This window comes from Bradyrhizobium sp. AUGA SZCCT0169 (assembly GCF_018130085.1).
Classification (GTDB): Bacteria; Pseudomonadota; Alphaproteobacteria; order Rhizobiales; family Xanthobacteraceae; genus Bradyrhizobium.
This window is the reverse complement of record NZ_JAFCMC010000011.1, coordinates 56,152-170,449: the sequence shown is the minus strand read 5'-3', so window position 1 is coordinate 170,449 and position 114,298 is coordinate 56,152. Positions and strand designations below refer to the sequence as shown.

The window sequence follows — 114,298 nt, the reverse complement described above, 5'->3', positions numbered from 1 at the left end:
ATTGGTTTCCTGCGAACGCACCTCACCACGTCGCCCCTCAAGGTAGACGTCGGTACGACCGAAGGTGACGGCATCCTTCTGGGTGATAATGCCGTCGATTGCGGTGGTGAGATCACGCACGGTGTCGCCGCGTGAACCCTCGGCGAACGGATCGATGCCGGTGCCGTCGTAAACACGGGCCAAACCCGCATCGTCAGTGGCATAGGCGCCGTTTACGCTCGGATCGAGGCTAGCGGGGACGATATCTCCATTGGCATCGAACTCAAGCACCAGTCGGCCGACATATTTGTAGTTACCGTCGGTGTTGACGAGAACCGTGTTCTTGCCGTCTGCGTTGGTGAGGATCTGCGCGTACTCGCCTTCGCTGACGTCGCCTGGACGGAGAACATCGTTGCTGTCAGAGAGCAGCGCGTTCGAGCCGCCGCCGATCACGACGTCGACGCCGTGCAGGAAGCTGATGAGCTTCTGCTCGTTCTTCAGCTCCTGCAGCTGCGAAACGATGATGACCTTGTTCACACCCTGGGCGATGACGGCATCGATCGCCGGCTGAATGATCGCGGCAAGCGCGATGAAGTCGGCATCGGTTTCCAGCGTGCGCGGGCCGATGATCCGGACGCCGCCGGGCGTCGTGATGTCCTCGAACACCGGAGTCGTGACACCGACCACGCCGATCTTCTCGCCGTTTTCCTCGAGAATGGTCGAGGGCGCGATGCGGCGTCCACCGCTTGCACCGACACCGAACGTCGCTTCGGTGAGCGGCGTGGTCTGGGCATTGGGCGCCAGGTCCGGCTCGCCGGCGAAGTTCAGGTTGGCGGCGAGATAGGCAAACCGGGTTCCTTCGTAGCCGCCTAGCGGGCCGGTACCGTCGGGATCTGCAAGCGGACGGATGAGGTTCTGCACATCGCGCGGGCCCGGATCGAACTCGTGGTTGCCGATAACCGAGGCCTCGATCCCGATCGTGTTCAGGATGCGGATATCGGCGCGGCCGATGCTCGGCTGGAAGAACGATGCCAGGCTCGGGTCGCTGGCCGCGTTGAAGAACGGGCTCGGAATGTAGTTGTCGCCCGACGCCAGGGTGATCGAGTTGGCAAACGTATCTTCGAGCCGGTCCACGATGGCTGCGAAGCGCGGTGCGTCGTCGATCGCCTTCAGGCCTGCCTCGAAATCCGACGCGTGCAGGATCTGAAGCTTGTAGGTTAGCGGCGCGGCGACGGTGAAGTCGAGGTCGTTCTGCGCGATGCCGCCGAACGCGTTGCCGGCGACGTCGGTGATCACGCCCGAGGCCAGTGTGACGTCGTAGGCGGCTCCGGCGGCCAGATCGGCGGTCGGATTGATGGTGACAATGTTGCCGGAGATCGTGACCTGCGACGCATCGCCGATCGCGATGGTGCGGATGTCTCCCGCGCCGTTGCTGATGACGATGTTTCCGGACCCTGCCGCGACGGCTTCGTCGAATGTCAGCACGATGTTGCTGCCGGCGGCGACCGCAGTCGCGTTGTCGGCAGGCGTGGCCGCGGTGAGGATCGGCCCCGTTGCGTCAAGCAATTGCGCCGCGGTAAGCGTGCGGTCCGTAAACTCGAACCGTTCGACGTTCGTGACGGTGTCAACGCCGTCGGCGGAGCCCGCGCGGGTATCGGTGATGACGAACGAGCCACCCTGCTGGGTGATCGTGTAGTTGCTGCGCGCGCCGGTGTAGACGGCGACGTCGCCGGCCGCACCGTTGGCGCCGCCATCGACGGCGTCATTGCCGCCACCAGCGGCAATGCGATCATCGCCGCCAAGGCCGTCGATCGTGTCGTTGCCGGCGAGGCTGCCGCGCACGCCAAACTTCGCCGTGTAGGCGGCCTGATCGAACACGTCGTTGCCGGCGGTGGCGATCGCAGCCGAACGGGACATCACCAGCGACGACACCGACGGATCGTGGTCTGAAAGCTGGTCGATGAACTCCGAATTCATGTGCACGATATCGAACTGGGCGCTGTCATACAGGTTGTTCGAAACCAGGATGTGATCCAGCGCCTGAGCATTGCCGTCGAAAATGTAGGAATAGCGCTCGTTTTCCGGGAGCTTGCTGATCAGCTCGGAGAGCACCGCGGTACCGGGCGCGAAGACGCTGGGGGTCCCGTCAGGGTTGGCGGTGGTGCGGGTGAGCGCGCCGGTGACGAGGTCGACGACCGGGAAGAACTGGAAGTCGTTCAGATCGCCCAGCACCACGATGCGGTCATCGGTCGCCGACGCGTTGGCCAGCAGGCCATCAACAAACGCGTTGATCGTCTCCGCCTGTCCCTCGCGCTCGTTCGACGAACCGGTCTGCTGCGCGGACCCGTTGATCGGGTCGGCATAGAGCGGCAGATCCAGCAGCGTGGTGTAAAGCGGCGCCGAACCGCCCTTCGAGGAGAGATGGTTGTTGACGGTCCAGAACGTGCCGCCCTGCTCGTCGGTGTAACCTACCGGCGACCATTCCATCGGGAGCGATTTACGCGTGGCGGTGAAGTCGGTATTGCCCTGCCCGATTTGGTTGGCGCTGGCAAAATGCTGCACCTTCACGCCGTCAGCGTCGCTGACGATGTCGGTCAGGCCGTTGCGGGCGCTCGGAGATACCGCCAACGGGTCGTAGAGATAGGCGACACGCTGATTGCCGCCCGGGATGCCGCCGATGTTGTCGATCGGTGCGGAGTCGATCGCCACATAGCGCGGTCCGCCGGCAGCAACAATGGCGTCGATCAGCTGCGACAGGGTTTCCGAAGCGCTCGTGGTGCTTGAGCTGGTGGCGCCGTCATTGTCCAGCACCTCCTGCAGTGCAATGATCTCGGGTGCCTTGAGGTTGTTGACGATAGCAGCCGCGAGACCGGCGAACTTGCTCGCCGGCGTCGGCACGCCATCCACCAGTTGACCAACCGGCGCCAGGTTCTCGACGTTGAAGGTGGCCACGCGAATCCGGTCGAGATTCTCGACGATCGTGGTGGTTTCCTTCTGCAGGTTCGCCGCGGTCACCGGGCCATAGGCCTCGGTCGTGTTCACCTCATACTGGCCGTTGGCGTAGTTGACGACGCCGGTCACATCACCCAGGCGGTCGCCGGTCTGAAGGTTGGTGGGTAGCGCCACGCCGGCTTCGTCGTCCAGCTGAATGCGCTCCGGATTGAAGTCGAACACCTTGTCGGCGGGCTGCGTCGTTCCCGGCGTCGTGTCGCTGATGGTCAGGCCGCCGCGCGGATTGTTCGAGGGGTTGGCGCCGACGTTCGGGGTGACGAACTGTTCGTCAAAATTCGAGTGGAACGGCGTGGTGACGCGCACATCTTCCAGCGTGACGCGCATGCCTTCCAGGGATTCCCAGAAATCCGACCCCTGGGTCACCGGGTCATAGATGCCGCCCGGAGCTGATGTATCGACGTCATCGTCACCGAGCGACACCAAAGCCGGTTTGCGTTCGAGGCCGGTCGCGAGGTTGTCGACATCGCCGACGCGCACGGCGGTCGGCAGGGCATTGCCCGTCGACAAAATGCTGGTCGTGCCTGCCACCGGGTTGAGCTGCGTCGTCGACAGCTGGTTGGTGCTGGCGAACTCGCTGACGGTTGCGGTCAATTGCACTTCCGCACCCACGACGATCCCGGCCGGGATCGTGGCGCCGGCACCAATCCCCAGGAACACAAAGACGCCGTCCGAAGTCCGGTAGTCGCCGTCGCCGACCGCGTCCTGAATGTAGTAGCCGACCGGGTTGTTGCTGCCATTCTCCGTGCCGGAGGCGTCAATCGCCGTGACGATGCCGCGCACCGTCACCTGCTGGCCGACGAATTCCGAGCGATGTCCGGCGCCCTGGACGTCGTAGATGTGCATGACGTCGTCGTTCTGGATCGTGCCGGTGGCCACGGCCTGGGTGGCGCTCACCGCAGCGGTGACGCCGGGCTGCGTCGTCGACGCGCCGGTCACCGTCAACGTGAAAGTCTCGTTGGCTTCGAAGGCGGCATCGCCAGCGACGTCCACGGTCACCGTCACCGACGACTCGCCGGCCGGAATGGTGGCGTTGATGGTCTTCGGCAGCGCCGCAACACCGGAGAAGTCACCGGTGTTGGCCACGGCGGATCCGAGCTGCAGCGACACGTCGACCGCACCGATGGTGCCGTTGGTGCGCTCGATCACGAACGAATAGGCGGTTGTGCCGCTGTTGCCTTCTGCGTGCGAGACGCTGGTCGACGACGAGGCGACGCGGACCTCCTGGGTATAATCGTCCGGCAGCGCGGCATAGACCGTCAGGCCCGAGCCGGTATAGGCGCCCCCTGTCGAATTCCCCTCATTGGCGGTAAGCACGAGCGCCGTCCCGGTCGGCGAATCCGCGGCGCTGATGAACTTGGTCACTTCGGGCGCATTGCCTTCGCCCACGCCCGGCGGCTTGTACCCGACGAACGATGCGTTGGCGGGATCGGTGATGTCGTAGATCATCACACCGCCCGCGCGCTCGAGGCTGACGAACGCATATGTCCGTCCGTCGATGACGCCGATATCGACGCCCTCGGGCTCCGGCCCCTTGTTGTCGGACCGGGTGTCGAAGCCGCCGCCTTCGGCGGTGTCGATGTTGTGTCGCGTCGCCAGGTCCCGCGCGATGATCGCTTCGAATTCGCCGCCGGTGTCGCGCACCTTGGTGATGGTGCCGTCGGCATTCTGCTTGAAGATCGACAGGCTGCGGCCGCCATAGGCGTAGATCTGGTCGATGTCGCCGTCGCCATCGGTGTCGCCGAGATCTTTTCGGATTCGCAGGCGGCCGAGGTCGGCATTGGCCCTCATCGCGGCCTCATCGGGATAGGCCGTGTTGTCGAGATCGATGGTGAATACGCCGCCGCCCTGTTCCGCGAGCGTCGCCTCGTCGTCGAGCAGCACGCGGGCATCGCCTTCATTGGCAGTGACGAAGTAGGTGTCGTTGCCGACCTTGAAGGTGGCGATGGCATCCGGTTGCAGCAGGCTGATGACGTCGGCGTTGCGAAGATTGATGGCCTGGCCGTTCGATGGGCCGTCCCGGTCGCTGGCATCGAACTTGTTGCCGGCCAGGGTGTGGTCGACGCCGCCCAGCGGCAGGATCGCAAGCGGCTTGGTTGCCGCCGGATTGGTCAGATCGATCACGGCGACCGCGTTGACCTCCTGCAGCGTAACGTAAGCGCGGGTGCCGTCCGGCGACACCGAAATGTATTCCGGCTCGATGTCTGCCGATGCCGTCTGGCCGGTCAACAGCGCGACGCCGGCCTGCTTCAGCACGGTCTCGTAGCCGTCGAGCTGATCGAACCCAACCGTCGTGGCAACCGTGGCCGCTGCGGCGCCGCCGGACAGATCGAGAATCGAAACGCTGCCTTCGCGATTGATCAATTGCGTGCCGCCGCCGGGCAATGTGATCTCTCCGGGCTCGCCTTCATTGGCGACCAGCAGCTTCGAACCGTCGGCGGTGAACACCACCTGATCGGGACCCGCCCCGACTTCCACGGTGTTGACGAGCGTACCGTTGGCGTCGAACAACGCGACAAAACCGTTGGCGCCGGTCAGATCGCTGGCGTAGGCGACGGCAAGCACACCGTTCTTGATCGCGACCGAGTTTGCCCCGTTGAAACCTTCGAGTGCGGTCAGGTCGATCGAGGACACGAGGTTCACGGCGCCGCTGGCGCTGATCGAAACGATATCGATGGTGTTGCCGATGGTGTTGAGCAAGTAGGCCCGGCCGGTCGACGGATCGAACGAAACCACTTCGGCGTTGGTGCCGGCGGCGGGTGCGTAATTGCCGAGGCGAACCAGCTGAACCGTATTGGTGGCGGTCGGCGTTACGGCGTCGCCCTGCAGCGACGGCGCCTGATCCAGGATCGTGATGCCCTCGATCACGTTTCCGGGGCCGGCGGCATCGTCGTTTTCGATCGTTCCGGTCGCCGTCGTTTGCGCGCCGAGCGAGGTCGAAACGGTCGCGTCGCTGTTGACGACCGTCTGAAGTGCCAGGTTGAAGTTCTCAGTCGGCTCGAACGTCGTGTCGCCATTGACCTGGACGGTTACGACCGTCGAGTTCTGGCCGGCGGCAATGCTGCCGTTGAAGGCGAACGGCGGAGGCGTTGCGCCATTGAAATCGGCGGCATCAGCCGCCGCCGAAGTCAATTGGCCGCTGAAGCTGACGTCACCAATGGTGCCGCCGGTGCGCTCCACCGTGAAGCTGAAGGCGGTCGTTCCGGCATTGCCTTCGACCTGCGAGACCGAAACAGAACCTGAGGCGAAGCCGACAATCTGCGGCGGTATGCCTGACTGGATGGTGAAGGTCACACCCGCGAGCGGAGACTGCGCATCGGTGAGGAACGGCGCATCGGGAGTGGTGCCGTCGCCATCCTGGTCGCCGCTACCGCTTTGCGCGACAAAATTGGTCGTCGTATTGAACGCGACAAGGGCGTCCGCGCGCGATGCGAACGAGCTGCCACCGAAAGCCGGGTTGTAGGCGGCAACATCGGCGCCGTCGGTCCGGGGCAGCACCAAAGCCGTGGAGCCCGCGACGAGCCCGGTGCCTGCGAGCAAGCCGCTGACATTGGCGTCGGTGAAGCCGCCATTGTTGTTGGTGACCGCAGCCAGGAAGGTGGTCGGGGCGGTGTCAGAGGTTCCGACGAAGGCGTAGATCGACTCTTCCGAGTTACCGAGCGCAAAACCTGCGCCAGTGACTGTACCGATATTGGCGGTGCGGCCGGCCACGGAGGTGTTGAGGAGTTCGACAATCGTGCCGGCAGCCAGATCGCCTCCGCCATTGGTCCAGGTCAGACCGCCCTCGCCGGTGTTGAAAGCGCCACCAGATCCGATTTCCAGGCCGTTCCATTCCTTGTCGCTGAAGCGGACAACCGTTCCCGCAGCAATCGGGTCGATGACAATGAACGCTAATCCGTCAGTTCCGTCCGCGTTGAAACCGACGAAAGCGATCGAACCGGGACCAAGAGCCATCGATAATCTCCATGATAAAAAAAGGCAAAAGCAGGCCGCAGCGGCACGAGGGGCTCGCGCAGCGTTGAAGGTGGGGAATCGCGTGTTGTCGCGCGGGGCGCGTCAGCGGCCGGAATATAAACCGGCGTTAATTACAACGCGGTGACGGTTTATTAACCATTGTCCATCGTCCACCGGAAGCGCCCCGCGACGCGGCAGGCATCGTGTCGCGAGCTAACCGCTTGCAAAATCCCCGTTTTAGTTCTCAGGCGACACACCCCGTTGAGTCTGTGACGGCGCGTGCACTGCGTAGGCTTTGGGCGCGCGCTGGACGCGTGACGGTCACAGGTCCTTTTCAGCGAGTTTTCGAAACGCGTCGGGAACGGAAGAAGAGACACCTGGCGCCACCGATCCGTAGCCGATCGCATCCCATCCGAAGCGATCGCGGATTTTATCGACGGCTTGGTCGGCCGCCGAACGCGCCATGCCTTTTTTGCTGCCGGGGCGGCGTGCTTCATCGCCAAGTCCGAGCGGGAGTTCGAGCTCCACATCCCGCTGCTCTCCAAGATGCGACACGGACATCGCCAGGAGAGAAATGGTTTTCTCGTGAGGATGATCGGCGAGGACAGCGCGCACCAGCTCCCCGGCGACCTCGGCCAGAATCAGGGTCGCGGAGACGGGAGCGTCGAGCGTGACCGAGCGCGTGACTGACTTCAGATTGGCGAAGCGAACGCGGACCGTCACGGTTCGCCCGGGCCTCGACTTGGCGCGGAGCCGGCTGCCGATTCGGTCAGCAAGGTGAAGCAGCGTGGGTCGAACAACCCGCTCTTCGGCGGGCTTCCTGCCGAGCGCCGATTGCGCTCCTGCCGATCGAGCGCGGCGGTGCGTCTTGATTTCCCGAGGGTCACGATTCCACGCCAGCGCCGAAAGCTTCGTCCCTGCCGCGGAACCAAGCACCCGCTTGAGCGAGCCTCCCGGTGTCGTTGCCAGTTGCCCGATCGTGAGCACGCCGATTTCGGCCAGCCGTGCCCGCGTCGCCGGACCGACGCCCCACATCAGCTCAACCGGCAGGTGGTGAAGAAATCCGAGCTCCGTGTCGGGATCGACAACGACGAGCCCGTCGGGTTTGGCCACTTGCGAAGCAATTTTCGCCAGATGCTTGGTGCGCGCGACACCGACCGAGATCGGAAGGCCAAGCTCGGCGCGCACGCGTTGGCGGATGGCCATCGCGATTTCGGCAGGCGGACCGAACAGATGGGTGCAGCCCGCGACATCGGCAAAGGCCTCGTCAATGGAGATCCGTTCGACGAGGGGCGTGAAATCGCCAATCACCTTGATGGCGGCATCGCCCAGCCGCTGGTATTCCCCGAAATGTCCGCCGACAAAAATGAGCTGCGGACAGAGTTCGCACGCTTGCCGTCCCGGCATGCCGCCGCGGACCCCGAAGGCCTTGGCTTCGTAAGACGCGGCAAGCACAACCCCGCCACCGACGGCAATGGGTTTGCCGCGCAGCGAAGGATCAAGCAGCTGCTCTACCGAGGCATAGAACGCATCCAGGTCCGCATGGAGGATGGTGGCTGTCGTTGCCATCCGACCGTTCGCCCATGACGTTTCGACGATGTTCCCGATAAAAGAACATAATGAGAACATCGATGCCTTGTGTCAAGCGACTGGAGACGATCGCACGGACATGGATCGGCATTCAGCCGTGATACGCGTACAGCTCGATTGGGTCGTTGAAGCCGCGCACCGGATGTTCGCCGACGCGTTCGAGATCGAAATCGCTCTCGACGAAGTCTGCGAACGCGCGGGACAGCAGCACCGTTTTCCCCAATTGCTTGGTGAGGGCTTCGAGGCGCGACGCCATGTTGACCGCCGGACCGATAACCGTGAAGTCGAGCCGGCTGCGCGACCCGATATTGCCGTACATGACGTCGCCGACGTGAACGCCGATGCCGTAGTTCAGCGGCGCACGGCCGGTTTCGCTGTTCTTTTCGTTCAGCGCCGTCATGGCCTGACGGGCCTCAGTCACGGCATGCAGCAGATTTGCGCAGGCCGAAGGCTGGCTGAGCGGAAAAATGGCGAGCAGACCGTCGCCGATGAATTTCAGTATTTCGCCGCCATGCCGCGCGATCGGCTCCGACATCGCGTCGAAATAGCCGTTCAGGAGATCAATGACGTCATCGCGCGGCCAGTTGTCGGAGATCCGGGTGAAATCACGTAAGTCGCAGATCATGATGGCGGCGCGAACCGTCGTCCCGGTTCCGCGCCTGGTGGCGCCCGCCAGAATCAGTTCGCCGGCGTGCGATCCGACATAGGTTTCCAGCAGCGTACGCGCCAGCCGGTTCTTGACCCGGATTTCACTAACCAGGGCCAGCACCGGCAACAGTTTCAACAGGCCTGCGATATGCGCAGCGTCGAAACCGCCTGGTCGGTCGGTTGCGAAGGTCACGATGTGCCGCTTGCCGAGCGTATGATACAGCGGCCACGCCACATAGTCGCTCAAGCCTTTCGCCCGCATCTCGTCATAGACGGCGTGCTTGCGGCCGAGCGCAGGATCACGCTCGAGATTCTCGCGCACCTCGGTGACACCGTCATGGATTTCGTTGGCGGGACTGCCGATATATTCGGAACGCTCCTGGACATCGTAATCAACCCGCGCAATCTCGGCCTCGCGCATCCCGTCTTCCCACATGATCCGGGCGCCAAGCCATTGCGGATGGTGGATCAGGATATGAAGCGACGCCCGCTTGACGGGAATGTCCGCTTGCTGAAGCCGGATGCACATTTCGGCGAAAATATTGTCGATGAAGCGCTGATCGCGCGTGCCGTTGGTCAGCCAGTGCACGACGTCACCGCCGGATTGCGCTGTGACGGGATCGATATTCGACGGCGCGTCCATACTTACTCCTGAGCGGTAACGTGGATCGATGGTGCGGGATATGTGTTCCCGCTCGACAACGTCAATGGAGGCCGCCGCAATTTGCCTGCGCGATCGGGAACGCCGGTTTAATCACCCATACTTAGTCACACACGATCGCGGAGATCCGCGTCCGGCGCCAGATCGGCCGCCTGCCGCAGCGCCTCGATCAGGCTGCGCTCATCCGCGATACCCTTGCCCGCAATGTCGAAAGCCGTGCCGTGATCGACCGAGGTCCGGATCACGGGCAAGCCGACCGTGATGTTAACGCCCGCTTCCAGTCCAAGTACCTTGATGGGGCCGTGACCCTGATCGTGGTACATGGCAACAACCATGTCGTAGTCGCCGCGGCCGGCCAGGAAGAACAGTGTGTCCGCCGGCAGCGGGCCGCGCACATCCCAGCCACGGCGCTGGCAGGCATCAATCGCGGGCGCGATCTTCGCCGCTTCCTCGCCACGACCGAACAACCCGTTTTCGCCGGCATGCGGATTGATCGCACAAACACCAATTCTTGGATTAGCGATACCGGCGCGTACCAGTACGCCGTGTCCGCGCGAGATCACGCGTTCGACGAGGCCGGGCTCGATCTTCTCGATCGCGTCGAGAAGACCGATATGCGTGGTGACGTGGATGACGCGGAGCTTCGATGACACCAGCATCATCGAGACTTCGGGCGTTCCGGTGAGATGCGCCAGCAATTCGGTGTGGCCCGGAAACTTGTGGCCGGCTGCGTGAAGAGCTTCTTTCGATAGCGGCGCGGTGCAGATCGCCTGCGCGTCGCCTGCCTGCACCACCTCGACGGCCTTTTCGATGCAGCGATAGGCGACCTCGCCTGCTGCTGCCGACACCTGGCCGAACGGCAAATCGTCCGGCACCAATTTCAGGTCCAGGCATTGCACGGCGCTTGCGGCAAAGTCCGCCTGCTTGGCATCGCCGAGTGCATCGACCGCAACCGACGCGCCGACAAGCCGGCCTGCCTTGCGCAGCCGGTTGGCGTCGCCGATCACGAGCGGATTGCAGATCGCCCGCGTCGCCTCCTGGGCCAGCGCCTTCATGATCACTTCGGGGCCGATGCCGGCGGGATCGCCCATCGTGATCGCAATCGTCGGGCGGCTCATGCAAAACTTCCTCTGGTTCGAACGGCGTGAAGGCGCTCGTTGATGCGTACAAGACTATCCGCGTCGCCGAATGCGCCCGCCTTGGTGACGACAGGAACGGACAGCGAGCCCAGCGTGAGGCCGAGCGACACGCCGGGCTCAATCTCGTCGGCAAGACGGATAGCGTTGACACCAAGGCCCGACAAGAGCGCTGCCGCGGTTTCGCCGCCCGTTACCGCAATCGCACCGATCACGGGCGCGGCGACTTGCAGCGCTGTCGCGAGATTGTGGGCCAGAAGCGGCCCTGCCGACATGTTTGGAGAATCGTTCAGCGATATCTCGACGAGAGCATCGCCACCATTAGCAAGACGCGCCATCACTCCGGAAGCAAGTTCCGCGCGATCGACATCATTTCCAGCCAGGGCTTTCGGCTCGACCGGAAAATATGCGGCCGTTCCCGTCTCTCTCAAGCGGCGCGCCGCGATACGGGAGGCACCGGCGAGCGAACCGACGACAGTGAGCGTTCCGAACTTGCCGGCGGGAATACGCAGCGCTTCGCTGTCGCCACGACCCTCCAGATTCGCCAGCGCATGCGCAAGACCCGCGCTGCCGATGAAGACGCTCGCGGGCGATGCATGCAGCCCCGCCTCCGCGATCAGGGCCAGATCGTTCTCGGTCTCGGCGTCACAGATGGCAACCACGGTGGCCGACCGATCCGCCATCGTTGCGAACCTGGCTCGCAGATCGCCCCCACGCACAGCGGCAAGCGTGACCTTCTCGCCGCAAATCCCGGCGGTAGCGAGAACGTCGTCGAGATCGGCATTCGGATAGGTGTGATCGCGCCGCCAGAGCTCGGTTTCTTCCAAGGCCGCGCCGTGAACGAGGACTCGGCCATCGACGGTGGTACGGCCGGTCGCCGGAAAGGCTGGTGCCAGCACGGCAAATATCCGCTCGGCCCCTGACTTCAGATGGGCAAGCGTCGCGGCCAGTTCCGCCGCGGGCTGTCCCCGCAACGTTGAATCGATTTTCTTGAACAGCGCGCGTTCGGACATCGGCAAGCGTGCCAGCACGCCGAGATGGCGCGCCGCAGCGGCCTCGGACGAAAGACCGCGGCTTGCGACGTCATGGGCCCAAACAGCTGCTTGGCGATGCGACGGCTTTGTGGCGTCGCCCCACGTCACGACCGCCTCACGCCCCATCCTGCCGAAGGCAATGGCGCAGTCGGCGGCTCCGGTCAGATCGTCTGCAAGGATCAGCCAGTGACGGGCCATCCTTGCGCGGTCGGTGATATGCTTCGTCACTCCCAGACCCTACCCTATTTGCCGTCTGCTGCCGTGCGCAGAGGCTGGATCCTTTCATCAAACAAGGTAATTTAATACCGCAAGCTTGACCCACTATTGACTTCTGAGCCAGTCAACTTTAGTAAGTGATTACTCACTTGATTGGCTTGGATGTGTCTTATGGCGTCAAAGTGGCCCTGTCTCCGGCGATGCGGCCGGATGCGTACAAGGGAGTCCGGTCCAGGCGGGAGCCGCGGCGGTCCAGCAATCGCGGGCGCCTGACGGAGCGAATCGTCGCCGCATCCTGATGGCCCCAATGGCGAAGCGGCCCGCGATGCCCGCGGGTTGCCCCTGAGCGCTCCCTTCCAATCCGGAAATGTCATGAACTGCATCGGTCTTCGGACATCCGTAGCCTTGGCCATGGTTTCAGCGCTCAGCCTTATCACCGCCGGATGTTCGTCGCTGCCGAGGACGCCGCACAGCGTTGCGGAGGCATCCTCCGCGCGCGTGCTCGATCTGACGGATCTGCGCCGCTACGCCGACGAGCCCGCCGCCACATTCCGGCAATATCCCGCACCAGCCGTGCTGCGCGGACCGCGCACCTATCTTGCGTTATCCGGTGGCGGGGCCGACGGCGCCTATGGCGCCGGTGTGCTGATCGGCTGGACCGACACCGGCAGGCGTCCCGCGTTCTCGATCGTGTCTGGTGTCAGCACCGGCGCGCTCATCGCCCCATTCGCGTTCCTCGGTCCCGGCTATGACGCGACCTTGCGTGAGCTCTACACCAGCGGCATCGCCGAGAGCCTTCTCGACGCACCGAACCCGTTCAATGCCATCTTCGGGGCGGGCCTGTTCGGCAACGCCCGGCTGCGCGAACTGGTGGCCAAATATATCGATGCCGATTTCGTCGCGGCGGTCGCAGCCGAACATGCCAAGGGCCGGCGGCTGCTCGTCGTCACGACCAATCTCGATTCGCAGCGCACCGCGATCTGGGACATGGGGCGCATCGCCTCGCTCCCCACGCCCGCGGCGCTGAACCTGTTCCGGGACGTCGTCGCCGCATCGGCCAGCCTGCCCGTGGTGTTTCCGCCGATGCTGGTCACCGCGGAAGCCAACGGCAAGCGTTTCGAGGAGATGCATGTCGACGGCGGCGTGACCGCGCCTGTCCTGACGCTGCCGGAGGCCTACCTGCTGCACGATGCCAAGCCGGGCAAGCTGGACAATCTGCAGCTCTACATCCTGATCAACAACAAGGTAGAGCGTGAATTCAAGCTGGTTCGCAATGCGACCGTCGAAATCGCCGCGCGGTCGTCGTCGACGATGACAAAAATCCAGACCCGCTCGATTCTGTACAGCACCTATATCTTCGCCCGCCGCAACAAGTTCGGATTCAACCTGACTTACATCGAGGGCGATCAGCCGGCTTCGCCGACCTCCGGCTTCGACACCGCCTATATGCGCGCGCTGTTCCAGTACGGTTACGACAGGGCGCGCGGCAACCGTCTCTGGTCGGTCTCCCCGCCGCCCGACGAATTGGAACCTGCGCCGATGTCCGGCGTATCAATCAGGCGGCAACTCGCCAGCGGCAATTGATGTCAGCCCCGACTTTTACCCCCTGCACGTGCGAACAACGAAAGCAGCCGATGTCAAACAAGCAACGATTTGCGGTCATCCTTCTCTCCCTCCTCGCGCTTGTTCCGCCATATGCGATACCCCCGTTATCGGCCACGCAGGCCGCTCAGGAGGAAGGCGCGGAGGGCGAGCGCATTCACCAGGAGGCGGTGAACCGCGAGCTCGAGGCATTCCGTGCGGCACAGCTATCGCTGCGCCAGGCGATGGGAATCGCTGAAAAGCGGCACGCCGGTTCGAGAACCGCGGATATCAGCTTCGATGGCGCCTCGGGCTCCCCGGTTTATCGTGTCAAGACGGTCCAGGATAACCGTCTCTGGGAACATGCGATCGATGCAAAAACCGGCGACACGATCGGCGCGGAAACAGTGTCGCATTTGAAGGACCTCAATCCGGACGACCGGAACAACGTCATGGCATTGCGGACCATCCGGCAAGAGCTGTCGGACGCCGTCATCATCGCGGAACAGGTAGCGTCGGGACGAGCCATTGGCGGAAGCCTGATGGACGACAATGGCAAACTCAATTTCGTCATCGTCGTGGTGAGCGGCGGCAGCGATCTGAAGCAGGTCGTTCTCGAACCTCCGCAAGCAAAAGGCCGGGGATCGAACGCCCGCCATGGATCGCGATGATTCAATCACACCACGGCGAACACCATTCGATCCCGTCGCTGCGTGAAGGTCGTGCAGAAAAAATCTGCTGACATCTTCGTTGCTTGCAGCCCCACCTCCAGGATCGAAAGACATGCCTGCACGCCTCACACGTGAGCATCGCCATGCGCGAGTTCGCCCTGGCGGCCACCAGTCCTCAATGCAGCGATGACGATCCAGCCGTAAAAAGCCACCATGACCGCCGATATGATCCAGCCGGAAACCGGACCCACGCCGGCATTCCTGACCCAATCGTGGAAGGTGAGAGCCGGTGGGACCTCGCCGCTGAAGGAGGGAAAGGTCACTTTGAGCGCCCATGCGCCGAGCAGGATCAGGAATATCCAGATGTAGTTGCGTCGCAACCTTCGCGACACGGCCTCTGCCATCGACATCGCGAATGTCGGCGCGAGGAGATCGGCAGCCATGATGCGCTGCCAGTCCTCCTCCGCTTTCACGCCGGGATCAAACAGTTTGGCGTAGTAATTGCGCTCCAGCCGGCGCACGCGAGACCGATAGACGTCGAAGAAGCGATAGCGCCGCGACTCAATCATCAGCAGGAAGAATGCCAACACCATCGCAAACATCAGCACGCGGTGGTGCGCATTCGACGTCGAAAGCGAGACCGAGAGCATCGCGGCGACCAGCGTAATGGCCCAATTGGTGGTCCGGTCGATGCGATCTCGCCATCCGGCCATGCGGGCAATCTCGGCCCGATGGAAATGAGCGAATGCAGTTATGAACTCGCTGGGAGATGAAGGAAAATAGATGCGGCCGATTTCGCGTCTTTCCGGTTCCTGCATTTTCATCTCCCTGTTTCGAATTCATCACGGCGATCGGCCGGCAACAACGGCCCATCAGCGTGTCAGGCACCGATGCATCATCGATAAGCTCGCGATCGAGATCGGCCGCATCGTACGCTTCGCTTAAGGGACGTGCAGGCCAAAATCCCGGACTTCGGTTTCGAGCCGCTGGGTGACACGACCGAACCCTTCGCGGCGTTTGTGAAAGCCCAAGCGCAGCGCTGGACAGCGGCCGTCAAGGAAGTAACACCGGGTGGAGGATTCGATGACGGCTTCATCATTGATGATGACCGCATCTTGGTGAAGGGCGCCGGTCCCGAGGACCGCATCAATGCAACGTTGATTCGCCATACGCTCGGAGAACGTCGCGCGAGTGCCCGGGCTCAATGGGCTCCTGACGACCTTCTCCTGCACCATCGCGCGCGTGATGAAGACCGTCTCGTGCGCCCCGAAAATGCTGCGTGCATTTTGCGTGCAAAACCGGGATTTTTGGTCAATAAGAGGCCGCGAGAGGGTCGCGCAAGCCGTTGATTAAATGGTCGGAGTGGCAGGATTCGAACCTGCGACCCCTGCGTCCCGAACGCAGTGCTCTACCGGGCTGAGCCACACTCCGACTAAGAACGCGGCTTATAGCTGCCGGTTTCGGTCACCGCAAGGCACCGATTTGAGGAATTAATCCCTGTGAATACAAGCCTGAAAACGTCGGTTTTGCCCGCCAATGAGGCCGCGGTGGCCTCTGCCGCGCATTGTTTGCGTGAAGGCGGGCTGGTCGCCTTCCCGACCGAGACGGTTTATGGGCTGGGAGCGGATGCCACCAATGCGGCTGCAATCGCCCGGCTATACCAGGCCAAGGGCCGGCCGGCCTTCAATCCGCTGATCGCCCATGTCGACGATCTCGCCGCGGCGCGCGAAATCGGCCGTTTTGACACGGCGGCCTTGCGGCTGGCCGGCGCGTTCTGGCCGGGGCCGCTGACGCTGGTCCTGCCGAAAACCGAACATTGCGCGGTCGCCGAGCTCGCCACGGCGGGACTCGAGACCGTCGCGATCCGGATCCCGGCGCACCCGGTGGCGCGCGACATCCTGCGCGTGTTCGGCCGGCCGGTGGTGGCGCCGTCGGCCAATCTGTCCGGGCACGTCTCGCCGACGACGGCGGCCCATGTGCAAAGCGACCTGGAGGGGCGGATTGACCTGATCGTCGATGGCGGCGCGGTCGCGGTCGGCGTCGAATCGACCATTGTCGGGATTTTCGACGAACCGATGCTGCTGCGGCCGGGCGGCCTGCCGCGCGCCGACATCGAGCGCGTGCTGGGCCGCGCGCTGAAGCAACCGCCTGCGGACGCCGAGAGCGACAGCGCCCAGCCGCTGGCGCCGGGCATGCTGGCGTCCCATTATGCTCCGAGAACACGTGTGCGGCTCGGTGCAATTCAGATCGAGCCCGGCGAAGCGCTGCTGGCGTTCGGCAGCGATGCAGTTTCGGGAATTGACGCCGCCGCCGCGGTGATGAATCTGTCCCTGCGCGGCGACCTCAGCGAGGCCGCCGCCAATCTGTTCGGCTTTCTTCGCGCGCTCGACAGCAAGGCTGCGCAAACCATCGCCGTGATGCCCATTCCCAACGACGGACTGGGCGAGGCCATCAACGACCGGCTGCGCCGCGCCGCAGTCGGGCGGGAGTGAATCGGACGGGAGTGAAAGACCAGACCATGAATATCGTGCAGCCTGCCGCGCCACAGTTTCCGCCCGAACTGATCGCGAAATTCCGCGCGATCGTCGGCGACAAATATGCGGTGACGGATGCTGCCGATATCGCGCCCTACGTCACCGAGGAGCGCGATCTGTTTCATGGGCGCTCGCCGCTGGTGTTGCGGCCGGGATCAACAGCGGAAGTCTCCGAAATCTGTAAACTCGCCACCGCGCATAAAATCGCGCTGGTTCCGCAGGGCGGCAATACCGGGCTGGTCGGCGGCCAGACGCCGCATAATGGCGAGGTCGTCGTCTCGCTGCGGCGGCTCGATAAAATCCGCGAGGTCGATGCCGCCTCCAACACCATGACCTGCGAGGCCGGGGTGGTGCTGCAGGTCGCCCAGCAGCGCGCCCGCGACGTCGACCGGCTGTTTCCGCTGTCGCTCGGCGCCGAAGGAAGCTGCACCATCGGCGGCAATCTCTCGACCAACGCGGGCGGCACGGCCGCGCTCGCCTACGGCGTGGCGCGCGAGATGGCGCTCGGCCTGGAAGTGGTCTTGGCCGACGGGCGGATCCTGAACTCGCTGTCGAAGCTGAAAAAGGACAATACCGGCTACGATCTGCGCAATCTCTTCATCGGCGCCGAAGGCACGCTCGGCATCATCACGGCGGCGACGCTAAAACTGTTCCCAAACCCGCGTGCGATCGAGACCGCCTATGTCGGCCTGCAATCGCCGGCGCAGGCGCTGAAGCTGCTCTCGATCTCGCAGAACGAGGCAGCCGGCAGCCTGACCAGCTTCGAATTGCTAGCCGATATCGCGGTGGATTTCAGCATCCGTCACGGCATCGACATTCGGGATCCCCTCGAGAGCAAGCATCCCTGGTACGTGCTGATGGAGTTGTCGTCCTCACGCGATGATGCCCGCGACGCGCTGGAAGCGATCCTGGCCAAGGGCATGGAAGAAGGTATCGTCGATGACGCGGTAATCGCGGCGAACCTCAGCCAGCGCTCGGCGTTCTGGAAGCTGCGCGACGAGATGTCGGCGGCGCAGAAGCCGGAAGGCGGCTCGATCAAGCACGACATCTCCGTGCCGGTCGCCGCCGTGCCCGATTTCATTGCAGAGGCCAACGCGGCGGTGGTGAAGTTGATCCCGGGCTCACGGCCGGTGCCGTTCGGCCATCTCGGCGACGGCAACATCCATTACAATGTCAGCCAGCCGGTCGGCGGCAACACTGCGGACTTCCTGGCGCGCTGGCACGAGGTCAACGAGGTCGTGTTCGCGATCGTGCTGCGGATGGGCGGATCGATTTCCGCCGAGCACGGCATCGGCGTGCTCAAGCGCGACGAACTGCCTGACGTCAAAGACAAGGTCGCGATCGAACTGATGCGGAGCATCAAGGCGATGCTCGATCCACTCGGCATCATGAACCCCGGCAAGGTTCTGTGAACGCATCAGCGCCAAAGCCGCTTCCGCCACTCGCCATCGCGCCGATCGCGGACGCCGACATTCCCGCCGTCGTCGCGCTGTGGCAGGCGTGCGGACTGACGCGGCCGTGGAACGATCCGGCATCCGACATCGCGCTGGCGCGGCGCGGGCCGAATTCGACCGTGCTGATCGGCCGCGACGGCGGCGCCATTGTGGCGACCGCCATGGCCGGCCATGACGGCCATCGCGGCTGGGTCTATTACGTCGCGACCGATCCGGAACGCCGCGGCCGCGGCTATGGCCGCGTCATCATGAACGCGGCTGAAGATTGGCTGCGCGCGGCCGGCATGGCCAAGGTGCAATTGATGGTCCGGCGCGAAAACGCCCAGGCCGGCGAATTCTACCAGTCGATCGGTTATGCCGAGGCACAGACGATCGTTTTCGCCAAGTGGCTCGACGGCCGCGCGCCTACGCCTTGATCAAGGAATGCCATGACCATCTCCGACCGCATCCGCATCAAAGACGAGCGTGTCCTCTCCCATGCCCGGTACCTGTTGAAGAGCATCACGCTCGACTACCGCCGCGGCAACGGCGAATGGCAGACGCAAACCCGCGAAGTCTATGATCGCGGCAACGCCGCGGCCTTGCTGCCGTATAATGTTGCCTTGCGCACCGTGGTGCTGGTGCGGCAGTTCCGTTTGGCGGCCTATGTCAACGGCCATGACGACCTCCTGATCGAAGCCGCCGCCGGCATGCTCGACGATGCTTCGCCTGAGGAACGAATCCGCGCCGAGGCCGAAGAGGAAACCGGCTATCGCCTCCACGACGTCAAGAAAGTGTTCGAGGCCTTCATGAGCCCGGGCGCGGTGACCGAGAAACTGCACTTCTTTGTCGCCGAGTATGAAGCCTCGATGCGGATCGGCAGCGGCGGCGGCCTCGCCGACGAGGGCGAGGACATCGAGGTGCTGGAATTGTCGATTGATCAGGCACTCGCGATGATCGCCGATGGCCGCATCGCGGATGCCAAGACGATTATGTTGTTGCAATATGCGGCACTGAATATTTTCAGGTGAGTTGTCGCTCCGGAGTAGCTGTCGTCCCGGCCTTGCGCCGGGACGATGCGGAGTTAGAACAAACTCCCCTGCCCTTCATCCTCCTCCGCCACCGCCGCCGCCTTGCGCACAGCCTTCGGCTTCGGCGCCTCCGCCGCACGCTCTTCTTCCGTGATCGGCAGCAGCAATTGTGCGTCGTCATTGGCGACGCGATTGACCCGCGTCGAAATCTCGTGCCAGGCGAATTCTCCTTCCGCGGGGCCGGTCAACAACGCCATGACGTCGTCGGCGTCGAAGGCCCGACCGTCGAGCCAGCGTTCGAATTCATCGGGCGCGATCGTCACGGGGACGCGGTGATGCAGCGCCGCCAGATCGCGGCTGGCCGGCGCGGTGACGATCGCAACGCTGTCGACCTCCTCGCCATTCGGCCCCATCCAGGTCTCGGCCAATGCGGCAAAGCCGACAGGCCTGCCATCGCGGCGGTGAATGAAGAACGGCCGTTTGCGGCCGCTCGAATCCTGCCATTCGTAATAGCCGTCGGCCGGGATCAGGCAGCGCCGCCGCTTGATGGCGTTCTTGAAGGCGGGCTTTTCCCGCACCGTCTCGGAGCGGGCGTTGATCAGCAGCGAGAACTTGCGCGGGTCCTTGACCCAGGCCGGCACCAGGCCCCAGCGCATCAACCGGAAATGCCGGCCGCCATTCTCCAGCATCACCACCGGAATCGGCTGGGTCGGAGCAATATTGTACCGCGGCGGGAAATTGGGCTGCTCAACGTAGCCGAAGAGCTGCCTAAGTGCCGCCGGCGGCGAGGTAATTACGAAACGTCCGCACATAATCTAACCCGAATGGGGGTACGTTTAATCCCTTTTAACCCCAGTTGTTAACACTGGAACAGATGAGCTTACCGGCCGCCACAGAAGCGCGACCCGATCGCCCGACACCGCCGCCACGCACGGGCCCCATCGATGAGGCCCGCGCCGCGCTTCTGCGCGCCGCCAACATCAATCCCCGCACCGGGCTGGCCACCGACTATCTGAATCATTTCAACGAAGCCATCATGCTGCTCGAGATGGTTCCGGACATGCCGGAATGCGCCGAGGATTTTCTGACCTGGAGTCCGCTGTCCTACGCCGAGCACTTCTGGGCTTCCAATTTCAAGGCCCGCGATCTCGCGATCGAGGCCTACGAATTGGCCGACCCCAAGATTCGCACCGAGTTCGACAAGGTCGCCAACACCATGACCTCGATCCTGACCGCGGTAGGCTCGGCGATGCGCGAAGCCCGCCAGGACAAGACCCGTGCCACGCTCGCCGAGCAGGCCACCGGCTGGGTCAAGCCGCTGGTGGCGCAGGCGGGCGGCATCATCAACGGCGCCACCGAGGCCGACGTCGAAACCATCATGTCGAACTAAGGCCTGACCTGACGGCAGTGCATTAGACCTCCGCGCATCGATCGGGCATGATCCGGCCCCAAAACCGTCCACCACTTTCCCGGATCAAGCCTTGGACTCCTCCCCGCCACCCATCCGCCCGCAACTCGCCGTCAGCGGCGCGATCTTTCGCGACGGCAAGGTTCTGCTGGTCCGGCGCTCGCGCTCGCCGAGCAAGGGCTTCTATTCGTTCCCCGGCGGCCGGGTCGAATTCGGCGAATCGCTGCATACGGCGCTGCATCGCGAGGTCGACGAGGAAACGGGCTTGCGAATCGAGATTTTGGAGTTGGCCGGCTGGCGCGAAGTGCTGCCGGGAACCGGCGGCGGCGGGCATTATTTGATCATGTCATTCGCGGCACGCTGGACCGCCCGGGAGCCGGTCCTGAACGACGAGCACGATGACTTTGGATGGTTCGACCCCGATGCGCTCGGCGATCTCAAGGTCACCGGCGGCCTCCTGGAGGTCATCGCAGCGGCACGGAAGCTCATTTAGGCCCGAATTGTCTCGGCTCCTTGTTTCGACGCGTTTTTTTTGACGCGAACCGGCACCCACTTCGCTCGAAAACGCTATGTTCCCCGCCTTGCCACCGGCGCATTGAGGGGGCATATCGGGCGGGTTCTGGACCCCCAAATGCGCAAGCACTTTTTCGCCGTCCTCATCCTCATCTCGGCCTGCCAGCTGGCGCCCGCGCGGGCCCAGGATGGCGCCGCGCCGTTCGACCGCGATTTGCAGCGGCTGGCCGAAATCCTCGGCACGCTGCACTATTTGCGTGGCATCTGCGGCAACAATGAAGGCGCGAAATGGCGCAACGAAATGCAGGCGCTGGTCGACGCCGAAACGCCTTCGGGCGAACGCCGCGCGCGCATGATCGCCGGCTTCAACCGCGGCTATAACGGCTTTCAGCAGACCTATCGTACCTGCACGCCCGCCGCCTCGATCGCGATCCGCCGCTACATCGAGGAAGGCTCGAAAATCTCGCGCGACCTGACTGCCCGCTATGCGAACTGACCTGCCCCTCGACGCAATCTATTTCGATCTCGACGGCACGCTGACCGATCCAAAACCCGGATCACCCGTTCGATCCAGTATGCGCTGCAAAAGCTCGACCATCACAGCGTCCCGACCGAGGACGAACTGACCTGGTGCATCGGCCCGCCGCTGCGCGCCAGTTTTGTCAGACTGCTGGGCGCGGAAGATTCCGCCGACCGCGCCGTGTCGCTGTACCGCGAGCGGTTTTCCGACGTCGGGCTGTTCGAGAACGGCGCGTATGACGGGATCAGCGAAGTGCTGACGAAGCTCCGCCAGTCCGGCCACCGGTTGTTTGTCGCCACCAGCAAGCCGCATGTGTTCGCGACGCGCATCGTCGAGCATTTCGGGCTGCGGCATCATTTCGAGCATGTGTTCGGCTCCGAACTCGACGGCACCCGTGTCGACAAGTCCGATCTCCTGGAATACGCGCTGAAGACTGCTTCGGTCGATCCGGCCAAGACGCTGATGATCGGCGACCGCAGCCACGACATGATCGGCGCCAGGAACAACGGCATACAGGCAATCGGCGTGCTCTACGGCTATGGCAGCAGGGACGAACTGATCGGAGCCGGCGCGCGGCATGTCTGCGCCACGCCGCAGGCCATACTCGACTGCATTTCCCGGGATTTTTCTGCGGAACCCGCGAGCCCGTCAAATGCCGGGAGCGGCGTTAACCTTTCTTAAAGATGTGGCCTAGCAGGCCCTGCGGCGCATGCTACAGCTTGGCGATCAGATGCGCTCCGCTGGGGAACGCGCGCAACGTCTGTCGAGTTTCATGAGCCATCCTGCGTCCTATTCGCTTCACCGCGATCCGCTGCCCGACCACGAACAGAAGCAGGCTGCGCTCAGCTACCTCCATGAGGCCTGGGCCGAGGCGCGCCACGATGGCGTCGACGGCGACTGCCTGGCGCAGGCCAGCCTGTTCACGGCGCTGGCCGAACTGGTCTCGACCTATGGCGAGGACGCGGTGGCGAAATTCGTCGAAGGGCTTCCCGCGCGCGTACGCAATGGCGAGTTTTCGTTGGCGCTGGCGCGGCAGTAAGCCATCACACACTCCGCTGTCGTCGCCCGCGAAGGCGGGCGACCCAGTATTCCAGAGACGTCAGCGATTGAATCGATAAGCCGCGGCGTACTGGGTCACCCGCCTTCGCGGGTGATGACAAGTGTGGCTACACCCTCAACGTCTCCAGGAACCGCACCGGCTCGCCGGTCGATGGCGTCATCAGTTCGCCCTGCCACATCACGCGCTTGCCGCGCACGAAGGTGCCGACGGGCCAGCCGGTCACGCGCATGCCGTCATAGGGCGTCCAGCCCGCCTTCGAGGCCACCCATTTGTTGGTGATGGTCTCAGAGCGCTTGAGATCGACGACGGTGAAGTCGGCATCATAGCCGGCGGCGATGCGGCCCTTGGTCGTGATGTTGTAGAGCCGCGCCGGACCGGCGCTGGACAGATCGACGAAGCGCGCCAGCGACAGCCGCCCGGCGTTGACGTGGTCGAGCATGACAGGCACCAGCGTCTGCACCCCCGTCATGCCCGAGGGCGAGGCCGGATAGGTTTTTGCCTTCTCCTCCAGCGTATGCGGCGCGTGGTCGGAGCCGAGCACGTCGATGATGCCCTGCTCGATGCCGTACCAGATGCGGTCGCGGTGATCGGCCGAGCGCACCGGCGGGTTCATCTGGGCGTGGGTGCCGAGCCGCTCGTAGCATTCGGGCGCCACCAATGTGAGATGGTGCGGCGTCGCCTCGCAGGACGCGACGTCCTTGTGGTCGCGCAGATAGTCGATCTCCTGCTTGGTCGAGATATGCAGCACGTGAATGCGCTTGCCGCTCTCGCGGGCAATATTCACCAGGCGCTGCGTCGCCATCAGCGCCGCGGTCTCGTCGCGCCACACCGGATGCGAACGCGGATCGCCTTCGACGCGCAGCGACTTGCGCTCGTTGAGGCGGTATTCGTCCTCGGCATGGAAGGCGGCGCGGCGCTTGATGACCGCAAAGATCCGCCGCAGGCTTTCGTCGTCCTCGACCAGCAGCGCGCCGGTCGACGAGCCGATGAACACCTTGACGCCGGCGCAGCCCGGCGCGCGTTCCAGTTCCGGCAGATCGGCGACATTGTCGCGGGTGCCGCCGATGAAAAACGCAAAGTCGCAATGCATGCGATGATGGGCGCGCTTGATCTTGTCGCTGAAGGTCGCCTCGGTGACGGTCAGGGGATCTGTGTTCGGCATTTCGAACACCGCGGTAACCCCGCCCATCACGGCGCTGCGCGATCCTGTTTCCAGATCTTCCTTCTGGGTCAGGCCCGGCTCGCGGAAATGCACCTGGGTGTCGATCACACCGGGCAGGATGTGCAGGCCCTTGCAGTCGATCGTCTCGGCGGCGGACGCCTGCCCGAGCCCGCCGATCGCGGCGATCCGGCCATTGGAAATGCCGATGTCGCGGATGGCCTCGCCGTCCTGATTGACCACGGTGCCGGATTTTAGAATGGTATCAAATCGCTGATTCATCGGTCCTCGACGCCCGTTTTAGGCTGCCTCTCGGGCTTGTTGACGGCACCTTAGCGCCTTAACTTCCCATGTGATATCCGCCACCTGTGTTTCCCCAGGAACTTGAACGAGTACTTGAACTAGAAGTTCGAGAAGAACCTCCAAAATAGGCCTTTTCAGCGCATGAAAGCAGCGTTTCTTACCGACCGGGGCGTAATCAAGGTCTCAGGCGAGGACGCCCGCAATTTCCTCAATGGCCTTGTCACGACCGACGTCACGCTGCTGCGGCCGGGCCTTGGCCGGTTCGGCGCGCTGCTGACGCCGCAGGGCAAGATCACCGCCGATTTCCTGATCACGGAGGCTCCCAGCGGCCATGGCGGCGGGTTCCTGATCGACGTGCCGCGCCCCTTGGCAAAAGGCCTCGCCGACAAGCTCGGTTTCTACAAGCTGCGTGCCAAGGTCGCGGTGGAAAACCTCTCCGACAGCCTCGGCGTGCTCGCTGTGTGGGACGGCGAGCCTGACATGAAGCCCGATCTTTCGTTTACCGACCCGCGCAACGAAACGCTCGGCTGGCGCATCCTGGTTCCCGAAGAGCTCAAGCAGAAGGTCGCCGATTTGATCGGTGCAGAGCTTGTCGATGAAGCCGCCTATGAGGTCCGCCGCGTCGCCGCGGGCGTGCCGCGCGGCGGGCTCGATTTCATGTACAGCGACGCGTTTCCGCACGAAACCAATATGGACCGCCTGCACGGCATCGATTTCGACAAGGGCTGTTACGTCGGGCAGGAAGTGGTATCGCGGATGCAGCATCGCGGCACCGCGCGCACCCGCGCGGTTCGGGTCACGCTGGAAGATTTCTCGCCCGAGGCCGGCATCCCCGTTGTCGCCGGCGACAAGCCGGTCGGCACCATGGGGTCGACCGCCGGCGGCCACGGCATCGCGCTGCTGCGGACCGACCGCGTCGCCGACGCGCTCGACGCCGGCCTAGCGTTGTCGGCCGGCGGGCTTGCGATCCGCCTCACCGATCCGAACGACGTGCGCACACCGCCGAAGCAGACCGTCGCATGAGCAAAATCCTATGAGCCGCTCCGCACGCCTGCACGCCGACGGCAAGACCCGCTGCCCGTGGCCGGGCGAAGATCCGTTCTACATGGCCTATCACGACACCGAATGGGGCGTACCTGAGTATGACGACCGCGCGCTGTATGAAAAGCTGATCCTCGACGGCTTTCAGGCCGGCCTTTCCTGGATCACGATCCTGCGCAAGCGCGAGAACTTTCGCAAAGCGTTCGACGATTTCCAGCCGGAGAAGATCGCGCGCTACAACGAGAAGAAAGTCCACACGCTGATGAACGATGCCGGCATCGTTCGCAACCGCGCCAAGATCGAAGGCGCCGTCAACAGCGCCAAGGGCTATCTCAAGATCATGGAAGAAGGCGCGGGCTTCTCGAAGTTTTTGTGGGACTTCGTCGACGGCAAGCCGAAGGTGAACCAGTTCAAGACCACCGCCAGCGTGCCGGCATCGACGCCGCTGTCGATCAAGATTTCCAAGGAGCTCGGCGCGCGCGGATTCAAGTTCGTTGGCCCGACCATCGTCTACGCCTTCATGCAGGCCACCGGCATGGTCAACGACCATCTGGTCACGTGCTTCTGCCACGAGACCTGCAGCGGCCAACATCGCAAGCCCCGCCTCAAGGTCAAATGACGTCAAGAAGAACATCCGGCAAATCGTCCGATGTCTCGACCCGGGCCTGGCAGCGCATGCTGTCGGGACGGCGGCTCGATCTGCTCGACCCCTCGCCGCTCGATATCGAGGTCGCCGATATCGCCCATGGCCTCGCGCGTGTCGCACGCTGGAACGGCCAGACCAGCGGCGCGCATATCTTTTCGGTGGCGCAGCACACGCTCCTGGTCGAGGCCGTATTGCGCCAGCAGATGCCGCGCGTCGATATCAAATTCCGGCTCGCCGCATTGCTGCACGACGCACCTGAATATGTCATCGGCGACATGATCTCGCCGTTCAAGGCCGTGATCGGCGGCGACTACAAGGTGGTGGAGAAGCGCCTGCTGGCGGCGATCCATATCCGCTTCGGCCTGCCGCCGGTACTGGCGGATGCCATCACCCAGGCGATCAAGGCCGCCGACCGCGGCGCGGCCTATCTCGAAGCCACCCATCTGGCAGGCTTTGCGGAGGCCGAAGCCAAGCGTCTGTTCGGCAAGGATCCCGGCCTGCCCGAACCAACTGTGCGCGAATATCTGACACCATGGACCGCAGCCAAGGCCGAGAAGCAGTTTCTGGCGCGGTTTGGCGCGGTGGCATCGTAGGCGTTGCGTTCCGAACTCCATCAACGCGTCGTCCCGGCCTTGAGCTCAGATGCGCAATTGCGCATCGGGGGACCCATACCGCGTGATCTTTCAATAGAAGCTCTGTAGCAAAGACCTTCCGCAAAACTTCTTGCTGTGATTATGGGTCCCGGCTCAAGGCCGGGACGACAGCGGTGCTGTTGCACCGTGGAGGCCCTCCCACGGCATAGTTCGCATCAAGCGGAACCGAGTATCGATAGCGCCGTTTCTTCCGTGGAGGATGGCTATGAGCGGTCTTACGAAAAAAGAACGACCCGACCGGTCCAAGATCAACATGCGCGATCCGCGTGAGGTCAAATACTGGGCCAAGGCGCTTCGCGTATCCGAAGAGGAGCTTCAGAAGGCGGTGGAGAAGGTCGGCAATTCCGCGGCCACGGTTCGAAAGGAGCTCGGGCTCATCGGCAGTTGGCACTAGCAGCCGATGGGCTGTCGAGCTGGTTCGCTCCGGTGAGGGAAGCGCTTTTTGTCCTGATGAAAAGCGCACTCGCCGGGAACGGGTTAGATGTCAGCGCGTACCGATGCGTTGGTGTCGCAGGCAGAAACCGGAAAAATGCCCACGTCCATCATTCTCCGTTGCGTCCGGTTGACACCCAGCAAGTGCCTTTCTCAACGCTGCTTGATCGATTTGGTTCTCCGGTAGAGCGATCGGTTGATGGGTGAGTGAAATTGCCTCTCCTTGCGCCTTGCCGCATCGCAGCGTTGCAGAACAAAGAGTTCAACGGGCAACTTCGGATGATTTCGCGGCTCTGAAGTCAAAACGCCCGGCGGAACCCGCTTTGACCGGTCCCCACCCGGGCCTATAATGGCGACTCCCCAGGGACGGTCCGCAATGGACACCTCCCCAAGAGGATCGCCATGCTTCACGTCTGCTCGCTCGCCGCCCTTCCCGAAACCGTCAAGGCCACCGGCGCCAGCCATATCCTCACCGTGATGGCCAATGTCGATCAGGTGCAGCGGCCGGAATCGGTGCTCGAGGCCAACCATTTGCGCGTGTCGATGGACGACATCACCGAGGTGATGGACGGCTTTCTGGCGCCGTCGGACGCCCATATCGAGAAGGTGCTGAACTTCGTGCGCGGCTGGGATCGCAGCGCGCCGATGGTGGTGCATTGCTATGCCGGCATCAGCCGATCGACCGCCAGCGCCTTTGCCGCCGCCTGCATGCTCAATCCGCACCGCGACGAGATTTCGATCGCCCGGCAGATCCGCGCCGCCTCGCCGATCGCCCAGCCCAACCGGCTGATCGTCAGCCTCGCCGACAAGGCGCTGGGGCGCGAGGGGCGGATGCTGAGGGCGCTCGATGAGATGGGCCCGGGCAGCATGACCGTCGAGGGCCGCCCCTTCCGCGTGGATCTCGAATAATCTTCTTCGGATAACGTGCTAAAATGCCGCCACCTAGGGGGCGGTTTGAACTTTTTCCGGGCAAAACTGCACTCACAGCATTGCGACGGGCCGCATAGAGGCGGTTAACGTTTCTGCGTGCCCGCCTGGAGGCCTGATGCTCGACGAGTTTGTAATTCTTCCGTTCCTGTTCGCCATTGTCGCCGTTATCATTGCCGTCAAAGCGATGAACGAGATCGGGGAGTTGCGAAGGCGGCTGGACAGGATGGAAGCGGCGGCAGCGCTCGCCAGGGCCGTTCCGCCACCGCTTCCCCAGATGTTCGAGCAAGGCACCGCGCCCGCCTCTCCCGGCGTCGTGGCCGAACCGCCGCCGATCGCGCCCGAGGCTGAATGGACCCCTCCTGCCGCGGGGCCGCAAACCGAAGCGCCGACCGAAACGACAGCGGAAACGGCTGAAGGCCCGCCCGCCGCGCCGCCGCCCTTGCCGCAACCCGATCGCGGTTTCGAGGAAACACTCGGCACCCGCTGGGTGGTGTGGATCGGCGGCCTGACGCTGGCGCTCGGCGGCTTCTTCATGGTGCGCTATTCGATCGAGGCCGGCCTGCTCGGCCCCGGAGTGCGTGTGCTGCTCGGCGGCCTGTTCGCGCTGGCGCTGCTCGCTGCCGGCGAATGGACCCGCCGCAAGGAGAGCATCTCCACGATCGAAGCGACGCCGATCGCCAACATCCCCGCGATCCTGACCGCCGCCGGCACGGCCGTGGCCTTTGCGACCGTCTACGCAGCCTATGCGCTGTACGGCTTCCTGGTGCCCGCCACCGCGTTCATCCTGCTTGGGCTGGTGGCGATGGGCACGCTGGCTGCGGCACTGCTGCACGGGCCGGCACTGGCCGGGCTCGGCATCGCCGCCGCCTTCGTCACCCCGGTCCTGGTCTCCTCCGGCAAGCCGGACTTCTGGGCGCTCTATGTCTATCTCGCGATCGTCACCGCGGCCGCCCTCGGTCTGGCGCGGGTGCGGATGTGGCGCTGGCTTGCGGTCACCACCATCGTGTTCGCGGTGCTCTGGACGCTCCCCTGCCTGCAATGCGGACCGTCGATGGTCGCGCCGCATGTGTTCCATGTGATCGCCGGTTTCATCCTCGCCGCATTGCTTGTCGTGTGCGGCTTCATGTTCGGGCCTTCAGCGCAAGAAGGCGAGATCGAGCCGATTTCGTCCGGCTCGCTCGCGGCGTATCTGCTCGGCGCGACCCTGATCGTGCTGAACAGTTCTCATGCCGACGTCGCGATGGTCGCGTTCGGCCTGCTGGTCGCCGGCAGCCTGTTTGTGGCCTGGCGCACCGAGGCCGCGGTCGGCGCGGTCGGAGCCGCCGCCGGTCTCGTCTTCATCGTGTTCGCCGAATGGGCGATCCGCGCCAACCCTGACATGCTGGTGCTGCCCGGCGGGCCGATCGCGGGCATCGGGCCGAGCGCCACGGATGGTTCTGTTTCGCTGCACCTGATCTCGGCTGCGATCTTCGCCGCCGGATTTGGTGTCGCGGGATTCCTGGCGCAGGGCCGCTCGGCCAGCGCCGTCATCCCGGTGGTCTGGTCGGCTACGGCCGTGTTCACGCCGCTCGCACTGCTGGTCGCGCTCTATGCCCGGATCGCGAATCTCGACCGCTCGATCCCGTTCGCGATCCTCGCGGTAATCCTTGCCGCCGCCTATGCTGCGGCGACCGAGGTCCTGACCAAGCGCGAGGACCGTCCGGGCCTGCAGGCCTCGATCGCGCTGTTTGCCACCGGCGCGCTCGCAGCACTGGCGCTGGCGCTGACATTCGCGCTGGAAAAAGGCTGGCTCACGATCGCGCTGGCGCTGATGTCGGCAGGCACCGCCTGGATCTCGATGCAGCGCCCGATCCCGTTCCTGCGTTCGCTGGCCGCGATCCTCGCCGCCATCGTGGTGCTGCGGATCGGCTACGAGCCGCGCATCGTCGGCCACGCCGTCGGCACCACGCCGATCTTCAACTGGCTGCTGTGGGGTTACGGCATTCCGGCGCTGTCGTTCTGGGCCGGCAGCATCTTCCTGCGCCGCGGCGGCGACGATGCACCGCTGCGCATCGTGGAATCCGCCGCCATCCTGTTCACGGTGCTGCTGGCGTTCATGGAAATCCGCCATGCCGTCAATAATGGCGACGTCTATCGCCCGAGCGCGGGCCTCGCCGAAGTAGCGCTGCAGGTCTGTGTCGCGCTGGCGATGGCGATCGGGCTGGAGCGGCTGCGCCTCCGCACCGGAAGTGTCGTTCACAATGCCGGCGCAATCCTGCTCACCGCCTTTGCAGGCCTGGCTTCCGTGTTCGGGCTGCTGGTGCTGGAGAACCCGATGCTATGGTCGATGATCGATGTCGGCGGCGTCGTCATCAACCTGCTGCTGCTCGGCTATGCCCTGCCCGCGGTGCTGGCGCTGCTGTTGTCCTATGCGGTGGCGGGGCGGCGTCCGGTCGAATACGCCAACACGATCGCGGCAGGCGCGCTAATTCTGGCGCTGGCCTATGTGACGTTTGAAATCCGCAGGATCTATCACGGTCCGGTCATGGCCATCGGTCCGACCACTGGCGCCGAGCAATACACCTACTCGATCGCCTATCTGGCGTTCGGCGTCGTCATGCTCGGGGTTGGCATCCTCTTCAACTCGCAACGCGCGCGGCTGGCGTCAGCGGTCGTGATCGCGCTGACGATCCTGAAAGCGTTCCTGATCGACATGTCGACGTTGACCGGGGTCTACCGTGCGCTGTCCTTTATGTGCCTGGGCCTGGTGCTGGTGGCGATCGGCTGGCTGTATCAGCGGATCCTGTTCCGCAGGCGGGCGGCTACGGCGCCCGCGGTGCCGACAGGGAGTTGATCGGTCGGACCGCGCACCGAACGGAGGAACTTGCCGATCGAAAACTAGAGCTTTGGTTCTGATTGAATCAGAACCAAAGCTCTAGACTCTTGTTTCGACGCGTTTTCTATCGCAGATAAGTCTACGCAATCTGCGCAAACTTGATTGCTATGCGAACCGGTATCCACTTCGCTCGAAAACGCTCCTAGGTGACGGATTCCGCCACGAGGCGGATCCTGAACACCGGCTTCTTGGATTCGTCCAGCATTTCCATCTGCCATTCGGCATTCTGCTTCATGCTGCGCGAAATGCTGCCGAGCAGGTTGCCGGACACCTTGGTCATCTCGGCCCAGGCGGCTTCGCGGCTTTCGAATTCGGAGCCCTGGTCGGATGCGCCAGCGTAGTGCCCGTTGCTGATCCGGAAAAAATACAGCGGCATAGTTGATCTCACGTATGAGCCGCCCCCAGGCCGTCATTGGCCGTCACGGTGGGCTAGACTCGCTACCAAGACGTGAAAACGCCAGCCCGTATGACTACGGGCACACTTTCCCAACTTTGGGCTTCATTTCGCCTGATATCACTCGGTGGAACGGCGCAGCTCCGGCGCGCTTTCGGCCTTCGCCGGCTCCGCCTTCACCGGCTCGAGCTTCGCGGCTTCAACCGCCGGCGTCTCGACTCGAGCCGAGACCTCCGTGCGCGAGGCGTCGGCCGAGCGGGTCTGCGCCGGCGCATGCAGCGAACGCGGCCGCGCCACCGAGCGGGCCATCAGCATCTGCTGCGCGCCCTGGTGGCGGAAATCGCAATAGGCGAAGCCCATGCCCGACACCGATCCCCGGAAGGAGCGGTCATCGCGCTTGTCGAGATTGAAGCACGGCTCGAACGGAAGACCCTTGATGGAAGCGCAAACCGCCTGGCCGCGGATCTGCAGCGTGTTGCCGGGCAGACGCACATGGCGGGTCGGCCCCGCGCCGCTGAATTGAATGGATCCGGCCGCCCCGAGATCGTCGAGCACTCGGCCCGCGCCGCGGGTGCCGTCGAAACAGGTGAAGGCGAAAACCTTGCCGCTCACAAACTTACGGGCTTCATCGGCATTCATCATCCCGGCCAGCGCCGGCACCACCATCGACGTGGCCGTGACGGCCCCCAACACCAAACGCGCAAGCATGCAGCAACTCCACCCTACTGAGCGCGGGCACCCGCCTTGCTAGACATGACCTCCGCGGAAAACCGGTATCCCGTTTTCCGGATCATGCAGGCCTCTTTACCCGCTGCTTACCATACGAACCGTGGCAACATTGGAGCAGCATGGTTGGTAAAGTCTGAACGCCGTTAGAGAATTTTTACCACGATTCGACCGCGGACCTGGCCGGCGAGGATTTTGGCGCCGGCGCCGATGACTTGGTCGAGGCCGATTTCATGAGTAATATCAGCTAGTTTGCCGTGATCCAAATCGTTGGCAAGGCGGCTCCAGGCAAGCTTGCGCTGCTCGATCGGGCACATCACCGAATCGATGCCGAGAAGGCACACTCCGCGCAAAATGAACGGCGCCACCGAAGACGGCAGGTCCATGCCCGCCGCAAGGCCGCAGGCGGCGATGGCGCCGCCATATTTGGTCATCGAGAGCAGGTTGGCGAGCGTGGTCGACCCGACGCTGTCGATGCCGCCGGCCCAGCGCTCCTTGGCCAGCGGCTTTGCCGGGCCTGACAATTCGTTGCGGTCGATCACCTCGGCGGCGCCGAGACCTTTCAAATAATCGGTTTCCGACACCCGTCCCGTGGAAGCGATGACGTGATAGCCGAGTTTCGACAGCACGGCGGTCGCGACCGAACCGACCCCGCCCGCAGCACCTGTCACGACGACGGGGCCGCTTTTGGGCGTCAGGCCGTGCTTCTCCAGCGCCAGCACCGACAGCATCGCGGTGTAGCCGGCGGTGCCGATCGCCATCGCGTCGCGGGTCGAGATGTTGTCGGGCAGCCGCACCAGCCAGTCGCCCTTGACGCGGGCCTTCTCGGCATAGCTGCCGAGATGGGTCTCGCCCATGCCCCAGCCGTTGCAGACCACCCTGTCGCCGGCCTTCCACTGCGGATGGGTGGATTGTTCGACGACGCCTGCGAAGTCGATGCCGGCGATCATCGGGAAGCGCCGCACCACCGGGGCCTTGCCGGTGAGAGCCAGGCCGTCCTTGTAGTTCAGAGTCGACCATTCGACGCGGACGGTGACGTCGCCTTCCATCAATTCGGCTTCGTCGAACTGCGTCAGCGCTGATGTGGTACCCTTTTCCGCCTTGTCGATCCTGATGGCCTTGAATGTTCCCACGGCAACTCTCCCGAACTTTGTCAGTTGGGAGAGTGTTTAGAGCATGATCCGGAAAAGTGGAAACCGGTTTTCCCTCGGGACAAACGCGGAACGCGTTTGCCCGGAGATCCATGCCACTTCGATGAGTATCAGGCGGGCTGCGCAACCGCCCGCGCGACCGGCTGTTCCACGATCGGCAAATTGATCAACGCCGACAGCACGCCGAAGAAGATCGAGAGCCACCAAAGCGGCGTATACGACCCGAACTGCTCGAACACGATGCCGCCAAGCCATACCCCAAGGAAACCGCCTACCTGGTGGCTGACGAAGGCAAAACCATACAGCGTCGCAAACCAGCGGGTGCCGAACATGATCGCCACCAGCGCCGAGGTCGGCGGTACCGTCGAGAGCCAGGTCAGACCGGTGGCAGCGCCGAACATGATCGCCGAGAAAGTGGTGATCGGGAATGAAATGAACGCCAGGATGGTCAGTGCCCGGGCAAAATAGAGCATCGAGAGGATGTAGCGCTTCGGATATTTGTTCTGCAGCCAGCCGACGCTGAGCGAGCCGATGATGTTGAACAGGCCGATGGCGGCGACCACCCAGCCGCCGGTCTGCGCCGAGACGCCGCGATCGGACAGATAGGCCGGCAGATGCACCGTGATGAAGGCGAGCTGGAAACCGCAGGTGAAGAAGCCGAGCACCAGCAATACGTAGGAGCGGTGGCCGAACGCTTCCGCCAGCGCGGTCTTGAACGATTGCTGGTCGGCGGCGGGAACGTTCGACGACGTTGCGGGCGGTGTCGCGATCGCCAGCGACAGCGGCACGATCAACAGCATCAGCAGGGCAAACACGGTCAGCGCCGGCTGCCAGCCGAAATTATCGATCAACGCAACGCCAAAGGGCGCGAACAGGAATTGCCCGAACGAACCGGCGGCCGTGCCGGCGCCGAGCGCCAGGCCACGCTTCTCCGGCGGCAGCAATTTGCTGAACGCCGACAGCACCAGGTTGAACGAACAGCCGGAGAGCCCAAAGCCGATCAGAACGCCGGCACCGAGATCGAGTGAGGCCGGCGTCGAAGCGTAGCGCATCAAGAGCAGTCCGCCGGCGTAGAGCAGCGCGCCGATGACCATCACGCGCAGGATGCCGAAGCGGTCGGCGATCGCGCCTGCGATCGGCTGGCCCAATCCCCACAACAGGTTCTGCAACGCCAGCGCGAGGCCGAAGACGTCGCGGCCCCAGGTAAACTCCTTGCTCATGGGCTGGATGAAGAAACCAAGGCTCGATCGCGGCCCGAAACTGAGCAGCGCGATCGCGCAACCGCAGATGATGATCACCAATGGCGTCCGCCAGCTGGCTTTGGCCGGGCGAAGATTGTCTGCGGTGACAGCCATGGGTTTCCTCGATGCTTGACGCCCGGGCCGGAGGGGACCGGCCGGGTGCGCCGGGAGGAGTTAATGCATTCGCATGGAAATCCCAAGAGCGGCGGAGAAAATTTTTCCGCTGCAGGGCAGCCCTGCAAAATCGTCGAGTGCAATTTTTTGGGGTGGGTTGGTGCACGGAGCCAACCGCGCAATAACTCGTCGTCCCGGCCTTGAGCCGGGACCCATAACCACAGGACATTGTGCGCTAAGGAAGTCGTCGACCACCGTCTCAATCAGCACGGCCGCAGCGTATGGGTCCCCCGATGCGCAATTGCGCATCTGAGGTCAAGCCCGGGACGACGGATGAGAGACCTACCTTCTGAAGCTCGCCTGCTCGGCCGAGCTCTTTGCGGCTTCGGCGAGTTTGGCGGAAATTTGCGCCGTCTCCGCCGCCGTGCCCCAGCTTGGCGCGTCGCTGCCGTCGCCCCAGTTGCGGGGCCGGTAGAAGGTGTGCACGCCGGTCTTGTACATCTTCTTCATCTCGCTGACCCAGGACGGACGCACCCAATAGGCATGGTAGTGCGTCGACTTGTCGACCTCGGGCAGCCAGAGCTGGCCGTCCAGCATCGCCTTTGCGATCCGTTGCGCGCGATCCCACATGTCGGGCTCTTTGACGACGTCCTTGTTGTTGTCGCAGGCGAAGGTGAACTGGCAGGCCAGATGGCGGTGCTTGTTCTGGTAGACCACGCCACACACCGTATCCGGATATTTGCCGGAGAAGGCGCGGTTCAACACCACTTGCGCCACCGCGATCTGGCCCCGCACCGCTTCGCCGCGGGCTTCGAAATAGACAACTTCGGTCAGACATTTTTCCGACTTGGCGCGCGACTTCTCGTCGAACAGGCCGAGCCGCTCAGCCGGGGTCTTGGCGCGCTGGTTGTCGGAATTGACCTCGCCCTTCGGCGCGACGCTGACGCCCATCTCGCCGGCCTTGACCGGGCCGTCGGCGTCGACCGGCAGCGAGGCCATGATCTTCATGTCGGAATCGGCCACCACCGCGCTCGGCAGCATGATGATGGGCTCCTCGCCCGGCCGCCAGCGCTCGATGGTTTCGGGCGAGCCGAGGGAAGAGCCAAAAAACAGGCTCGAGGTCTTGAAGGAGAAATTGTCGCGCGGCGGCGCGGGCGCGAGCGCCACTTCTGGTGCTGCCGAGACGTCCTTTGGCTTACCGAGCGGCTTGTCGTCGAGCGGCAAATCTTCGCGCGGCCTGGCTTCGAGTGACATCGACACATCGAATTGCGGCAGCGGCGGCGCGCGCAGCGCGGCCTGCAATTCCGGATCGAGCGGCGCGGGCCCACCTGAAGGCGGCGTGACGGCGGTCTTCTGGCCTTTGACGGAAGCGTTTGAAGACGAAGGATCTTCGATGGCCGGCGCGCTGCCGGCGGGGATTGAACTCTCCGCAGGCGCGGACGGCGCGATGACAAGGCGATCGCCCTTCATGGTGCGATCGACCTTGGGGAAATCGGCGGCAAGATAACGCGGCGGCGGGGCGATGATCGGGTTGCGCGTCACTGCGCCGGTGATGTCGATGCCCTGATTGTCGAGGCTGGCGAGCCGAAACGTTGCGGTCTGCGGCGAAGAGGTTCCGATCGGACGGCCGAAGCTGAAGGTCGCGACATGGATATTGCCGGCGGTGGAGAACACCCGCTTCTGCCAGCGTTCGGCCACGCCCGGCTGCCGGGCCAGCAGTGACGCGATATCCTGATATCCGATCTCGGTCGGCATCAATGCGAAGATGCAAAGACCGAGACCGAAGGACGCGAACCGCGCGCCCTTCGGCTGGTTACGCAACACATTCATCGATACGCTCTACGCAACGCTTACAAAAAACGACCGAACTCAGTACATCCGTGCAATTCGATCTTTATTGTTGGTATCGAATTTAGGTTGCCGAGGAGTTAATCGGCGTGGCCTGCGTGCACCACGCAAGATTTCGCGCGCATTTGCTGTGGCGCTTGAGAAAGCTTGGTAAACGGGAGCGCGATGAAAGTGGTAAACATCCCGTCAACGAAGATGATGAAGAAACTGTTGCGGGTTCACCGTGTTGCTACGGGTCTGGTGATCGCAGCCTAAGCCCCGTCATTGCGAGCGAAGCGAAGCAATCCATCGCACAGCATAACGGATGGATGGATTGCTTCGTCGCTGCGCTCCTCGCAATGACGAAGGGCCTGCGCGCCCAAAAACGTTCATGCCCGGGACAAGCCCGGGCATGACGACGTCTCTGTTAATTCTCAGCGTTGAGTAAAAACTACGCCTGGCTGGCGACCGTCTTGCCGAGCGCCGCTTGCGCCGCGGCGAGCCGCGCGATCGGCACGCGATAGGGCGAGCACGAGACGTAGTCGAGGCCGATCTCGTGGCAGAACGCCACCGAGGCGGGATCGCCACCATGCTCGCCGCAAATCCCGACCTTGAGATCGGGCCGCGTCTTGCGGCCGCGCGCGACGCCGATCTTGACGAGTTCACCGACGCCATCGCGGTCGACCGAGATGAACGGATCGATCTCGAGGATGCCCTTCGCCACATAGGTGCCAAGGAAGCTCGCCGCGTCGTCGCGGCTGATGCCGTAGGTGGTCTGCGTCAAATCGTTGGTGCCGAAGGAGAAGAACTCGGCGGTCTGCGCCACGTCGCCGGCCATCAGGCACGCGCGCGGCAACTCGATCATGGTGCCGACCTGATAGACCAGTTTCTTGCCGGTCTCCTTCATCACCGACTGCGCGGTGGCGTCGATCCGCGCCTTGACCAGGTCGAACTCGGCCTTGGTCGCGATCAGCGGCACCATCACTTCGAGGCCGACGGCCTTGCTGGTGCGCTTCTCGGCCTCGACCGCGGCTTCGAAGATCGCGCGCGCCTGCATCTCGGCGATTTCAGGATAGGCGATCGCAAGACGGCAACCGCGGAAGCCCAGCATCGGGTTGAACTCGGCAAGATCCCTGGCACGGTCCGCGAGCTTGCGCGGATCGGTGTTCATCGCACGCGCGACTTCCTCGATCTCGGCCTGGGTGTGCGGCAGGAACTCGTGCAGCGGCGGATCGAGCAGACGGATCGTGACGGGAAGCCCCTTCATGATCTCGAACAGCTCGACGAAGTCCGCGCGCTGCATCGGCAGCAGCTTCGACAGCGCCGCGCGGCGTGACTGTTCGTCCTCGGAAAGGATCATCTCCCGCACGGTACGGATGCGGGTTTCCTCGAAGAACATGTGCTCGGTACGGCAAAGGCCGATGCCCTCGCCGCCGAACTTGATCGCGGTGCGCGCGTCTTCCGGCGTATCGGCGTTGACGCGAACGCCGAGCTTGCGAACGGCGTCGGCCCAGCCCATCAGCGTGCCGAATTCGCCCGACAGTTTCGGCTCGATCATCGGCATCCGTCCGGCCAGCACCTGGCCGACCGACCCGTCGATGGTGATGACGTCGCCGGTCTTGAAGGTGCGGGTGCCGATGCTCATGGTACCGCGGCCGTAATCGACGCGGATGGTGCCGCAGCCGGAGACGCAGGGCTTGCCCATGCCGCGCGCGACCACGGCGGCGTGCGAGGTCATGCCGCCACGGGTGGTGAGAATGCCCTCGGCGGCATGCATGCCGTGAATGTCCTCCGGGCTGGTCTCGACCCGCACCAGAATGACCTTGCGGCCATCGGCCTGCAGTTTCGCAGCTTCATCGGACGAGAACACGATTTCGCCGGAGGCGGCGCCCGGCGAAGCCGGCAGGCCGGTCGCGATGACGTCGCGCTTGGCGGCGGGATCGATGGTCGGATGCAGCAACTGGTCGAGCGAGGCGGGATCGATCCGCATCACCGCGTCCTTTTTCGAGATCAGTCCTTCATTGGCAAGCTCGACCGCAATCCGCAGCGCCGCCTTGGCGGTGCGCTTGCCGCCGCGGGTCTGCAGCATCCACAATTTGCCCTGCTCGACCGTGAACTCCATGTCCTGCATGTCGCGGTAGTGCTTTTCCAGCAGCGTGTAGATCCGCGTCAGTTCCTTGAACGCGTCGGGCATCGCGGTTTCCATCGACGCCTTGTCGGAGCCGGATTCCTGGCGCGCAAACTCGGTGATGTCCTGCGGCGTGCGGATACCCGCCACCACGTCTTCGCCCTGCGCGTTGATCAGGAATTCGCCGTACAGCTTGCTCTCGCCGGTCGAGGGATTGCGCGTGAACGCGACGCCGGTCGCCGAGGTCTCGCCCATATTGCCGAACACCATGGCCTGAATGTTGACGGCGGTGCCCCAGGATTCCGGGATGTCGTGCAGGCGGCGGTAGGTCACCGCGCGCGCGTTCATCCAGGACGAGAACACCGCACCGATCGCGCCCCACAATTGCGCGTGCGGATCCTGCGGGAAGTCCGCGCCGGTCTCGCGCGCCACCGCATCCTTGTAACGGCCGACCAGCTCGACCCAGTCGTCGCCGGTCAGATCGGTGTCGAGCGTGTAGCCCTGGCCGTCCTTGAAGGTGTCGAGGATGTCCTCGAAATGATGATGCTCGAAGCCGAGCACGACATCCGAATACATCGTGATGAAACGCCGATAGCTGTCATAGGCAAAGCGGCGGTCGCCGGACAATTCGGCGAGCGCTTCGACGGTCTCATCGTTGAGGCCGAGATTGAGCACGGTATCCATCATGCCCGGCATCGACGCGCGGCCGCCGGAGCGCACGGACACCAACAGCGGATTTTTGGGATCGCCGAACGACTTGCCGGCGAGCTTGCCGACATGCTCCAGCGCCTTCTCGACCTGAGTCTTCAGCGCAGCCGGATAGGATTTGTCGTGGGCGTAAAAATAAGTGCAGACCGAAGTTGGAATCGTGAAGCCCGGAGGCACCGGCAGGCCGAGATTGGCCATTTCGGCGAGATTGGCGCCCTTGCCGCCGAGCAGATCGCGCAAGCCGGCTTTGCCCTCGGCCTTGCCGTCGCCAAACGTGTAGACCCACTTGCCGGATTTTACCGCTTCGACGGCCGGCTTGCTCACCTTCTTCGCCGTCTTGCTGGCAGGCTTGTTCGGAGCCTTCGCAACTACTTTGGCAGCTGCCTTGGCAACTGGCTTCGTAACCGCCTTGGGTGCCGGCTTCGCAACTGCCTTCGGTGCCGGAGCCTTCGTTAGCGTCTTGCGCGCCGAGGCCGCCGGCGCGGCTTTGCGCGGCGCCGATGACTTTGATTTCGCTACGATTTTCACAAGGTTTTTCTTGGACTTCGCAACCGCTTTGGCCATGGCAGATGACAATCCGAAAAGAGAGGAGAAGATGCGCGCCTTACACCACTTTGAGGGGTTCCGCGCAAGCCGCGAAACCCTGCTTGCCTGACTAGAAGCGCAGCATCTTGAACACGCCGAGCCCGGCCAGACCGACGATGATCAGGTAAATCGCGACGATGAAATTCAGGAACCGCGGCATGATCAGGATCAGGATTCCCGCAATCAGGGCGACGATCGGGGAAATATGCGCGGCGGTGATGGTCATTTGAAATTTCTCCGGATGATGAGGGGAAGCTCGAATCGAGGGCGGCAACTTAACCGCTGGCGCGGTTCCGGAATAGGAGACGCCTGTCGCATCAATGGGTTCCGGCGTTCGCAAAAATTGCCCGAAATTGCCGCGTTTGAGGCAGTCGTTTTTCCGGAACTATGCCGCGCGGGATGAATTGGCCCCGGATTGTACGCTGGCTAGCCGGCGTTCTTCTGCACGAGGGAGTACACTATGCAGAATAGACTACTTGCCATCGCAGCTATCGCCGGCGTGATGGCTGCACCGATCGCAGCACAGGCGCAGAGCGGCACCGTGGGTGTCGGTGGCGGCGGCACCGTGGTGATCGGCGAGCATGAGGGCATCTCCGTCAACCAACGCCCGGCGTTCCGGGAATATGTCGTGCGTGAGCGCGTGCCGACTTTCACCATTCCGGATCGCGTGACCGTGGGCGGTGTGCTGCCGGAAGCCGGCATCACCTATTACGACGTGCCGCAGACCTATGCGGCAACGCCCTATCGCTACACCGTGGTGAACGGCCAGACGGTCCTGGTCGAACCGCGTTCGCGTCGCGTCGTTCAGGTGGTCGACTAATCCCACTAGCCTGAACGACAGTCCGGGCGCCGCGCAAGCGGATGTGCGCGAGATACGACCGGACAAGAAAGCCCCGCCCGGTTTCCCCCCTGGGCGGGGCTTTTCGTTGTCCGCACGCCGTCATCCTGAGGTGCGAGCCTTGCGGTGCACCTGCACCGCTGGGCGAGCCTCGAAGGATGGGCCACGGGCCCTGCTCATCCTTCGAGGCGCGCAAGAGCGCGCACCTCAGGATGACGGGAACTAGCGCGCCCTACTCCCTGATCTCCAGGCCCGGCTTCTTGGCGACGAGACGGTGAAGCTTCTTGCCCGAAGAGGCGCTGACGACCTCTTCATCGAGCAACAGCGACGCCGACTTCAATTCCGCCAGCACCAGCGCCGCATCGAACGCCGCGTAGAGACGCCCCTGGGAATCGCGCAGGTCGGAATTGTCGGTGATCCGCCAGCTCAAATAAAGAATGCCGCTGGGCTTGACCGCATTGAGCAGCCGGCGAACGGCGACCGCTATCTGCGCGCGATCGAGATGCATGATCACCGTCTCGCACAGCACGTTGTCGTAAGTGCCGATGCCCTTCAGGTCGGGCAGTTCGGCATGTGCGAACTTCAAACCGGGATAACGCTGCCGCGCCTCCGCCAGCAGGCCCTCCGAGGCGTCGAAACCGGTGGCGGAAAAGCCGTTGGCGTTGAGCCAGGCCACCTCGCGGCCGCAGCCGCAGCCGATATCGGCTGAACTGCCGCCGCGCACGAAGAAGCGCTCGACGATTTCGTGCAAATCAACCGGCGCCGGTTGCTCGTGCCAGTCCCTGGCGAACGCCGCCGCATCTGAATCGTAAGCGGCCAGCGTCTTCTGATCCACGTGTCAGCCCTCGATCTTCGAAAAGTCCGCCACCGCGCGCGTCGCCGCGCGGATTTCGTTCAAGAGCTTCAGTCTGTTCTCGCGCACTTTTGGTTCATCGTCGTTGACCTTGACCTTGTCAAAGAACGCATCGACCGCCGGCCGCAGCTTCGCCATCGCGCCCATCGCGACGGCAAAATCTTCCTTGGCCACCGCAGCACCCGCCTCGCTCTTCACCTGATCGATCGCCTTGGCCAGCGCCTTTTCTTCGTCGAGCTTGTAGAGCGAGACGTCCGGCGCGCCGTCGAATCTACGCTTGTCCTTTTTCTCTTCGATCGAAAGGATGTTGCTGGCGCGCTTTGTGCCCGCGAGCAGGTTCTTGCCGTCGTCGGTGTCGAGGAATTTGCCGAGCGCCTCGACGCGGCGGACCACGGTAAGCAGATCATCTTCTTGCTGAAGCGATCGCGCAGCCTTTATGAGGTCGTGCCGCGCACCAATCGCTCGGAATTGAACTTCCAATCGATCAACGTGAAAGTCGAGGAGGCCGAATATCCGATCCCGCGCCGCTCTGCTCTCTTCCACCGTCGCTTCACCAGAAAACCCTTTGCCCTTCATATCCAGAAAGACTTCGATGTCCGCCAATTGAAATACATCGGTCAAAGAAATCTTGACCTGGTTATCGAGAATCAATCGTATCACGCCCAGCGCGGCTCTCCGCAACGCATACGGATCCTTGCTTCCGGTCGGTTTCTCATCGATCGCCCAGAAACCAACCAACGTATCGATCTTGTCGGCAAGCGCCACGGCAACACTTACCGGATCGTTCGGCACCCGATCCGCCGGACCCTGCGGCTTGTAGTGATCTTCGCTTGCGGCAGCGACTGACGAATATTCGCCCTGCGCCAGCGCGTAATACTTGCCCATCAAGCCCTGCAACTCCGGAAACTCGCCGACCACCTCAGTCAGCAAGTCCGCCTTTGCAAGCCGTGCGGCACGACCGACTTTTAGGATATAATCCTGCTCGTCGGCAAAATCTTCAGGCTTGAACTGCTTGCCGTCGAAGAACGTCTCGCGCTGAGCCCACAGGAGCGGCGCGACCTTTGACGCCAGATGCTCGATCCGTCTGATACGCGCTGCCTGCGTGCCAAGCTTCTCGTGAAACACGATATTCTCGAATTTCGGCAGCCGCTCTTCGAGCCTGGTCTTCAGGTCGGTCTCATAGAAAAACTTCGCATCGCTCAGCCGCGCGCGGATCACGCGCTCGTTGCCGGCGATGATGGCCTTGCCGCCGTCCGTCGCCTCGATGTTGGCGGTGAGGATGAACTTGTTGGTGAGCTTTCCGGTTTTGTCAGGATTCTTATCAGAATCCTTGGGATCGCTGACGACAAAGCATTTCTGGTTGTTGCGGATGGTGGCGCGGATCACCTCGCCGGGGATCGACAAAAATTCCTGGTCGAACGATCCCATCAGAACGACAGGCCATTCGACGAGGCCTGACACCTCGTCGAGCAGCACCTGGTCCTCCACCAGCTCAAAGCCTTGCGCGAACGCCAGTTGCTTGGCATCGGCTAGGATGATGTCTTTGCGCGCCTGCGGGTCGAGCACGACCTTGGCGGCCTTCAGCTTGGCCTCGTAATCCTCGAAGCGGCGCACGGAGATCGCCGATGGCGCCAGGAAGCGGTGACCATAAGTGGTTTGGCCGGCCTCGATGCCGTCGATCGAGAATTTTACGATTTCCGGTTCTTCGGTCTCCGGGCCGAAGGTCGCGATGATCGAATGCAGCGGCCGCACCCAGGTCAGCGCGCCTGATTTGGCCGAGCGCTCGCCCCAGCGCATCGATTTCGGCCACGGGAAGGTGCGCACGATGACAGGTAGAATTTCCGCAATCACGTCGATCGCGGCGCGGCCGGGCTTTTCGAGCAGCGCGATATAAAAGTCGCCCTTCGGGTCGCGCTGGATCTTGGCCTCGTCGAGCGAAGTGAGGCCGGTCGCTTTCAGAAAACCCTGCACGGCCGCATCGGGCGCGCCGATTTTCGGACCCTTGCGTTCGGTCTTGAGGTCGGGCTGCCGCGCCGGAATCCCGTGCACCGTCAGCGCCAGCCGCCGCGGAGTCACGAAGGCCTTTGCGCCCTCGTAGACCAGCCCCTCGGCAACCAGCTTGTCGGTAACCATGCGGCGCAGATCGTCGGCCGCCTTCGCCTGCATGCGCGCGGGGATTTCTTCCGAAAACAGTTCGAGCAAAAGATCAGGCATCAGGACGCCCTGCCCGCTTCGGTGTGGACCCAGGCGTCGCCGCAGGCTTTTGCGAGGTCGCGCACGCGCCCGATGTAGCTTTGCCGTTCGGTCACCGAGATCACGCCGCGGGCATCGAGCAGGTTGAAGACATGGCTCGCCTTGATGCACTGGTCATAGGCCGGCAGCGCCATCAGGTGTTCTTTCTGGTTGCTGCCGGATTTCCAGCCGGCCGCGAGATACTTCTTGCAGGCTTCTTCGGCCATCACGAACTGCTTGAACAGCATTTCGGAATCGGAGTGCTCGAAATTGTGCAGGGAATATTCCTGCTCGGCCTGCAGGAACACGTCGCCATAGGTCACCTTGTCGGCGCCCTCGCGGCCGTTGAAGTTGAGATCCATGACGTGGTCGACGCCCTGTAGGTAGCAGGCGAGCCGCTCCATGCCGTAGGTGAGCTCACCGGCGACAGGCGCGCATTCGACGCCCGCGACCTGCTGGAAGTAAGTGAACTGTGACACTTCCATGCCGTCGCACCAGCACTCCCAGCCGAGACCCCAGGCACCGAGCGTCGGGCTTTCCCAGTCGTCCTCGACAAAGCGGATGTCGTGCAGGCTGGAATCGAGGCCGATCGCGGCGAGCGACTTCAGGTACAATTCCTGAAGGTTCGGCGGCGATGGCTTCATGATCACCTGATACTGGTAATAGTGCTGCATCCGGTTCGGGTTTTTGCCGTAGCGGCCATCCTTGGGCCGACGCGAGGGCTGCACATAGGCGGCCCGCCACGGCTTTGGCCCGAGCGCACGCAAGGTCGTCGCGGGATGAAAGGTGCCCGCGCCCATTTCCATGTCGTAGGGCTGCAGGATCACGCAGCCCTGTTCGGCCCAGAACCGCTGCAGAGCGAGAATGAAGCCCTGGAACGAACGTTCCGGGCGCATGTGGGCAGGCAATTCGTCCATCGGCAGAATCGGTCTCGCGAGGGGGTTTTGGGCGCGCGGGACCGTATCGGCGGGGAAGCGGGGAATCAAGGCGATGTGCTGTTTCCGTCATGCCCGGCCTTGTGCCGGGCATCCACGTCTAAAAGCACTATGGAGAGAAGAAAGACGTGGATGGCCGGGACAAGCCCGGCCATGACGCATTTTCAAGCTACCCCGGCCGATAGGCCCCGGTGACGGGATCCCGCCGCAGGGTCGGAATTTCGCTGGTTTGCGCAGACTCCGAGACGCGGGCCAGCCTCGCTTCTTCCAGCTCCCGGTTGATCCGGACGGCAGTCTTGTAAGCCCAGCGGACCACGGCGAGCCCACCCAGGGCCCCTGCGAATGCGATCAACGGTGGCATCGGTCGATCCTTGTCGTTCACGTCGGTCACGCCCCCAATGGCTGCATTCTCGCGCAAGCCGGGCTGCGCCGCAATTCCCGCCTTTAGGACTAAATGGCGCGCCTCTCCCGGGTTCTAAAACCCGAATTTGGCCCAAATTGCCCTGGTTTCGAGCGCGGAAATCAGTTCATCCGGCAGGCTCCCGATGCCGTCGAGGGCGCCCATGGAGCCCGCCCCCGGCGACCGCCGCCCGAGCAGGCCGGACAGCATTCCGCTGGCGGGCGCGACCACGGGGGTCAGCACCTTGTCGCCGTAGCGGGTCCGCAGCGTCGAACGCAGATCGCCGACCGCATCCGCAAGACCCAGCGACACCGAGGTTTCACCGGCCCAATATTCGCCGGTGAACAGCGTGTCGTCCGCGCCCTTGAGGCGGCTGCCGCGGCTCTGTTTGACCAACGCAATGAAGATGGCGTGGATCTCGCGCTGGAGCGCCTTGATGCGCGCCACGTCATCGGGGTTTTCGGGGAGGAACGGATCGAGCGTCGCCTTGTGGACGCCCGCCGTATAGAGCCGTCGCTCGACGCCGATTTTCTTGATCAGCTCCTGGAAGCCGAACGTGCCGCCGACCACGCCGATCGAACCGAGGATCGAGGACGGATCGCAGAAAATCTCGTCGCCGGCACAGGCGATCATGTAGCCGCCCGATGCGGCGACGTCCTCGACGAACACCAGCACCGGCAAATTCTTTTCGGCGGCGAGTTGCCTGATCCGCAAATAAATCTGGCGCGATTGCACCGGCGAGCCGCCGGGTGAATTGATCACGAGCGCAACCGCCTTGGCATTCTTGGTACCGAAAGCGCGCTCCAGCGTCTTGGCGACACCGGCGAGCGACATGCCCGGCCGCAGCGGCGTCACCGCGCCGATCACGCCGGACAACCGCACCACCGGCACCACCGCGACCCCGCGGCGGAATTTGGCCGGGACCCATCCCTTCAGCCGCTCGATAAGGCCCGGCAATCCCACGCGATCACTTATTTGTTCACTCATGCGGATACCTCGAATTAACCATTTTTTATCACGCCACTGTCATTAGAAGGGCTGGAACGAATTAGGGCTGGAAGGCCTTTTGCAACGTGGCCGGTACGGCTGCAATGGCGCAGCGGAGAGTGACATGAAAATCTACCTGCTGATATTGTTGATCGGCACCATCCTGACCGCGGTTCACTTCACCAACACTCCGAAACGGCAGTCGGAAACCCTTCCGCAATAGGCTTTTCCGCTTCGCCTCGCGTTCGGGACATCAGTTCTCGGCCACCTCTAGGGGGTTGCCAGCGGCAATATCCCCCTCCCCGCTAAAATCTCCTGCACCTCTTTATTGGGCACCCCTCGCTCATCATTGAGCATCAGTCCGGCATGAATTCGAGTCGGCGCGCGACCGCCCTTGGTGGCGCGAACCAGGATTCGATTCGCAGGCGCCTTCACATCGCCGTGAATGGGCAAAATTTCCAAACTGCCAAAACCGTGATCGAGCGCCGCCAGCACCTCGGCAATCCCGTCGGCGCGCCAGATCAGCGTCAGCATGCCCCTGGATTTGAGGATGCGGCGGGCTGCATGAATCCAGTTTGAAAGCGTGGTGGATGTCGCGACATGCGCGATCCCGCGCGCGCGGTCCGGCGAGACCCGATGCCGTACGGAATCGTTGAACGGCGGATTCATCAACACGACATCGACGCTATCAGGATGCAAATTGACCGCGGCGTAGGCGTCGGCGGGCGCCTCGACATCGAGCACGATGACCTCGGCGGCAAGCGCGTTCGCCTCGGCATTGGCGCGCGCCAGGCTTGCGAGACCGGCATCGATCTCGACCAGCGCGAGATCGATTTGCCCGACGCGCCTGGCCACCGCCAGCCCTGCCGCGCCAACACCGGCGCCAAGATCGGCCACACGATTGCCTGAACGTGCCGCCGTCGCCGCAGCCAACAGCATGGCATCGTGCCCGGCGCGGTGCCCCGATCTCAGTTGCCGCAAGCGCAAGGCGCCGCCGAGAAACGCGTCCTCGGTGACATCCAGATTATTGTTTTGACGCGTTTTCTTCACGCGAACCGGTTCCCACTTCGCTCGAAAACGCTATGCCTTACTCATCCGCCCGCAATTCGTGGGCAAGCCCGGCATCGGTCAGAAGCTGGCGCGCCTCGCGGTTGTCGTCCTCATGGACCAGGATGCGACGTGGCAGCACGCCGAGCGATCCCTCGATGATACTCATGTTCTGGTCCAGCACCAGATGATGGATATTGGCGCCGTCGAGCAGCGCGCCGACCGCGGAAACCAGCACAATATCGTTGGTCCGAACCAATTCCCGCAATTTGCGCCCTCCTTAGGCTGGCCCGGTCCGAGCCCGGCCGGTACCTGTCAACCACTACGTGCCCTTGCCGCTTCAGCCTGCACTTTCTATTGTAGATAAGGATAGTGCGAATTGGCCAGATTTGGAGACCCGCGTGGCGGTTATTGTACCCTTCGAAAGCCCAAACGCTTCGATCGATGAGCTGGTCGGGCTTGTCGCCGCCGACATGGAGCGGGTCAACGCCACGATCCTGTCGCGGACCGGTTCCGAAGTGACCATGATTCCCGAGGTCGCCAACCACCTGATCTCCTCCGGGGGAAAACGGCTGCGCCCGATGCTGACGCTGGCGATGGCCGGCCTCACCGGCTATTCCGGCGACGGCCATATCAAGCTCGCCGCCTCGGTCGAGTTCATGCACACCGCAACCCTGCTCCATGACGACGTGGTCGACGAGAGCGAATTACGGCGCGGCAAATTGTCCGCGCGGATGCTGTGGGGCAATGAGGCGAGCGTGCTGGTCGGCGACTTCCTGCTCGGCCAGGCCTTCCGCATGATGGTCGAGGTCGGCTCGTTGCGGGCGCTCGACATCCTGTCTTCGGCGGCCGCCACCATCGCCGAGGGCGAGGTGATGCAGCTCGCCGCAGCAAAGAACACCGCGACCACCGAGGACGAATATCTCGCTGTGATCCGCGGCAAGACCGCGGAATTGTTCGCAGCCGCCTGCGAGGTCGGCCCCGTGATCGCCAACCGGCCGAAGGCCGAGCAGACCGCGTGCCGCTCGGTCGGCATGAATCTCGGCATCGCGTTCCAGCTGGTGGACGACGTGCTGGACTACGGCGGCAAATCGGCAAAACTCGGCAAGAACGTCGGCGACGATTTCCGCGAGGGCAAGATCACGCTGCCGGTGGTGCTGGCGTTCCGCCGCGGCAACGCCTCTGAGCGCGCGTTCTGGGTCAAGGCGCTGGAGCGCGGCGAGATCGGTAGCAACGATCTCGATCACGCCATCGGGTTGATGACCAAGCATCGCGCGCTGGAGGATACGATCAGCCGCGCCCATCATTACGGCGCGATGGCCGTCGATGCGTTGGCGCTGTTTCCGGCTTCCCCGATGAAAACCGCGCTCGAGCAGGTGGTGGCGTTCTGCCTGGCCAGGTCGCATTGATGGCTTCGCAGGCTTCGTAGGATGGGTAGAGCGCAGCGAAACCCATCACTTGCGATTTTGCGGAGAGGCGATGGGTTTCGCTTCGCTCTACCCATCCTACAGGTAGGATCGCACTAAATGAGCGGCACGAATTTTTCGCTCTTCCTGGTCGCCGCGCTGATCATCGCCTTCGTGCCTGGTCCCGGGATCTTCTACGTCGCCGCGAGGACGCTGTCGGGCGGCCGCAAGACAGGTATTGCCTCGACATTCGGGACCGCGCTTGGCGGGCTCGTGCATGTGATCGCAGGCGCGCTGGGGGTGTCCGCGATCATCCTGGCCAGCGCCGAACTTTTCACGGTGCTCAAACTTGCCGGCGCGCTCTATCTGGTCTGGCTTGGCGTCCGGACGTTTCGCGAGGGCCGACAGGCGATGGTGGAGGCGATCAGCCCGGCCGGCGCGCGACAGGCGTTTCGCGAGGGCGTGCTGGTCGAAGCCCTGAACCCAAAAACCGCGGCGTTCTTTCTGGCGTTCATTCCGCAGTTCATCGACCCCGCCGGCGGTCATCCCGCGCTGCAATTCGTGGCGCTCGGCCTGATCTCGGTCTTGCTCAATACACTCGCCGATGTCGTCGTGGTGATGATGGCCGCGACAGCGCGAGCGGGCCTGGTGAGCAGACCATTTCTCGCTCAACGCCTGCGGCAGGGCTCGGGGCTGTTCATCGCCGGGCTAGGTGTTTCACTGGCGCTGGTGCGGCGGCCGGCGAACTAGAATCGTAGGGTGGGTAGCGAAACCCACCGACTTGGTCGGTTGCCATTGATGGGTTTCGCTTTGCTCTACCCATCCTACAAGCAGCGTCTCAACTCAACGTTCCCGCATGCACCCACCAGCCGGGATGCTCGCGCCGGATTTTTTCAGCGGCGCGGCCGGCGTCGGCAGTGTTTTCATAGATCGCAAAGCAGGTCGCGCCCGAGCCCGACATCCGCGCCAGCCACGCGCCGTTAGTGGCGTTGAGCGCGGCGATCACCTCACCGATGACCGGCTGAATGCGCATCGCCGGCGCTTCCAGGTCGTTGGTACTGGCCGCCAGGACTTCGACCCAGTCTTCGACCGAGGCGCCGGCTTCCGGCCAGTCGATGCCCCGGAAAACGTCGGTGACGCCGACCAGCAATTCGCCGCTACGCAGGCCGAGTGCCTTGAATACGTCCTTGGTCGGAACGGGAACGCAGGGGTTGATCATCACGCACGGCATGATCGGCAGGCTGAGCGGCGTCAGGGTATCGCCGACCCCGGTCATGTCGCAGGCGCGCGACGCCAAGCAGACCGGCACGTCGGCGCCGGTCGCAAGCGCTACCTCGCGCAGCCGCTCGTCATCGAGCGACAGCCCGTTCAATTTTGCCAGCAGCCGAAGGGCGGCAGCCGCATCCGCCGAACCACCGCCGATGCCTGCCGCGACCGGCAGCACCTTGTCGAGCGTGAAACTGCCGGACTTCAGGCCCGGCACCCGCTCTGCCAGCAGGTGCGTCGCCTTCAGCACAAGATTGTCCGATGCCTCACCGCAGGCCTGCGCCAGCGGTCCGGACATTTGCAATGTCAGATCGGAACCCGGCGTCAGCGTCAGCCGATCGGCGCAGTCGGCAAACGCCACCACGCTTTCCAGGTCATGAAAACCGTCGGTGCGGCGGCCAACCACCCTCAAGGTCAGGTTGACCTTGGCGCGCCCCTCATCAATCAACGCCGGCATAGCCGAACAAGCCCCCCAAGCCTTCGATCTAGCCGCCCTCTAACCACCCCTGCCGTCTTCTTTTTTCTTGTCGGCCGAAGCTGCAGACGACGTGTCCTCGGGCAGGCCGTTGGCGATCTTGGCCTCGATCTTCGGCAGTTCTTCCGCCTCGGGCTTCAGGTCGCGGGCGTGGGCCCACTGGAACTTGGCTTCCAGCGTGCGGCCGACGCGCCAATAGGCGTCACCGAGGTGGTCGTTGATGGTCGGATCCTCGGGCTTCAGATCGATCGCGCGCTCGAGGTTCTTCACCGCGTCCTCGTAATTGCCGATGCGGTAGAACGCCCAGCCCAGCGAGTCCACGATATAGCCGTCGTCGGGACGCTGATCGACGGCGCGCCTGATCATCTTCATGCCTTCGTCGAGATTGATGCCCTGATCGATCCAGGAATAGCCGAGATAGTTCAGCACATGCGGCTGTTCGGGCTGCAACTCGAGCGCCTTGCGCATGTCGGCCTCGGCCTTGCTCCACTGCTTGGAACGCTCCTGGCAAATGCCGCGATAGTAATAGGTGACCCAGGTGTTCTTGTCGGTCACGCCGGGCATCACGTCGATCGCCCTGGAATAGGTCGTCGCGCAATCGGCGAACTTCTTGCGGCCGCGCTCGATATTGCCGAGCGCCATGATGGCTTCGATGTCCTTTGGATCTTCGGCGGTGACGTCCTTGAGGATCTTGATCGCCTGCTCGCTGCGATCGGCGGCGTCGAGATTGGTGGCGAGCTGAATCTGCGCGTTGCGCTTCAGCGGCGAACTCGCCGGCATGCGCTCATAGACCTTGATCGCCATCGGCGGCTTCTTCACCGACTCATAGAGATCGGCCAGCGAGAGCAGCGCCAGCGGATGGTTGGGCTGCAGATATAGCGAGAGCTGCAGATAGACCAGCGCCAGATCCTCGCCGCCGCGGCGGGTCAGCGTGGCCCCGATGCCGTACAGCGCCTCGGCCGCACCTGCCTGCGCCGATTCGATCAGCGGCGGCATCTTCTTGCCGGCCCGCGTCTCGCGCAGCGCCTCCTGTACCAGGGGATGCCGTGGCAGCTTCTTGTCGAACGCCTCGTAGATGCCGATTGCCGCCGCCGAGTCCTTGTTGCGCGACAGCCAGCGCCCATAGGCGTCGGACACGCGCAGCATGGAATCGTCGAGCTTGTAGGCGCGCTCGAAGCGGGCGCCGGCGTCCTTTTCCTTGTTGGCGAGTTCCAGGATCATGCCGGTGTGCAGATCCTTGAAGATCGGATACCACTCCGGTCCCGTCAGCTTGTCGATATTGGCGACCGCCGCCTTGGAATCACCCGCGCCGAAGCTGGCCCAGCCCGACAACAGCGTCGCGACCAGATCGGTGATCGGTCCGCGGATCGACTGATTGATGTTGATCTGTGCGGTCGCGTATTTCTTCTGCTTCAGGTCGCGGACGCCGACGACCAGCCGGGCCACGCGATTGGATTTGTCCTGCGTCAGAATGCGGTCGGCGAGCTTGACGGCCTCGTCGATGTCGCCATCCGCGAGCGAGGAGATGAAGGCGCGGTCGAGCAGTTCGTTGTTCTTGGGATCGGTACGCAGCGCCGAACGGTAGAACGCCGCGGCCGAGCTGGCGTCGCGTTCGACGCTGGCATGACGCGCGGCCAGATAGCTGCCTGACGTGGTCAGCGATTTCAGATCGTTCTTGCTCGGAAACTGCGCCGAATTGTCGCCGGTATGCTCGGGCGTCTGCGCCAGCAGCGAGCCGGGCGCGGCAAGCGCGGCGACGGTGACAGCGGCGATGGTCCAGCGATTGAAACGAGTGGAAAGCATCACGGTTCGCCTAGCTCCAGGATTTATGGCGGAATCTTTTCGATCGCTCTCGAATGCGGACATACGCGGCGGCATCAAGGCCCAGCAACAATGCCGCTTTTGGCGTTCAACCGCAAGGATACGAGGTGACGAATCGATCGGCAGCAGGGTCCCCAAGATCTCCCCGTCCGCCGTCGTTCCACCCCTTTTGGCCAGTAGCCCCGGAAGACGCTTGTACTGTGGCGGTATCGTGGCCGGCGCCGGGGTTACCCGGACACCTGCGCGCCCTCCGCCAATATCTCACGTAATCGTGGTCACATCGCCTGGTAATTGGGCCCGCCGCCGCCTTCCGGCGGAACCCAGGTGATATTGCCGTTCGGGTCTTTGACGTCGCAGGTTTTGCAGTGGACGCAGTTCTGGGCGTTGATCTGGAAGCGCGGACCGGAGGCCTCCTCGACCCATTCGTAGACGCCTGCCGGGCAATAGCGGTTGGACGGACCGGCAAAGACGTCGTGCTCGGAGGTCTTCTGCAGGTTCATGTCGGCGACCTTGAGGTGGACCGGCTGGTCCTCCTCATGGTTGGTGTTGGACAGGAATACCGACGACAGCTTGTCGAAGGTCAGCTTGCCGTCCGGCTTCACCGGCGCGATCGGCGTGTGAGCCTTGGCTGGATCCAGCGTCTTGCGGTCCGGTTTGGCATGCGACAGGGTTCCGAACAGCGAGAAGCCGAACAGCGTGTTGGTCCACATATCGAGGCCGCCGAGCGGTACGCCGATCAGGGTGCCGAACTTCGACCACAGCGGTTTGACGTTGCGGATCGGGTAGAGGTCCTTGCCGACCTGCGAACCGCGCCACGCATTCTCGTATTCGGCCAATTCATCATTGGCGCGGCCGGCGGCGAGCGCGGCCACGAGGTGTTCGGCGGCGAGCATGCCGCTGCCCATCGCGTTGTGCACGCCCTTGATGCGCGGCACGTTGACAAAGCCCCCGGCGCAACCGATCAGCGCGCCGCCCGGAAAGCTCAGCCGCGGCACCGACTGGTATCCGCCCTCGGTGATCGCGCGCGCACCATAAGCCAGCCGCTTGCCGCCTTCGAACACGGTGCGGATCGAAGGATGAGTCTTGAAACGCTGGAACTCGTCGAACGGCGACAGATAGGGGTCGTCGTAATTGAGATGCACAACGAATCCGACCGCGACCTTGTTGTCGTCGTAGTGATAGAGGAACGACCCGCCGCCGGTCGAATTGTTGAGCGGCCAGCCGAACGAATGCTGGATCAGGCCCTTCTGATGCTTGGCCGGATCGATCTCCCAGACTTCCTTCAGCCCGATGCCGAATTTCGGCGGCTCGCTGCTCGCGTCGAGCGAGAACTTCGCGATCAATTGCTTGGAGAGGCTGCCGCGCGCGCCTTCGGCGAACAGCGTGTATTTGCCGAGCAGTTCCATGCCGCGGGTGAACGAATCCTTGTGGCTGCCGTCCCTGGCGATACCCATGTCGCCGGTCGCAATGCCCCGCACCGCGCCTTGTTCGTCGTAGAGCACTTCAGCTGCCGCAAAGCCCGGATAGATCTCGACGCCGAGCGCTTCGGCTTTCGGCGCCAGCCAGCGGCAAACATCGCCGAGCGAGCCGATATAGCAATGATGGTTGTTCATCAGCGGCGGCATCGCGAAACCTGGCAGCCGGATCGCGCTTCCGCCCGTCATCCAGTAGAAGCGGTCGTCCTTGACCTGCGTCTTCAGCGGGCAATCGGCGTCCTCGCGCCAGTCCGGAATTAGTTTGTCGAGCGAGACCGGATCGATCACGGCACCCGACAGAATATGTGCACCGACTTCGGAGCCCTTCTCCACCACGACGATATTGAGATCGGCATTGAGTTGCTTGAGACGGATCGCAGCCGCCAGGCCGGACGGCCCGGCGCCGACGATCACGACGTCAAATTCCATGGACTCACGCGGCGGAAGTTCTTCGGTGCTCATGTTCTGGTCTCAGCCCAATTGAGAACGGCTCTAAGGTTCGTTTGTTTCCGATTTTTGCGCCGAGAACAACCATCGAAATGAAATCTCAGGCATTTCGCTGCCACCGAATACATCCTAGATTGGAACGATGTCCATCGCGCCCGAACCCTCCCCTACCGTTCAGCAATTGCTGGCCTTTTATCTGGAGGCCGGGGTCGATTGCGCGTTGGCCGATGAGCCGATCGACCGGCTTGCCGAGCCCGACAGCGCTACCATCGCCGCGCCACGCGAAGCCGCGCCACAAAGACTGGTGCGGGAAATGCCCGCGGCGGCGCCGGCAGTTTCGCGCAGCGAAATAGCGCCGGCGCCGGAAGCCGCCATCGCCTCGGCGCGGGAAATGGCCCGAACCGCGCCGTCATTGGAGGCGCTGCGCGCGCTGCTGGAGAATTTCGACGGCTGCGCGCTCAAGCACACCGCAACACGGCTGGTGTTCTGCGACGGCAATCCGCAGGCGCGAATCATGTTCGTCGGCGAAGCCCCCGGACGCGACGAGGACATCGAGGGGCTGCCGTTCGTCGGCCGTTCCGGCAAATTGCTCGACCGCATGATCGCGGCGATCGGGCTCGACCGCAGCAAAGCTTATATCGCCAACGTGATCCCATGGCGGCCGCCCGGCAACCGCACGCCGACGCCGCAGGAAACGCAAATCTGCCTGCCGTTCATTCAGCGGCAGATCGAGCTGGTCAATCCGGACGTGCTGGTGACGCTCGGCAACCCCTCGACGCAGACGTTGCTGTCGACGCGCGAGGGCATCATGAAGACCCGCGGCAAATGGTTCGATTACGACACCGGCACCCGCTCCATCCGCGCCATCGCGACGTTCCACCCGGCCTATCTGCTGCGCTCGCCATCGTACAAGCGGATGTCGTGGCAGGATCTGCGCGCGATCGCGAAGGAATTGGAGAAGGCGTCGCCGTGATGAAGGGCGTCAAAGTGACAGTACTGGTGATTGGATCGATGGCCGCGCTGTTGACAGTCGCGGCTGTCACCTATTGGCTGGTCATCTTTCCTAGCCTGATATCGCTCCTGAGTTTTGTCACGCTTGTTCCGGTATTCCTGATCCTCGGGCTTGGCCTTTTCAGAATCGCCAGAGGCCTGAATCAATCTCAATCGTAGGGAGCCGCCCTAGCTCACACCACGCTTGTTGCTACGGCGCTTTCGGCCGCACGATGGCCCAGCCGACGCGCAGCAGCGGCTGTCTGCCATTCACCATCCATTCGAACGCGCGCGGCACTTCCGGCACGAGGCCGGGAAAGCGCAACGCGATCTCGGGAGGCGGCGCGCCTGACGTGTCCGAGGCTCGCCAGACCACGACGCCGCCGGTTTCATTGAACTTTTGGAGCGAAAGCCACGGCGTGCGTTCCGGCGTGGCGTCGAGCAACAGATGCGGCCGGCCTTTATCCATCGCAATGAAGCTCGCGAGCTGCGGATCGCCGGCCACCGCGCGCAGCCGCTGGTTGGTGCGCCGCTCAAAACTGTCACCGAAGAAATGCGCGATCGTCCGCGCCGGCAGCGAGGTCGGTACTTCGGCGCCGCTGGTCCAGGGCAGGAACAGCGTGGCCGCGATGGCTACGAAAGCCGGCGCTGCGACCGCCGCGGCCCAGACCGTGCGGAGCAGCCGCTGGCGCCGCAGATACACGAGATCGCCGGTCGCCACGATCACGGCCAGCCCCGACATCAGCAAGGCAACGCCGGCGCCGCCGGTAACGCGTTCGAGATTGAACACGCCCGCAATCAGGCTGCCAAACAGCGCCGGGGTGATGGCGAACGTATAGACGAATTGGCGCGCCAGGGGATCGATCTGCGGCCGGTAGATGATCGGCGCTTCCTCGGCCTTGCGGACAAACGCGCTGGAGTTGAGGATCACCAGCAGCAAGATGCCGGCCGTCGCCAGCAACAGGCCGCCGAGCAGCCCGCCCCAGTGCATCGCCCGGCCCGAGAGATCATCGATGGCAGGCAAGGGCGGCATCGCCAGCACGTCGGCGCGAACGACCCAGATCAGATAGGGCAGCACCAGTACGACGATCACCAGAAGTGCATAGAGCGGATCGAGCGACATCAAGGTGCGCCGTCCGCGCGCGGTGGCGACGGCAAATCCGGCGATCAGCAGCAACAGACCGAGCGCGGCCGATGTCGTCAGCAGCAACAAGCCTGCCTCGATCGACCATGCGAACCAGGCGCTGCGCCGGTTCTGGCCGATCAATCGCCAGGAATGCAGCAACAGCAGCGCCCACAGCGGGCGCGCCAGCACCAGCGGGCCGAATTCGACGCCGGGCGAGCTGAAGGCCACCACCGTCATGCTCAAGAGCACCGCGAGCACCGCCTGCTGACCACCGACGATGGCGCGCGCGAGCTGATAGAAGCCCCAGAAGGTGACGACCGCGCAGATCTGCGCCAGCAGATAGACCCCGAACACATGATTGCCGGCCGCGCGGAAGGCGATGTCGGCAAGCCAGAACGCCAGCGGCGGGCCGAACCAGGTCCCGACCTGATATTCCCTGCCGAACGCCAGAACGGTGGCGATATCGCCGGGTGGGCTGCGATAGAGGAGCATCGGCAGGATCAGCCACATTGCCGCCTGCAGCAGCACCACGAGCCAGACCACCAGCCGCGGCCGGGCGCGGATCAGTTCGACAACCAGGGAGGTGAAACGCATGAAACGTCCGAAATGCCCCAGCCGATCCCATGGGTCCGGCCTATTCGAGACCATTTGATAGAGCGCGCCAGCCGCCGAGGCAACTAGCGCGTTTTCAAGCGAGGTGGATACCGGCTCGCGTCAGGAAACGCGGCAAGGTGCGTTAGAGAGCCGCCGAGACATCCGCATCGATTTGCGTTTCGACCGTGAACAGATCGGGCTCGACCGTGCCGGGCTGATGTTTTTCGCGCGCGGCGATGACGGGCGCGAAGAAGCGGCGGTGGTGGACGCTGGGACCTAACCGGTCGAGCGCCTCGCGATGTTCCGGCACGGCGTAGCCCTTGTGGGTCTCGAAGCCGTAGCCCGGGCAATCCAGCGCCAGCGCGCACATCAGGCGGTCGCGCGTCACCTTGGCGATGATCGAAGCGGCCGCGATCGACATCACGATGCCATCACCGCCGATCACGGCGTCGCAGTCGCATGGCGCCTCGATCCGGTCGCGGCCGTCGACGAACACATATTTGGGGATTTCCGGCAAGCCCCGCACCGCGCGCGTCAGCGCCCACAGCGAGGCGCGCAGGATATTGTCGCGGTCTATACGCGCCGGCGAGGCAAAGGCGACCGCAAACGACGAGGTCGCGCAAATCTCTTCGAACAGTTCCTCACGGCGCTCCGCAGTCAGCCGCTTCGAATCGTCGATGCCTTTGGGAATTCGTTTGGGATCGAGAATCACGGCAGCGGCCACCACCGGGCCTGCCAGCGGACCACGCCCGGCCTCGTCGCAACCGGCGATCGGCCAGACGCCGCGCTTGATCAGCGCGCGCTCGCGGCGAAAGCTCGGCGGCGCCACCGCGATCACGCCGTTCGGCAGTTTTGCCTGTTTGGCGACCGATTTGGTCGCTGGTTTCTTGGACGACTTATCCCGAATCATGCCGGGATGGTGGGCAAGCACGCGCCAGCGCGCAACCTGGAACTAACCCCAATTCCCGCTATTCAGTCACGACAGGCTTCCCCTAATCCGCCAAATGCAACCGCCGGTCTTCGCCGACCTCGATGCCGGGGGCGACCACGACTTCCCAGGGATGATTGTCGGGGTCGGCGAAATATCCGGAGTAGCCGCTGTACGCCGTCTCATGCGCCGCCTTCAGCAGCGAGGCGCCCTTGGCGGTGGCAAACTCCAGCACGGTATCGACTTCCTCGCGTGAGGCGCAATTCCAAGCCAGCGTCACCCCGCGGAAGGTGCTGGGCCGCGGATGGTCCGGCAGCGTCGCGTCCTGTGCCAGTTGATCCCACGGAAACAGCGCGATCACCGGGCCGCCGGTGTCGAAGAAGGCAACCGCCTCGCCGGTCGAGCGAACTCTTCGCGCAAAACCCAGCGCTTCATAAAAGGCGATGCTGGCGCGCATGTTGGTTACGCCGAGCGTGATGACGGTCAGTCGTGGGATTGGTGGATTCTTTTTCATGCAGTTCTCCTTTCGTCATAGCGAGGAGCGCAAGCGACGAAGCAATCCCTTCTTCTTTGTCCGGACATGGATTGCTTCGCTTCACTCGCAATGACGAACACTCAGAACAAACTCAACTGCTGCCCGCTCCGCTTCGGCTTAACGAAATGATCGGTGGTCAGTTTCAGGCGCCGCTTGTTCAGTCCAAGTTTCTCGCAGGCGATTTCGAAGCGGCGTCCGATCATCCAGGCCATCGGCCCGGTTCCCTTCATCCGGGTTCCCCATTGCGAGTCGTAGTCGCGGCCGCCGCGCATGTCGCGGATCAGCGTGAAGACGTGGCGATAACGGTCGGGATAATTGGCCATCAGCCATTCGCGGAACAGATCGCGCACTTCCAGCGGCAGCCTTAGCAGCACATAACTTGCCTCTTTCGCGCCGGCATGCGCCGCGGCATCGAGGATGCGCTCGATCTCGGAATCATTCAGCGCGGGGATCACAGGCGCGACCATCACGGTTGCCGGAATGCCGGCTTCCGCCAGTTGCTTTATCGCCTCCAGCCGCTTCGGCGGAGTCGATGCCCGCGGCTCCATGGTGCGCGCGAGTTTCGGGTCGAGCGTCGTCACTGACAGTGCGACCTTGACCAGATTGCGTTTTGCCATCCGCTGGAGGATGTCGATGTCGCGCGTTACCAGCGCCGATTTGGTGACGATGCCGACCGGATGGCCGGCACGCTCCAGCACTTCGAGAATGCCGCGCATGATCTTGTATTTGCGCTCGATCGGTTGATAGGGATCCGTATTGGTGCCGATCGCGATCATCCGCGGTTCGTAGCCCGCCGCCGCCAGTTCCTTTTCCAGCAACTCCGGCGCATCGGGTTTGGCAAGCAGCTGGGTTTCAAAATCAAGCCCGGGTGACAGCCCGAGATAGGCGTGGGTCGGCCGCGCGAAGCAGTAGACGCAGCCATGCTCGCAGCCGCGATAGGGGTTGATCGAACGGTCGAAGCCGATATCGGGCGAGTCGTTGCGGGTGATGACCTTGCGCGAGGTGTCGAGCCCGACCGTGGTCTTGAACGGCGGCAGGTCTTCGAGGCTCTGCCAGCCGTCATCGAAGGCGACACGCGCCTCGGCCTCGAAGCGGCCGCTGTCGTTGGACTGGGCGCCGCGGCCGCGCCGCCGCTCGCGTTCGATCGCGACATCAAGCTCAGGAAAAGGAGTAGCACCCGCCGGTTCGGAGGGCGCCGTGACCGGCGGGTGCTTGAGGGCATGAGAGGATGCTCGGCTCATGCTTGGAACGTAACACGTCTTTAGAACAAAGCAAGAACATCGATTGACAAATCCACACGAGAGCTGCCTCAAAAATCCGCACGGCAAAGGCTGTTTTGAATGTGACAAGGTGATAACAAACGGCGTTTTTCACCGTCTGAGCCCCAACGAAGCCTCATTATGTTGAGCGTGATCATCCCTACTGAAGGCGTCGAACAGCCCGCCGTCGCCACCCTGGCGGCGCTGGTGCCGGGCGCCGCTGCCGGCTTGATCCGCGAAGTGGTGCTGGTCGACCGTTCCGCAAGCAGCGTGATCGAGCGGGTGGCCGACGTCGCCGGCTGCCGCTTCATGGCCTTCGAGGGGACGCGCGCTGCGGCGCTCGCCGCCGGTGCCCGCCAGGCGCGCTCACCCTGGCTGATGTTCCTGCATGCCGGCGCCGTGCTCGACTCGGGCTGGATCGAAGAGACCGCGCAATTCATCCAGAGCGTATCGAGCAGCGGCCGGCCTCGCGCCGGAATCTTCCGCTATGCCCGCTCGCCTTATGCCGATGCCGGCTTCCGCGATGGCCTCAAATTCATCGCCCGCATGATCACGGGGCCCTCGGCAGAACAGGGCCTGCTCATCGCGCACGACCATTACGACCGGCTCGGCGGCTACCGGCCAGATGTCCGCCGTTCCGAAGCCCGGCTGCTGCGCCAGCTCGGCCGGCGCTCCCGCACCATGCTGCGCAGCCGGATCATGGTGGTCGCCTAGGCGCCTCCCGGGCCCAACACAAAAAGCGCGAGGACAACTTCATGCAAAGATAGAATGGGCCCGATTCGCACCAGAATATACTTGCTAAAGTCAAACAACTATCTGACAATGGCAAGTATCGAGGTGCGCCATGTCCCAGAACAGTTCCGACGAAGAGGTCGCGGCGGTCCGCGCCTTCAACCGCTTCTACACCCGCAAGCTCGGCGTGCTCGACCAGCAACTGATGAAGAGCCCGTTCTCGCTCAGCGAGGCGCGGGTGCTGTACGAACTTGCCTATCGCGAAGACCTTTCGGCCAAGCAGATCGGCGCCGAACTCGGGCTCGACGCCGGCTATCTCAGCCGGATCGTGCAGAACTTCGACGAGAATGGCTTGATCACCCGCAAGCCGCTGCCGGCGGACCGGCGGCAATTCCAGCTCGCCCTGACGGCCAAGGGACGCCAGACCTTCGCCAAACTCGAACGCAGCATGCAGGACGACATCGGCGCAATGCTGGCCGCGCTGCCGCGCGGCGGCAGCCAAAAGCTCGTCGGCGCGATGGCCGAGATCGAGCGGCTGCTCGGCGTATCAGGCGCGGCGGCGGCGCCAGCGATCCTGCGCACTCACCGCCCCGGCGACATGGGCTGGGTGGTGCAGAGCCACGGCGCGTTCTACGCCAGCGAATATGGCTTTGACTCCTCGTTCGAAGCGCTGGTGGCGGAGATCGCGGCGAAATTCCTGACCTCGTTCGACGCCTCGCGCGAGCGTTGCTGGATTGCCGAGCTGGATGGCGTCCAGGTCGGCTCGGTGTTTGTGGTCAAGCACAGCGACGACGTTGCCAAGCTGCGCCTGCTGCTGGTCGATCCCGCCGGACGCGGCCAGCGATTGGGCCAGCGGCTGGTCGCCGAATGCGTCGCCTTCGCGCGGGCGACCGGCTATCGCAGGATGACATTGTGGACCCAGAGCATCCTGGTCGCCGCGCGCAAGATCTATCAGGACGCCGGCTTTAAGCTGGTCGCGACCGAGCCGCATCGAAGTTTTGGCCAGAGCCTGGTTGGCGAGACCTGGGAACGCGACCTGTGAAGCCGGGGCGCCGCGACACGCCGCGGCGCGTCACGTCGGACCTGCTCGCTTTTTATAAGGGAAGGGCGCACGAGCTACGTGCGGAAGCTTACCGTGACATGTGGCGTGGAGTTTGGCGTCTTTTGATCAAGATGACGCGGCCGCGCTGACGGCCACCAGCCCCGGACTCGTAGGATGGGTTGAGCTCTTCACGAAACCCATCAATCACGCAAAGAAAAGATGATGGGTTTCGCGAAGAGCTCAACCCATCCTACGCGAAACCCATCCTACGGATACGGCTAAACCGACGCGCCCTTGGCTTTCGGGCGGCGCAGATGCTCGTCGAGCCGCGGCATGATCTCGACGAAATTGCAGGGGCGGGTGCGGTAGTCGAGCTGGGCGGCGAGGATGCCGTCCCAGCCGTCGCGGCAGGCGCCGGGCGAGCCCGGCAGGCAGAAGATGAAGGTCGCGCCGGCAACCCCGGCGGTGGCGCGGCTCTGCACCGTCGAGGCGCCGATCTTGGCGTAGCTCAGCATGTGGAACGCGGTGGAGAAACCGTCCATCCGCTTTTCGAACAGCGGCTCGACCGCCTCCGGCGTGACGTCGCGGCCGGTGAAGCCGGTGCCGCCTGTCGTGATGATGGCATCGACACCGGGATCGGCGATCCATCGGCGGATGATGACGCGGATCGCATCGACGTCGTCGACGATGATTTCGCGCGCCGCGAGGTGATGGCCGGCGGCGACCAGCCGCTCCGCCAGCGTCGCACCGGACTTGTCATCGGCAAGCGCGCGCGTGTCCGAGATCGTCAGCACGGCGATGTTGAGCGGTACGAATTGTTTGGTTTCGTCGATGGAGGACATTTGAACTACCCTTTGCCTCTCACTCCGACGTCATCCTGAGGTGCGCGCTCTTGCGCGCCTCGAAGGATGGCTACGGGCGCTTTATCCTTCGAGGCTCGCCGAAGAGGCGAGCACCTCCCGAGCGAACGCAAGTGCGTTCGTCCGGGGATGACGCGTTCTACAGCATAACTCGCGCTACAACGCCCCTGCGGCAAACGTATTGCAGGACTGCACGGTGCCCTGCTTGTAGCCGGTCATGAACCATTGCTTGCGCTGCGCCGCGGAGCCGTGGGTGAATGAATCAGGCACCACCCTGCCCGTCGCCTTGCGCTGCAGCGTGTCGTCGCCGATCGCGGTGGCCGTGGTCAGCGCGGCTTCGATGTCGCCGGGTTCGACGAAGCCCGGACGTTTCTTTTCCTCGCGGTTGACCCAGACGCCGGACAGGCAATCCGCCTGCAACTCGACCTTGACCTGGAGCGCGTTGGCTTCCGCCTTGCTGCCGGCCTGCTCCTGCATGCGCTGCACGCGCGGCAGAATGCCGAGCAGGTTCTGGATGTGATGGCCAGCCTCATGCGCGATGATATAGGCGGTGGTGAATTTGCAGGAGCTGCCCGAACAGCCGCGAAACTTCGTCTCGACGTCGCGGAAGAATTGGGTGTCGAGGAAGATCTGCCTGTCAGGCGGGCAGTAGAACGGCCCCATCGCCGACTGCGCCATGCCGCAGCGCCCGCCATTGGTGGCGTTGCGGAACAGCACGATGCGCGGCCCCTTGTAGGTTTGCCCGCTGGCCTGGAAGATCTCGTTCCAGCGATCGTCGATCTCGCCGAGCACGCCGGCGATCATGCTGCCCATCTCGTCCTTGGGGGCGCCTGTGGTGGCCGGGCCCGACCGGCGGTCGGTCTGGTAGGTCGGCGCCTGCTGGCTGCCGCCGGTGAGAATTTCCGCGCCGCCGATCAGGATGCGCGGATCGATGCCGAAGGCATAGCCGACCAGGCCGAGCACGATAATGGTGCCGATGCCGAGCCCGCCACCGCCGCCCATCGGAATACCGAAGCCGCCGCCACCACCACCGCCACCGCTGTCGTCGCGACGGTCGTCGATAGAGTCGCTGCGGCGGAAGTCATCGTAACGCATGGCGCAAATTCCTCATCCCGGCGGATTGCCCTTGGATACCCAACGCGGCACAGACGTAAAATTTCCATTCCATTAATCAATAACCCGCCCGGCAATTATTGCCTAGCGCCGTTTCCATTCCGATTGAATCGGAACGGGGCGCCAGATTCTTGATTTGACGCGTTTTCCTGACGCGAACCGGCATCCATCCCGCATCAAGTGCGGGACAGGCCTCGCTGCAAATCGCTTTGGTGCGCTTAAACGCTAATCAGCCCCGGCAAATCTGTCCGAGCAGCAATACTGATTAAGTCGATTTTTACTTTGGCCGGTCAATGTAACGCCAGTCGGTTGTTTAGTCCCGCGTCGCCGACAGCGTCGCCTGAGTCAGAGTAGTTGAGTCATGGTAGTGTCGCGTCGCGGGGCGTCTGCAAGGGCGCCCCGCACTAAATTCGAGTCCGAAGAGAGTGTTCGTATCGTCGTAGGCGATTGCGTCGCCGAGATGTCGAAGCTTCCGGCAGGCTCCGTCGATCTGGTGTTCGCAGATCCGCCGTACAATCTGCAGCTCAAGGGCGATCTCAAGCGTCCCGACGAATCGCATGTCGATGCCGTCAACAACGACTGGGACAAGTTTTCATCCTTTGCCGCCTATGACGATTTCACCCGCGCCTGGCTGCTCGCCTGCCGCCGCGTCATGAAGCCGTCGGCGACGCTGTGGGTGATCGGCTCCTACCACAACATTTTCCGCGTCGGCTCGATCATGCAGGACCTCGGCTTCTGGGTCCTCAACGATATCGTCTGGCGCAAGACCAATCCTATGCCGAATTTCCGCGGCCGCCGCTTCACCAATGCGCACGAGACCATGATCTGGGCGGCGCGCGACGAGAAAGCAAAAGGCTACACCTTCAACTATGAAGCCCTGAAGGCCGCCAACGAGGACGTGCAGGCGCGTTCCGACTGGCTGATCCCGCTCTGCACCGGCGACGAGCGCCTCAAGGGCGACGACGGCAAGAAAGTGCACCCGACCCAGAAGCCCGAGGGCCTTTTGGCGCGCGTGCTGCTGTCGTCGTCAAAGCCCGGCGATCTCGTGATCGATCCCTTCAACGGCACCGGCACGACAGGCGCCGTGGCAAAACGCCTCGGCCGCCGCTACATCGGCTTCGAGCGCGACAAGACCTATGCGGCTGCGGCCGAAGCCCGCATCGCGGCCATCGAACGGCTGCCCGAGGCGACGCTGGCGCCGTTCATGACCGCCCGCGACGCACCCCGCGTGGCGTTCTCCGAACTGATCGAGCGCGGCATGATCTCGCCCGGCACCAAACTGGTCGATTCCAAGAAGCGCCACGGCGCTTTGGTCCGCGCGGACGGCGCCATCATGCTCGGCGACAAGGTCGGCTCGATCCACCGCATCGGCGCGGTGGCCCAGGGCTCCGGCGCCTGCAACGGCTGGACCTTCTGGCACGTCGAGACCAAGAAGGGCTTGCGGCTGATCGACGATCTGCGCGCCGAGATCCGCTCCGGAATGGCGGCGGGCTAACCCGCCGCTGCGGCTGTTTTCATCCTGCCTTCAACCTTGCCATGGCGTCGCAACCCGCGAGATACCAGCCCTGTGATTTACGCAGTCTGCCGCCCCCTGTTTTGCCGTGATTCGTAGCTATATTCATTGCTTGCTTAACCCATACAGGCCGTTATTTGCGGCCACAGCGAGCCGTCCGATGCGCTCCCAATCCGATTCATTACTGGTGTTGCCACTGCTGCCGATCTTCCTGATCGGCGTGCCCCCGATCCTGCTGTTCACCTTGCTGGGCTTTGCCGGCTTCGTCATCCTCGGCGTGCTCCTGATCTGCGTCGGCCTGACCGAGCGGCTGGAAGCGAACAGCGATTTCAACCAGCAGATCATCGTCCACGGCTATGCGCGCCGGTCGGAGCGGATGATTCAGGCGTCGAACCTGCACTCGGCGATTCGCTTCGCCACCATCGTCGACCTGGCGGGTGCTGGATTGATCGTTGTCGGGCTGGTGGGCTTTTTCTACCTCGGCTGATCGGCTTAGCTGAGCTGAGCGCCGCGGTGGGCATCTTTGCCGCGCCGCGCCCTGCCTCACAGACTCGTCGGTTGCGCTGCTTCGAAAAATTTGAGCATGGACATGCCGCGCTGCGGTAGGGTCACCCGCGCCCGGCTCGCAGCGCTGGCAGGCAAGAAGCAAAGGGAGTTTTCCAAAAATGCTCAAATTCTATTTCAACGGCTCGCCCAACCCGACCAAGATCGCGCTCTTCCTCGAGGAAGCCGGCATCGCCTTTGAACCTGTCGCGGTCGACACCCGCAAGGGCGATCAGTTCAAGCCGGAATTTTTGAAGATCAATCCCAACGCCAAGGTGCCGGCGATCGACGACGACGGCGTGCTCGTCTTCGACAGCAACGCCATCCTGCTCTACCTCGCCGAGAAAACCGGCAAATTCCTGCCATCGAACACGCCGCAGAACCGCGCGCAGCTGCTCTCATGGCTGATGTTCGTCGCGACCGGCATCGGGCCCTATTCGGGCCAGGCGGTGCACTTCAAGCACTTTGCGCCGAAGGACCAGAACCACGACTATGCCCATAACCGCTACCAGTTCGAGGCGCAGCGCCACTACGCCGTGCTGAACGATCACCTCGCCGGCAAGAAGTATATGGTCGGCGACACCTACACCGTTGCCGACATGGCGCTGTGGGGCTGGGCGCGGATGGCCGCCTTCGTGATGAGCGACGAAGCCGCCGCGAAATACGCCAACGTCAAGCGACTGGTCGATGAGATATCGGCGCGTCCCGCGGCGGCCAAGGCGATCGCGCTGAAAGACAAGTTCACCTTCAAGGCCGAGATGGACGACGAGGCGCGCGGCAACATGTTCAAGCACCTCTCTACCAAGGCGGCCTGATCCGCAAAAAACTGGCCAAAGCAAAACGGCGCCCTTCGCGGGCGCCGTTTTCGGCTTACGCATTAGTCGATCGCCGCCACCACCTCGATTTCGATCAGCCAGCCCGGCCGCGCCAGGCGGCTGACGACCACGAGCGTGCTCGCCGGCGGCTTTTCCTTGTTCAGGTAGCGGTCGCGTATCGCTCGCATTTTCGGCAAATCGTCCTGGCTGACCTCTGCAACCAGATAGGTGTTGAGCTTGACGATGTCGGCCATGGTGGCGCCGGCCGCTTCCAGCGCGAGCTTGAGGTTCTTGAACACCTGCTCGACCTGCGCCTCGAAATCGCCTTCGCCGACCATTTTGCCGGATGCGTCTGCCGAAACCTGACCCGCCACATAGACCAGCGTGCCCTTGTTGACCTTGGCGATGTGCGAATAGCCGGTCGGCGGCGGCAGCGTCGCCGGGCTGAAGATTTCCTTGCTCATATCGATCTCCCTTTTTTATTTCCGCCAGAACGGCTTGCCGATTTCGCAGCCCAGCTCGGGCCGGCAGAGTCCGATATCCTCTAATTCGCGCGCGCTCATGACAGAGAGTTGACGCCGGGAACGGCGGCGCTCCCGCCACACCCGGACGAGAGCGATGATAGCCGCGATGACCGCGCGCGTCGAACGCAGACGTGTTCGCACGTGGCGTTGTTGATGCCGGTCGCCGGCGCAAACGCTGCTCAACGCGTCAACCCGCAAGCTTGCGCCCCTGCGGGAACGGCCCGAGCACGCGCTCGCACAAGGCCGAGTCGTTGTACTCACGGATTTCGCGAATCTTGCCGTTCTCGATCCGGTAGATCAGGCAATAATGGTTGTCGTATCGCTCGCCGGCGTGGGTCACCATGTCGCCCCGCGCTTCCACCGCGACCCATTCATCGTCGGCGATGATCCGGAACGGAACGGTACGGCGATGCTTCAACAGGGAAGAGACATAGCCGTGCAGGTCACGGAGCACGGATTCCTTGCCGTGAAAGGTCTGCGACCACGAGTACTGACCCGTGACAGTCATGGTGACGTCAGCGGCCAGGGCATCGGTGAACGAAGTCCGATCGCCGGCGGCAACGCCGGCAAAGATCGTCTCCATCAGTTTCTTGTTGGCTGCGGCGCTCATGGCGGCTTCTCCTGTGATCTGATGTTTCAGATCATCGCGCTCCGGGCCGCATTCTTCCAATCGATAGAGAATATGATATATATTCATCTGATGAATTTGAATTCGCTCGACCTCAACCTGCTGGTCGCGCTCGACGCGCTGCTAAGGGAAGGCAATGTCAGCCGGGCCGCGATGCGGATCGGGCTGTCGCAGCCGGCCACCAGCCACGCGCTGCAGCGGCTGCGCGACCTGATCGGCGATCCCCTGCTGGTGCGCAACGGCGCCCGCATGGAGCTGACGCCGCGCGCGCTGGCGTTGCGCGGTCCGCTGGCGCAGGCGCTCGACCAGGTGCGCTCCCTGTTCATATCAGACGATTTCGACGCCGCGCGCAGCGAACGGCATTTTCGGCTGATGATGCCGGATCTCGCGGTCGAACTCCTGATGCCGCCCCTGATGGAGAAGATCACCAAACTGGCGCCGAACGCCCGGATCGACGTGGTGCCGTGGCGGGGGCCTGCGATCTTCACCGCCGAATTCGCCCGCACCCTCGATCTCGTGATCTCAATCGGCGACGCCTTTCGCGGCTTTCACCGCCAGCGCCTTTACACCGACAGTGATGCGCTGGCGGTGCGCCGCGGCCATCCCGCCGCCGCCAAACTGAAAAAGCGCGACGGATTTCTCGACGCGCGGCATGTCGCCGTCGTGATTCGCGGCCAGAGCGAGGATCTGATTGATATGTGGCTGCGGCCCAAAGGCATCGAACGCAAGATCGCGCTGGTCGTGCCCGGCTATATCGAGGCGCTGCACGTCACCGCGCGCACGGATCTGGTCGCCTTCGTGCCGCGCCGCCTGATCGGCGCATTATCGAAGCAATTGTCGCTCGCGACCATCACCCCGCCGTTCGATCCCGGGATCGACGAGCAGTTCATGTTCTACCCGACTCGCGCCCAGATGGATCCCGGCTCGATCTGGCTGCGCCACATCATGCTCGGCATCGGCCGCGAGATGGAGCGGGAGAAGAAGAAGGTCGCGTAGCAACCCTTGAACCCTCATGGTGAGGAGCACGTCTTCGCGCGTCTCGAACTATGAGGCCACAGACGGGCCTGCATCCTTCGAGACGCGGCCAAGAGGCCGCTCCTCCAGCGATGAGCTTACGCTCACGCGGGGATGAGGTTTGACAGATGCTCACACCTTCTCTTCCGCGAGCGCCTTCTGTACGGCGGGCCGGTCCTTCATGCGCTTGAAATGGTCGGCGACCTTCGGCAGTGTCGCGATGTCGACGCCGTCGCCTTCCAGCCATCCCGTCAGCGTGAACAGATAGGGGTCGCAGATCGTGTAGTTCTCGCCCATCATCCATGGGCCCTTGAGCATCTTCTGCTCGAGCAGCGCAAAGACCGCGCCCATGCTTTTCGGAAGCGTCTTCTTCATGTCGGCAAAAGAGGATTCTTCCGTGGCCCAACGGTAGCCGCGCCCCTTATGGGAATGCGCCACGTGTACCGTCGAAGACAAATAGCTGTTGATGGCCTGCACTTGCGCGAACGCAAAGGGATCATCGAGCGGCGCCAACTTCGCCTTTGGAAAACTCTGCGCGATGTAGGCCAGCATCGCCACGTTCTCGGTCAGGACGCCGCGATCGGTGACCAGCGCCGGCACGCGGCCTTTCGGATTGATCGCCAAATATTCCGGACTTTGCTGCTGGTTGGTCTTGAAGTCGATCCGCTCGGCGGTGTAGTCGGCGCCGGCTTCCGCCAGCGCGATGTGGGTGGCGAGCGCGCAGGTGCCGGGGGCAAAATAGAGCTTGAGCATGTTGATCCTCACGGGTGATGCCTCAGGTTAGCGGCGCATTGCTGCGCCGTCTATCCCAGGCGAACCCTGAGTGGGACTCACGCCGCGCGGGGCTGCAGCTTTCCCTCGATATAGACGCTGACGATGGTGTCGTCGGCGGGATAAAACTCGGGCGCCACCGCCTGGATCTGGGCCTGGATGCATTTCCACGCGCCGTTCTCGAACAGGTAGGTGTCGGTGTACATGGTCATCCCGGTCACTTCGTTGCCGTCGCTGCGACGGGTGGCCTTGTTGGTGGAGCGCACCAGCGCGACATCGCCGATGACGGTGATGAGTTCGTCGCGGACGTCCCAGTACGGGATCAGCTTCGGATCGAAGGCGGTCGCCCAGTATTTCAGATAGGTCGCCCGATCCCAGCGCTTGCCGGTCGGCCAGATGCTGATGAAGGCGGGGTGCAGGATGGCGTCGTGCGAGGCGACATCGTTGGTGACGAAATTATGGATGAAGCGGGCGTTCAACGCGCGCAATTCGTCCATTGTCTCGGCGGATTGATCCTTACGTGTAGCGAGTTGCATCGTCATCTCCTCTGGTTTTGTCAGAGCGCCATCGTGCGCGCCATCTCTGCGGTGGCGTCATCAGCCGGAAAAAAGCATTCGATCTTGATCTGTTGCAGCGCCGCGTCCGTCGGCATCGCGAGCATCGTAAAGGTAGAAAAGAACGCGAGCCGGAAATCATCTTTGGCGAGTTGCATGATCATCACGGGCGAACTGGCGTGCGAATGGCGGGGAAGCCGCCATTCGGCCGGCAGCCCGGGATAGGCCATGATCTCGTCGAACAGGCGTGCCGCGGCGCGGCTGCCCTGCGCGACGTCGCGGTGCAGGATCTGGATCATCTGGCCGGCGAACTCCTCCCAGTTCACGATGAACTGCCGCAGGCCTTTTGGATGGAAAACGACGTGCATGGCGTTGTCGGCAACGCCGGCTTCCATCCGGTAAGAATCGCGAAACGGCTTGAGCAGGCGCGCGGACCCCTGGTTGCGCATCCGCACGTCCCAGTGTCCGTCGACCACGATCCCCGGATAAGGTTCCTGCTGCCGCAGCATGAAATCGAGCGCCTGCTGCACCGGCTGCAGATTTTCAGCCGCCAGCCCCTTGTCGCCATAGGGCGGCACGAAGCCCGCCGCGACATGCAGAGCATTGCGCTCCTCGAGCGGCAGATCGAGCGCGCTGCCGAGCAGTTGCACCATCTCGCGGCTCGGCTGCGACCGGCCGGTTTCGAGGAAGCACAGATGCCGCGCCGACACGTTGGCATCGCTTGCCAGCTCGATCTGGGTGAGACGGCGCACGCTGCGCCAGTGCTTCAGCAGGCTGCTGAAATGCCCGGCCGTGGTATCCTGCAAACCCAGTACTGGTGTGCCCATGTGCCGCAATCTAGACCATCAGATCAGAACGGCAATTACCTCGGATGTAAGTGACAAGCCGACAACCCCTTGCGAGAGTTGGGCATGGATTTGATCGTGCGGAGAGCATCATGGACGGCAACGCAATCAAGGAAGTCGTGACGCAGTACATGGCGGCATGGAACGAGCCGGAGGCTGCCGCACGGCAGGTGTTGCTCGCGCAATGCTGGAGCGACGGCGGCGTCTATCTCGATCCCAGGGTCTCGCTGACGGGGCGGAACGAACTCGCCCGCCACATCGCCGCGATGCAGGCGTCGCGGCCGGGCGCGCGGCTGGCATTCATGAGCGGCATCGATGTGCACCACAACGTGTTCCGCATCCTCTGGCGCCTGGTGCGCGCGGACGGCAGCTGCGGCGACATCTCGATCGATTTTGGCGAGGTCGGCCCCGATGGCCGACTGGTCAAGAACATCGGCTTTTTCGGCGCGCCGCCCCCGCTGCCGTAAAGTCTCGGGAGGGGAATATCTGCCGGCTTTTCGCAGTTGCCCCCTGCCGCCCCTCATGTCATGACGCCCTTGATCTAACAGGGGCGTAGACATGACCGTACTCATCGCCGGCGGCGGCATTGGTGGGCTGACGCTGGCGCTCAGCCTGCACCAGATCGGCGTTCCCGCACGCGTCTTTGAAAGCGTGCCCGAGCTGCGGCCGCTCGGCGTCGGTATCAACGTGCTGCCGCATGCGGTGCGCGAGCTGATCGAGCTTGGCCTGCACGACCGGCTCGACGCGGCCGCGGTCCGCACCAAGGAACTGGCGTATTTTTCCAAGCACGGCAAACCGATCTGGAGCGAGCCACGCGGCGTGGAAGCCGGTTACAAATGGCCGCAATTCTCGATCCACCGCGGCACGCTGCAGCAGATCCTGCTCGACGCCGCAACCGAACGGCTCGGAAAAGAGAACATCCTCACCAGCCATCATCTCACCGGCTGGACAGAAAGCGCCGATGGCGTCCGCGCCGAGTTCATCGACAAGGCGACCGGAAAAGCTGCCGGCCACCAGGACGGCGTGTTGCTGATCGCCGCCGACGGCATTCACTCGGCGATCCGCGAAAAGCTTTATCCGAAGGAAGGCCCGCCGATCTGGAACGGCCGCATCCTGTGGCGCGGCATCACCACGTCGGACGCCTTCCTGTCCGGCCGCACCATGATCATGGCCGGTCATGAAATCCTGAAATTCGTCTGCTATCCGATTTCGAAGGCGCCCGACGCGTCAGGCAAATCTAGCATCAACTGGGTGGCCGAGCGGCACATGCCGCCGACCTATCAGTGGCGCCGCGAGGACTATAACCGGACCGCAAACCTCGACGAATTCCTGCCCTGGTTCAAGGACTGGAAGTTCGACTGGCTCGACGTGCCCGGCCTGATCCGCGATTGCCCGCATGCGTACGAATATCCGCTGGTCGACCGCGATCCGATCCCGCAATGGACCTTCGGCCGCGTCACCCTGATGGGCGACGCCGCGCATCCGATGTACCCGATCGGCTCCAACGGCGCCTCGCAGGCGATTTTGGATGCCCGCGTCATCACCCGCGAAATCCTGGCGCACGGCCCGACCAACGCCGCGCTCGCAGCCTATGAGGCCGAGCGCCGGCCCGCGACCACTGACCTTGTGATGCTGAACCGGCGCAACGGGCCGGAACAGGTGATGCAGATGGTCGAGGAACGCGCCCCCGACGGCTATGAGGTCGTCACCGACGTGCTGTCGCTGCAAGAGCTGCAAGACATCGCCGCCAACTACAAGCGCGTCGCCGGTTTCCAGGTCGAAGGCCTCAACGCCAAGCCGCCGATCGTGCAGCTGGGGCGCTAACGACCTGATAGTTTCGCCGTCTCGACCAGCCGCGCGCTGGTGGTGGCCGTTGCCAAGACGGTGCCGTCTTCGGACATCAGCCTGCCCTCGACGAACGCGATGGTCTTGCCAAGCTGCGTCACGGTCGCTTCACCAACAATCTTGCCCGGCTTGGCCGGGGTTAGAAAATTCACGGTCATGGTGATGGTTGCGGTGTAGAGTTTTCCGTCGGTCATCGCGAACACCGCCGGCCCCATGGTGTCGTCAAGCATCGCCGAGAGAATGCCGCCCTGCACGAAGCCGGCCGGGTTGCAGAAATCCTTGCGGCCGTCGAAGCCGATCCGGACCCAGCCTTTCTCGGGGCGTGCATCGAGCAGGTGCCAGCCGAGCAGCTTTGAGGATGGCGGGGGCGTGAGATGGTCGAGCGCGGTGGCGATCATGGGAACCTCCTGATCGCCGCGTTGTAGCGGAGGCCTGCTGACAGCATGGTGTCAGCAGCCATAGCGTTTTCGAGCGAAGTGGGTACCCGGTTCGCGTGAAGGAAACGCGTCAAATAAAGATAACACCTTGCCTTAGAGATCCAGCCCGTGCGCGATCGCCTTGCGCATCACATTGGGCAACGCTTCGCCGGCGAGCGTCGCGATCGGCACCCAGCGCATGCCCTCGGGCGCACGCGTCCGTGCGGCCACCTTCGCCGTGTAGATCACGAGCTCCAGCGGAAAATGCGTGAAGACGTGCGTCACCACGCCCACCTTGCGATGCCATTTGGCGATGCCCTTGAGCGCCGGCGCCTGCGCCAAGGCCGCCTTGTCGCCCTGTCCGGCGAGCCAGTCCGAGCCCGGCACTTCGGTCATGCCGCCGAGCAGGCCCTTTGCCGCGCGGGTGCGGACCAACAGTTCATCGCCCCGCGTGACGACGAAGGCCGCGCCCCGGCGCAGCGTGCCGGATTTCTTCGGCGCCTTGCGCGGAAAGGTTTCCTGGTCGCCGCGCGTGAGTGCGAGGCAATCATCATTCAGCGGACACAGCACGCAAGTCGGCTTCTTCGGTGTGCAGATCGAGGAGCCGAGGTCCATCAGAGCCTGCGCGCTGTCCCCGGCGCGAGATGGACCCAGCAACGTTGCCGCGAGCTGCCGGATCAACGGTTTGGCCTGCGGCAGCGGTTCCTCGACCGCAAACAGCCGCGACACCACGCGCTCGATATTGCCGTCGACCGGCATGGTTCTGATGTCGAACGCAATCGCCGAGATCGCCGCCGCCGTGTACGGCCCGATCCCCGGCAGTGCGCGCAGGCCCTCCTCGGTATCCGGAAACACCCCGCCATGATCGCGCAGCACCGCGACCGCGCAGGCGTGCAGATTGCGCGCCCGTGAATAGTAGCCGAGCCCGGCCCACATCCGCAGCACGTCGTCGAGCGAGGCTTGGCCAAGCGCCGTCACATCGGGCCAGCGCGTCACGAACTTCAGGAAATACGGCCCGACCGTTTTGACGCCGGTCTGCTGCAGCATGATCTCGGAGAGCCAGACCCGGTAGGGATCCGCGCGCTCCCCCGCCAGCGGCCGCCACGGCAGCACGCGGCGATGGCGGTCGTACCAATCAAGCAGCAGCGCGGGGCAGCCCGGAGTTGCCTTGGGCGCATCGCGTGGTTTGATCTTGGCTGCTGCAATTGAATTCATGCGAACACTCTAATGGCTGGACACCAATCTCTCCACGTCATGCCCGCCCTTGTCGCGGGCATCCACGTCTTTCTTCTTGATGGTCCAAGACCTTCTTGATGGTCCAAGGCGTGGATGGCCGGGCATAGGCGAGCGGAAGCGACGCCGTCGTTCAGACGGCTATACCCGGCCATGACGGTGTAGCGGTTCCTGCCGAGAGCCGCGCCGTGCTAAAAGCCCCCATGGCAAAGCGCAATCCGCACCCCGGCGAAATTTTACTCGAAGAGTTCCTCAAGCCGATGGGTTTGAGCCAGAACGGCTTGGCGCGCGCCGTCCACGTCGCCCCTCGCCGCATCAACGAGATCGTGTTGGGCAAGCGCGACATCACCGCTGACACCGATCTCAGGCTCGCGCGCTATTTTGGCCTATCGGAAGGATTCTTTCTCGGGCTGCAGATGGACTACGACCTGATGCACCGGCGGCGGGAGATCGACCGTGACCTCAAGGCGATCCGCCCGCGCGCGGCATGATACCGACTGCCACCGCCCGCTAGTGGTGCTATAAGCCCCCATGGCAAAACCCGGCCCGATCTCCGCAAAACCGCTTTCCGTCCTGCTCGGCGATGTGTTTTCCGACGCCTATGCCAAGCAGGGGTTCGCCGCGCGCGAACTGGTGACGCGCTGGGCCGAGATCGCAGGCCGCGAGATCGCGGCCCATTCCGAGCCCCTGAAGATGCAATGGCCGCGGCCGGTCGAGGGCCAGCCGCAGGAGCCGGCCACCCTGGTGCTGCGGGTCGAGGGTCCGATGGCGCTCGAAATCCAGCATTCCTCGGATGTGATTCTGGAACGGGTCAACCGCTTCTTCGGCTGGAGCGCGGTCGGACGGCTGGCGCTGCGACAGGCGCCGCTGTCGCGCCGGGACCGGCCAAAACCGTCCCGCGCGCCGGACCCGAAGGCGGTCGCCGAGATCGCCAAAACCCTGTCCTTGGTGGAGGACGACGAATTGCGCGACGCGCTGGCGCGGCTCGGTGCCTCGATCAAGCGAAATTGAGCCCGCCGTGCGCCTGCGCCGCGGCAACCTGCCATTGCCACAATTATCGTTTCAAGCTACGCGAAGGCACGTTTTTCCTACTTCTTCGGGCGTGAACGCGCCAATCGGGAGCTGACCTTGATCATCACGCGCCGCGCCTTCACCGCCGCCCTTTCGCTGACCGGGCTTGCCGCCCTCGCCGGCTTCTCGCCGCTGCGGCTGATCAATGACGCGCTGGCACAGGGTGCTGCCGACGTCGCCAAGCCGCAGTCGCTGCCGGACATGGCGCTCGGCCCGGCGAATGCCTCGGTCACCATCACCGAATACGCCTCGATGAGCTGCTCGCATTGCGCAGCGTTCACCGAAAACGTCTTCCCCAAGATCAAGTCGGAATTCATCGACAGCGGCAAGATCCGTTTCGTGTTCCGCGAATTCCCGCTCGACATCAAGGCCGCCGCCGGATCGATGCTGGCGCGCTGCATCGCCAAGGACGACGCGCCGAAATATTTCGCGGTCGTCGACCTGCTGTTTAAGCAGCAGAACGACTGGGTGTTGAAGAACACCACCGAGACGCTGATCCGGATCGGCAGGCAGGCCGGCCTCACGCAAGCGGCGGTGGAAGACTGCCTCAAGGACCAGAAGCTGCTCGACAAGATCGCCGCCGACCAGAAATACGCCGCCGAGGTGCTGAAGGTGCAGTCGACGCCGACCTTCTTCATCAATGGCGAGATGATCAAGGGCGAGCAGAGCTTCGAAGAGTTTTCGAAGCGCATCAATGCGATGCTCAAGAGCTGACCGGCGCGCCGGAGCCTTGTCCGTTCCGATGGAATCGGAACGGGGCTCTCGATTTTTGTTTTGACGCGTTTTTCTACCGCAGATAAGTCTACGCAATCTGCGCAAAACTTGATTGCTATGCGAACCGGGATCCACCCCCGGATCAAGTCCGGGGGCATGCTTCGCTGGAAAACGCTCTACGGACGTCAAATCCCTGTTGAAAACCTGATTCGTCCACCGGATTCGTACGGGCCCGTAAGCCCTGCAAAAACCTCGACAAAAGGCTTGGGAAAAGCCCTCCGTCCCGTTGCCCTTCGGCCCCGGCCTCGCCATTGTCGCAGGCCATAAGAGCCGCAACGCGCGACTCGTCCACACACCGACATTGCCTTCTATGGTATTGTCACGGCAGGGAGATTCGCGCCCGGCCAACAGAGAATCGTGTTCATGAAACTCACGCGCCTCCGTCTTCATGGTTTCAAATCGTTCGTTGAACCCACCGACTTCATGATCGAGCCGGGTCTCACCGGTGTGGTCGGGCCGAACGGCTGCGGCAAATCCAATCTGGTCGAGGCACTGCGCTGGGCGATGGGCGAGACCTCGCACAAATCGCTGCGCGCCGCCGATATGGATGCGGTGATCTTCGCCGGTTCCGGCAACCGTCCGGCGCGCAACCACGCCGAAGTGGTGATGACGATCGACAATGCCGATCGTTCGGCGCCGGCGGCAATGAACGACCGCGAGATTCTGGAAATTTCCCGACGCATCGAACGCGAAGCGGGCTCGGTCTATCGCATCAACGGCCGCGACGTCCGCGCCCGCGACGTGCAGATCCTGTTTGCGGATGCCGCCACCGGCGCGCGTTCGCCGGCGCTGGTCCACCAGGGCAAGATCGGCGAAATCATCCAGGCCAAGCCCGAACAGCGCCGCCGCGTGCTGGAAGATGCCGCCGGCGTCGCCGGGCTGCACGCCCGCCGCCATGAAGCCGAATTGCGGCTGCGAGCCGCCGAGACCAACCTCACCCGCGTCGAGGACGTGATCGGCCAGCTCTCCGGCCAGGTCGACGGCTTGAAGAAGCAGGCGCGGCAGGCGATCCGATTCCGCGAAGTCGCCGCCAAGGTGCGCAAGGCCGAGGCCACGCTGTTCCATCTGCGCTGGCTCGAAGCCAATACCGACGTGGCGGAAGCGGCCCGCACCCATGACCTCAACGTGCGCGAGATGGCTGAACGGACCCGTGAACAGGCCGAAGCGGCCCGTATCCAGGCGATCCGCGCCTCCGAACTGCCGGCGCTGCGCGACGGCGAAGCCCGCGCCGCGGCCGGACTGCAACGCCTCACCAATGCGCGCGAGTTGCTCGACCGCGAGGAAGAGCGCGCGAAAGAGCGCGTCGCCGAACTCGACCGCCGCCTGACCCAGTTCACCGCCGACATCGCGCGCGAACAGCAGCAGACCTCCGATGCCGAAGTCGCATTGCAGCGGCTCGACACCGAAGATTCGGAAATCAAGGAAGAGATCAAGTCGCGCGTCGAGAAGCGCAGCGGCGTCGATGAACGCGTCTCCGAAGCGGAAGCGACGCTCGCCGCCGCCGAGCGCATGTTCTCGGAACTGACGACGGTGCTGGCCGATCTCACCGCCAAACGCAATCAACTCGAGGCTGGCGTGCGCACCCATCGCGACCGCCTCGCGCGGCTCGACCAGGAAATCGCCAACGTCCAGAGCGAGAAGCAAAAGCTCGCGCAGGAAACCGGCAATCTCGGCGACCTCGACGCGCTTGCCGGCGCGATGGAGACCGCGCAGGAAACGCTGGCCGCTTCCGAAGCCGCGGCGCAGGCCAACGAGGCCGGCCATGTCGCGGCGCGCGCACGGCTGGAAGCGTCCCGTTCGCCGCTGGCGGAAGCCGACAAGCGCGTGCAACGGCTGGAGACCGAAGCGCGCACGATCTCGAAGCTGGTCAATGGCGAGACCAAGAATTTGTGGCCGCCGATCATCGATGGCGTCACCGTCACCAAGGGCTACGAGAAGGCGATCGGCGCCGTGCTCGGCGACGACCTCGATGCGCCGATCGATCCCTCCGCGCCGATGCGCTGGACCAATGCGGGCGCAACCTTCGACGATCCGGCGTTGCCCGCGGGCGTCGAAGCGCTTGCCGCCCATGTCGAAGCCCCGACCGAACTGGCGCGGCGTCTGGCGCAGATCGGCGTCGTTGCCAAGGAGCGTGGCGCGGAACTGGTGTCTCAACTCAAGACCGGCCAGCGGCTGGTGTCGCTGGAAGGCGACGTCTGGCGCTGGGACGGCTTTGTCGCCGCCGCCCACGCCCCGACCGGCGCCGCGCGGCGCCTGGCCGAACGCGCCCGCCTGGTCGATATCGAAAACGAACTGGAGCAGGCCCGCGCAGATGCTGCCGCCAAGCGGCAGGCGCTGGAAGACGCCGAGAGCGAATTGAAGGCGGCATCGGGCGCCGAGTCTGCCGCCCGTGACGCCTGGCGTGCCGCGCAGCGCGAGGCCGATGCCGCGCGCGAACGCCATGCCGCGACCGAGCGCGAGATCAACCGCCACGCCGCGCGCAAAGCAACGCTGACGGAAGCCCATACGCGCCTCGCCGCTGACCGCGCTGAGGCTGACGCCGCGCACGAGAACGCCAATGCAGCGCTGGCCGAGCTGCCGCCGAGCCTCGAGACCGAAACCAGGCTCTCGACCGTGCGCACCGACATCGAGGGCCATCGCCGCTTCGCAGCCCAAGTGCGTGCCGAAGCACAGGCGCTGGCACGCGAGGCTGAACTGGCCGACCGCCGTGTGCAGGCGATCCTCGCCGAGCGCACCGAATGGCAGAACCGCAAGCAAAGCGCGGCCTCGCAAGTCTCGACCATCGAAGCCCGCGTCACCGAAGTGACCGCAGAGCGTGCCGAGCTCGAAGACGCGCCAGCGCTGTTCGCCCAGAAGCGCCGCGCGCTGATCAGCGAGATCGAGTCCGCCGAAAGCGCGCGCCGCGTCGCCGCGGATGCGCTGGCTGCGGCCGAGAGCGTGATGGCGGAGACCGACCGCGAGGCAAAGGCTTCGCTGGAAGCGCTCTCCAGCGCCCGCGAGGCGTGCGCCCGCGCCGAGGAACGCATGGACGGCACCAGGCGCCGTCTCTCCGACATCGAGCGCGAAATCCACGACATGCTCGAAGTCGAGCCGCATGCCGTGGCTGGTCTCGCCGAGATCGAGCCGGGCGCGGAATTGCCGCCGCTCGCCGAGATCGAGGAAAACCTCGAAAAGCTGCGCCGCGACCGCGAGCGGCTCGGCGCGGTCAATCTGCGCGCCGAGGAAGAACTGCGTGAAGTCGAGACCCAGCACACGGCATTGACCACCGAACGCGACGACCTGGTGGAAGCCATCAAGCGGCTGCGCCAGGGCATCCAGAGCCTCAACAAGGAGGCGCGCGAGCGGCTCCTGACCTCGTTCGAAACCGTCAACGAGCACTTCAAGCGGCTGTTCACCGAATTGTTCGGTGGCGGTGAAGCCGCCTTGCACCTGATCGAGAGCGAAGATCCGCTGGAAGCCGGCCTCGAAATCATCGCCAAACCGCCCGGCAAGAAGCCGCAGACGCTCTCACTGCTGTCGGGCGGCGAGCAGGCGCTGACCGCGCTGGCTCTCATCTTCGCGGTGTTCCTCACCAACCCGTCGCCGATCTGCGTGCTGGACGAAGTCGACGCGCCGCTCGACGACCACAACGTCGAGCGGTTCTGCAACCTCTTGCATGAAATGACGTCCTCGACCGAAACCCGCTTCATCATCATCACGCATAATCCGATCACGATGGCGCGGATGAACCGGCTGTTCGGCGTCACCATGGCCGAACGCGGCGTCTCGCAACTGGTCTCCGTCGGCCTCGACGATGCGGTGAAGATCCTCGACCAGCACGTGGCGTGAGATTGCGCTTTCGCCGCGACACCCAATGATGTCATCATCCGCGAAAGCGGATGATCCAGTACGCCGCGCTGCCCCTGATTATCGCAGCCGTCCCGGCGTACTGGATGCCCGCCTTCGCGGGCATGACAAGCAGAGATGACCTCACCCGACCTCCCCGCCGAACTGAAAGCCGCGCTTGACGCCAAGCTGCGCGGTTTTTCGCGCAATGACGCGGCCGAGCGCTCGGCGTCGATCTCGAAAAACTACCGCGACGGCGGCGGCTCCGGCACGATCCGATCGGAGACCGATGCACTGGCCTATGCGCTGGCGCGGATGCCCGCGACCTATGCCGCGGTCACAGCAAGCCTGAATGCGCTCTGCGAGGCCCGGCCGGACTTTGCGCCCAAAACCCTGCTTGATATCGGCGCCGGGCCAGGCACGGCGAGCTGGGCGGCGGCGGAAGCATTTGCCTCGCTGCGAGGCTTTACCCTGCTCGACGCCAACGACGCGTTGCGCAAGCTGGCGCTCGATCTGGTCAGCGAGAGTTTTCGCCTGCGCGAACTCCATTACGAGCGGGGCGAAGCCCGCAACGCCCTGATCAAGGCAGACGCCGCCGACCTCATCGTCGCCAGCTATGTGATCGGCGAACTCAGCGCCGCCGAGCAGAACGCGCTAGCCATGCTGATGTGGGAAAAGACCCGCGACACGCTGCTGGTGGTCGAGCCCGGCACACCGGCCGGCTATGCGCGGATCATCGCGCTGCGCGAACGGCTGATTGCGGCGGGCGCCCATGTCGCCGCCCCCTGCCCGCACGACGGAACATGTCCGCTTCAAGCACCGGACTGGTGCCATTTCACCCAACGCCTGCAACGCTCGCGCGCGCACAAGCAGGTCAAGGGCGCCGAGCTGCCATACGAAGACGAACGGTTCGCCTATGTGGCGCTGACGCGCGCGCCGTTAGCGGAGCGCCCGGTCCGGGTGTTGTCGCAGCCGGCCATCTCCAAGGTCGAAGTCATGGCCAAGCTCTGCACCCCGGGCGGTCTCGTCATCAGCCGGACGCCCCGGCGCGCCAAGGCGGATTACGCCGTTGCCCGTCGCTGGCGCTGGGGCGATGCGGTGGCGGAGCAAACGGGTCGTCCCGGCGAAGGCCGGGACCCATAGCCCCCGGCGCTAATCGTTAAGCGTTGGTCAGAGTGCTCCAACGAAAGGCCGCAGCGTATGGGTCCCGGCCTTCGCCGAGACGACGAAAGCTTGAACTTATCCATCGCTCGTTTCGACTAAACGAAGCCCCCACGTCGCGGCGGGCTGCCGCACGCCCCGGTTTTCGTCTAGGTTCCACACTTTCTTCGCCTCATCAGGAGTTGCCTGCCATGTCGACGAGCTGGATCGTTATCGGCGTCATTGTCATTCTCGTGTTGTTCGCCATCGGCGCGTATAACCGCCTGGTCGCGCTGAGCCAGCGTGTCAGCCAGGCTTTTGCCGACATCGACGTCCAGCTCAAGCAGCGCCACGACCTGATTCCGAACCTGGTCGAGACCGTAAAGGGCTACGCCAGCCACGAGCGCGGCACGCTCGACGACGTCATCAAGGCCCGCAACTCCGCGATGTCGGCGCAGGGGCCGGCGCAGATCGGCGCCGCCGAGAACCAGCTGAGCGGCGCGCTCGGCCGCCTGATCGCGCTGTCGGAGGCCTATCCGGACCTCAAGGCCAACGCCAATTTCCAGCAGCTCGCCGGCGAACTGTCCGACCTCGAAAACAAGATCGCCTCGAGCCGCCGCTTCTTCAACAACGCGGTCCAGGAATACAACACCGGCATCCAGCAGCTGCCCGCCGCGCTGTTCGCCGGCATGTTCGGCTTCACCAAAAAGGAATTCTTCGATCTCGGCGCCAGCCGCACCGAAGTCGAGGTCGTGCCGACCGTAAAATTCTAACGGCCGCGACATTTCCAGCAAGAAGCAGCACACATCATGGCCGCGTACGGGCTCTACACGCATATCGCATCGAACAAGTTCCGTTCGATGCTGCTGCTTGCGGGCCTGTTCCTGCTGATCTACGTGCTGGTCTATGCCGGCGCGCTGCTGGCGGAAGTCGTGATCCGCAGCGACCGCTCGGTCGACTATTATTTGCGGGCCGCAGCGCGCGATCTGGTCACGGCCTTTCCCTATGCGACGGGCATCGCCGCGCTCTGGATCGTGATCGCCTATTTCTTCCATCAGAACATGATCGACGCCGTCACCGGCGGCGAGGACGTGACGCGAAAGCAGCAGCCGCGGCTCTATAATCTCCTGGAAAACCTCTGCATCTCGCGCGGCCTTCCGATGCCGAAGCTGAAGGTGATGGACAGCCCGGCGCTGAACGCATTCGCGAGCGGCCTCAACCGCCGGCAATACGCCATCACCGTCACCACAGGGCTGCTGAGGACGCTCAACGATCAGGAGATCGAAGCGGTGCTGGGCCATGAGCTGACCCATATCCGCAACGGCGACGTGCAGCTGATGGTGATCGCGGTCATCATCGCCGGCGTGGTCGGCTTCTTCGGCGAATTGTTCTTCCGGATGTTCACCAATTTGTCGTGGAATTCGTCCGGCGGATCGTGGTCATCCTCGTCCTCGCGTTCATCGTCCTCTTCGTCCTCGGACAGCGACAACAAGAGCTCCGGCGGTGGTGCGATCATCGTCGTCATTATCGCGGTTGTGCTGATCCTGCTGGCCTGGCTGCTGTCGCAGGTGGTCAAACTGGCGCTGTCGCGGTCGCGCGAATTGCTGGCCGACGCCGGCTCGGTCGAACTGACCAAGAACCCGGACGCCATGATCACGGCGCTGCGCAAGATCGAAAATCGGGGCGAGCTTCCCGGCGCCACCTCGGCGGTGATGGAACTGTGCTTCGACAATCCCCGCGAGGGATTTGCCGATCTGTTCGCGACCCATCCGTCTGTGGAGTCGCGGGTCAAAGCGCTGGTGCAGTACGCCGGCGGCCGCGATCCCGGCCCGCTGGCCCTGCCTGACGAGGCCGACGACGAGCCGGAGAATCAGGCGGAACCGCAGTCGGCGGATCAGCTGCCGCCCCCGGTCCCTCACGGTCCGTGGAGCGATGCCGCGGCACCCGCGGGCTTGCCGCAATCGACACGACAGGGTCCTCGCTGGGGACCCTGGGGCCGGCACAGCTGAGCCTCGGTACGGCGACATTAACGAATTACCTACGAATAACGCCGGTGCGGGCTCCAGGAATTGAATTCTCCCTTGTTTCTGCCATGTTCGCGCCCAAACAGGTATATGGGGACCTGCCGATCGCTCCCGCGATCGGGGGCGCGTAGTAGGAAATTCCATGGCAAAGCCAGTCGTGATTGTGGTCGGCGCGGACAAGGGCGGGGTCGGCAAGACGACCGTGTCGCGAACGCTGCTGGATTATTTCAGCGCCAACAACGTCCCGACCCGGGCGTTCGACACCGAGTCGCCGCGCGGCACGCTGAAGCGCTTCCACCCCGACATCACCCAGATCGTCGATATGACGACGACCGCGGACCAGATGAAGATCTTCGACACGCTCAATGCCGGAACCTCGGTGACCGTGATCGACGTGCGCGCCGGACTGCTGTCGCCGGCGCTGGCCTCACTCCGCGACATCGGCTTTCTCGATGCCGCCAAGGCCGGCCAGATTACCTTTGCCGTGTTCCATATCCTGGGACCCTCGATCGCCTCGCTGGACGAAATCGCCGAGACCGCCAATTTCATGCAGGGCGCCAAATATTACCTGGTGAAGAACTTCATCAACGACACCCAGTTCTTCCAGTGGGACCAGGCGACCTACAATTCCTATTTCCACCGCATCAAGGATGCCACCGAGCTCACGATCCCCAAGCTCAACGAAATGGCCTATGAGCAGGTCGAGGTTTCCTCGGTGCCGTTCCTCAAATTCGTCGCCAACAAGGGCACCAGCGACGAAGCCGCGAACTATTCGTTCGTGCTCCGCGGCTATGTCCGGCACTGGCTCGCCAATGTCTGGAGCGAGTTCGACCGCATCAAGCTGACCGACCTGGTCGGCGGCGGCAGCGGCAAATCGAGCAGCCGCAGCGGCGAAAAATAATCGCGCAAGGTGCGCGATGGGGCTGGATTAGGCGGAAAAATCGCCTGATATAGCGCGTGATGAGCCCCACGTCCGTCTACATCATCTGCTCGCCCCGCCCGCTGGTCGGCAAGACGCTGATCGCGCGGCTGCTCAGCGAATTCCTGCTGCTGAAGAACGGCACGGTGATCTCCTTCGACATCAATCTGAAGGAGCCCTCGCTGCTGGAATATCTGCCGCGCACCACCGAGACGGCCGACGTCATCGACACCTTCGGCAAGATGCAGCTGATGGACCGCCTGATCGTCAATGACAGCGTCGCCAAGGTCATCGACCTCGGTTTCCACGCCTTCGACGAGTTCTTCAAGATGATCGATGAGATCGGCTTCATGAAGGAAGCCGTGCGCCGCGGCGTCGCGCCGGTGATCCTGTTCGTGGCCGATACCGACCGCGCCTCGGCCACCGCCTACCACATGCTGAAGCAGCAAATTCCCGCGAATGCGCTGATCGCGATCGACAATGAGCACGTGGTGCGCGGCGAATTGCCCGCCGCGATGGAACGGGGACGCGTGCTCCGGATATCGGCGCTGCCGGTGTTCCTGAAGACCTATATCGACCGGCTGACCTTCTCCTTCACGGGCTATCTGCGCCAGGAAAAGGATTCCTCGACCGAACTGCATCAATGGATCCGCAGGAATTACACCAGTTTTCGGGAGCTGGAACTCAGCCTGATTCTGCAGCGGTCGTGAGGCCGGCCTCGACAATATTACCCGGGTAATATTGACCTGATCTCACCTGGCTGCTATCGCCTTCCCCGACAGCAACCCGCCCAAGGCCTCCGGTGACATCAGACAGAAAAGCCGCCATCGCCGCCTACAAGGAGCGGAAGACCATCGCGGGGATTTTCGTGATCCGCAGCAAGGCCTCGGCCGAGCAATGGGTCGGTCAGGCCCCTGACCTCGAAAAGATCCAGAACCGGATCTGGTTTTCGCTGCGCCAGGGCAGCCACACCTGCCGCAGCCTGCAGGCGGCATGGACCACGCATGGGCCCGAAAATCTGACCTTCGCGGAATGCGAGCGGTTGGAAGAGGAAGAGACGTTCTACATCAGGGACGCGCTGTTGAAAGAGCGTCTGAAGCACTGGCGCACGCAACTCGGCGCCCAGGCGGTTTAATCAAGTGTCGTCCCTGCGATCGCTCAGATGCGCAATTGCGCATCAATGCCCTTCGAACGCCATCAGTGTTCGTACCGGCACGTCCATCGCCCGCAGCTTGTCGGCGCCGCCCAGATCAGGCAGGTCGACGATGAAACAGGCCGCGACCACATTGGCGCCGATCTGGCGCAGCAGCTTCACCGCGCCTTCCGCGGTGCCGCCGGTGGCGATGAGATCGTCGACCAGGATGACCCGCTCGCCGGGCTGCACGGCGTCGGCATGCATCTCCATTTCATCGAGGCCGTATTCCAGCGAATAAGCGATCCGCACGGTGGTGTGCGGCAGCTTGCCTTTCTTGCGGATCGGCACGAAGCCGGCGGAGACCTGATGCGCCACCGCGCCGCCGAGGATGAATCCCCTCGCCTCGATGCCGGCGACCTTGTCGACCTTGCTGCCGGCCCAGGGCTGCACCAGTTCATCGACCGAACGGCGGAACGCGCGCGCATCCGCGAGCAGCGTGGTGATGTCGCGGAACAGGATGCCCTTCTTCGGGTAATCCGGAATAGTGCGGACGGTGGCCTTCAGGTCATGTTCAAACGTCATCGGTTTCTCTTTTCCTCTTCGTCATTGCGAGCCACCCGGTCGGCGCGCAGCGCCGCCGGATGACAGGCTCCGCGAAGCAATCCATTGCCGCCAAGGGGTGGATTGCTTCGTCGCAAGTGCTCCTCGCAATGACGTCCCCGTTCAATTCGTAACATGCAGCCGGAACGCGTTCTCGACAATACGCAAACCCACCTCGCCGCCGAGCGACATCAGCGATTCCGGATGAAACTGCACGCCGCCGACCGGCAGGGTCTTGTGTTCGATCGCCATCGCAACCCCATCCTCGGTGGTTGCGGTGACCTGCAACACGTCGGGAACGCTGTCGCGCTCGACATAGAGCGAGTGATAACGGCCGATCACGATCTCATTGGGCAGGTTCTGCATCAGCCGCCCGCCCCGCACCTGGACCCGCGACGGCCGGCCGTGCGCGGGCTGGCCGAGTTGCCCGAGTTGGCCGCCGAAATATTCGCCAATTGCCTGCACGCCGAGGCAGACGCCGAAGATCGGCAGCTTCTTCTCCAGCGCCGTTCCTATGGTTTTCGAGATCCCGAAATCCTCGGGCCGGCCGGGACCCGGCGACAGCACCAGCAGATCCCAGATTTTCTGGTTCAGCATCTGCTGCGCATGAACATGCCGGACCACGGTCACGGACGCGCCGACCTGCCGGAAATAATCCGCCAGCATGTGCACGAAGCTGTCGTCGTGATCGATCAACAGCACCTTCTTGCCCGAGCCGGTCGCGTCAGGCGCGAACGCCGACAGCGGCTTCGGCGGATCGCCGCGCAGCGCCTGGAACAGGGCGGCCGCCTTGACCTGGCATTCCCGGTCTTCAGCGGCGGGATCTGAATCGAACAGACAGGTCGCGCCGACGCGCACTTCGGCGAGCCCATCCTTCATCCGGATGGTGCGGATGGTAAGCCCGGTGTTGATGCTGCCGTCGAAATTCACAGCGCCAATGGCGCCGGCATACCAGCGCCGGGACGAGCGCTCATTGTCCTCGACGAACTGCATCGCCCATAATTTCGGCGCACCCGTCACCGTCACCGCCCAGGCGTGGGTCATGAACGCATCAAGCGAGTCGAAGCCGGGGCGCAAAATGCCTTCGACATGGTCGACGGTGTGGAACAGCTTTGAGTAGGTCTCGATCTGGCGCCGCGCCAGCACCTTGATGGTGCCGGGGACGCAGACGCGCGCCTTGTCGTTGCGGTCGACGTCGGTGCACATGTTGAGCTCGAATTCGTCTTTTTCCGAATTCAGCAATTGCCGGATTTGCTCGGCATCGCCGATCGCGTCGACACCGCGCGCGATGGTGCCCGAGATCGGGCAGGTCTCGACCCGCCGTCCGTCGGAGCGCACGAACATTTCCGGCGAGGCCGCGACGAGAAACTCGCCCTCGCCGAGATTCATCAACGCGCCATAGGGCGACGGGTTGATGCGGCAGAGCCGCTGGAACACTTCGGCGGGCGAACGCTCGCACGGCTCGGCGAATAACTGCCCGGGCACCGCCTCGAACAGATCGCCGCGCGCGAATGCGGCGCGTGCGGTCTCAACCGTCGCCTGGTATTCGCCGGGCGCGTGATCGGCAAAACCCTGCCGCGGCGTCTTGGTGTAGACGCTCTCGGCGGTGTCGCGCGGCAGGCCGGCGGTGGATCTGCCGTTCCAGGCGAAATCGTAACTCAGCACCACGCCACGGCCGGTGGCGCGGTCATAGGCGAGCAGGCGATCCGGCACATACAGCACGATGTCGCGCTGGTCGGCCTCGCGCGCGCGCTTCTGCACGAGGTCCTCGATCTGAAATACGAGGTCGTAGGCGAAGGCGCCGAACAGGCCGAGCAGCGGATCGTCATTGGCGGTGAAGCTCGCCACCAGATCGCGCACCAGCGACATCACGCTGGCGCGTCGGGTGCGCTGGTCTTCATCGACAGGCGCGGGGCCCCGGATGATATGGCCGGCGAGACGCGACGCGCTCTGCTCGGTGACTACGACGCAAGGTTCGCGCAGGACCTCGCCGAGAAAGGCGATCAGTACCTCGCCGCGCCCGTTCAGCGCGCTGAGCGCGAAATTCGCGCCCTCGGTTTCCAGCACCAGCGGCGGATCGGAAAAACCGAGGTCAAAGCTCTCGTAGCGGCCCGGCACCGTGGTGCCCGAAGACAGCACCACGCCACGGCGGCGGTCGAGCAGGTCGATCAGGTCATCGAGCCGCTTGGCGTCGCCGGAAAATTGCTCGACGGTGCGCGAGATCGCAAGACCACTGACGGTCCGGTAATCGCTGTGCTCGGGCAGGGAGAAGACGGTCCTGTTCATGTGATCCTCTTACGAAACTTGGTGAGGGAACGCCACACAGGACAAACGAAGGGCAAATAAACAAACCGCCGGTCGCACTGCGATGGCGACCTTCGACGATTGTTAAAATGAAATCGCACCGGCCACCTCTTTAAGAGGTGCGCCACCAAAGACGGGATGGGCGGACGGCGGTGCTCATGTCGCTTAATCACCATCCGCCGCGAGCGATGTCAAGGGAGGCCTCGGCGCCCTGGCCTGCCCAGCCGGCTATCTTTTGGGGTTTGAAACGGCCAAAATCCGCGTAGCATCCGGCCCAAGCGGCGGCGGCAACAACGCCCGAAAACAACAGGCAGGCGGAGGCAAGGGATGGCATTGCTGGGTCTGGGATACGCGGGCTTCGGATCGGATGCGCTGGAGGACTGGCGCCAGTTCGGGACCTCCCTGGTCGGCCTGCAGGCGGTCGAGCGCGGCAACTCGCTGCTCGCCTTCCGGATGGACGACCGCAAGCAGCGCATCGTCATCGACCGCGCGATGGGCGAAGGCGCGCGCTTCTTCGGCTGGGAAGTCGCCGACGCGGCGGCGTTGGACCAGCTCGCCGCCCGGCTCGAACAAGCCGGCATCACCGTCACGGCCGAGCCGCAGACGCTGGCCGATGCCGGGCGCGTGCGCGGCCTGATCTCGTTTCGCGATCCCGGCGGCAACCGGCTCGAGGCGTTTTACGGCGCCGAGATCGACGAGACGCCGTTCAGTCCGGGCCGCTCGATCTCGGGCTTTCGCACCGGTCCGCTCGGCCTCGGACATGCCGTGCTGACCGTCGAGCACATGGATCCGATGATGGCGTTCTATGTCGACGTGCTCGGCTTCGGGCTTTCCGACTACATCGAAAAGCCGTTCCGCGCCTATTTCTTTCACGTCAACGCGCGGCATCACAGCCTGGCGCTGATCGAGACCGGCAGGAACGGCATGCATCATCTGATGGTGGAATTGTTCTCGCTCGACGATGTCGGGCAATCCTACGACATTGCGATGATGCAGCCCGACCGCGTCGGCGTCACGCTCGGCCGCCACACCAACGATTTCATGACCTCGTTCTACGCCAGGACACCGTCGTCCTTCATGATCGAATGCGGCTGGGGCGGCCGCGAGATCGATCCGGCGACATGGCAGCCGGTCGAAATGCATCATGGCCCGAGCCTGTGGGGACATGAACGGGTCTGGCTGCCGCCGAAAGACCGCGAGACCGCGCGCCAGATGCGGATGCAAGCCGCCACCGAGGGCCTGCGCGCGCCGGTGCAGGTGATGGAAGGCAATTACCAGCTGATGTCCGGCACGTGCGCGTGGTGGGACGGGGTGCGGGGCGATGCCGGCTCCTCATAACGGATGTCGTCCCTGCGAACGCAGGGACCCATACGCCGCGGCCTCTGTTGCTGAAAGAGGAAGATAGCGACCAGCGTGCAAAACAATTATCGCTGGTGGCTATGGGTCCCTGCGTTCGCAGGGACGACAGAGCTATAGTTCACAGACCACACCTCTCCCAAAGTGCGGCCATCTCCTCATCGCTCGCGAACTCTCCGAGTTCGGCCTGTTCCAGCCCCTCCAACACCGCCGACCGATGCGCTGCGGCACGGCGAACGCACCTTCGCCGACCGCGATCGGTTCTTGGTCTGGCTGGATAGTTGGTACCATTCGAACTCACCCTCCGATCCACGCCGGGTTGCCTGCTACCGATAACAGCCCTGCTCGATCTCCTCGATCAGGCTGCGCGCCTGCGGCTTCCAGCCGAGCTGCCGTGCCCGCACCGCACGCACGCGGCTGTTGGATGCCATCGTGTTTTCAGCCGTGCCCTCGCCCCATTCGGCGACCGCCTCTTCCATCGACATTGCCGATGGCGGTCCAGCAAAACCCAGCATGCGGTTGATGGCTTCGCAAACCTCGCGCATCGAATCCTCGCCATTCTCGGCGAAGTAGAACGCGCCGGCTGGCGCCTTCTCGATCGCGAGCGCATAGAGCGTCACGAGATCGTCGATATGAACGTTCGACCAGATATTCTCGCCGGGACCGGCATGGGCCGCGTTGCCGCGTTTTTTCGCGAGCTTTATCAGGAAAGGTACCTGCACGCTGTCGCGTCCCGCCCCATGGCCGATGCCGTAGATCAGGCTCGGGCAAATGATGACGGGACGGCAGCCCTTGTCGCGATAGGACAGGATCAATTCGTTCAGCGCGACCCGCGCCGCACGCGCAGGCGATGGCGTAAACGGCGTGTCTTCATCGAACACCGCATCGGAGCGCTGGCCCTTGGACTGTGTGCCGATGATGCTCGAACCCGAGGTATGGATGAACGGCTTGCCGCTTCCGGCCAGCGCGCCAAGCAGGGCATCCACCGCGCCCTTGTGATCAGCACTGGCCGCATTGATGACGATGTCGGCGGCGCGCGCCGCCTGCGCCAGGATTTCTGCGTCATCCAGCGTTCCCGATAACGGCTCGATGCCGCGGGCGCGCACCGCATCGGCCTTTTCCGGGGAACGAACCAGGCCGGTGACCTGATGTCCGGCGGCCACGAGATGAGCCGCCACCGATCCGCCGATATAACCGGACGCGCCTGTGCAGAAGATTTTCATTCTCAACCTCTATCTATCGTCATTGCCTGCAACAAACGCGAAGCGTTTGTGCAAGGGAGCGAAGCGGACGAAGCATCCATAGCGCCGCAAGCTGAAACATGGATTGCTTCGCGGAGCCTGTCATCGGGCGGCGCTTCGCGCCGACCCGTTGGCTCGCAATGACAAGGAGACGTCTTACCCTAGATGCTTCCTGAAAAACTCCGTAGCGCGGCCCCAGGCGAGCTCCGCGCACTGCCGGTCGTGCACCGACAGGCGCTGTTCATTGCCAAAGCCGTGCTCGGCGTCATAGCGGAACAGCTCCAGCGACTTGCCCGCTTCCTTCATCGCCTTTTCGAAACCGTCGACCAGCGCCGGCGTGCACCAGTCGTCCTTGTTGGCGAAGTGGCCCTGCAGCGGAATTTTCACGTCCGCCGGTTTTGCCGCCTGCTCGGGCGGGATGCCGTAGAACACCACACCGGCCGTGAGCTCCGGAATCTTGGTGGCGCCGATGATGGTGACGGCACCGCCGAGACAAAAGCCGGTCAGGCCGACCTTGGCGCCGTTCTTGGCGAGATATTGCGCGGCGCCGCGCACGGTCTGCGTCGTCGCATCCATGAAATCCAGCGAGTTCATCTCTTTGCCGGCGGCGTCCGTGTCGTGATACGGCACCACCGTGCCCTTGTAGAGATCCGGCGCCAGCGCGTCGAACCCGGCCGCCGCGAAGCGGTCGCACATGCCCTTGATCTGGTCCTGCAGCCCCCACCATTCCTGGATCACGACCACGCCCGGCGCGTTGCCGCGCGCCGCATTGGCGAGATAGCCGGCCGCGTCCTTGCCGTCGGGACGCTTGAAAGTGATGCTGGTTCCCATGGGGTCCTCCGTATTTTTTGGGGAGCGATTGGCGGCCATTTTGTCCGCTGTGGGGTCCGGAAGCAATCCATTAGCCGTCATTGCGAGCGCAGCGAAGCAATCCATGCCGCCGCATAACGGATAGGTGGATTGCTTCGCGGAGCCTGTCCATCCGGCGGCGCTGCGCGCCGACCGGGTGGCTCGCAATGACGAACCCAACAAAAAAGCCCCCGCAGGGGCTTTTCCGAATTGCGATGAACCCAGCGCTTAGTGCGCGTTGGCCCAGACCTTCTTCTTGGTGAAGTACAGCAACCCCGTGAGCAGGATCAGGAACACGAACACCTGCAGACCGAGCCGCTTCCGCGCCTCCATGTGCGGTTCCGCGGTCCACATCAGGAACGTGGTGACGTCCTTGGAGTACTGCGCGACGGTGGCCGGCGCGCCGTCGTCATAGGTCACCTGGCCGTCACTGAGCGGCTTCGGCATCTTGATGGCGTGGCCGGGGAAGTACTTGTTGTAATAGGAACCTTCTGGAAGCGAGAAGCCGGCTGGCGGCTTGTCTTCATAGCCCTGCAGCACGGCCGAAACGTAATCCGGGCCCTGCTCCTGGTACTGGGTGAAGAAGTCGACCAGGAACTGCGGAAAGCCGCGCGGGTAGGAACGCGCCTTGTTGATCAGCGACAGGTCCGGCGGAAACGCGCCGCCATTGGCGGCCCGCGCCGCATTCTCGTTCGGGAACGGTGACGGGAAATAGTCGGCCGGCCGGCCCGGCCGCTCGAACATCTCGCCCTTGTCGTCCGGACCGTCCTTGACCTTGTAATCGGACGCGAACGCTGCCGCCTGCGCCACCGAATAACCGGGACCGCCGGCTTCGGCGAGGTTGCGGAAGGCGATGTAGGACAGGCCGTGACAGGACGCGCAGACTTCCTTGTAAACCTTCAGGCCGCGCTGCAGCGCGCCGCGATCGAACTTGCCGACCGGGCCAGCGAACGACCACTTGTTTCCGGGCGGTTTTTCCTGGCCCTCCGCCGCGCGAGCATGCTGCATGCCGCCGGCCAACAACCCGCCGGCGACGAGGAGCGCAAGCACCGTCGAAACCATCGGTGTCGACTTGCTTCCGGTCTTGGCCAGCACGTCGTCGGCGATCGAATTCGGCACCGGCCGCGGCGTCTCGATCCGGCTCAAGAGCGGCAGCAGGATCAGGAAATAGGCGAAGTACATGAAGGTCAGGATCCGGCCGGCGACCACGTAGATGCCTTCGGCGGGCTTGGAACCGAGCCAGCCCAGCAGCAGACAGACGACGACGAAGACCCAGAAGAACTGCTTCGCCAGCGGGCGATACTTCGAGGAGCGGGTCTTCGCGTTGTCCAGCCAGGGCAGGAAAGCCAGGATCAGGATCGCACCGAACATCGCCACCACACCGGCGAGCTTGTTCGGGATCGAGCGCAGGATCGCGTAGAACGGCAGATAGTACCATTCCGGCACGATATGCGGCGGCGTCACGCCGGGATTGGCCGGGATGTAGTTGTCGGCTTCGCCGAGATAGTTCGGCATGTAGAAGATGAACCAGGCGAAGAACAGCAGGAAGCAGGAGACGCCGAACGCATCCTTGATGGTGGCGTAGGGCGTGAAAGGCACGGTGTCCTTTTCGGTCTTCGCCTCGACGCCGGCCGGATTGTTCTGGCCCGCAACGTGCAGCGCCCAGATGTGCAGCACGACCACGCCGGCGATCACGAACGGCAACAGATAGTGCAGCGAGAAGAAGCGGTTCAGCGTCGGATTGCCGACCGAATAGCCGCCCCACAGCAGCGTCACGATGCTCTCGCCGAAATACGGCACGGCCGAGAACAGATTGGTGATGACGGTGGCGCCCCAGAAGCTCATCTGGCCCCACGGCAGCACGTAACCCATGAAGCCGGTCGCCATCATCAAGAGGTAGATGATGACGCCGAGGATCCAGAGGATTTCGCGCGGCTCCTTGTACGACCCGTAATACAGGCCGCGGAACATGTGGATGTAGACGGCGAAGAAGAACATCGAGGCGCCACAGGCGTGCATATTGCGCAGCAGCCAGCCGTAGTTGACGTCGCGGACGATCAGTTCGACCGATTTGAAAGCGAGATCGGCATGCGGCGTGTAGTGCATCGCCAGGATCACGCCGGTCACGATCTGCAGGGCCAGCATCATCGAGAGGATGGCGCCGAAGGTCCACCAGTAGTTCAGGTTACGCGGCGTCGGATAGGCCACGAACGAGGAATGGACGAGACCCATGATCGGGAGACGCCGTTCGATCCACTTCAAGGCGGGGTTGGTCGGCTGGAAATCGGATGGTCCGCTCATTGATGCGATCCTGAGGAAGTAAAACGACGCGACGGATTAAGGTCCCGGACGGGCGTCCGGGGGCCTTAGCCGATCTGGATTTTGGTATCGGAAACGAACGTGTAGGGCGGCACCGGCAGGTTGGTCGGCGCCGGGCCCGAGCGGATGCGGCCCGAGGTGTCGTACACCGAACCGTGGCAGGGGCAGAAGAAGCCGTCGTAACTGCCCTCATGGGCGATCGGGATGCAGCCGAGATGGGTGCAGATGCCGATCACCACCAGCCACTGGTCATGGCCCGCCTTGACGCGTGCCGAGTCGGGCTGCGGATCGGGCAGGCTCGACAGCGACACCTTCTGCGCCTCTTCGATCTGCTTCTTGGTACGATGGCTGATGTAGATCGGCTTGCCGCGCCAGAACACCTTGATGTCCTGCCCTTCGGCAATCGGCGTCAGATCGACCTCGATCGGCGCACCGGCCGCGATCGTCGATGCGTCCGGGTTCATCTGGGCAACGAGCGGCCACACTGTGGCAGCGGCGCCTACGGCGGCGACGGCCCCCGTTGCAACAAAAAGAAAATCACGGCGTGTCGGATGGTCCGCCGAAGACGCTGTCGTCACGATTCCAAGCCCTTTCTCATCTGCAGCCAGCGGAACCGCCCCGGAGACGCTGGAATCGCGCCCGAAAGTGGCTGCCGGCGCCCGCGGCCCCCGCGGCGGCAGAAAGACCACTTTTCCCGGCCAATCCGGGCGGAACAAGCAGTCCAGAATCGTTCTATTGGCACCCTTGCCGTAAGAGCGCAAGCCCGCTATCGGCTCGCAAGCGTGCAATGCACTAAATCCGCGTCGAGCTGTGATTATTCAGTCATTTCATCAGGGCTTCACAGGCCGCCAACATCATGCAGATTGCGCTATTCCAGCCCGATATCCCCCAGAACACCGGAACGATTCTGCGCCTGTGCGCATGCCTGGATGTCGCGGCCCACATTATCGAGCCCGCGGGCTTTCCGGTGTCCGACCGGCATTTCCGCCGCTCCGGCATGGACTATCTCGACCATGTCGCTATTACACGCCACGACTCATGGTCAAAATTCGAACAATGGCGTAACGACGGGGGTTTCCGGCTGGTCCTGTTTACGACCAAGGGGGCCGGTTCCTATCTGGATTACCGCTACCAGCGGGATGACGTCCTGCTGTTCGGGCGGGAATCCGCAGGTGTCCCCGACGAGGTCGCCGGCGTCGCCGATGCGCGGCTGGTGATCCCGATCAAGCCGGGCCTGCGTTCGCTCAACGTCGCGATGGCGGCCGCCATGGCACTGGGCGAGGCGCTGCGGCAAACCGGTTCCAATACTTGATTGAGAAGGCTTGATCGAGACCTGATGGAGAGATGGTGAGTTACGCGGTCAAAGAGATCTTTCTGACCCTGCAGGGCGAAGGCGCGCATGCCGGCCGCGCGGCCGTGTTTTGCCGTTTCGCCGGCTGCAACCTCTGGACCGGCCGCGAACAGGACCGGAGCTCCGCCACCTGCAAATTCTGCGACACCGATTTCGTCGGCACCGACGGCACGCTGGGCGGCCGCTATGCCTCGGCCGATGAACTCGCCGATACCATCGCCGCGCAATGGACCGGCGCCAACGCCAACCGCTACGTCGTGCTGACCGGCGGCGAGCCGCTGCTGCAGGTGGACACGCCGTTCATCGACGCGCTGCATGCGCGCGGCTTCGAGATCGGCATCGAAACCAACGGCACCATCGAGCCGCCCGAGGGCATGGACTGGGTCTGCGTCAGCCCGAAAGCCGGCTCCGATCTCGTGGTGCGCCGGGGCCATGAATTGAAGCTGGTCTATCCGCAAGCGGATGCAGCGCCCGAGCAATTCGAAGGTCTCGCCTTCGAGCGCTTCTCGCTGCAGCCGATGGATGGACCCGACGTGGTCGAAAACACCGCACGCGCGATCGACTATTGCCTGCAGCACCCGCAATGGCGACTCAGCCTGCAGACACACAAGACACTCGGTATCAGGTAGTACTGGCATCAGATAGGATTTGAGCTTTCACAATGTGGGAACTGACGAAATCGTTTCGCTTCGAGGCCGCACATTCGCTGCCGGGAACGACCTTTGGCGCTGATAGTGAAGAGATTCACGGCCACTCGTTTCGCGCCGAAGTGACCATGCGCGGCACGCCCGATCCCGCCACGGGGATGGTGCTCGATCTCGGCTTGCTCGAACGCAGCATGGCGGAGGTCCAGAAGGCGCTCGACCACAAGCTCCTCAACAAGGTCGAGGCGCTTGGCCCGCCGACGCTGGAAAACCTGTCCCGCTTCATCTGGGAGCGGGTCCAGCACGCCGGAAAGATCACCCGCGTCAGCGTTCACCGCGACAGCTGCAACGAGAGCTGCACCTATTACGGTCCGCAAGGCTAGACCGATGGACGTCACCGTCATCGAGGATCGCAAGGCGCGGGCGCGGGGCTGGTTCGAAGCGCTGCGCGACGACATCTGCGCGGCCTTCGAGCGGCTCGAAGACGACGCACCCGCCTCACTCTATCCCGGCACCGCGGGACGCTTCGTGCGCACGCCGTGGGACCGTGCCGACCATACCGGCAAACCCGGTGGCGGCGGCGTGATGTCGATGATGTACGGACGGTTGTTCGAGAAAGTCGGCGTGCATTGCTCGACGGTGCATGGCGAATTCAGCCCCGAATTCCGCTCGCAGATTCCGGGCGCCACCGATGACCCCAGGTTCTGGGCATCCGGCATCTCCGTCATCGCGCATATGCGCAACCCGCACGTTCCTGCCGTGCACATGAACACCCGCTTCGTGGTGACGACGAAGACGTGGTTCGGCGGCGGCGCCGACCTGACGCCGGTGCTCGACCGGCGCCGCAGCCAGGAAGACGCCGACACGATCGCCTTTCACGCGGCGATGAAGCAGGCATGCAGCGGGCCGAACGGCGCTGCCGATTATGACCGATACAAGAAATGGTGCGACGAATATTTCTACCTGCCGCATCGCAAGGAAGCGCGCGGCATCGGCGGGATTTTCTATGATCACCACGATTCAGGTGACTGGGATGCCGACCTCGCTTTCACCCAGGACGTCGGCCGCGCCTTCCTGAAAATCTACCCCGAACTGGTACGGAAGAATTTCGACACCTCCTGGACACCGGCCGATCGCGAGGAGCAACTGGTGCGCCGCGGACGCTACGTCGAATTCAACCTGCTCTATGACCGCGGCACCACCTTTGGCCTGAAGACCGGCGGCAATGTCGATTCAATCCTGTCGTCGATGCCCCCCGAAGTGAAATGGCCCTGAACAGGATGGCCCTGAACAAGATGACACAGCTGCCTCGCGCCATGCTGATCGACATGGACGACACCATCCTGTCGGCCTATGGCCGCCCCGAGATCGCCTGGAACAATGTCGCGGCGGAATTTGCCGATGAGCTGGGCGCCATCACATCGCAACAGGTCGCCGCGGCGATCGTGGACTCCGGCCGGAAATTCTGGGCCGCGGCCTCAGCCGAATGGCGGCTGAAGCTCGAGGAGGCCCGACATATCGTGGTCGGCAACGGATTTGCAGCGCTTGCCGCCGCCGGCCACGCGCCGCTGTCGCGGGATCTCGCCGCACGGCTCGCCATCCGGTTCCATGCCTACCGCGAGGAAGAGATGTTCGTCTTCCCCGGCGCGCATGACGCGATCGACGCGCTGAAGGCGCACGGGGTGAAGCTGGCACTGGTGACTAACGGCGCCGCCGGTCCGCAGCGCGCCAAGGTCGAACGTTTCGCGCTGTCGCACAGGTTCGATCACATCCAGATTGAGGGCGAGCACGGCTTCGGCAAACCGGAAGAGCGCGCCTATCTGCACGCGATGGAGGCCCTCGGCGTCAGCGCGCCCGAGACCTGGATGATCGGCGACAATCTGGAATGGGAAGTCGTGGCGCCGCAGCGCCTCGGCATCTACGCGATCTGGATCGACGTGCACGGCGACGGCCTGCCCGCGGATTCAACGATCAAGCCCGACCGCATCATCCGCTCGCTGACCGAGTTGCTGCCTTAGAGCGTTTTCGAGCGAAGCATGCCCTCGGACTTGATCCGGGGGTGGATACCGGTTCGCGTGAAGAAAACGCGTCAAAACAAGAGTCTAGAGTTCCGGTTCCACCGCGCAAATCTCCACCGCGAAAACCGCCGGCCGTGATCGGCCTGTCATGACCGATCGCTAGCCTGCCCATCGCGTCAATCAGCGCGGAGGGAAGATCATGGAATTGAAGCCAGGCGATGTTGTTATTCTGAAATCCGGCGGTCACCCGCTGACGGTGGCCGAGGTCAGCGACGACACGGTCGAGTGCCTGTGGATGGGCGGCGAAGGCGATCTGTTTCGCGAAACGCTTCCCAAGGCCGTGCTCGAATCCGCTGAAATCGATGATGCGGAAGATGAGGACGAGGATGAAGACGAAAGCGAAGACAACGAAGATGAGGACGACGACCACAAGAAGAAAAAGAGCAAGAAGGTAGCGTAAAGCACTCCTGCGATACCGCCGGGTCAGGATGCCCGGCGGTATCGTTTTTCCAACCGACCGCGTTCTAACCGATGAGAGACCGCGCGGCGGTTGAGATCATCACCACGCCGCCGGTGATGACGGCGGCGTCGAGGATCGCGGTGTGGATATGCACCGGCATGCGCTCGACAAAGGCCTTGGCGAGGAACGCGCCGGGAAGCGAGATAGCCCCGATCAGGATCGCAAAGGCGAGCACCTGCGCGGTGACGGCGCCGGCCAGGCCGAACACCGAAATTTTGACGATTGAGGTCGCAACCGAGATCACGGCGTCGGTGGCGATTACGGCTGCGCCTTCGAGGCCGACCGCCATCAACAGCGACAGCAGGATCACGCCGGAGCCCGAGGTGCCGCCGACCACCACGCCATAGCCGACCGCGCCGGCGCCGAGTCCGGCGTCGCTGATCCTGATATCGCGGCGTTTGGCAAAACGGCGCAGCGGCACGCTCAGAATCAACATGCTGCCGATCACCAGGGCCGCGCCGGCACCGGACAGCCGCGTATAGCCGTAAGCCCCGAGCGCCGTGGTCAACGCCGCGGCCGATATCACGATCAGCGCGCGGCGGCGGTCGGCATAGCGGACATAAGCGACGAAGCGGCTGATATTGGTGAAGATCGAGGAGATCGCGATGATCGGCACCACTGGCTCGGCGCCGATCAACGGCACCAGCACCAGCGGCATCAGCGCGCCGGTGCCGTAGCCGGCAAGGCCGCCGATCACGGAAGCAAACAGCGCCACGCCGGCGACCAGCAACAGCTGCACGATCGAGATGTCGGCAAAGCCTGCGAGAATATTCACGGATGCCGCTTCACAGCCGGTGGTCGCGGGTGAAGCGGGCGACGGTCTGGTCGGCAATGGCCGACAGCGCGGGTTGATCGAGCGGAAAATCCGCCGCCAGCCAGGCGTCCTCCGCCAGTGTCAGCACGTGGCCGAGCGCCGGGCCCTCGGCAATGCCGCGCGCGATGAAATCAGCCGCCTTCAGCGGAAACTTCGGTGCGCTCCAGCGCTGCGGCAGGGTGGCAAATTCACGCCAATAGGCGGCGCGATTGTCAGCGAAGTCCTGGCTCCCCCCTGAGCGCGCCCAGGCCAGCAGCAGCCGGTCGCGATATTGTTCCTCGCCGAGCCGGTAGAGCCGCCGCCGTGCCCTCGCCTCGTCCATGTCGGCAAGCCGCCACCAGCGGTGACCCATGGAATCCAGCGCCTTGGCTTCCGCGTTGGTGAGACGCAGCCGCGCCGCGACACGTTTGGCGTCCTCGGTTACCGCTACCGAGAGCGCGCCAAGCCTGCGAACCGGGCTCGGCGGCAGCCCCAGCATACGCTCCGCCGATATCATCGCAGCCATGGGTCCCGTGTAGGTGACGCCGCCGAAGATCGCTTGCAGAAGACCGGCATCCCCCATCGCGGTGACGGCAACCAGCGCGCCCTCGGCGACCATGATCTTCAACATTTCCATCCGCACACGTTCGGCGGAGAGACTGGCCAGTCCCGCACGCCCGCCGATGCAGGCGAGATAGCCTTCACGGTCGGGCGCGCCGACGCCATAGACGGCGTTCATGCGGAAGAACCGCAGGATGCGCAAATAATCCTCGGCGATGCGCTGGCCGGCGTCGCCGATGAAGCGCACGCGACGAGCTGCGATATCGGCGAGCCCGCCGACATGATCGTGCACGACGCCGTCGGCATCGACGGACAGGCCGTTGATGGTGAAGTCGCGCCGCTCCGCATCGCGAACCCAGTCGCGGCCGAACGCGACCTTGGCCTTGCGGCCAAAGGTCTCGGTATCCTCGCGCAAGGTCGTGACCTCGAACGGAACGGCGTCGACCACCAGCGTCACGGTGCCATGCTCGATGCCGGTCGGCACGCATTTGATGCCCGCCGCCTTGGCGCGACGCGCCACTTCATCAGGCAGCGCTGTGGTGGCGATGTCGAGATCGCCGGACGGGATGTTCAGAAGCGCGTTGCGGACGGCGCCGCCGACCACGCGGGCTTCCTCGTTGTTACCGTTGAGCAGCGCGAGCACACGGGCAGCCGGTCCTGATTTGAGCCAGGGTGTATCGGCGAGCACGCGCACCTCGCTCATTTCCCCGCTCCAGGCTTATCTGTCCCCGGAACGAGCTTGCCGTTCTGGATATGGGCGGGAACGTAGGTCGAATCCGGCTCCCCCCCTCTGAAATGCGCGAGCAGGACGAAACTGGTGATCACCAGCAACAGCGACCCCAGCACGAGCTTGGCGACGAGATGCGCCGGCCAGGAAGATTTCGCCAGCACGCCGGAACGGGTTGCGATCAGGAACAGCGCATAGGCCGCGAACGGGATCAGGAAAATTGCAAGTTCGGTCAGTACCGGACGGATCATGCGAGATAAATCCGCTCGTACAACACCCGCAGGATGCCGGCGGTCGCGCCCCAGATGTAACGTTCGGCGAACGGCATCGCGTAATAGGAACGCTCCATGCCGCGGAATTCCTTGGAGTGGATCTGGTGATTTTCCGGGTTCATCAGGAACGCCAGCGGCACCTCGAAGGCGTCAACGACCTCGCCCTCGTTGATGTCAAGTTTGAACCCGGGCTTCACCCGCGCCACCGTCGGCAGGATGCGAAAGCCGAATGCCGTGCCATAGAGATCGAGGTAGCCGATCGGCTCGATGAAATCGCGCTTCAGTCCGACTTCCTCGTCGGCCTCGCGCAAGGCAGCATCCATCGGCGAAGCATCGGTTGCATCGATCTTGCCGCCGGGAAACGAAATCTGGCCGGCATGGCTGCTCAGATGCTCCGAGCGCTGCGTCAGCAGCACCGTCGGCTCCGGATGATCGACCACCGGGATCAGCACCGCCGCTGGCCGCACCGGCTGTTCCTGGGCGATGATCTCGAGCATCCGATCATTGCCCTCGTCGCCGGTTCTGGGAATGATGTTCGGATCGATCAGGCCGGGCGGGACGTCGAAGTTCAGCCGCGCCTTGGTCCGCGCGAAGAATTCCGCCGAGCTGACCGCAGCCGGTTCCAACTTCTTCAGCATCGGCTCGTTCAAAGCGCGTCCCTCACCTGCTTCGCGTCGGCCATCGCGAAGAATTCGCCGCCGGATTCGATTCCGAACATTGGCTGTCCATCGACCACCCGCTCTTCCCCCATGTCAACCAGATCGTAATAGAGCGCGCGGGTGACCTTGGCCCAGAGATCGCTGCGGACGTGAAGATAGGGCATGAGGCCGCCGTCGGCAGCCATCTCGAACCGCAGCCGGTGCCCGCCGTCGCAGGGCACCCAATCGTCCACATTGGTGCGGAAGCGCAGCAGGCGGCCACCGCCCTCGCTTTGCTCGTTCTGCATTTCGACCGCCAGGAACGGCGCATCGTCGACACGGATGCCGACCTTCTCGACCGGGGTCACGAGAAAGTGCTTGCCGTCCTCGCGCTTCAGGATGGTCGAAAACAGCCGGACCAGCGCCGGCCGCCCGATTGGCGTGCCCATGTAGAACCACGTACCATCGCCGGCGATTCGCATGTCGAGATCGCCGCAAAACGGCGGATTCCACAGATGCACCGGCGGCAGGCCGCGTCCGGCGGGACTGGCTTTTGCCGCATCGGTCGCTGCGGCGGTCAGACCTTCGAGACCGGTGTTTTCACGGCCTGGTTTGCTGGTTTGCCCTTGCTTCGCCATTGTTTGCCTTAAAGCTTCTGCGGCTCAATCTGGCACGATTGGTGCACGTCCGAGAGACGTGAGCGGGAACAATATTCTCGCCATATCGTGATGCCGTTCATACCCCCATATACCGATAATGTGGGGATAGTTTAATTCAGCGAATACATGACCTTTGCGCAGGTTTAGCATGAGGTTCGTGGCATGACGACGCATTCGGCGGGGTCATGAAGCGATGAAGGAGATAGATATGCCTGGCGCAGATGGTGTCGAAAAGCTCGAGGACGGAATCGTCCGTTCGGCCGAACAGGTCGCCGGCCAGATCAAGGCCGCGAAAGAAGCCATCTCCACCGTCATTTTCGGCCAGGAGCGGGTAATCGAAAACACCCTGGTGACGATCCTGTCCGGCGGACATGCGCTCCTGATCGGCGTTCCCGGCCTCGCCAAGACCAAGCTGGTCGAAACCCTCGGCATCACCCTCGGTCTCGATGCCAAGCGCATCCAGTTCACGCCCGACCTGATGCCGTCTGACATTCTCGGCGCCGAAGTGCTGGACGAGAGCAACTCCGGCAAACGCTCGTTCCGCTTCATCTCGGGCCCGGTATTCGCGCAGCTTCTGATGGCCGACGAAATCAACCGTGCCAGCCCGCGCACCCAGTCGGCCCTGCTGCAAGCCATGCAGGAACAGCACATCACCGTTGCAGGCGCGCGGCACGATCTGCCCAAGCCGTTCCATGTGCTCGCGACCCAGAACCCGCTGGAACAGGAAGGCACCTATCCGCTGCCGGAAGCCCAGCTCGACCGCTTCCTGATGGAAATCGACGTCGACTATCCCGACCGCGACGCCGAGCGCCGCATCCTGTTCGAGACAACAGGCGCGGATGAGACGCTCGCCAAGGCCTCCATGAACGCGGAAATCCTGATCACCGCCCAGCGGCTGGTGCGCCGCCTGCCGGTCGGCGACAGCGTGGTCGAGGCCATTCTTTCGCTGGTGCGCGCCGCGCGTCCCAATCCGGATGGCGAGAGCGAGAAGCTAATCGCCTGGGGCCCCGGTCCGCGCGCCAGCCAGTCGCTGATGCTGGCGGTCCGCGCCCGCGCGCTGCTCGACGGCCGTCTTGCGCCTTCGATCGACGACGTGCTCGACCTTGCCGAACCCGTGCTCAAGCACCGCATGGCGCTGACCTTCGCGGCACGCGCGGAAGGCCGCACCATTCCTGACGTAATCAGACAATTGAAGACGCGGATCGGTTGATGGCCGCAGAGACCAAGCACGCCAACGGGGAGATCACAGCAATCCGACGTGCCGATGGCGAAAGCCGTACGCTCGCCGCATCGCTGCCGCGTCTCGTGCTTGAAGCCCGCCGCATCGCCGCCAACGTCATTCACGGTCTGCACGGCCGCCGCCGCGCCGGTTCCGGCGAAAGTTTCTGGCAATACCGCCGCTTCGTCTCGGGCGAACCGTCGCAGAACGTCGACTGGCGCCGCTCGGCGCGCGACGATCATCTCTATGTCCGCGAGCAGGAATGGGAGGCCGCGCATACCGTATGGGTGTGGCCCGACCGCTCGCCGTCGATGGCCTTTGCCTCGAAGCAGGCGCGCGACAGCAAGCTGGAGCGCGGCCTGATCGTGACCTTCGCGCTGGCCGAACTATTGGTCGCGGGCGGCGAACGCGTTGGCATCCCCGGCCTGATGAACCCGACCGCCAGCCGCAGCGTCATCGACAAGATGGCGCAGGCGATGCTGCATGACGATGCCGCGCGCGCCAGCCTGCCGCCGTCGTTCATCCCGTCGGCGCTGGCCGAGATCGTGGTGCTGTCGGATTTCTGGTCGCCGATGAGCGAAATACGCACCATGCTCGCAGGCCTGTCGGCCTCCGGCGCGCATGGCACGCTGATCCAGATCGTCGATCCCGCCGAAGAGACCTTTCCCTATGCCGGCCGCGTCGAATTCGTCGAACCGGAAGGCGGCGGCGTCATCACCGCCGGCCGCGCCGAAAGCTGGGCCAGCGACTATGTCGCGCGCGTGGCGCTGCATCGCGACGAGATCCGGGGCGAAACCAACAAGCTCGACTGGCTGTTTTCAACCCATACCACCAGCCGCTCCGCGGCCGAACTATTGTTGTTCCTGCACTCGGGCATGATGGTAGCTAAGGGCGCGGCGCGTTCCTTGACCGTCAAAGCGGGGCGAAGCGCATGATCGCGGGCCTGCCCCTCTCCTTTGCTCAACCGCTGCTGCTGCTGGGTCTGCTGTCTCTTCCAGTGCTGTGGTGGCTGCTGCGCGTGATGCCGCCGCGTCCGAGACGGATCGAGTTTCCACCGACACGGCTGCTGTTCGACATCAAGCCCAAGGAAGAAACCCCGTCGCGGACACCGTGGTGGCTGACGCTGTTGCGCCTGACGGCAGCGGCCCTGGTGATCCTCGCCGCCGCAGGTCCGATCTGGAATCCACAGACCGCCGCCGGCGGCAGCAAGGCGCCGCTAGTGATCCTGCTCGATGACGGCTGGAGCGCAGCCTCGAGCTGGGAAACGAGGATCAAGGCCGCCGACGAGTTGATCGCCAATGCCGACAACGACCGCCGCGGCGTCGCGCTGGTGCCACTGTCCGAGCCGGCGCGCGATGTCACGCTGATGCCGGGCGGCACGGCCCGCGTCGCGCTGCGACAGCTCGTCCCAAAACCCTATTCGATCGAGCGCGTCGAAACGCTCACACCGCTCGATCGCTTCCTCAAGACCACCGGCGATGCCGAGATCGCCTGGCTGTCCGACGGCGTCGACACCGGACGCGGCGCGGAATTTTTGGAAGCGCTGGCCAAGACGGTCGGCGACCGCACGCTGACGATTTACGAGGGCGGCGCATCCCCGGCCCTGGCGCTGGTCGCCGCCGAAAACGCCGCGGCGAAGATGACGGTGAAAGTATTGCGCACCAACAGCGGCATTGCCGCCGGCGTGGTGCGTGCGATCGACGCCAAGGGTTCGCCGATCGGCGAAGCCCGTTACGCGTTCGGCCCGCAGGACCGCGAAGCCGAAGCCGCGTTCGAGCTGCCGGTCGAGTTGCGCAACGACATCGCGCGGCTGGAAATTGCCGGCGAGCGATCCGCCGGCGCCGTGCAGTTGCTCGACAAGCGATGGCGGCGGCGCGCAATCGGCGTCGTCACCGGCGCCACCAGCGACACCGCGCAGCCGTTGCTCGCCTCGACCTTCTATCTCACCCGCGCGCTGTCGCCGTTCGCCGACGTGCGGCTCGGCGACCGCGGCGCGCCGCAGCAGGTGATTGGACAGTTCCTTGATCAACGACTCCCGATGATCGTGCTGGCCGATGTCGGCACGCTGTCGCCGGAAATCCGCGAACGCCTCAACGCCTGGATCGACCAGGGCGGCGTGCTGGTGCGTTTCGCAGGTCCTCGTCTCGCTCAGGCCGATGACGATCTGGTGCCGGTCAAACTGCGCCGCGGCGGCCGCAGCCTCGGCGGCAGCCTGACCTGGGAAAAGCCGCAGCATATGGCCTCGTTCGCCGCCGACGGTCCGTTCGCGGGCTTGCAGGTACCGAAGGACGTCACCGTCAACCGCCAGGTTCTGGCTGAACCAGATGCCGTGCTGGCAACCAAGAGCTGGGCCTCGCTGGAAGACGGCACGCCGCTGGTAACCGGCGAACATCGCGGCAAGGGCATCCTCAGCCTGTTCCATGTCGGCGCCGACTCGCGCTGGTCCGACCTGCCGATGTCCGGCAGCTTCGTCGAGATGCTGCGGCGGCTGGTCGACACGTCCGGCTACACGCAAAAGCCGGGCGCGGGCGTCGCCAGCGAAGCGACCAATGTCGAGACCGTGGCGCCGCTGCGCACGCTCGATGGGTTTGGCGCATTCGGCCCGCCGCCCTCCACCGCCAAGCCGATGCCGGCCGATTATCGCGACCGCGCCACCGCAGATCATCCGCCGGGTTTCTATGGCGCGGCCGAAGGTCCGATCGCGGTCAACACGCTGGCCTCCGCCGACCGTATCGCAGCACTCGACACGACGTCGCTGCGCGCCCGCCGCGCCAGTTACACCAACGCCGAACCGCGCGATCTCAGAGGCATCCTGTTGTCGTCATCGCTGGCGCTGTTCCTGGTCGATGCGATCGTGGTCGCCGTGCTCGGCGCGGGCCTTGCCGCGCTGTGGCGGCGGCGTGCCGCACCCGCAGCATTGCTGCTGGCGATGATCCTGGCCGCGACATCGATCGCGCCCGACCCGCTCCGCGCCGCGGACAATGACGATTTTGCGATCAAGTCGGTCTCGCAGACGCGCCTCGCTTATGTCGTCACCGGCAATGCCGACGTCGACTCGATCGTCAAGTCGGGCCTATCGGGACTGACGCTGTTTCTCGCCCAGCGCACCGCGCTGGAAGCCGGCGACCCCGTCGGCATCGATCCTGCGCGCGACGAGCTGGCGTTCTTCCCGCTGATCTACTGGCCGGTGGTACCGGGCGCGCCGAAACCGCCGCAGGACGCCATCAACCGCATCGACGCCTATATGAAGCAGGGCGGCACGGTCGTATTCGACACCCGCGACGCCATCGAGGCGCCGCCGGGAGAAAACGGCGCGTCGCAGACAGCGGGCATGCGCACCTTGCGCGAGATTCTCTCCTCGCTTGATGTGCCCGAGCTCGAGCCGGTGCCGCGCGAGCACGTGCTGACCAAGACGTTTTATCTGCTGCGGGATTTTCCAGGCCGGTTCAACTCGGGTCAGACCTGGGTCGAAACCCTGCCGCGCGAGGATGACGACGAAGCCGCATCACGGCCCGCGCGCGGCGGCGACGGCGTCTCGCCGATCATCATCACCTCGAACGATCTTGCGGGGGCCTGGGCGATCCGGCCCGACGGCCAGCCGATGCTGCCGCTGACACCGAGCGAGCCGCGCCAGCGCGAATTCGCCTTCCGCGCCGGCGTCAACATCGTGATGTACACGCTGACCGGCAACTACAAGGCCGACCAGGTGCACGCGCCTGCCCTCATCGAACGGCTGGGGCAATAACGGCATGCAGTACGGTATCGCGTTCACCCCCCTCGTTCCCACCCTCGTGCTGTGGATCGCGCTGGCCGCGATCGTCGCGATCTCGGTGCTGCTGCTGATCGGCCGCGCGCGGGGCGCCGCCGTGCGCGTCATCGCGCTGGCGCTGATCTTGCTCGCGCTCGCCAACCCTTCTTTCACGCGCGAAGACCGCGAGCCGTTGTCGTCGGTCGCCGCCGTGGTCATCGACAAGAGCCCGAGCCAGAATTTCGGCACCCGCAATGAGGAGACGGCGAAGGCGCAGGAGGCCTTGGTCGACAGCCTCAAGAAGGTCAAGGGACTGGAAGTGCGTGTCGTCGATGCCGGACAGGCCGATGGCGAAACCGACGGCACCAAGCTGTTCGGCGCGTTGTCGTCGGCGCTTTCGGATGTTCCCGTCGACCGCGTCGCCGGCGCCTTCCTGATCACCGACGGCCGCGTCCATGACATTCCCGCCAACGCCGCGGCATTGGGCTTCCAGGCGCCGGTGCATGCGCTGGTCACCGGCCGCAAGGACGAGCGCGACCGCCGCGTCGCGATTTCGGCCGCGCCAAGATTCGGCATCGTCGGCCAGCCCCAGACCATCACCTACCGGCTGGACGACCAGGGCGTCACCGGCCAGCGCGCCAGGATCGTCGTGCGCCGCGACGGCGAGGTGATCAACGAACGCACCTTGCAGAGCGGCCAAACCGCCAATGTCGATATCGACATCAAGCATGCCGGTTCCAACATCGTCGAGATCGAGGCTTCGCCGCTCGAGAACGAACTCACGCTGGTCAACAACCGCGCCGTGGTCGCGATCGAAGGTGTGCGCGACAAATTGCGGGTGCTGCTGGTGTCGGGCGAGCCACATTCCGGCGAACGCACCTGGCGCAATCTGTTGAAGTCGGACGCCAGCATCGACCTCGTGCATTTCACCATTCTGCGGCCGCCGGAGAAGCAGGACGGCACGCCGATCAACGAGTTGTCGCTGATCGCGTTTCCGACGCGCGAACTGTTCCAGCAGAAGATCAACGAGTTCCAGCTGATCATCTTCGACCGCTACGCCCGCCAGGGCGTGCTGCCGATTCCCTATTTCGAGAATATGGCGCGGTACGTGCGTGCCGGCGGCGCGGTGCTGGTGTCCGCAGGGCCGGACTACGCCTCGACCAGCAGCATCTGGCGCACCCCTTTGGATTCGGTGCTGCCGGCCGAACCCGTCGGCGTCTCCGAGAAGCCGTTTTATGCACGTCTGAGCGACATCGGTAAACGTCATCCGGTCACGCGCGGCCTCGAAGGCTCCACCAACGAACCGCCGCGCTGGAGCCGGTTCTTCCGCACCGTGGAGACGCGCAACGCCATCACGCCCCCGGTCATGACCGGCGCCGACGGCAAGCCGCTGCTGCTGCTGTCGCGCTTCGGCGAGGGCCGCGTCGCGCTGCTGCTGTCTGACCATATCTGGCTATGGGCGCGCGGCTATGAAGGCGGCGGTCCGCATCTCGACCTGTTGCGGCGGATGTCGCATTGGCTGATGAAGCAACCCGACCTCGATGAAGAGGCCCTGCGCCTGCAGATCCAGGGCAAGGACCTCGTGGTGTTGCGGCAGACCATGGCCGACAACGTCGCACCGGTAACGGTGACCTCGCCGAGCGGCGCCACGCGCGAACTGACGTTGAGCGCGAGCGATCCCGGCACCTGGCGTTCGACCCTGCCGGCAAACGAACTCGGCCTGTGGCAGGCGACCGACGGCACGCTGAAGGCGCTGATCAATGTCGGGCCGACCAACCCGAGGGAATTTTCCGAAGTCACGTCGACGATCGAAATGCTCAAGCCGCTGGCGCAAGCGACCGGCGGCGACGCGCGCCGCGTGGTCGACGGGTCAAGCATCGACCTGCCCCGCATCGTGCCGGTGCGCTCCACCAGCATCTTCCGCGGCGACGGCTGGATGGGCGTGAAGATGCGCGACGCCAGCGTCGTCAAGGGCGTCGGCGTGCTGCCGATGTTCGCCGGCCTGATCGGCCTGCTGCTGCTGCTCGGCGCGTTTGCAGCGACGTGGGTCCGCGAGGGGCGCTAGAAGCAACGCGCCGAATGGCTAAGCGGCCTCATCGGCGCGCCGCCATCTGGGGAACGGATCGGGCAGACTAGCCCATTCCTCGATGTGCATGCCGGACTTTCCCGGAACAAGACATGCGTCGAGGCGCGCCGTGATGGCGTCCTGGTCCATGGCCGTGCCGATGAACACGATCTCCTGCCGGCGATCGCCGTACAGTTCGTTCCAGTTCTTCTTGAGCGACTGCCGCCAGAACGGATCGTCCGGCCAGCGGTCAGCCGGCACGTTGGCCCACCAAAAGCCCAAGCCTTCGGTTCGCACGATCGCACCGGCCTGACTCAATTCACCCAGCCATTGCGGACGCGTGGCGATCCAGAAATGGCCCTTTGCCCGGATGACTCCGGTCCAGCTTTCCCTGAGGAATTGATGAAACTTCTCCGGCGCGAACGGTCGACGCGCACGATAGACGAAGCTGCCGACGCCGTATTGTTCGGTCTCCGGCGTATGGTTGGCAAAGCCATATAGCTCCTTGAACCAGAGCGGATGTTGTTGCGCCCGCTCGAAATCGAAACGCCCGGTGTTGAGAATGCGCTCGAAGGGCGCATTGGCAAAACAGGTCTCCACGATGTCGGCTGTGGGGTTCAGCGCGCGGATGATTTTGCGAGCGGCCTCCAACTGTTCTTTGGAAGCATCGCCGATTTTGTTGAGCACCACCACGTCAGCGAATTCGATCTGCTCAACCAGCAGATCCACCATCGTCCGCTTGTCGTCAGCACCGAGCGACTCGCCGCGATCCCGGATGAAGTCGGTCGAGGAATAGTCCCGCAGCAGGTTTACCGCATCGACCACCGTCACCATGGTGTCGAGTATTGCCACGTCGGAAAGACTGTCGCCCTCCTCGGTGCGGAAATCGAACGTCGCCGCAACCGGAAGCGGTTCGGAAATGCCGGTCGATTCGATCAGGAGGTAATCGAACCGTCCGCTCTCCGCGAGCCCACGAATTTCCTTCAAGAGATCGTCGCGCAGCGTGCAGCAAATGCACCCGTTGGTCATTTCGACCAGCTTTTCATCCGTCCGCGACAGGTTCGCACCGCCATCGCGTACGAGGTCGGCGTCGATGTTGACCTCGCTCATGTCGTTCACAATCACCGCCACTTTCAGGCCGCGACGGTTGTTCAGCACGTGGTTCAGCAAAGTTGTCTTTCCAGCCCCGAGGAAGCCGGACAAGACAGTGACGGGGAGTTTTTGCATCGAGGTCAAAGAGCCTGTTCAGTTCACGGAATCCCAAACGAGGACGGCGAGGCATGGGATGATCCGCAAATATGTAATGTTATAACATAACAATCTGAACCCGGCTGGGCTGTCAACCAGGAAAATTTGAGGGACGCTAGGTGCGCTCAAATCGACGATGATCAGCTCGACCCGCATACCGTTGCGTGAATCACACACCCGCCTTGAATTGCGCCGACACCCGGACCGAGCGCGGTTGACCCCGCGGACCACCGCTGATGTTATATTATTACATCGGACGGCCGAGACACCTTGGCCGCTCCGGGGGACAAGGCGTCAGTCGTCGTGAAGTGGTTCCGGAATAACGTCAAACACGGCTCGCGGCTGGCGCTGTTCGCGCTCGCGATCCAGTTTGCGCTGTCGTGCGGACATTTCCACCCGGCAGCGGCGGCGCCTGCGATCGCGACCAGCCTGACGCAGGTTGACCTCGATCATGCGCAGATCCCTGCGGTACCAGATGCGGCAGGCCAAGCCGCCCAGACGCAGCCACCGTCCAATCACGATACCGACCATCCGGCTGAGGCCTGTGCGATCTGCGCCGTCATTTCGCTGGCCAACAACGTTCTATTCTCGGCACCGCCGCTGTTGCTGCTGCCGCAGGCCATCGAGCTTCTGTACCTGACGACCGACGCCGAATTCGCGCATCTGAGCTCGGTCCATTCAGCCTTCCAGTCCCGCGCCCCTCCCGCCTCCTGACATCGATTGACTGATGCGCCCGAAGGGGATCGCCGCGTGACACGTGGCCGATCCGCCAAGGGATAATCGAATCGTCCGTCGCTTGACGGAATCAGGATCGGGACAAATGACATTCACCAAAAGACGAGCGTTCCACATCGGTGGCGCAAGCTGGCTATTTCTGTGTGCGGTCGGCAACGGCGCGATGGCCCAGGACACGGCCGCGCCATCCGCCTCGACACAACTGCCGGAAATCACCGTGACGGCGCCAAGCCCGATCGTGCGGCGAAACGTGACCCCGGCGCGAAAGCCGGCGCGCGTCGCCCGCGGCATGCCCGGCCGCAGTCGCGAACGCGATAACGAGCCGCAACCGGCCCCCGTCGCCGCGGCGCCTCAACAGGGCGTGCTTCCGGTCGTGACCGATCAGTTCGCGACCGTCACCGTCATGCCGAACGAGGAAATCCGGCGGCAAGGCGGCGGCACGCTTGGCGATCTCTTGTTCTCCAAGCCAGGGATCACCGGCTCAAGCTTTGCACCCGGAGCATCAAGCCGGCCGATCATCAGGGGTCTCGACGTCAATCGCGTCGGCATCGTCGAGAACGGCATCGGCAGCAACGGCGCCTCGGACCTCGGCGAAGATCACTTCGTTCCGATCGATCCGCTTTCGACCAACCAGATCGAGGTCATCCGCGGTCCGGCAACCCTGCGATACGGGTCCACGGCGATCGGTGGCGTTGTCAGCGCCACCAACAACCGCATTCCGGACGCTTTGCCCGCCTGCGCGGCCCCCCCGTTTCAGACCTATGGGCTTCCGGTGAAGGCGCCGCTCGCCAACGCAGCATCGCCGGGATGCGTGAACGTCGAGACCCGCACCGCGGTCAATTCGGTCGATCGCGGCGTCGAAGGCGGCATTCTGCTCGACGCCGGCGGCGGCAATGTTGCCATTCATGCCGACGCCTACGGACGCAAGTCGGGCGATTACAGCATTCCGAGCTATCCCTATCTGTTCGACCAGACCCGGCCGGTCGACGGACGGCAGCCGAATTCCGCGGCGCAGGCCACCGGCGCATCGATCGGCGGTTCGTATTTCTTCCATGGCGGCTTCATCGGCGCGGCCGTCACGCAGAACGACACGCTCTATCACATACCCGGCATCGACGGCGCCGATCACCAGACCCGGATCGACGCGCGTCAAACCAAATTCACGGCCAAGGGCGAATACCGGCCGGACGCGGCGGCAATCGATGCGGTCCGTTTCTGGGCGGGCGCCACCGACTATAAACACAACGAGATCGGGCTCGCCGACCCTGCAGACCTGTCGACGCTGGGCGTGCGCCAGACCTTCACCAACAAGGAGCAGGAAGGCCGCGTCGAGGTGCAGCTGGCACCGTTCAACGTCCGCTTCGCCGCCCTCACCACGGCTGTCGGCATCCAGGCGTCGCATCAGGAGCTCACAGCCCCGAGCCCGGATGATATCGGCAGTCCAGTGAACGGCTTGTGGGATCCCAACAAAAACACCAAGGTCGCCGGATACATCTTCAACGAACTGAAATTCAGCGATACGACAAAGGCGCAGATTGCCGGGCGTATCGAGCATGCCAACCTGACTGGAACGACGCCGGCCTTCATTCCCGATGAGTTCGACCTCAACGTCGATCCCGGTGCCATTGGCCCCGCCACGTCGCGCAACCTCAACTTCGCGCCGAAGAGCGGGAGTATCGGCCTGATCCAGAACCTTCCATGGAATCTGGTTGCGAGCATCACCGGCCAATATGTCGAGCGCGCACCCAAGCCCGCCGAGCTGTTTTCGCGCGGCGCTCACGATGCGACGGCTACTTTCGATATCGGCAATCCCAATCTGGGTATCGAGACCGCGAAATCGGTCGAAGTCGGATTGCGACGGGCAACCGGCCCGTTGCGATTTGAAATCACCGGCTATTACACCAAGTTCAACGGCTTCATCTTTCGGCGGCTGACCGGCAACACGTGCGAAGACGGCGTGTGCCAGGCCCCCCCGGGCCTCGAGCTCAACCAGGCGATCTACTCCCAGCGCGACGCCACCTTCCGCGGCGGCGAATTCCAGTTTCAATACGACGTGCTGCCGGTCTGGAACGGCCTGTTCGGGATCGAGGGACAATACGATATTGTCCGCGCGACCTTCGAGGACGGGACCAACGTACCGCGGATTCCACCGCAGCGGCTCGGCGGCGGCCTGTTCTATCGCGACGCCAACTGGCTGATGCGGGTCAATCTGCTGCACGCGTTCGCTCAGAATGATGTCGCCGTGATCGCCGAAACGCCGACGCCCGGCTACAATCTGCTGAAGGCGGAGATCAGCTACAGGACCAAGCTCGATGCGTCCTGGTTCGGAGCCCGCGAGATGACGGTTGGATTGGTCGGCAACAATCTGCTGAACGAGAACATCCGCAACTCGGTCTCGTACAACAAGGACGAGGTTCTGCTGCCAGGCATCGGCGTACGCGCCTTTGCGAACCTGAAGTTCTAGAATCCCCGCTGGAGCAGGGCGAGGTCAGCGCGCCTTGCTCCAGTCCGGGCGAATGGCACCGGAGACGCCATCGAAGGCCCCATCGACGAGTTCGGCGACCAGGAGGCGGCTGTAATCGACCGGGCCGGGCATGGTCATCCGCCCCTTCGGAACGGTCTTGAAACCGACACGGCTGTAATAGGGCTCGTCGCCGACCAGAATAACGAGGCGATGGCCCCTTGCCCTGGCATCCGCAAGGGCGCGATCGAGCAGCATGCGCCCGACGCCGCGGCTGCGAAACGGCGGCTCGACCGTCAGCGGCCCGAGCATCAGGGCGGGGGTATCGCCGATGCAAACCGGCAACTGGCGCACCGAGCCGACCATCAGTGTGCCGATCCGCGCCGTGAACGACAGATCGAGCAGATGATCGACGTGCTCGCGCAGCCGGTAGGCACTCAGCACGAAGCGGCCGGGGCCGAAGGTGCGTTCGAGCAGGCGCTCGATCGCCTGCGCGTCCTTTGGCGTTTCGCGCAATATGGTCACGGAGAGTTCGCTCATGGTGAGGCGCGGGATAGCATCTGGCGGCGGCGCGGTCCATTGCCGGCCACGCCAAATCCTGCTTCTCACCTTCCAAGGCCTGCAAGGCGAAAACGCAGCCAAATTGGCCGGACAGAAATCACCGCCAGGTCGCAATCGGCGTTTTGCCATCGAGCACTTCGGCGATCCGAAGCCGCGTCCCCTTTGTGGTCTCGGCCGGCAGCGCACCGGCGTCGTAGAAACCGCTTTCCACGATTTCGCGGTTGGGCTCCGGCAAGCGGTCCTGCCGGAACTGCCTGACGACATAGACCGCGACATGGTCGCGGGGCGATACGTGGAGGTTGAAAAACAGCCCATGCAAGGGCGGCTCGTCGGTGAGTTCGATCCGTCCCTCCTCCATGAGTTCGCGCCGCAATGCTTCGAGGAATGTCTCACCGACCTCAACCCCGCCGCCCGGCAGATGCCAGCCGGAGATATAGCTGTGTTTGACCAGAAACACCCTGTTGCCGCCGTCGAGCACGACACCGCGGACCCCGAGCGTCATGCCGCGGGCGATCCGCCAATAGAGATGCATTACCCGCCGCAGCTGCGGCTCGAAGCGTTTTCGAAG

107 protein-coding genes, 1 tRNA gene and 1 pseudogene (2 of these 109 running past the window's edge) are annotated in these 114,298 nt (G+C 63.7%); 55 read left to right on the top strand and 54 right to left on the bottom strand.

The features are described from left to right. The 5 genes from JQ609_RS15735 to JQ609_RS15715 form a co-directional block, all read right to left on the bottom strand. Positions 1-6,942, bottom strand: partial view of a choice-of-anchor I family protein gene (locus JQ609_RS15735; protein ID WP_212274076.1) — the 5' portion only. It extends 2,529 nt beyond the left edge of the window; 6,942 of the gene's 9,471 nt are visible here — the first part of the coding sequence; the start codon lies at positions 6,940-6,942; its stop codon lies off the left edge, out of view. 321 nt (positions 6,943-7,263) lie between these two features. Further along, entirely contained in the window at positions 7,264-8,511 is a 1,248-nt protein-coding gene (dinB, locus tag JQ609_RS15730; RefSeq protein WP_212274075.1) for a DNA polymerase IV, read from the bottom strand. 112 nt (positions 8,512-8,623) lie between these two features. Continuing rightward, positions 8,624-9,823, bottom strand: coding sequence for an adenylate/guanylate cyclase domain-containing protein (locus JQ609_RS15725; RefSeq protein WP_212274074.1), 1,200 nt, complete (start codon positions 9,821-9,823; stop codon positions 8,624-8,626). A 125-nt stretch (positions 9,824-9,948) separates the two neighbouring features. Continuing rightward, positions 9,949-10,959 (bottom strand): 4-hydroxythreonine-4-phosphate dehydrogenase PdxA, encoded by a 1,011-nt coding sequence (gene pdxA, locus JQ609_RS15720; RefSeq protein WP_212274073.1) that lies wholly within the window; start codon positions 10,957-10,959, stop codon positions 9,949-9,951. After that, positions 10,956-12,239, bottom strand: coding sequence for a four-carbon acid sugar kinase family protein (locus JQ609_RS15715; protein ID WP_312014860.1), 1,284 nt, complete (start codon positions 12,237-12,239; stop codon positions 10,956-10,958). The genes pdxA and JQ609_RS15715 overlap by 4 nt, the downstream gene beginning before the upstream one ends. Before the next feature lie 399 nt (positions 12,240-12,638). On the opposite strand from JQ609_RS15715, the gene JQ609_RS15710 reads away from it, so the two are divergent. Both JQ609_RS15710 and JQ609_RS15705 read left to right on the top strand, forming a co-directional pair. Next, the gene (locus JQ609_RS15710) at positions 12,639-13,811 is read left to right on the top strand and encodes a patatin-like phospholipase family protein (RefSeq protein WP_249128041.1); all 1,173 of its coding nucleotides are present in this window, start codon (positions 12,639-12,641) and stop codon (positions 13,809-13,811) included. Then, the gene (locus tag JQ609_RS15705) at positions 13,811-14,479 is read left to right on the top strand and encodes a PepSY domain-containing protein (RefSeq protein WP_249128039.1); all 669 of its coding nucleotides are present in this window, start codon (positions 13,811-13,813) and stop codon (positions 14,477-14,479) included. The genes JQ609_RS15710 and JQ609_RS15705 overlap by 1 nt, the downstream gene beginning before the upstream one ends. A gap of 125 nt (positions 14,480-14,604) precedes the next feature. Here JQ609_RS15705 and JQ609_RS15700 read toward each other — a convergent pair whose 3' ends face one another. Next, positions 14,605-15,297, bottom strand: coding sequence for a DUF2270 domain-containing protein (locus JQ609_RS15700; protein WP_212274071.1), 693 nt, complete (start codon positions 15,295-15,297; stop codon positions 14,605-14,607). 132 nt (positions 15,298-15,429) lie between these two features. On the opposite strand from JQ609_RS15700, the gene JQ609_RS15695 reads away from it, so the two are divergent. Continuing rightward, a complete protein-coding gene (locus tag JQ609_RS15695; protein ID WP_212274070.1) occupies positions 15,430-15,828 on the top strand; it encodes a hypothetical protein in 399 nt (132 codons plus the stop codon). 5 nt (positions 15,829-15,833) lie between these two features. On the opposite strand, the gene JQ609_RS15690 is transcribed toward JQ609_RS15695, so the two are convergent. Next, positions 15,834-15,910: transfer RNA gene (locus JQ609_RS15690), tRNA-Pro, on the bottom strand. Between the two features lie 68 nt (positions 15,911-15,978). Between JQ609_RS15690 and JQ609_RS15685 the strand changes: the two genes are divergently transcribed. The 4 genes from JQ609_RS15685 to JQ609_RS15670 are packed head-to-tail and all read left to right on the top strand — an operon-like array spanning position 15,979 to position 19,477. Then, the gene (locus JQ609_RS15685) at positions 15,979-16,971 is read left to right on the top strand and encodes an L-threonylcarbamoyladenylate synthase (protein ID WP_212274069.1); all 993 of its coding nucleotides are present in this window, start codon (positions 15,979-15,981) and stop codon (positions 16,969-16,971) included. Between the two features lie 26 nt (positions 16,972-16,997). Beyond that, positions 16,998-18,425, top strand: a complete 1,428-nt coding sequence (locus tag JQ609_RS15680; RefSeq protein WP_212274094.1) for an FAD-binding oxidoreductase — start codon at positions 16,998-17,000, stop codon at positions 18,423-18,425. Then, positions 18,422-18,883, top strand: a complete 462-nt coding sequence (locus tag JQ609_RS15675; protein WP_212210942.1) for a GNAT family acetyltransferase — start codon at positions 18,422-18,424, stop codon at positions 18,881-18,883. The genes JQ609_RS15680 and JQ609_RS15675 overlap by 4 nt, the downstream gene beginning before the upstream one ends. 12 nt (positions 18,884-18,895) lie before the next feature. Beyond that, the gene (locus JQ609_RS15670) at positions 18,896-19,477 is read left to right on the top strand and encodes an NUDIX domain-containing protein (protein ID WP_212274068.1); all 582 of its coding nucleotides are present in this window, start codon (positions 18,896-18,898) and stop codon (positions 19,475-19,477) included. A gap of 53 nt (positions 19,478-19,530) precedes the next feature. On the opposite strand, the gene JQ609_RS15665 is transcribed toward JQ609_RS15670, so the two are convergent. Beyond that, positions 19,531-20,289 carry an SOS response-associated peptidase gene (locus JQ609_RS15665; RefSeq protein WP_212274067.1) on the bottom strand — a complete coding sequence of 253 codons (759 nt, stop codon included), beginning with the start codon at positions 20,287-20,289 and terminating at the stop codon, positions 19,531-19,533. Positions 20,290-20,351: 62 nt separating this feature from the next. Here JQ609_RS15665 and JQ609_RS15660 point away from each other — a divergent pair, with 62 nt between their 5' ends. From JQ609_RS15660 to JQ609_RS15640, 5 genes and pseudogenes are all read left to right on the top strand, one after another. Beyond that, positions 20,352-20,867 carry a hypothetical protein gene (locus tag JQ609_RS15660; protein ID WP_249119608.1) on the top strand — a complete coding sequence of 172 codons (516 nt, stop codon included), beginning with the start codon at positions 20,352-20,354 and terminating at the stop codon, positions 20,865-20,867. Between the two features lie 91 nt (positions 20,868-20,958). Further along, positions 20,959-21,378, top strand: a complete 420-nt coding sequence (locus tag JQ609_RS15655; RefSeq protein ID WP_212274066.1) for an NUDIX hydrolase — start codon at positions 20,959-20,961, stop codon at positions 21,376-21,378. A gap of 138 nt (positions 21,379-21,516) precedes the next feature. After that, positions 21,517-21,894 carry a TIGR02301 family protein gene (locus tag JQ609_RS15650; protein WP_212210950.1) on the top strand — a complete coding sequence of 126 codons (378 nt, stop codon included), beginning with the start codon at positions 21,517-21,519 and terminating at the stop codon, positions 21,892-21,894. Continuing rightward, a pseudogene (locus tag JQ609_RS15645) lies at positions 21,884-22,599 on the top strand (HAD family hydrolase). The gene JQ609_RS15650 and the pseudogene JQ609_RS15645 overlap by 11 nt, the downstream one beginning before the upstream one ends. Before the next feature lie 91 nt (positions 22,600-22,690). Further along, a complete protein-coding gene (locus JQ609_RS15640; RefSeq protein ID WP_212211061.1) occupies positions 22,691-22,957 on the top strand; it encodes a hypothetical protein in 267 nt (88 codons plus the stop codon). A 127-nt stretch (positions 22,958-23,084) separates the two neighbouring features. Here the strand turns inward: JQ609_RS15640 and JQ609_RS15635 are convergent, their stop codons facing one another. After that, entirely contained in the window at positions 23,085-24,419 is a 1,335-nt protein-coding gene (locus JQ609_RS15635; RefSeq protein WP_212274065.1) for a dihydroorotase, read from the bottom strand. 162 nt (positions 24,420-24,581) lie between these two features. Between JQ609_RS15635 and JQ609_RS15630 the strand changes: the two genes are divergently transcribed. The 6 genes from JQ609_RS15630 to JQ609_RS15605 all read left to right on the top strand — a co-directional run bounded on the left by JQ609_RS15630 (position 24,582) and on the right by JQ609_RS15605 (position 30,975). After that, positions 24,582-25,463 carry a folate-binding protein YgfZ gene (locus tag JQ609_RS15630; protein WP_212274064.1) on the top strand — a complete coding sequence of 294 codons (882 nt, stop codon included), beginning with the start codon at positions 24,582-24,584 and terminating at the stop codon, positions 25,461-25,463. A 10-nt stretch (positions 25,464-25,473) separates the two neighbouring features. Beyond that, complete coding sequence (locus tag JQ609_RS15625) at positions 25,474-26,100, top strand: DNA-3-methyladenine glycosylase I (protein WP_212274063.1); 627 nt, start codon at positions 25,474-25,476, stop codon at positions 26,098-26,100. Further along, a complete protein-coding gene (locus tag JQ609_RS15620; protein ID WP_212210960.1) occupies positions 26,097-26,720 on the top strand; it encodes an HD family hydrolase in 624 nt (207 codons plus the stop codon). The genes JQ609_RS15625 and JQ609_RS15620 overlap by 4 nt, the downstream gene beginning before the upstream one ends. A gap of 265 nt (positions 26,721-26,985) precedes the next feature. Further along, positions 26,986-27,174: a DUF3606 domain-containing protein gene (locus JQ609_RS15615; RefSeq protein ID WP_212035417.1), complete on the top strand. Its 189-nt coding sequence runs from the start codon at positions 26,986-26,988 to the stop codon at positions 27,172-27,174. Between the two features lie 440 nt (positions 27,175-27,614). Continuing rightward, positions 27,615-28,121 (top strand): tyrosine phosphatase family protein, encoded by a 507-nt coding sequence (locus JQ609_RS15610; protein ID WP_212274062.1) that lies wholly within the window; start codon positions 27,615-27,617, stop codon positions 28,119-28,121. Between the two features lie 136 nt (positions 28,122-28,257). Further along, complete coding sequence (locus JQ609_RS15605; protein ID WP_212274061.1) at positions 28,258-30,975, top strand: DUF2339 domain-containing protein; 2,718 nt, start codon at positions 28,258-28,260, stop codon at positions 30,973-30,975. A 184-nt stretch (positions 30,976-31,159) separates the two neighbouring features. Here the strand turns inward: JQ609_RS15605 and JQ609_RS15600 are convergent, their stop codons facing one another. The 6 genes from JQ609_RS15600 to ppdK form a co-directional block, all read right to left on the bottom strand. Further along, entirely contained in the window at positions 31,160-31,393 is a 234-nt protein-coding gene (locus JQ609_RS15600) for a DUF6894 family protein (protein WP_212210966.1), read from the bottom strand. Positions 31,394-31,531: 138 nt separating this feature from the next. Continuing rightward, the gene (locus tag JQ609_RS15595) at positions 31,532-32,119 is read right to left on the bottom strand and encodes a hypothetical protein (protein WP_212210968.1); all 588 of its coding nucleotides are present in this window, start codon (positions 32,117-32,119) and stop codon (positions 31,532-31,534) included. Positions 32,120-32,283: 164 nt separating this feature from the next. Next, positions 32,284-33,270 carry an MDR family oxidoreductase gene (locus JQ609_RS15590; RefSeq protein ID WP_212274060.1) on the bottom strand — a complete coding sequence of 329 codons (987 nt, stop codon included), beginning with the start codon at positions 33,268-33,270 and terminating at the stop codon, positions 32,284-32,286. A gap of 128 nt (positions 33,271-33,398) precedes the next feature. Further along, a complete protein-coding gene (locus JQ609_RS15585; RefSeq protein WP_212210970.1) occupies positions 33,399-34,643 on the bottom strand; it encodes an MFS transporter in 1,245 nt (414 codons plus the stop codon). A 342-nt stretch (positions 34,644-34,985) separates the two neighbouring features. Continuing rightward, positions 34,986-36,473 carry a cell wall hydrolase gene (locus tag JQ609_RS15580; protein ID WP_212274059.1) on the bottom strand — a complete coding sequence of 496 codons (1,488 nt, stop codon included), beginning with the start codon at positions 36,471-36,473 and terminating at the stop codon, positions 34,986-34,988. A gap of 448 nt (positions 36,474-36,921) precedes the next feature. Beyond that, positions 36,922-39,630: a pyruvate, phosphate dikinase gene (gene ppdK, locus JQ609_RS15575; RefSeq protein WP_312014693.1), complete on the bottom strand. Its 2,709-nt coding sequence runs from the start codon at positions 39,628-39,630 to the stop codon at positions 36,922-36,924. Here ppdK and JQ609_RS35775 point away from each other — a divergent pair. Next, positions 39,623-39,961 (top strand): hypothetical protein, encoded by a 339-nt coding sequence (locus JQ609_RS35775; RefSeq protein WP_312014859.1) that lies wholly within the window; start codon positions 39,623-39,625, stop codon positions 39,959-39,961. The genes ppdK and JQ609_RS35775 overlap by 8 nt on opposite strands. On the opposite strand, the gene JQ609_RS15570 is transcribed toward JQ609_RS35775, so the two are convergent. Beyond that, complete coding sequence (locus tag JQ609_RS15570) at positions 39,962-40,117, bottom strand: DUF3096 domain-containing protein (RefSeq protein ID WP_212210978.1); 156 nt, start codon at positions 40,115-40,117, stop codon at positions 39,962-39,964. Between the two features lie 234 nt (positions 40,118-40,351). Here JQ609_RS15570 and JQ609_RS15565 point away from each other — a divergent pair, with 234 nt between their 5' ends. Further along, positions 40,352-40,711 (top strand): DUF1236 domain-containing protein, encoded by a 360-nt coding sequence (locus JQ609_RS15565; protein WP_212210979.1) that lies wholly within the window; start codon positions 40,352-40,354, stop codon positions 40,709-40,711. Between the two features lie 250 nt (positions 40,712-40,961). Here JQ609_RS15565 and JQ609_RS15560 read toward each other — a convergent pair whose 3' ends face one another. The 7 genes from JQ609_RS15560 to JQ609_RS15530 form a co-directional block, all read right to left on the bottom strand. Next, positions 40,962-41,564: a bifunctional 2-polyprenyl-6-hydroxyphenol methylase/3-demethylubiquinol 3-O-methyltransferase UbiG gene (locus JQ609_RS15560; RefSeq protein WP_212274057.1), complete on the bottom strand. Its 603-nt coding sequence runs from the start codon at positions 41,562-41,564 to the stop codon at positions 40,962-40,964. Positions 41,565-41,567: 3 nt separating this feature from the next. Then, the gene (glyS, locus tag JQ609_RS15555; RefSeq protein WP_212274056.1) at positions 41,568-43,796 is read right to left on the bottom strand and encodes a glycine--tRNA ligase subunit beta; all 2,229 of its coding nucleotides are present in this window, start codon (positions 43,794-43,796) and stop codon (positions 41,568-41,570) included. Beyond that, the gene (locus tag JQ609_RS15550; protein ID WP_192735210.1) at positions 43,796-44,731 is read right to left on the bottom strand and encodes a glycine--tRNA ligase subunit alpha; all 936 of its coding nucleotides are present in this window, start codon (positions 44,729-44,731) and stop codon (positions 43,796-43,798) included. Before JQ609_RS15550 ends, glyS begins: the two co-directional genes overlap by 1 nt. A 187-nt stretch (positions 44,732-44,918) precedes the next feature. Continuing rightward, entirely contained in the window at positions 44,919-45,110 is a 192-nt protein-coding gene (locus JQ609_RS15545) for a hypothetical protein (RefSeq protein WP_192735211.1), read from the bottom strand. Positions 45,111-45,224: 114 nt separating this feature from the next. Beyond that, positions 45,225-46,136 carry a S49 family peptidase gene (locus JQ609_RS15540; protein ID WP_212274055.1) on the bottom strand — a complete coding sequence of 304 codons (912 nt, stop codon included), beginning with the start codon at positions 46,134-46,136 and terminating at the stop codon, positions 45,225-45,227. Positions 46,137-46,406: 270 nt separating this feature from the next. Then, on the bottom strand, positions 46,407-47,186 hold the full coding sequence (locus JQ609_RS15535) for a methyltransferase (protein WP_312014858.1): 780 nt from the start codon (positions 47,184-47,186) through the stop codon (positions 46,407-46,409). A gap of 37 nt (positions 47,187-47,223) precedes the next feature. After that, positions 47,224-47,451 (bottom strand): DUF2007 domain-containing protein, encoded by a 228-nt coding sequence (locus tag JQ609_RS15530; protein WP_044540085.1) that lies wholly within the window; start codon positions 47,449-47,451, stop codon positions 47,224-47,226. Between the two features lie 133 nt (positions 47,452-47,584). On the opposite strand from JQ609_RS15530, the gene JQ609_RS15525 reads away from it, so the two are divergent. Next, positions 47,585-48,592: a polyprenyl synthetase family protein gene (locus JQ609_RS15525; protein ID WP_192735213.1), complete on the top strand. Its 1,008-nt coding sequence runs from the start codon at positions 47,585-47,587 to the stop codon at positions 48,590-48,592. 117 nt (positions 48,593-48,709) lie between these two features. Continuing rightward, a complete protein-coding gene (locus JQ609_RS15520; RefSeq protein WP_212274054.1) occupies positions 48,710-49,339 on the top strand; it encodes a LysE family translocator in 630 nt (209 codons plus the stop codon). 88 nt (positions 49,340-49,427) lie between these two features. Here JQ609_RS15520 and JQ609_RS15515 read toward each other — a convergent pair whose 3' ends face one another. The 3 genes from JQ609_RS15515 to JQ609_RS15505 all read right to left on the bottom strand — a co-directional run bounded on the left by JQ609_RS15515 (position 49,428) and on the right by JQ609_RS15505 (position 54,088). After that, the gene (locus tag JQ609_RS15515; protein ID WP_212274053.1) at positions 49,428-50,312 is read right to left on the bottom strand and encodes a 4-(cytidine 5'-diphospho)-2-C-methyl-D-erythritol kinase; all 885 of its coding nucleotides are present in this window, start codon (positions 50,310-50,312) and stop codon (positions 49,428-49,430) included. Positions 50,313-50,351: 39 nt separating this feature from the next. Continuing rightward, positions 50,352-52,133 (bottom strand): tetratricopeptide repeat protein, encoded by a 1,782-nt coding sequence (locus tag JQ609_RS15510; protein ID WP_212274052.1) that lies wholly within the window; start codon positions 52,131-52,133, stop codon positions 50,352-50,354. 293 nt (positions 52,134-52,426) lie between these two features. Then, entirely contained in the window at positions 52,427-54,088 is a 1,662-nt protein-coding gene (locus tag JQ609_RS15505) for an electron transfer flavoprotein-ubiquinone oxidoreductase (protein ID WP_212274051.1), read from the bottom strand. Between the two features lie 133 nt (positions 54,089-54,221). Between JQ609_RS15505 and JQ609_RS15500 the strand changes: the two genes are divergently transcribed. Then, positions 54,222-55,046 carry a uracil-DNA glycosylase family protein gene (locus JQ609_RS15500; RefSeq protein WP_212211065.1) on the top strand — a complete coding sequence of 275 codons (825 nt, stop codon included), beginning with the start codon at positions 54,222-54,224 and terminating at the stop codon, positions 55,044-55,046. Continuing rightward, positions 55,046-55,243, top strand: coding sequence for a hypothetical protein (locus tag JQ609_RS15495; protein ID WP_212274050.1), 198 nt, complete (start codon positions 55,046-55,048; stop codon positions 55,241-55,243). Before JQ609_RS15500 ends, JQ609_RS15495 begins: the two co-directional genes overlap by 1 nt. A gap of 31 nt (positions 55,244-55,274) precedes the next feature. On the opposite strand, the gene JQ609_RS15490 is transcribed toward JQ609_RS15495, so the two are convergent. The 4 genes from JQ609_RS15490 to JQ609_RS15475 form a co-directional block, all read right to left on the bottom strand. Next, a complete protein-coding gene (locus JQ609_RS15490; protein WP_212274049.1) occupies positions 55,275-56,783 on the bottom strand; it encodes a glycosyltransferase family 39 protein in 1,509 nt (502 codons plus the stop codon). A gap of 142 nt (positions 56,784-56,925) precedes the next feature. Continuing rightward, on the bottom strand, positions 56,926-57,693 hold the full coding sequence (locus JQ609_RS15485) for a ribonuclease HII (protein ID WP_212274048.1): 768 nt from the start codon (positions 57,691-57,693) through the stop codon (positions 56,926-56,928). An 82-nt stretch (positions 57,694-57,775) separates the two neighbouring features. After that, entirely contained in the window at positions 57,776-58,225 is a 450-nt protein-coding gene (locus JQ609_RS15480; RefSeq protein WP_212274047.1) for a VOC family protein, read from the bottom strand. 101 nt (positions 58,226-58,326) lie between these two features. Next, positions 58,327-59,487 (bottom strand): PA0069 family radical SAM protein, encoded by a 1,161-nt coding sequence (locus JQ609_RS15475; protein WP_212211006.1) that lies wholly within the window; start codon positions 59,485-59,487, stop codon positions 58,327-58,329. Between the two features lie 159 nt (positions 59,488-59,646). Here JQ609_RS15475 and JQ609_RS15470 point away from each other — a divergent pair, with 159 nt between their 5' ends. Then, a complete protein-coding gene (locus tag JQ609_RS15470) occupies positions 59,647-60,219 on the top strand; it encodes a glycosyltransferase (RefSeq protein ID WP_212274046.1) in 573 nt (190 codons plus the stop codon). A gap of 130 nt (positions 60,220-60,349) precedes the next feature. Beyond that, positions 60,350-61,279, top strand: coding sequence for a helix-turn-helix domain-containing GNAT family N-acetyltransferase (locus JQ609_RS15465; protein ID WP_212274045.1), 930 nt, complete (start codon positions 60,350-60,352; stop codon positions 61,277-61,279). 278 nt (positions 61,280-61,557) lie between these two features. On the opposite strand, the gene moaB is transcribed toward JQ609_RS15465, so the two are convergent. Together moaB and JQ609_RS15455 are read right to left on the bottom strand one after the other, a co-directional pair. Further along, positions 61,558-62,121 carry a molybdenum cofactor biosynthesis protein B gene (gene moaB, locus JQ609_RS15460; RefSeq protein ID WP_212035440.1) on the bottom strand — a complete coding sequence of 188 codons (564 nt, stop codon included), beginning with the start codon at positions 62,119-62,121 and terminating at the stop codon, positions 61,558-61,560. 174 nt (positions 62,122-62,295) lie between these two features. Next, a complete protein-coding gene (locus JQ609_RS15455) occupies positions 62,296-63,234 on the bottom strand; it encodes a neutral zinc metallopeptidase (RefSeq protein ID WP_212274044.1) in 939 nt (312 codons plus the stop codon). Between the two features lie 379 nt (positions 63,235-63,613). On the opposite strand from JQ609_RS15455, the gene JQ609_RS15450 reads away from it, so the two are divergent. From JQ609_RS15450 to JQ609_RS15440, 3 genes are all read left to right on the top strand, one after another. Further along, positions 63,614-64,747, top strand: a complete 1,134-nt coding sequence (locus tag JQ609_RS15450) for a site-specific DNA-methyltransferase (RefSeq protein WP_212274043.1) — start codon at positions 63,614-63,616, stop codon at positions 64,745-64,747. 178 nt (positions 64,748-64,925) lie between these two features. After that, a complete protein-coding gene (locus JQ609_RS15445) occupies positions 64,926-65,252 on the top strand; it encodes a hypothetical protein (RefSeq protein ID WP_212274042.1) in 327 nt (108 codons plus the stop codon). Positions 65,253-65,430: 178 nt separating this feature from the next. Continuing rightward, positions 65,431-66,123, top strand: coding sequence for a glutathione S-transferase family protein (locus JQ609_RS15440; protein WP_212274041.1), 693 nt, complete (start codon positions 65,431-65,433; stop codon positions 66,121-66,123). A gap of 62 nt (positions 66,124-66,185) precedes the next feature. On the opposite strand, the gene JQ609_RS15435 is transcribed toward JQ609_RS15440, so the two are convergent. Genes JQ609_RS15435 through JQ609_RS15425 form a run of 3 tightly spaced genes read right to left on the bottom strand, consistent with a single transcriptional unit; the run spans position 66,186 to position 67,257 of the window. Next, positions 66,186-66,587 carry a RidA family protein gene (locus JQ609_RS15435; RefSeq protein ID WP_212274039.1) on the bottom strand — a complete coding sequence of 134 codons (402 nt, stop codon included), beginning with the start codon at positions 66,585-66,587 and terminating at the stop codon, positions 66,186-66,188. A gap of 15 nt (positions 66,588-66,602) precedes the next feature. Then, a complete protein-coding gene (locus JQ609_RS15430; protein WP_312014863.1) occupies positions 66,603-66,788 on the bottom strand; it encodes a DUF1127 domain-containing protein in 186 nt (61 codons plus the stop codon). 46 nt (positions 66,789-66,834) lie between these two features. Next, positions 66,835-67,257 carry a nuclear transport factor 2 family protein gene (locus tag JQ609_RS15425; protein WP_212274037.1) on the bottom strand — a complete coding sequence of 141 codons (423 nt, stop codon included), beginning with the start codon at positions 67,255-67,257 and terminating at the stop codon, positions 66,835-66,837. Between the two features lie 90 nt (positions 67,258-67,347). Here JQ609_RS15425 and JQ609_RS15420 point away from each other — a divergent pair, with 90 nt between their 5' ends. After that, the gene (locus JQ609_RS15420; protein WP_212274091.1) at positions 67,348-68,271 is read left to right on the top strand and encodes a LysR family transcriptional regulator; all 924 of its coding nucleotides are present in this window, start codon (positions 67,348-67,350) and stop codon (positions 68,269-68,271) included. 150 nt (positions 68,272-68,421) lie between these two features. Here JQ609_RS15420 and JQ609_RS15415 read toward each other — a convergent pair whose 3' ends face one another. The 3 genes from JQ609_RS15415 to JQ609_RS15405 form a co-directional block, all read right to left on the bottom strand. After that, on the bottom strand, positions 68,422-69,042 hold the full coding sequence (locus tag JQ609_RS15415) for a glutathione S-transferase family protein (RefSeq protein ID WP_212211032.1): 621 nt from the start codon (positions 69,040-69,042) through the stop codon (positions 68,422-68,424). 77 nt (positions 69,043-69,119) lie between these two features. Beyond that, positions 69,120-69,596: a nuclear transport factor 2 family protein gene (locus JQ609_RS15410; protein ID WP_212274035.1), complete on the bottom strand. Its 477-nt coding sequence runs from the start codon at positions 69,594-69,596 to the stop codon at positions 69,120-69,122. 20 nt (positions 69,597-69,616) lie between these two features. Then, entirely contained in the window at positions 69,617-70,441 is an 825-nt protein-coding gene (locus tag JQ609_RS15405) for a helix-turn-helix domain-containing protein (protein WP_212274033.1), read from the bottom strand. 110 nt (positions 70,442-70,551) lie between these two features. On the opposite strand from JQ609_RS15405, the gene JQ609_RS15400 reads away from it, so the two are divergent. Together JQ609_RS15400 and JQ609_RS15395 are read left to right on the top strand one after the other, a co-directional pair. Then, positions 70,552-70,926 carry a nuclear transport factor 2 family protein gene (locus JQ609_RS15400; RefSeq protein ID WP_212274031.1) on the top strand — a complete coding sequence of 125 codons (375 nt, stop codon included), beginning with the start codon at positions 70,552-70,554 and terminating at the stop codon, positions 70,924-70,926. 91 nt (positions 70,927-71,017) lie between these two features. Beyond that, entirely contained in the window at positions 71,018-72,283 is a 1,266-nt protein-coding gene (locus tag JQ609_RS15395) for a flavin-dependent oxidoreductase (protein WP_212274029.1), read from the top strand. On the opposite strand, the gene JQ609_RS15390 is transcribed toward JQ609_RS15395, so the two are convergent. Beyond that, entirely contained in the window at positions 72,280-72,702 is a 423-nt protein-coding gene (locus tag JQ609_RS15390) for a PaaI family thioesterase (RefSeq protein WP_212211042.1), read from the bottom strand. The genes JQ609_RS15395 and JQ609_RS15390 overlap by 4 nt on opposite strands. Before the next feature lie 132 nt (positions 72,703-72,834). Beyond that, positions 72,835-73,935, bottom strand: coding sequence for an A/G-specific adenine glycosylase (gene mutY, locus JQ609_RS15385; protein ID WP_212274027.1), 1,101 nt, complete (start codon positions 73,933-73,935; stop codon positions 72,835-72,837). A 221-nt stretch (positions 73,936-74,156) separates the two neighbouring features. On the opposite strand from mutY, the gene JQ609_RS15380 reads away from it, so the two are divergent. From JQ609_RS15380 to JQ609_RS15335, 10 genes are all read left to right on the top strand, one after another. Next, positions 74,157-74,444 carry a HigA family addiction module antitoxin gene (locus JQ609_RS15380; protein ID WP_212211069.1) on the top strand — a complete coding sequence of 96 codons (288 nt, stop codon included), beginning with the start codon at positions 74,157-74,159 and terminating at the stop codon, positions 74,442-74,444. A 40-nt stretch (positions 74,445-74,484) separates the two neighbouring features. Continuing rightward, positions 74,485-74,964 carry a DUF721 domain-containing protein gene (locus tag JQ609_RS15375; protein ID WP_212274025.1) on the top strand — a complete coding sequence of 160 codons (480 nt, stop codon included), beginning with the start codon at positions 74,485-74,487 and terminating at the stop codon, positions 74,962-74,964. A 117-nt stretch (positions 74,965-75,081) separates the two neighbouring features. Beyond that, positions 75,082-75,738 (top strand): DsbA family protein, encoded by a 657-nt coding sequence (locus tag JQ609_RS15370; protein WP_212211046.1) that lies wholly within the window; start codon positions 75,082-75,084, stop codon positions 75,736-75,738. Positions 75,739-76,161: 423 nt separating this feature from the next. Further along, positions 76,162-79,626, top strand: coding sequence for a chromosome segregation protein SMC (gene smc, locus JQ609_RS15365; RefSeq protein WP_212274024.1), 3,465 nt, complete (start codon positions 76,162-76,164; stop codon positions 79,624-79,626). Positions 79,627-79,761: 135 nt separating this feature from the next. Further along, entirely contained in the window at positions 79,762-80,766 is a 1,005-nt protein-coding gene (locus JQ609_RS15360; protein WP_212274022.1) for a small ribosomal subunit Rsm22 family protein, read from the top strand. Between the two features lie 209 nt (positions 80,767-80,975). Further along, complete coding sequence (locus JQ609_RS15355) at positions 80,976-81,536, top strand: LemA family protein (protein ID WP_212209282.1); 561 nt, start codon at positions 80,976-80,978, stop codon at positions 81,534-81,536. A gap of 36 nt (positions 81,537-81,572) precedes the next feature. Beyond that, complete coding sequence (locus JQ609_RS15350) at positions 81,573-82,772, top strand: M48 family metallopeptidase (RefSeq protein WP_212274020.1); 1,200 nt, start codon at positions 81,573-81,575, stop codon at positions 82,770-82,772. A 157-nt stretch (positions 82,773-82,929) separates the two neighbouring features. Further along, the gene (locus tag JQ609_RS15345) at positions 82,930-83,688 is read left to right on the top strand and encodes a hypothetical protein (protein ID WP_212274019.1); all 759 of its coding nucleotides are present in this window, start codon (positions 82,930-82,932) and stop codon (positions 83,686-83,688) included. A 59-nt stretch (positions 83,689-83,747) separates the two neighbouring features. After that, complete coding sequence (locus tag JQ609_RS15340) at positions 83,748-84,416, top strand: hypothetical protein (protein WP_212033234.1); 669 nt, start codon at positions 83,748-83,750, stop codon at positions 84,414-84,416. A gap of 92 nt (positions 84,417-84,508) precedes the next feature. Beyond that, positions 84,509-84,841: a GIY-YIG nuclease family protein gene (locus JQ609_RS15335; protein WP_212274018.1), complete on the top strand. Its 333-nt coding sequence runs from the start codon at positions 84,509-84,511 to the stop codon at positions 84,839-84,841. Between the two features lie 42 nt (positions 84,842-84,883). Here the strand turns inward: JQ609_RS15335 and JQ609_RS15330 are convergent, their stop codons facing one another. Both JQ609_RS15330 and JQ609_RS15325 read right to left on the bottom strand, forming a co-directional pair. Next, positions 84,884-85,423, bottom strand: a complete 540-nt coding sequence (locus JQ609_RS15330; protein WP_212209274.1) for an adenine phosphoribosyltransferase — start codon at positions 85,421-85,423, stop codon at positions 84,884-84,886. 141 nt (positions 85,424-85,564) lie between these two features. Beyond that, entirely contained in the window at positions 85,565-87,727 is a 2,163-nt protein-coding gene (locus JQ609_RS15325; RefSeq protein ID WP_212274017.1) for an anthranilate synthase component I, read from the bottom strand. Between the two features lie 345 nt (positions 87,728-88,072). On the opposite strand from JQ609_RS15325, the gene JQ609_RS15320 reads away from it, so the two are divergent. Then, positions 88,073-89,083, top strand: a complete 1,011-nt coding sequence (locus JQ609_RS15320; protein WP_212274016.1) for a VOC family protein — start codon at positions 88,073-88,075, stop codon at positions 89,081-89,083. A gap of 344 nt (positions 89,084-89,427) precedes the next feature. Here JQ609_RS15320 and JQ609_RS15315 read toward each other — a convergent pair whose 3' ends face one another. The 4 genes from JQ609_RS15315 to petA all read right to left on the bottom strand — a co-directional run bounded on the left by JQ609_RS15315 (position 89,428) and on the right by petA (position 94,088). Next, positions 89,428-90,324: an NAD-dependent epimerase/dehydratase family protein gene (locus JQ609_RS15315; protein WP_212209269.1), complete on the bottom strand. Its 897-nt coding sequence runs from the start codon at positions 90,322-90,324 to the stop codon at positions 89,428-89,430. A 174-nt stretch (positions 90,325-90,498) separates the two neighbouring features. Further along, positions 90,499-91,173: a dienelactone hydrolase family protein gene (locus JQ609_RS15310; RefSeq protein WP_211999025.1), complete on the bottom strand. Its 675-nt coding sequence runs from the start codon at positions 91,171-91,173 to the stop codon at positions 90,499-90,501. Positions 91,174-91,419: 246 nt separating this feature from the next. Next, on the bottom strand, positions 91,420-93,492 hold the full coding sequence (locus tag JQ609_RS15305; RefSeq protein WP_212209267.1) for a cytochrome c1: 2,073 nt from the start codon (positions 93,490-93,492) through the stop codon (positions 91,420-91,422). Between the two features lie 65 nt (positions 93,493-93,557). Next, positions 93,558-94,088, bottom strand: coding sequence for a ubiquinol-cytochrome c reductase iron-sulfur subunit (gene petA / locus JQ609_RS15300; RefSeq protein WP_212209265.1), 531 nt, complete (start codon positions 94,086-94,088; stop codon positions 93,558-93,560). A 278-nt stretch (positions 94,089-94,366) separates the two neighbouring features. On the opposite strand from petA, the gene JQ609_RS15295 reads away from it, so the two are divergent. From JQ609_RS15295 to JQ609_RS15270, 6 genes are all read left to right on the top strand, one after another. Then, positions 94,367-94,822 (top strand): tRNA (cytidine(34)-2'-O)-methyltransferase, encoded by a 456-nt coding sequence (locus tag JQ609_RS15295; protein WP_212274015.1) that lies wholly within the window; start codon positions 94,367-94,369, stop codon positions 94,820-94,822. A 35-nt stretch (positions 94,823-94,857) separates the two neighbouring features. Beyond that, positions 94,858-95,490: a 7-carboxy-7-deazaguanine synthase gene (gene queE / locus JQ609_RS15290; RefSeq protein WP_212274014.1), complete on the top strand. Its 633-nt coding sequence runs from the start codon at positions 94,858-94,860 to the stop codon at positions 95,488-95,490. Between the two features lie 32 nt (positions 95,491-95,522). Beyond that, complete coding sequence (locus JQ609_RS15285; protein ID WP_212274013.1) at positions 95,523-95,888, top strand: 6-carboxytetrahydropterin synthase; 366 nt, start codon at positions 95,523-95,525, stop codon at positions 95,886-95,888. A 4-nt stretch (positions 95,889-95,892) separates the two neighbouring features. Further along, positions 95,893-96,780 (top strand): oxygen-dependent coproporphyrinogen oxidase, encoded by an 888-nt coding sequence (gene hemF, locus JQ609_RS15280; protein WP_212274011.1) that lies wholly within the window; start codon positions 95,893-95,895, stop codon positions 96,778-96,780. A 5-nt stretch (positions 96,781-96,785) separates the two neighbouring features. Further along, positions 96,786-97,523, top strand: a complete 738-nt coding sequence (locus JQ609_RS15275) for an HAD family hydrolase (RefSeq protein WP_212274090.1) — start codon at positions 96,786-96,788, stop codon at positions 97,521-97,523. Positions 97,524-97,722: 199 nt separating this feature from the next. Next, on the top strand, positions 97,723-97,983 hold the full coding sequence (locus tag JQ609_RS15270; protein ID WP_212274010.1) for a YodC family protein: 261 nt from the start codon (positions 97,723-97,725) through the stop codon (positions 97,981-97,983). 64 nt (positions 97,984-98,047) lie between these two features. Here JQ609_RS15270 and JQ609_RS15265 read toward each other — a convergent pair whose 3' ends face one another. The 5 genes from JQ609_RS15265 to JQ609_RS15245 are packed head-to-tail and all read right to left on the bottom strand — an operon-like array spanning position 98,048 to position 101,672. After that, on the bottom strand, positions 98,048-98,818 hold the full coding sequence (locus JQ609_RS15265; protein ID WP_212274009.1) for a TSUP family transporter: 771 nt from the start codon (positions 98,816-98,818) through the stop codon (positions 98,048-98,050). A gap of 10 nt (positions 98,819-98,828) precedes the next feature. After that, complete coding sequence (locus JQ609_RS15260) at positions 98,829-100,100, bottom strand: CCA tRNA nucleotidyltransferase (RefSeq protein ID WP_212274008.1); 1,272 nt, start codon at positions 100,098-100,100, stop codon at positions 98,829-98,831. Then, complete coding sequence (locus tag JQ609_RS15255; protein WP_212274006.1) at positions 100,097-100,375, bottom strand: DUF6111 family protein; 279 nt, start codon at positions 100,373-100,375, stop codon at positions 100,097-100,099. Before JQ609_RS15255 ends, JQ609_RS15260 begins: the two co-directional genes overlap by 4 nt. Next, positions 100,372-101,034 (bottom strand): CoA pyrophosphatase, encoded by a 663-nt coding sequence (locus tag JQ609_RS15250; protein ID WP_409363283.1) that lies wholly within the window; start codon positions 101,032-101,034, stop codon positions 100,372-100,374. Before JQ609_RS15250 ends, JQ609_RS15255 begins: the two co-directional genes overlap by 4 nt. Before the next feature lie 8 nt (positions 101,035-101,042). Continuing rightward, positions 101,043-101,672 carry a DUF1285 domain-containing protein gene (locus JQ609_RS15245; protein WP_212274005.1) on the bottom strand — a complete coding sequence of 210 codons (630 nt, stop codon included), beginning with the start codon at positions 101,670-101,672 and terminating at the stop codon, positions 101,043-101,045. Positions 101,673-101,901: 229 nt separating this feature from the next. Here JQ609_RS15245 and JQ609_RS15240 point away from each other — a divergent pair, with 229 nt between their 5' ends. From JQ609_RS15240 to JQ609_RS15225, 4 genes are read left to right on the top strand one after another with little or no spacing between them, the layout of a single operon-like run. Further along, complete coding sequence (locus JQ609_RS15240) at positions 101,902-102,903, top strand: MoxR family ATPase (protein ID WP_212209252.1); 1,002 nt, start codon at positions 101,902-101,904, stop codon at positions 102,901-102,903. Continuing rightward, positions 102,903-103,847 (top strand): DUF58 domain-containing protein, encoded by a 945-nt coding sequence (locus JQ609_RS15235; RefSeq protein ID WP_212274003.1) that lies wholly within the window; start codon positions 102,903-102,905, stop codon positions 103,845-103,847. Before JQ609_RS15240 ends, JQ609_RS15235 begins: the two co-directional genes overlap by 1 nt. Continuing rightward, positions 103,847-106,657 carry a DUF4159 domain-containing protein gene (locus JQ609_RS15230; protein ID WP_212274089.1) on the top strand — a complete coding sequence of 937 codons (2,811 nt, stop codon included), beginning with the start codon at positions 103,847-103,849 and terminating at the stop codon, positions 106,655-106,657. The genes JQ609_RS15235 and JQ609_RS15230 overlap by 1 nt, the downstream gene beginning before the upstream one ends. Positions 106,658-106,661: 4 nt before the next feature. Then, positions 106,662-108,725, top strand: coding sequence for a hypothetical protein (locus JQ609_RS15225; RefSeq protein ID WP_212274002.1), 2,064 nt, complete (start codon positions 106,662-106,664; stop codon positions 108,723-108,725). Between the two features lie 18 nt (positions 108,726-108,743). Here JQ609_RS15225 and zigA read toward each other — a convergent pair whose 3' ends face one another. Next, the gene (gene zigA / locus JQ609_RS15220) at positions 108,744-109,952 is read right to left on the bottom strand and encodes a zinc metallochaperone GTPase ZigA (protein WP_212274001.1); all 1,209 of its coding nucleotides are present in this window, start codon (positions 109,950-109,952) and stop codon (positions 108,744-108,746) included. A 324-nt stretch (positions 109,953-110,276) separates the two neighbouring features. Here zigA and JQ609_RS15215 point away from each other — a divergent pair, with 324 nt between their 5' ends. Continuing rightward, positions 110,277-110,687 carry a DUF2946 family protein gene (locus JQ609_RS15215; RefSeq protein WP_212274088.1) on the top strand — a complete coding sequence of 137 codons (411 nt, stop codon included), beginning with the start codon at positions 110,277-110,279 and terminating at the stop codon, positions 110,685-110,687. Between the two features lie 106 nt (positions 110,688-110,793). Beyond that, positions 110,794-113,172 carry a TonB-dependent receptor gene (locus JQ609_RS15210; protein ID WP_212274000.1) on the top strand — a complete coding sequence of 793 codons (2,379 nt, stop codon included), beginning with the start codon at positions 110,794-110,796 and terminating at the stop codon, positions 113,170-113,172. 24 nt (positions 113,173-113,196) lie between these two features. Here the strand turns inward: JQ609_RS15210 and JQ609_RS15205 are convergent, their stop codons facing one another. Beyond that, positions 113,197-113,709: a GNAT family N-acetyltransferase gene (locus JQ609_RS15205; protein WP_212273999.1), complete on the bottom strand. Its 513-nt coding sequence runs from the start codon at positions 113,707-113,709 to the stop codon at positions 113,197-113,199. A gap of 118 nt (positions 113,710-113,827) precedes the next feature. Then, positions 113,828-114,298, bottom strand: the 3' portion of a protein-coding gene (locus JQ609_RS15200; protein WP_212273998.1) for an NUDIX domain-containing protein. It continues 18 nt past the right edge of the window; only the last 471 of its 489 coding nucleotides appear in the window; its start codon lies off the right edge, out of view; its stop codon occupies positions 113,828-113,830.

Bases quoted from the DNA above. Each gene is read 5' to 3' on its own strand.
- dinB (WP_212274075.1), bottom strand. From the start codon at position 8,511: ATGGCAACGACAGCCACCATCCTCCATGCGGACCTGGATGCGTTCTAT.
- JQ609_RS15725 (WP_212274074.1), bottom strand. From the start codon at position 9,823: ATGGACGCGCCGTCGAATATCGATCCCGTCACAGCGCAATCCGGCGGT.
- pdxA (WP_212274073.1), bottom strand. From the start codon at position 10,959: ATGAGCCGCCCGACGATTGCGATCACGATGGGCGATCCCGCCGGCATC.
- JQ609_RS15710 (WP_249128041.1), top strand. From the start codon at position 12,639: ATGGTTTCAGCGCTCAGCCTTATCACCGCCGGATGTTCGTCGCTGCCG.
- JQ609_RS15705 (WP_249128039.1), top strand. From the start codon at position 13,811: ATGTCAGCCCCGACTTTTACCCCCTGCACGTGCGAACAACGAAAGCAG.
- JQ609_RS15700 (WP_212274071.1), bottom strand. From the start codon at position 15,297: ATGCAGGAACCGGAAAGACGCGAAATCGGCCGCATCTATTTTCCTTCA.
- JQ609_RS15680 (WP_212274094.1), top strand. From the start codon at position 16,998: ATGAATATCGTGCAGCCTGCCGCGCCACAGTTTCCGCCCGAACTGATC.
- JQ609_RS15670 (WP_212274068.1), top strand. From the start codon at position 18,896: ATGACCATCTCCGACCGCATCCGCATCAAAGACGAGCGTGTCCTCTCC.
- JQ609_RS15665 (WP_212274067.1), bottom strand. From the start codon at position 20,289: ATGTGCGGACGTTTCGTAATTACCTCGCCGCCGGCGGCACTTAGGCAG.
- JQ609_RS15660 (WP_249119608.1), top strand. From the start codon at position 20,352: ATGAGCTTACCGGCCGCCACAGAAGCGCGACCCGATCGCCCGACACCG.
- JQ609_RS15650 (WP_212210950.1), top strand. From the start codon at position 21,517: ATGCGCAAGCACTTTTTCGCCGTCCTCATCCTCATCTCGGCCTGCCAG.
- JQ609_RS15640 (WP_212211061.1), top strand. From the start codon at position 22,691: ATGAGCCATCCTGCGTCCTATTCGCTTCACCGCGATCCGCTGCCCGAC.
- JQ609_RS15635 (WP_212274065.1), bottom strand. From the start codon at position 24,419: ATGAATCAGCGATTTGATACCATTCTAAAATCCGGCACCGTGGTCAAT.
- JQ609_RS15630 (WP_212274064.1), top strand. From the start codon at position 24,582: ATGAAAGCAGCGTTTCTTACCGACCGGGGCGTAATCAAGGTCTCAGGC.
- JQ609_RS15625 (WP_212274063.1), top strand. From the start codon at position 25,474: ATGAGCCGCTCCGCACGCCTGCACGCCGACGGCAAGACCCGCTGCCCG.
- JQ609_RS15620 (WP_212210960.1), top strand. From the start codon at position 26,097: ATGACGTCAAGAAGAACATCCGGCAAATCGTCCGATGTCTCGACCCGG.
- JQ609_RS15615 (WP_212035417.1), top strand. From the start codon at position 26,986: ATGAGCGGTCTTACGAAAAAAGAACGACCCGACCGGTCCAAGATCAAC.
- JQ609_RS15610 (WP_212274062.1), top strand. From the start codon at position 27,615: ATGCTTCACGTCTGCTCGCTCGCCGCCCTTCCCGAAACCGTCAAGGCC.
- JQ609_RS15605 (WP_212274061.1), top strand. From the start codon at position 28,258: ATGCTCGACGAGTTTGTAATTCTTCCGTTCCTGTTCGCCATTGTCGCC.
- JQ609_RS15600 (WP_212210966.1), bottom strand. From the start codon at position 31,393: ATGCCGCTGTATTTTTTCCGGATCAGCAACGGGCACTACGCTGGCGCA.
- JQ609_RS15595 (WP_212210968.1), bottom strand. From the start codon at position 32,119: ATGCTTGCGCGTTTGGTGTTGGGGGCCGTCACGGCCACGTCGATGGTG.
- JQ609_RS15585 (WP_212210970.1), bottom strand. From the start codon at position 34,643: ATGGCTGTCACCGCAGACAATCTTCGCCCGGCCAAAGCCAGCTGGCGG.
- JQ609_RS15580 (WP_212274059.1), bottom strand. From the start codon at position 36,473: ATGAATGTGTTGCGTAACCAGCCGAAGGGCGCGCGGTTCGCGTCCTTC.
- JQ609_RS15570 (WP_212210978.1), bottom strand. From the start codon at position 40,117: ATGACCATCACCGCCGCGCATATTTCCCCGATCGTCGCCCTGATTGCG.
- JQ609_RS15565 (WP_212210979.1), top strand. From the start codon at position 40,352: ATGCAGAATAGACTACTTGCCATCGCAGCTATCGCCGGCGTGATGGCT.
- glyS (WP_212274056.1), bottom strand. From the start codon at position 43,796: ATGCCTGATCTTTTGCTCGAACTGTTTTCGGAAGAAATCCCCGCGCGC.
- JQ609_RS15550 (WP_192735210.1), bottom strand. From the start codon at position 44,731: ATGGACGAATTGCCTGCCCACATGCGCCCGGAACGTTCGTTCCAGGGC.
- JQ609_RS15545 (WP_192735211.1), bottom strand. From the start codon at position 45,110: ATGCCACCGTTGATCGCATTCGCAGGGGCCCTGGGTGGGCTCGCCGTG.
- JQ609_RS15540 (WP_212274055.1), bottom strand. From the start codon at position 46,136: ATGAGTGAACAAATAAGTGATCGCGTGGGATTGCCGGGCCTTATCGAG.
- JQ609_RS15520 (WP_212274054.1), top strand. From the start codon at position 48,710: ATGAGCGGCACGAATTTTTCGCTCTTCCTGGTCGCCGCGCTGATCATC.
- JQ609_RS15515 (WP_212274053.1), bottom strand. From the start codon at position 50,312: ATGCCGGCGTTGATTGATGAGGGGCGCGCCAAGGTCAACCTGACCTTG.
- JQ609_RS15510 (WP_212274052.1), bottom strand. From the start codon at position 52,133: ATGCTTTCCACTCGTTTCAATCGCTGGACCATCGCCGCTGTCACCGTC.
- JQ609_RS15505 (WP_212274051.1), bottom strand. From the start codon at position 54,088: ATGAGCACCGAAGAACTTCCGCCGCGTGAGTCCATGGAATTTGACGTC.
- JQ609_RS15495 (WP_212274050.1), top strand. From the start codon at position 55,046: ATGAAGGGCGTCAAAGTGACAGTACTGGTGATTGGATCGATGGCCGCG.
- JQ609_RS15490 (WP_212274049.1), bottom strand. From the start codon at position 56,783: ATGCGTTTCACCTCCCTGGTTGTCGAACTGATCCGCGCCCGGCCGCGG.
- JQ609_RS15485 (WP_212274048.1), bottom strand. From the start codon at position 57,693: ATGATTCGGGATAAGTCGTCCAAGAAACCAGCGACCAAATCGGTCGCC.
- JQ609_RS15480 (WP_212274047.1), bottom strand. From the start codon at position 58,225: ATGAAAAAGAATCCACCAATCCCACGACTGACCGTCATCACGCTCGGC.
- JQ609_RS15475 (WP_212211006.1), bottom strand. From the start codon at position 59,487: ATGAGCCGAGCATCCTCTCATGCCCTCAAGCACCCGCCGGTCACGGCG.
- JQ609_RS15470 (WP_212274046.1), top strand. From the start codon at position 59,647: ATGTTGAGCGTGATCATCCCTACTGAAGGCGTCGAACAGCCCGCCGTC.
- JQ609_RS15465 (WP_212274045.1), top strand. From the start codon at position 60,350: ATGTCCCAGAACAGTTCCGACGAAGAGGTCGCGGCGGTCCGCGCCTTC.
- moaB (WP_212035440.1), bottom strand. From the start codon at position 62,121: ATGTCCTCCATCGACGAAACCAAACAATTCGTACCGCTCAACATCGCC.
- JQ609_RS15455 (WP_212274044.1), bottom strand. From the start codon at position 63,234: ATGCGTTACGATGACTTCCGCCGCAGCGACTCTATCGACGACCGTCGC.
- JQ609_RS15450 (WP_212274043.1), top strand. From the start codon at position 63,614: ATGGTAGTGTCGCGTCGCGGGGCGTCTGCAAGGGCGCCCCGCACTAAA.
- JQ609_RS15445 (WP_212274042.1), top strand. From the start codon at position 64,926: ATGCGCTCCCAATCCGATTCATTACTGGTGTTGCCACTGCTGCCGATC.
- JQ609_RS15440 (WP_212274041.1), top strand. From the start codon at position 65,431: ATGCTCAAATTCTATTTCAACGGCTCGCCCAACCCGACCAAGATCGCG.
- JQ609_RS15435 (WP_212274039.1), bottom strand. From the start codon at position 66,587: ATGAGCAAGGAAATCTTCAGCCCGGCGACGCTGCCGCCGCCGACCGGC.
- JQ609_RS15425 (WP_212274037.1), bottom strand. From the start codon at position 67,257: ATGAGCGCCGCAGCCAACAAGAAACTGATGGAGACGATCTTTGCCGGC.
- JQ609_RS15420 (WP_212274091.1), top strand. From the start codon at position 67,348: ATGAATTTGAATTCGCTCGACCTCAACCTGCTGGTCGCGCTCGACGCG.
- JQ609_RS15415 (WP_212211032.1), bottom strand. From the start codon at position 69,042: ATGCTCAAGCTCTATTTTGCCCCCGGCACCTGCGCGCTCGCCACCCAC.
- JQ609_RS15410 (WP_212274035.1), bottom strand. From the start codon at position 69,596: ATGCAACTCGCTACACGTAAGGATCAATCCGCCGAGACAATGGACGAA.
- JQ609_RS15405 (WP_212274033.1), bottom strand. From the start codon at position 70,441: ATGGGCACACCAGTACTGGGTTTGCAGGATACCACGGCCGGGCATTTC.
- JQ609_RS15400 (WP_212274031.1), top strand. From the start codon at position 70,552: ATGGACGGCAACGCAATCAAGGAAGTCGTGACGCAGTACATGGCGGCA.
- JQ609_RS15395 (WP_212274029.1), top strand. From the start codon at position 71,018: ATGACCGTACTCATCGCCGGCGGCGGCATTGGTGGGCTGACGCTGGCG.
- JQ609_RS15390 (WP_212211042.1), bottom strand. From the start codon at position 72,702: ATGATCGCCACCGCGCTCGACCATCTCACGCCCCCGCCATCCTCAAAG.
- mutY (WP_212274027.1), bottom strand. From the start codon at position 73,935: ATGAATTCAATTGCAGCAGCCAAGATCAAACCACGCGATGCGCCCAAG.
- JQ609_RS15380 (WP_212211069.1), top strand. From the start codon at position 74,157: ATGGCAAAGCGCAATCCGCACCCCGGCGAAATTTTACTCGAAGAGTTC.
- JQ609_RS15375 (WP_212274025.1), top strand. From the start codon at position 74,485: ATGGCAAAACCCGGCCCGATCTCCGCAAAACCGCTTTCCGTCCTGCTC.
- smc (WP_212274024.1), top strand. From the start codon at position 76,162: ATGAAACTCACGCGCCTCCGTCTTCATGGTTTCAAATCGTTCGTTGAA.
- JQ609_RS15360 (WP_212274022.1), top strand. From the start codon at position 79,762: ATGACCTCACCCGACCTCCCCGCCGAACTGAAAGCCGCGCTTGACGCC.
- JQ609_RS15355 (WP_212209282.1), top strand. From the start codon at position 80,976: ATGTCGACGAGCTGGATCGTTATCGGCGTCATTGTCATTCTCGTGTTG.
- JQ609_RS15350 (WP_212274020.1), top strand. From the start codon at position 81,573: ATGGCCGCGTACGGGCTCTACACGCATATCGCATCGAACAAGTTCCGT.
- JQ609_RS15345 (WP_212274019.1), top strand. From the start codon at position 82,930: ATGGCAAAGCCAGTCGTGATTGTGGTCGGCGCGGACAAGGGCGGGGTC.
- JQ609_RS15340 (WP_212033234.1), top strand. From the start codon at position 83,748: ATGAGCCCCACGTCCGTCTACATCATCTGCTCGCCCCGCCCGCTGGTC.
- JQ609_RS15330 (WP_212209274.1), bottom strand. From the start codon at position 85,423: ATGACGTTTGAACATGACCTGAAGGCCACCGTCCGCACTATTCCGGAT.
- JQ609_RS15325 (WP_212274017.1), bottom strand. From the start codon at position 87,727: ATGAACAGGACCGTCTTCTCCCTGCCCGAGCACAGCGATTACCGGACC.
- JQ609_RS15320 (WP_212274016.1), top strand. From the start codon at position 88,073: ATGGCATTGCTGGGTCTGGGATACGCGGGCTTCGGATCGGATGCGCTG.
- JQ609_RS15315 (WP_212209269.1), bottom strand. From the start codon at position 90,324: ATGAAAATCTTCTGCACAGGCGCGTCCGGTTATATCGGCGGATCGGTG.
- JQ609_RS15310 (WP_211999025.1), bottom strand. From the start codon at position 91,173: ATGGGAACCAGCATCACTTTCAAGCGTCCCGACGGCAAGGACGCGGCC.
- JQ609_RS15305 (WP_212209267.1), bottom strand. From the start codon at position 93,492: ATGAGCGGACCATCCGATTTCCAGCCGACCAACCCCGCCTTGAAGTGG.
- JQ609_RS15295 (WP_212274015.1), top strand. From the start codon at position 94,367: ATGCAGATTGCGCTATTCCAGCCCGATATCCCCCAGAACACCGGAACG.
- JQ609_RS15285 (WP_212274013.1), top strand. From the start codon at position 95,523: ATGTGGGAACTGACGAAATCGTTTCGCTTCGAGGCCGCACATTCGCTG.
- hemF (WP_212274011.1), top strand. From the start codon at position 95,893: ATGGACGTCACCGTCATCGAGGATCGCAAGGCGCGGGCGCGGGGCTGG.
- JQ609_RS15275 (WP_212274090.1), top strand. From the start codon at position 96,786: ATGGCCCTGAACAAGATGACACAGCTGCCTCGCGCCATGCTGATCGAC.
- JQ609_RS15270 (WP_212274010.1), top strand. From the start codon at position 97,723: ATGGAATTGAAGCCAGGCGATGTTGTTATTCTGAAATCCGGCGGTCAC.
- JQ609_RS15260 (WP_212274008.1), bottom strand. From the start codon at position 100,100: ATGAGCGAGGTGCGCGTGCTCGCCGATACACCCTGGCTCAAATCAGGA.
- JQ609_RS15255 (WP_212274006.1), bottom strand. From the start codon at position 100,375: ATGATCCGTCCGGTACTGACCGAACTTGCAATTTTCCTGATCCCGTTC.
- JQ609_RS15250 (WP_409363283.1), bottom strand. From the start codon at position 101,034: ATGCTGAAGAAGTTGGAACCGGCTGCGGTCAGCTCGGCGGAATTCTTC.
- JQ609_RS15245 (WP_212274005.1), bottom strand. From the start codon at position 101,672: ATGGCGAAGCAAGGGCAAACCAGCAAACCAGGCCGTGAAAACACCGGT.
- JQ609_RS15240 (WP_212209252.1), top strand. From the start codon at position 101,902: ATGCCTGGCGCAGATGGTGTCGAAAAGCTCGAGGACGGAATCGTCCGT.
- JQ609_RS15235 (WP_212274003.1), top strand. From the start codon at position 102,903: ATGGCCGCAGAGACCAAGCACGCCAACGGGGAGATCACAGCAATCCGA.
- JQ609_RS15225 (WP_212274002.1), top strand. From the start codon at position 106,662: ATGCAGTACGGTATCGCGTTCACCCCCCTCGTTCCCACCCTCGTGCTG.
- zigA (WP_212274001.1), bottom strand. From the start codon at position 109,952: ATGCAAAAACTCCCCGTCACTGTCTTGTCCGGCTTCCTCGGGGCTGGA.
- JQ609_RS15210 (WP_212274000.1), top strand. From the start codon at position 110,794: ATGACATTCACCAAAAGACGAGCGTTCCACATCGGTGGCGCAAGCTGG.
- JQ609_RS15205 (WP_212273999.1), bottom strand. From the start codon at position 113,709: ATGAGCGAACTCTCCGTGACCATATTGCGCGAAACGCCAAAGGACGCG.